We start from the raw sequence: 108951 nt of genomic DNA, 5'->3' as shown, positions 1-108951 counted from the left end.
GCGTCCATGGGACTCAGTTCGAGACGCACTTTTGGAAATGCTTGCGGCAGCACCCTAGCTTCAAAACTGTGAATTTTTTCAATTGCACCAGCTTCTTCTGACTCTGGTAAACTGGATGGACTGTAGGTTTCAAAAATCCGCTCACCTTCCATTGTGATAGGCTCTCCCATTACAGAGCGTTCCTCTGCAGTCCCATGTTCTTCATTTAGGCATTGGACGGCAAAACAGGGGGTAAAGTGGGCAATTTGAGACACGGTTTGGGTTGCTTGATCTGCTAAAGTCATATTGTTGAGAAATTGGACCTGTAATTGGTTTCCCAAAAGTTCGGACAACTTCCATGTTCCCGATAGCAATTCAGTTTCGTTCCAATGATCCAGTGCTCTACGGCAAGATAGGGTTAAGGTGATATCCTCATTGTTAATGGGTCTCATTTCTCCGGCTTCATAAAAATGGTTTTCGGTGTTGGTGGGGTGTAGGTTTCCAAATGATACCTCTGGGTCAAATACATGGGCATACTTTTCTTCTTCCCCATCCTTAAAAGCGACCGAGGGAACGGTATTTGCATGAAACCTAAAGTTTACAATACTATCCCGAATAAATTTTGGGTCGATTGTGCTGAGCAGTTTATTGGTGAGGGAATTAGCTTGTTCCAGCAGGTCGGGAATAACATCCACACCTCCCTGCGGAGCGGATATACCCAATGCCTTGTACCATTTTTTTATTTTATCTTCCGAGACAGGAGGCTCAAATTCTGGCATGTATTTTCGGAAAACTATTGCTTTTGCCTCTTCCAATGAAATACTGGTTTCCTCCATGATCACGCGAGCTTCGTATCCAGCATCCACTAACATGTCCTTTAAAATCTCTGCTTTCTCCCTTGGGGTTGCCAAACCACAGCGTAGCGCCATTGCTGTTCCATAAATGGAGCCATAAGCAGCATGGTGCAGAAAATCGCTTTGCCAGGGTAAAACCTGAAAACTATCCCTTACGAAATTTGTTATAGCTTTGGGATCTTTGGAGGCTACAAGAGTTTTGCGTCTGCCCATAAAATGGTCCGGGCTCTGTTCTAAGGCTTTTATCATATCTTCCCATACTGCAAAAGGAGGTCTGCCCAAATCTTCACTACTGCAGCTTTGAAGTAGTAACGGAGACAAAAAAACTCCGGTTCCCCCTAAAACCAATTGTCTAAAAAATTCCCGCCGGGATCGATCGTCCAAACCTGTCGTGCCTTGATTTTTCATTTGTTATTGACGTTCTAATTCTCTCAGTTTTTCCAATTTTAACTCCTGCACTATTTGGTCAAGGGATTCCCTAGTGAGTTCGTTAAGTTTTATATCCACTGCAAATCTTTCGTTATAGAACATGGATGCATTGAGTCTGTCCTCTTCTAAATAGGACACCTTGGCTTTTAAACCGTTTACGGTTTCCGTTTTGGTACTTCCCCAAGCACCTTTGTCGTTAATATTTAATGTGCTCGAAGCTCTGTATGGAGCAACACCATTGGCACCCTTTTCACCGGCACCGTCTATGATCATGATCCGAATTCTTGTATTTCCCTGATTATAATTCGCCGTGCACGACCCAACACCAGGGAGTAGATTAATGGTAGATGATGTTAAGGGAAGTCCCAACATGGTCTCCGGCAACCAAGAGGCAAATTGTTCCTTGGTGAGAGGTGTTTTGTTCAAGAGGGAATTCTTGTTTTCTTCAAAAGATTTTGATGGTGTATTGGAGACCCCCGGTTGAGTAGATCCTTGTTCTTGGTTTTTACGGTTGTTTGGGTTGCAGGCAACCAAACAAAACACCGTTTGGATAATGAGTACTGTTCTTATGGTCTTCATAATGGTTTTAGCTAAAAAAATATTGGAGATGTATTTTATCGGTTTTAGTTGCTGCATTTGTAAAGGTTGCTGAGTTTTGCGATTTCAACCGTCTTAGTAAGCATAAATTCTGGAGTAAACATTTTGCCTACAAAATCGACCATGCTTGAAATTTCTTTCTGGGACCCTTTCTTGCCTTGAGTAAAGGTTTTAATATCTAATTGTTCATTGGCATTTTCAAACTTCTTATAAAGTTCAAGGTGCGGAAATTCATTCATGATTTTATCATCAAACTTTTTCCCATGATCTTTTTCCCATAATTTTTTTAAATAGTCTTTTTGCTCAGCAGATAGGCTTTCAAAAGATTTACCTTGCTGTTCTAGCACGGCAATGACATACTGTTCATAAGCTGCGTAGCTTGTAGCTTTTTTACTGGCATGTTCGTAAGCTTTCAATAGTATTTCATTGTCACTAAGTGGCCCAAAAAAATAATTTTTTATTCTCTGTTCATACCCAAGAATAACTTCTCTCTGTTCATTTTCATCTAAGATTTCATCGGAAAGCCCATAAAACTCTGTGGGACAATAATTAATGGTGCCCCCTGTCAAGAGTAAGAGTCCCTCAATGCCCAACCACTCTTTTTTTTCGCAGGCATTGCCGGCCAATTCAACTCTTCGGTCTGCATAGGCCAATGCTTCGGCATAGGCGCCCATTACCTGCAGACATTTTCCGGTATAGGACTCGTTTTCAAATTCTTTTAATGCTTGGCTTAGGTTTTCTATAAGTGCTTTAAAAGCTGGGTCATCGGTCTTCTTCAGTAATTTGTCGACCATTTGTCCCATGGATTGGTTGTCGGCTTGGGTTTCTGCTCCGCCTTGGGCTTCCTCTACAAAATCCATGGCGGTCTCCATTACATCGCCCATATCGAATTCTTGGGCTTGCGGATGGGTAGTGGATATGATTAGGAATACTATATAAAAAACTATATTTTTCATACTAATATTTTTATGGGTTGGATGAGATATAATCCGCTTTTGCCAATACGAAGTCTTCTTGGATCAGTTCGGTGCATACCATGCTGAAATTGTCCTTTTTCTTTTTGGCGGATTCGAACTGCATTTCCATGAACATGGTATTGTTGCCAATGGGCAGGCCTGTTGTGGGTATGCTTTCTGCCTGTCCCATGCCTCCCAAGAATCCCACTGGGGTCTCATCGGTTAGCCAAATTTTTGAAATTCCTTCCTTGCTTGTGATTTGATACCCCTGGCACGTATATCCGAGTATGGTTTTGTTCCCAATCGGTGTGATCTGCACGTCATCTGAGTTGGACTTTTGCTCCATTTTCTTGGCCATTTTTTCCATCATTTTTTTTCCTACGGGCATTTTCATGGCCGATTTACGTTCACCGTCATCCATGAACATTACAACCATTTTATTCTCCATGTCCATTATGGAAATACTGTTGGTGGTTCCCTGCTCTTGCCAGTTGCCAAAATACCTTTGGTCCGGTTCCATCCAATACTGAATTTCGGTTTCGTCCTTACGCGTGGTTATTTTCATTGTGGCCTTATATGAAAAGGTGTAGATGTCAGGTACTCCTTTCAGGTCCTTTCCCCCGAATAAACCGGCCATTTTTTGCTCCATCGCTTTGTTCTTGGCATCAGTTTGTTTTTTGGTAGGCGTATTTTTCTCTGTTTCACCAATGCTCTTAGGAGTCTTTTTGCCTTTTTTTCCTTGGGTAATGGAATCGATGGCGCGGTCCGTTCCTTTTGAGACTTCTTTATCGGTTCGTTCCAAAACGGTGCGCTCTACAGCGTCTTTGGCTTTCTTCTTTAGTTTTTTAAAAAATTGGGCATTTGATTGACCCATGATTAAAAAACATATCAGTGTTGAAATAAGTGTTCTTGCTTTCATGGTTTGTTTATTTAATTGTGAATTTGTACATCATATTTTTTTCGTTGGCATGGGGAACTTCGGAGATCAGTATGTAGTTGCCCGGTGTTAGCTCGGTTTCAAAAAATCCATATCCTCCCGCTGGCAGATTGTTCATTCCGCCCAAAAAAGTGAATCCCTTTGGGGCAGGGGTGCGCAATCCCCTTGGATTCATCCAGTTCATCCAATGTACCAGGGAATCCAATGATGCCGTTGAATCATATTTAACCAGATTAACATCATGTCCCAAAAAATGTTCATGAGTCGACTGGTCCCTAAATGTGATCTTGAATACCTGTTTGCCCTTTGGAATATTGTCTGCGACCAAGATGCCTGCTTTGCTTGAAATTTCAATAGCAACCGTTTCTATTGGTGGCGCCAGATCGGTGTTTGTTCCTGTGACGATAATTTCTTTGTACATACCGTGCGAAGTATGCCACGTGCCGTCGGCCATTTTCACATAACATTCCATTATATAAAGCCCAGGCTCAAGATAGATAGTACTTATTGCAGTTTTATTGGGTGAAATAAGGCCTGTGCCGCCCATATATTTAATTTCTTGGAACCATGCAGGCAGTTTTCCGAAAGCGGTAACTGCGCTTTCCATATCATTATTCATTATAAGTTTCATTCCTTCTTCGAAAGGAGGCAGTACTTCGTTTTTGGTATTTCTGGCATTCTTTCCTTCGGGATATAGATCCATTAATATAAAGTGGACTTCAGTGGACTCGTTGGTGTATTTAAAAGTGTTCCAGCCCGAATTAAGGGTGTCTTTTACTATAAAGTCCATTCCAATGCTCTTTACATGGACCACACCAGGTTGAGTAACGGACCGTGATAGGTCGATACTTTTTTCTTTTCTGTCCAGGTTCTTTTTTTGGCGTTTGCAGGATAGAAGGACAACTATCAAAGTCAGTAGGATGCATAGTGTTCTCATAACAAGGGAAATTCGGTTTTTTGTATATTGAAATTCTGTATTGTTATTGGCCATACACGGGTCAAAACAGAATGGGAGAACTCTGACCAAAGCTAATCAGTGATCATCATTTTTAAAGGCTGTTGCTAGGCACTGAGGTATGGATTGTATTTTCTGTGGAAAGTATTATGTAGTTGGCAAAAAAAAGTCTCAGAGCACTGAGGAATACCATAAAAAGCACCTTTCTATCGAACTATGTGCCCAATCCTACTGAATATGTAATGGTTACGATGAATGTTGCCTTATTGATTATCTTTATTAGGACTTAAGAATTCCAACAATGATCACGGCAATAATTGTAGATGATGAGTACAATGCAATAAAAAACCTGGCTTGGGAAATAGAGAGGTTTTGTGATGATGTAAAAGTACTCGATACTTTTACCGATCCCATGGAAGCTATTTCTGCAATAAACTATTTGAAACCAGACTGTGTTTTCTTGGATATTGAAATGCCGGAAATGGATGGTTTCGAGTTGTTGAACACCCTAAAATATCGGAATTTTGACCTTATTATAACCACGGCATACGATAATTATGCGATCAAGGCCTTTCGCCAGCATGCAATAGATTATCTTTTAAAACCGGTTGACTCCGACGATCTTAAAGAAGCAGTAAAAAGGATAAGAGGCAACAAAGGGCAGAATATGTTGGGAGCAGAGCTCAAAAGTGTTTTTAACGAATGGGCAGATCAGAAATCAAAAAAAATGGCCTTGCCCATGGCAGGGAAAACACTGTACGTAGATCCTGCGGAAATTCTCTATTGTAGAGCGGACGGCAATTATACCGAAGTCTTTTTTGGAAATGGAAAAAAAGAGGTTTTGAGCAAACGAATCAAAGACTTCGAAAAAATGTTGGGCTCCAGTTTTTTTAGGGTGCACAACTCCTACCTGACCAAACTAAGTGCTATTAAAGAATTTGTAAATCAGGACGGGCAGTACTTAATTCTAGAAGATGGGACCAATGTTCCGGTTTCCAGGTCAAAAAAAGGCGAACTGCTCAAAATATTAAACGGATAAAGCTACATTGGAACAGGGCTACTTAGAATATTTTTTTAACCATCCATTTCAGAACGGCTTCCTGGTATTCACCATTGGAGCACTTTTTTTGCTCACCGTCTATCATTTTATATTGTTCTTTCAGCAAAAGGATAAAATTTACTTACTGTACAGTGGTTATACCTTTTTTGTGATTCTTTCACAACTACGTCATTTGGAAGAGGGTTTTATTTATCAATTAATTGTTCCGATCAAGGATGTGGTTTGGTTTCCTGTGGTGTCAACAGAAATATATTATGGCATTTACGTGCTCTTTGCGTTGAAGTTTCTGAACATTAAGACACACTTTCCAAAGTGGAACAAGTATATGATCAAAGCTTTAAAACTCATTATGGTTTATTGTTTTATTGTTTTTGTGGTACATCTATTTAATGGGAATGATCAGCTGATAATGAACGGTTATTTTGTTTTTACCTTAATGATGAGCCTACTTGGAATTGTCTGCTATGTTCCATTTTTCAAAGTAAAAAGCCCTTTAAAATATTACATTATTGTAGGATCGTTCTTTCTGTTCTTTTTTTCTGTCCTATCACTTTTGATTTATTTGAAACAAATAGAAAAAGGTTTTCCCATTGAACCATCATATAGTATACTGTATGTTGGGTTTTTGTTGGAAAACACCTTGTTTTCGTTGGGATTGGGTCACAAACAAAAGTTGATTCTCGATGATAGGAACAGGTCTCAACAATTATTGATCGACCAACTCAAGGAAAATGAAAACCTTCAAATCAAGGTCCAGGACCAGTTGAAGGAAAATATGAAGGCTATGGAAATTAAGGCAGAGGCGGAGCGGTTAAAAGGACTCCAGACCCAATATGACAAAGAATTGGCCGAGTTAAAATTATTGGCATTAAGAAGCCAAATGAACCCACATTTTATATTTAATTCTTTGAATTCCATTAAGCGTTACATTATTGATAATGATAAGGAAAAGGCTGTTTACTACATGAACAAGTTCGCCAAGTTGATACGTAGAATTTTAGCCTCTACCATGGAAAAGGAATCTAGCTTGGCCGATGAACTGGAGACCATGGAACTTTATGTGAATATCGAAAATCTCAGGTTCAACAATGAAATCGAGTTCGCGATTACGTGTGGGCCGGATATAAATCCGGCAGGAATCAAAATACCATCACTACTTTTGCAGCCCTTTATTGAGAATGCCATATGGCATGGACTATCCCCTAAAAGGAGCAATAAGCAAATGTCCATTGAACTTTTAAAACATGGAGGCTCCATTATTCGGATAAAGGTAATGGATAATGGAATTGGTTTGCGTAGGTCAAAGCAGATCAAAGAACGCAAGGTCCATAAAAATAATTCCGTAGGGATAACCCTTTCTACGGAAAGATTGGAACATTTTTCAAAACGGTATCAAAGTAAGGGTGCCATTAACATCATAGATTTAGAAGAAACGAGCAAGGAATTGTCGGGTACACAAGTAGTAATCGACCTTCCTTATTTGTAAAGGGGTTTGCAATACGTAAAAACTCCCCAGTACACCCTGGAGAGTTTGTTTATTTAGTTGATCTATGTGTGCTTAAACCCTGGGAAGATCGCCCTCTCCCTTAAGTGGTAAGCCGGAGCTTCCCATTAAAAAGGTATCCACATGGTGGGCAGCTTCCCTACCTTCGGAAATGGCCCAAACAATTAAAGATTGGCCACGACGCTGATCCCCGGCAACAAATACGCCTGGCACATTGGTTTTGTAATTGGCCGCAGATGCTTTTATGTTGGTCCGTGGGTCAATTTCTAGCCCTAATTGATCGGCAATGGTAGTTTCGGAGCCGGTAAAACCTAACGCCAATAATACCAAATCACATTTCCATTCCTTTTCTGTTCCTTCAACTTCTTTGAGAGTGGGACGTTTTCCGGGTTGCTTGATCCACTCAACTTCTGCAGTGACCAAGCTAATTAGTTTACCGGTCTTATCCGCATTAAACTTTTTTGTGGAAATACTGAATACACGTTCCGCACCCTCTTTGTGCGAGGTGCTGGTTCGCAATCGCATTGGCCAAAATGGCCATGGCTGACCTTCGGGACGGTCAACGGTGCCTTTTGGCATAATTTCAAAATTGATGACGTCTGTGGCGCCTTGTCGTATAGAGGTTCCGATACAATCGGAACCTGTGTCTCCACCACCAATTACGATTACTTTTTTGCCTTTGGCGGAAATATCTTCACCTTTAAACGGAATGCCATCTACCTTTCTATTGTTCTGTGGCAAAAAGTCCATGGCCTGCACCACGCCTTTAGCATCTGAGCCAGGAATTGGAAGAGTACGTCTAACAGTAGCTCCACCACAAAGAACTATAGAATCATATTCTTGCTGCAGTTCTGTTGCTGTAATATCGACGCCAACATGAACGCCTGTTTTAAATTCGACACCTTCTTTTTCCATTACCTCCAAACGGCGATCGATTACATTTTTCTCCATCTTAAAGTCTGGGATTCCGTAACGTAGCAGTCCTCCGATTTTTTCATCGCGCTCAAAAACCGTAACCGTATGGCCTGCTCGGTTCAATTGTTGAGCTGCGGCCAATCCAGCCGGTCCAGATCCGATAACGGCCACTTTTTTACCAGTTCTTGTTAGGGGTGGTTTTGGTTGTATCCATCCGTTTTTAAAAGCGGTCTCCACAATGTTTTTTTCAATGTTCTCAATGGATACGGGCGGTTCGTTAATCCCAAGAACGCATGCTTCCTCGCAGGGTGCGGGGCATAGCCTTCCAGTAAACTCAGGAAAATTATTCGTGGAATGCAGAATTTCTGCAGCTTTTTGCCATTTTCCTTGATAAACAGCGTCGTTAAAATCCGGAATCAGATTCCCTAGTGGGCATCCACTGTGGCAAAACGGGATACCGCAGTCCATGCAGCGGGCTCCTTGGTCTTTTAGTTCGTTTTCCTTTAATGGTTTTGTAAACTCCTTATAGTTTTTGATACGCTCTTTCACAGGAACGTATGTTTCGTCCTTTCTGTCAAACTCCAAAAATCCTGTAATCTTTCCCATGTCTAAAATTATAAGGTTTGCATTTTTTCTTCTTCCAATCTAATGAGTGCTTGGCGGTATTCTTCTGGGAATACTTTAATGAATTTGGGAAGGCATTTTTCCCAATTTTCCAAAATTCGTTGCCCCAACGGGCTCAAGGTGGCATTATAGTGGTTTTCTATCAGGTCTTTTAATTGTTGAACGTCCTTATCCTCATCAACAGGAAGCAGGTTCAAATGGTCGCCGTTGCAGTTTCGGCTAAATGTATTATCGGGATCGTACACGTAGGCAATTCCGCCACTCATACCTGCTCCGAAATTTCTTCCTACGGAACCAAGTATAACGGCAACACCGCCCGTCATGTATTCACAACCGTGATCTCCAATACCTTCAACTACCGCTTGTGCACCGGAGTTTCGAACACAAAAACGTTCTCCGGCCTTACCGTTTATATATGCTTCACCAGATGTGGCCCCATAGAGTGTTACGTTACCGGTTATAATATTGTCCTCTGGTTTTATGGTTGATTTAAATGGCACCTTAATGACCAATTTGGCGCCCGAAAGCCCTTTTCCAAGGTAATCGTTGGTGTTTCCGTTAACAACCATGGTAAGGCCTTTTGTGGCAAAAGCGCCAAAACTCTGTCCGGCAGAACCTGTGAAATTGAGTTTTAATGTATTTTCTGGCAATCCGTCTGCACCATATATTTTTGATATTTCGTTACTAATGATTGCTCCAACGGCCCTGTCCGTATTGCAGATTGGAAAATCCAAAGAGGTTTTTTCCTTTCTGAACAAAGCAGGGTGTGCCTTGCCGATAATTTCAAATTCTATGGATTTGTCTATATCATGATGCTGTTTTTCGGTGTTATGGAACTTAGTTCCTTCGGGCACATCCATCTGATAAAGAATTGGGGTAAGGTCTATACCAGCAGCTTTATAGTGTTCAATGGCTTTTTTTCTGTCCAGTTTTTGTACTTGTCCTACCATTTCATTCAAGGTTCTAAACCCTAGTTTTGCCATAATCTCTCGCAGTTCTTGCGCCACGAAGTACATGTAGTTCACCACATGTTCGGGTTTTCCCTTGAACTTTTTACGCAGTTCTGGATTTTGGGTAGCTATTCCCACAGGGCAAGTGTTCAAATGGCAGACCCGCATCATTACACATCCCGAGGCGACCAATGGCGCTGTTGCGAAGCCAAATTCTTCGGCCCCTAAAAGGCATGCAATGGCAACATCCCGGCCTGTTTTTAATTGCCCGTCGCATTCCAGGGTGACCCGATTTCTCAGGTCGTTCATTACCAATGTTTGTTGCGCTTCTGCAATGCCAAGCTCCCAAGGCAGGCCGGCATGTTTTAGAGAGGTCAGTGGCGATGCACCGGTGCCTCCATCAAAACCAGAGATCAAAATTACATCTGCCTTGGCTTTTGCGACACCTGCCGCTACGGTCCCCACGCCAACTTCTGAAACTAATTTTACATTTATTCTTGCTTCCCTGTTCGCAGATTTTAGATCATAGATCAGTTGAGACAAATCCTCTATGGAATAAATATCGTGATGGGGCGGTGGCGAGATCAACCCAACATACGGGGTCGAGTTTCTTGTTTTCGCAATGGCCGGGTTTACCTTAGGGCCGGGCAGTTGACCGCCTTCTCCTGGTTTTGCCCCTTGGGCCATTTTAATCTGAATTTCTTGTGCGCTGGTCAAGTAGTTGGAGGTTACCCCAAATCTTCCTGAGGCTACCTGTTTTATCGCACTGTTTTTCCAATCCCCGCTCTGACTTTTATAGAAACGAGCCGAATCCTCTCCTCCTTCACCTGAATTGCTCTTTCCTCCAATTCGGTTCATGGCAACCGCAAGATTTTCGTGGGCCTCCTTGCTGATACTGCCGTAGGACATTGCTCCTGTTTTGAACCTTTTTACAATTTCTGTCCAAGGTTCAACCTCCTCAATGGGAATCGGGTCATAGTTCGAAAACTCGAACAGTCCACGGATGGTCATTAGGTGTTTGGATTGCTCATTTACCAATTTGGAATACTCTTTATAAGTTTCCGGCTCGTTATTGCGTACCGATTTTTGAAGCATGGCTACACTTAATGGATTGAACATGTGCTTTTCACCATTTCTTCTCCATCGATACTCTCCGCCGACCTCTATATCGAGATTGGCCGCTACTTCCTTAGATTGGAACGCCTTGTTATGGCGTTTGGTAATTTCTTTTTCAATTTCGTAAAGTCCTATTCCTTGGATACGGGTAGGGGTGTTGGGGAAATATTTGTCCACCACTTTCGTATTTATTCCAATGCATTCGAACAATTGGGATCCTCTGTAAGAATTCAAGGTGGAAATCCCTATTTTGTTCATCACCTTTAAGATACCTTTCCCTATCGCCTTATTGTAATTTTTAATGGCCTCGTCAAAAGTATAATCGGTGATATTGTTTTCTTCTATTTGTTCTCCAATTATCTCATTTACCAAATATGGGTTGATGGCGCTTGCCCCAAAACCGAACAACAAAGCAAAATGATGTACTTCTCTTGGTTCAGCAGATTCTATAATTATGCTCAATTTTGATCGCTTGCCCAATCTTACCAATCCGCTGTTTACATAGGAACAGGCCAAAAGAGCGGGAATGGGGGCCATTTCCGTACTGATCATTCTATCGGATAGAATAATAATATTGGCTCCTTCGTCTATGGCATTGGTAGCTTGTTTAAGAATGGACTCCAATCCTTCCTCCAAGCCGTTGTGGCCCTTATTGATCTCGTACAGCATAGAGATCGAGACCACTTTGTAATCCGGGCTGGCATCGTAGTTCTTTATTTTATCCAGGTCTTCTTTTGAAATTACCGGGTTTTGTATTTTAAGCTTTCTGCAGTGCAGTTCGGAAAATTCAAAAATATTATGGTCGCTGCCCAGTGTTAAACTTATGTCGGTGATCAATTCTTCTCGGATACCGTCCAAAGGAGGGTTGGTGACCTGGGCGAACAATTGTTTAAAATAGTTGTAGATCAATTGTGGTCTCTCGGACAAAACAGCAATTGGGGTATCGGAACCCATGGAACCTATGGGCTCCTTGCCGTTTTGAGCCATGGGCATTATTATGGTATTAATATCTTCCTTGGTATATCCAAAAGCAGTTCTTCTGGTTTGTAATGGAAATTCTCCAAAGAAAACAGGGCAGTCGTTATAAGGTATGTCCCTCAAATGGACCAGATTGTCCGTGAGCCATTTCTTATAAGGATGTTTTTTGGCAATGGCTTCTTTGATTTCCTCATCGTTGATAATTCTGCCTTCCTCCATATTTACCAAGAACATTTTGCCCGGTTCCAATCTTCCATGGAATTCTATGTCCTCTGGTTCCAGTTCCACGACACCGGTTTCCGAAGACATGATCACATAACCCTGTTTGGTCACGGAATAGCGGGATGGCCGAAGACCGTTACGGTCCAAAACGGCACCAATGTAGTTGCCATCGGTAAAAGGTATGGATGCGGGTCCGTCCCAAGGTTCCATTAAGCAGGAGTTGTATTCGTAAAACGCTCTTTTAGATTCGGACATATCCGGGTTTTTTTCCCATGCTTCGGGTACGAGCATCATCATTACTTCCGGGAGTGAACGGCCGGTCATCAGCAATAACTCGACGATCATGTCCATGCTGGCGGAGTCGGACTTTGCAGGTAGGACCACAGGAAGGATATTTTTAATATCGTCCCCGAACCAATCGCTCTGCATAAGTTCCTCACGAGAACGCATGCGGGAGACATTGCCTCTTAGGGTATTTATCTCTCCATTGTGACACATATACCTAAATGGTTGTGCTAAATCCCACATTGGAAATGTGTTGGTGCTAAAACGTTGATGGACCAAAGCCAAACGGGTAACAACTCTCGGGTCCAATAGATCTTCGTAATATCTACTGATGTCCTTTGGTACCAAAAGCCCTTTAAATATGATGATCTTGGTGGAAAGGCTGGGTAGATAGAAAAAATCACTCTGAGAGAGTTTGCTATCGATAACCTTGTGTTCCGTTATTTTTCGGGCAATAAAAAGTTTAAGGTTAAACTGGAAATCGTCCGGGGCGTCTCCCTTTCCGACAAAAACCTGCATTACAAAAGGCTCGGTCTCTGCTGCAATTCGTCCAGGAACCGATCGGTTAACAGGTACGCTTCTCCATCCCAATAGTTCAAGCCCTTGCTTTTTTATGTTCTTTTCGAGAACTTTTAAACAAAAGTCCCGTTGATTCTCTTTTTGAGGCAAAAACACGTTTCCAACGGCATAATCCCCTGCATCTGGCAATTCAAAATCACAAACATCCTGAAAAAAAGCATGGGGTATATCGATCAATATTCCAGCACCATCGCCTGTTTTTCCGTCGGAACTTACAGCTCCGCGGTGTTCCAGTTTATCCAAAATTTCAAGAGCTTTATGGATAATGTCGTTGGATCTTATTCCTTTTAGGCTGCAAATAAAACCGGCACCACAGTTGTCGTGTTCAAATTCGGGAAGGTACAATCCTTGTTTTTTCAATCTCATCATTAACGAATTTTCTCAAAAATATCGAAAAAGATGAGAAAATATCAACAGAAATTCGATATCTATTGATAAAAATCAGTTTAAGAAGTGAAAGTGTGCAAAATGTGTAATATGGAAATATTTCTGTTCATAAATTATCATTCTGACAATTTAAGGGGCGTCCATATCTTTTATCCCTGTAAATTGAGGTGTCTAAAAGGGTAAATACTGCGCTATATGGGTATCTGCATTCAATTTAAAAGGGATGGGGGTAGGTAAAAATGGGGTGTATTTTTACACACCCCCTAAATGAAAGGGGGTGTGTAAGTATCAATCTTTTAAAATACTTCTGGAAATAACAATTTTTTGAATTTCGGAAGTACCTTCGTAAATCTGTGTTATTTTGGCGTCCCGCATTAATCGTTCTACATGATATTCTTTCACAAAGCCATTGCCTCCATAGATTTGTACGGCTTCTACGGCTGTTTCCATAGCAACTTCTGAAGCGTATAGTTTGGCCATGGCTCCGGACAAGGTGTAATCATTGCCGGTATCCTTATCGCAGGCGGCTTGGTACACCAAGTGGCGCGCTGCTTGTATTTTAGTGTGCATATCCGCCAACTTGAATGCAATTGCTTGGTGGTTGGAAATTTCCGTTCCAAAAGCTTTTCGTTCCTTGGAATATTTTAATGCCAATTCGTATGCTCCGGCTGCTATTCCCAAGGCTTGGGCCGCAATACCTATTCTTCCACCGGCCAACGTCTTCATGGCAAACTTAAACCCAAAGCCATCTTCGCCTATACGGTTTTCTTTTGGGACTTTAACATCATTGAACATTAAGGAGTGGGTGTCGCTTCCGCGAATACCAAGTTTATTTTCTTTGGGTCCAATATCGAAGCCTTCGGCTCCTTTTTCAACAATCAATGCGTTTATCCCACGGTGCCCTTTCTCTCTGTCGGTTTGCGCGATAACCAAGTACACTTCGGCCTGGCTCCCGTTTGTGATCCAGTTTTTGGTTCCATTTAATAGGTAGTGATCACCTTTGTCCAATGCCGTTGTTTTTTGTGAAGTGGCATCGCTACCCGCTTCTGGTTCGGACAGGCAAAATGCACCGATAATTTCACCGGATGCCAATTTGGTGAGGTATTTTTCCTTCTGCTCTTCTGTTCCATAGGTTTCCAGGCCCCAGCAGACCAAAGAATTGTTTACAGATACCATTACCGAAGCAGAAGCATCGATTTTGGATAGTTCTTCCATTGCCAATACGTAGGATAAGGTGTCCAGTCCGCTTCCTCCATATTTTTCGTTGACCATCATTCCCAGAAATCCAAGTTCCCCCATTTTTCTTACTAGTTCGCTTGGAAATTTTTGGGCCTCATCGCGCTCAATAACTCCGGGTAAGAGCTCATTCTGGGCAAAATCTCTTGCCGCCTGTTGTATCATCAACTGTTCTTCGGAAAGTGTGAAATCCATAAAACTGAAAGATTTTTAAAAATTACATACAAATATAGTTTTAGAATATTAATTTTCTATGGAAAAGGATGAATAAATGAGAATGATTGAATTTTTAACGATTCTTTTATTTGTCATTATTTTCCTTTCACATATTTTTATATCCTTAAGATTATGCGGAAATATTCATTTTGAATATCTTTAGCAATTCAGATAACTACTCTAAAAAATTATTCCTTAATTAAACCAATCTTCACATGGAAACCCTTTTAGTTGTCATTTTTGTAATTGGATATTTGGCAATTACCCTAGAACATAATTTAAAAATAGATAAACTTATTCCGGCTTTGGCGATGATGGCCATTTTATGGGCCATGATGGCTTTTGGTATCGATGGTTTCAACACTTGGTTCGATTCCGGAAACCATGCTTTGCTCGAAAATTTCGGTGCTTTTGGCCACGAAGAGAAAATGGAGCTCATGGAGGAGACCTTGTTGCACCATCTTGGCAAGACCGCAGAAATATTGGTATTCCTTATCGGTGCAATGACCATTGTGGAAATTATTGATTATTTTGATGGCTTCTCCACCATAAAATCTTTTGTGAAAACAAGGAGCAAAAAGAAGATTCTTTGGATTTTCTCCTTCTTGGCGTTTATACTTTCTGCGATTATCGATAACCTTACCGCAACTATCGTATTAATTTCAATTCTTCAAAAAATAGTTAAGGACAGGGAAGTAAGACTTTGGTACGCGGGTCTGATCATTATTGCTGCAAACGCAGGTGGGGCATGGTCTCCAATTGGTGATGTTACCACGACCATGTTATGGATCGGGGACAAAGTTTCCACCGCAATGTTGATCGAACATTTGTTGATTCCCTCTTTGGTATGTATGCTTATCCCTTCTTTTATTGCATCCTTCCTTCCCGCTTTCAAGGGGGAGATCGAGATGGAAGAAGATACCGGGGCAAAATCAAAGTTTGGACCTACCATGCTGTACTTAGGTCTGGCAGCTATTGTTTTTGTTCCGATTTTTAAAACCCTTACCCATTTGCCACCGTATGTGGGGATGATGTTGTCCTTGGCCGTGGTAGCAACGTTTGCCGAAATTTACAGCAATTCCAAAATTGCTATTTCGTCTGTGGATCATGAAAGTGATGCGGCAGCACATCATAGCCCGGTACATAGTGCATTGACCAAAATCGAATTGCCGAGTATACTTTTCTTTCTTGGTATTTTAATGGCGGTGGCCGCTTTGGAATCCCTGGGTCTGCTTTTCAATTTTGCGGAAGGTCTTAAACAGGGCATGCCATTATTGGGAACTGAGATGGCAGGTACGCAAGTGTCGGATTTAGTGGTAATATTATTAGGTATAGGTTCTGCAATTATAGATAATGTACCGCTTGTTGCGGCAAGTTTGGGAATGTTCTCCGAGCCAATGGATGACCAGCTTTGGCATTTTATAGCTTACTCTGCCGGAACAGGTGGAAGTATGCTAATTATTGGCTCCGCTGCAGGGGTTGTGGCCATGGGAATGGAGAAAATAGATTTCTTCTGGTATCTTAAGAAAATATCTTGGTTGGCCTTTGTTGGATTTATCGCCGGAGCAATTTGTTACATGTTTATGCGATATTTGTTCTAAAAAATACTTTAGTTCAAAAATCTCCGTTATAATTGCAACTTAAATTGGGGATTTTATATGAATATTTTTCAAGAAGTAACGGAAGGCACTGAGGCAGCTGCTTCAATTTCCGAGGAAAAGACCTTGTCCGTAATCGATCTTATTGTAAATGGAGGCACAGGAAGCATCATAATTATTATGGTCCTTTTTGTGCTTCTTTTTGTAGCTATGTACATTTATTTTGAACGCATCTTTGCCATTAAGGCAGCGTCCAAAATAGATAAGAACTTCATGAACCAGATTCGCGACCACGTGATGAATGGTAAATTGGAGGCCGCAAAACTATTATGTGCCCAAACGGATTCTCCAGTGGCCCGCCTTACGGAAAAAGGTGTGTCCCGCATTGGAAAACCATTGGACGACATTAATACGGCCATAGAAAATGCTGGCACACTGGAGGTGTACAAGTTGGAAAAGAATGTTAGCGTGTTGGCCACAGTGGCCGGAGCGGCACCAATGATCGGATTTTTGGGAACTGTAATCGGTATGATTTTGGCTTTCCACGAAATGGCAAGTAGTGGCGGGCAGGCCGAAATGGGTTCCTTGGCATCGGGCATCTATACTGCAATGACCACTACGGTGGCCGGTCTTGTTGTTGGTATTATAGCTTACATCGGGTATAACCACCTTGTGAACAGGACAGATAAGGTTGTTCATCAGATGGAGGCCAATGCGGTAGAGTTCTTGGACCTTTTGAACGAACCTATATAAATCCTGGGCTATGAAACTGAAGGGAAGAAACAAAATTAGCCCTGAATTCAGCATGTCATCCATGACGGACATTGTGTTCCTGTTATTGGTGTTCTTTATGCTGACTTCCAATGCACCCAATGCATTGGATTTGCTATTGCCAAAGGCGAAGGGAAAATCGACGAACACTCAGAATGTTTCTGTTACCATTGATAAGGACCTGAAATATTTTGTAAACAACGAGCAAATCAACAAGGAATACATTGAAATTGAATTAAAAAAAGCACTAGAAGGTCAAGAAAAGCCAACAATTATCCTAAGGGCAGAAGAAAACGTCGCCATAAAAGAGGCGGTCAACGTTATGGACATTGCCAATAGGAACAGTTATAAGGTTATCTTGGCGGTGCGGCCTAAATAATGTCGTTCTTAGATACGAGACACAAGAAAAAATCTTTTACGCTTACCACTCTTTTGTTAAGCGCATTGCTGCTATTGCTTTTTTATATTGGATTGACCTATCTCGACCCGCCCATTGAAAATGGAATTGCCGTTAATTTCGGTACCATGGAATATGGTAGTGGAGAGGTGCAACCTACAGAAAGGGTGAAGTCCGAACCGAGAGAAGTGGAGAGCCAACCGGAGCCACATGAGTTTACTGAACCTGCCGAGCCGGAAGAGACTGTTGTTGAAGAAGCTCCTGTTGAAGAGGTGTTGACCAGCGACGATGCGGAAACCATTAAACTAAGGCAACAGCAAGAGGCTAAACGCAAAGCGGAAGAAGAGGCTCAAAAAGCCAAGGCCGAAGCGGAGCGGATCGCCCGCGAAAAGAGAGAGGCCGAAGAACGGAAGCGCCAAGAACAAGAGGCCAAAAAGAAAAGTGTGGATGCCTTGATCGGCGGAATCGGAAAATCCGATGGTACGGCCACGGGCAGCGAAGGGGACGATGATCGTGCTGGAGACAAGGGCCAACCTGATGGTGATCCATATGCAACATCCTATTATGGTTCTCCCGGAACCGGAACCGGAGGGTATGGTTTAAGTGGTAGGGCATTGGCCGATAATGGTAAAGTTCGTCAAGAATGTAATGAAGAGGGGCGTGTGGTAGTTCGTATTGTGGTAGATAGGTCGGGTAAAGTAATCAAGGCCGAACCAGGTGTTAAGGGAACAACGAACAATGCTCCCTGCCTTTTGGAGCCTGCCCGTAAAACTGCAATGCTCCACCGTTGGAACCCGGATTCCAATGCACCTGCGCAACAAATAGGATTTGTGGTAGTCAATTTTAAATTAGGCCAATAGTGACTTATAAAGAAACGTTGGACTGGATGTTCGCCCAGCTTCCGATGTACCAGCAGAGAGGTGCTGCGGCCATGAACGCAAAATTGGATAACATAATCCACTTTTGTAGTGTACTGGGCCATCCCGAAAAAAAATTTAAAAGTATACATGTTGCCGGGACCAATGGTAAAGGTTCCAGTAGCCATATGTTGGCTTCAATACTACAGGAAGCTGGGTATAAAGTAGGACTTTATACATCCCCTCATCTTAAAGATTTTCGAGAGCGCATCAAAATAAATGGAGAGGTTACAAGTGAGGAATTTGTAAAAGGATTTATCTCACGGCACCAACCTTTTTTGGAATATCACAAACTCTCTTTTTTTGAAATGACAGTGGGTATGGCTTTTGATTACTTTGCCCAAGAACAAGTTGAGATTGCTATTGTTGAGGTTGGGTTGGGCGGTAGGTTGGATTCTACCAATATCATTACACCCGAAGTGTCCTTGATTACTAATATAGGTATGGATCATACCCAATTTTTGGGCGATACTTTGGAAAAGATAGCCTTGGAAAAGGCGGGTATCATTAAACCAAATGTGCCAGTGGTAATTAGTGAGACGCAACCAGAAACGAAAATGATTTTCACCCTTATTGCCCATCAGCTAAAATGCAACATCGTTTTTGCCGATTCCGTGCCCAATGAGGGATATGAAACCGATCTGCTCGGTGAATATCAACAAAAGAATATCAATGGGGTTGTAACAACCATTCGCCAATTGAAAGGTTTTGATGTCCCGGAACATGCAATAGTTGTTGGTCTTAAAAAAGTGGTGGTGAATACAGGACTTTTAGGTAGATGGCAGGTTTTACAGGAAGACCCAATGGTGGTTTGCGATACTGCGCATAACAAGGAAGGACTAAGTTTGGTGCTCCAACAAATCAAAAAACAAACCTATAAACAGCTTCATGTTGTTCTTGGTTTTGTGAACGATAAGGATGTGAAATCTGTATTGGGGCTATTTCCAAAGGATGCCAAGTACTATTTTGTAAGGCCCTCCATACCAAGAGGAATGGATGTAGGGGTTCTTTTCGAATTGGCAACTGAACAAGGGCTAACAGGTGAAAAATTTGCATCTGTAGAAGAGGGGCGCCAAAAGGCCTTGCAAATGGCCGAGGTGCAAGATATGGTATATATAGGGGGCAGTACCTTTGTGGTTGCAGAGGTAGTTTAGTTGGTTTTACAGTCCCAAATTGTTCAAAAAAGTGGACTTATAGCTTTCCCCGATAGGAATTCTCATATCATTTATTACAATTCGATTTCGTTGTATCGTTTTAATGCAACCTATGTTGACGACAAACGATTTGTGTGCCCTCACAAATTGATGGGAAGGAAGTTTGTCCAGGATTTCCTTAAAGCTCATTAAGGTAAGTATGGCTTTGTTGGTGTCTCGCACATGAATTTTTAGGTAATCCTTTAATCCTTGAATGTACTCAATATCATCCAAATTTATTTTTATACTCTCGTACTCCGCTTTTACAAAAATATATCCGGGGTTAGTTGATTTGGATTCTCCGTGGGAAGGAAAAACATTGTCGTTTAAACTAACCGGAGATTTTCTGTATGCCAAAACTTCTTTTGCTCTTGAAATGGCTTTTATAAATCTATGGTAGGGGATAGGTTTTACCAAATAATCGATTGCGTTAAGATTGAAACCTTCAACGGCGTACTGTGAATATGCTGTGGTAAAAATAAACAGCGGGGTGTTGTCCAGTGAATTTATAAAATCTATTCCGTTTATTTGTGGCATTTCAATATCACAAAAGATCAGATCGATCTTTTTTTCCTTGATAACGGAGATGGCCTCCAATGGATTGGTAAAGGTTTCTTCCAGCTCAATAAAATCCATTTTTTGGCAATATTCTTTCAAAACGTCAATCGCCAAGGGCTCATCATCAATAATAATACATTTCATAACTGGGGATTTTTTAGACTTTTTACAGCTGCAATATTAAATCTACCAAATACATTTCTCCAGTATTGGTTATTTTAAGCTCGTGGGAGTTTGGATACAACAATTTTAAACGGTTCTTAATGTTCTCCAATCCAACACCAGAGTTTTTGTTGTGTCCTCTATGTGCACCTATTTTGTTTTCTACCTTAAAATGGATTGTTTTTTCTTCAATGAGAAGAATAATGTTTACATAGGTTCTACCTTTAAAGTCGGTCCCATATTTAAATGCATTTTCAATAAATGATATAAATAATAATGGGGGAACTTTTTTGCCTTTGTCCTCACCTGATATTTTCAGCTTAACATTGGCACTGTCCGATAGTCTTAATCTTTGTAACTGTACATAGTTCTTGATATACTCCAATTCCTTGTTCAGCGGAACCATATCGTTATCCGCTTCATACAGCATGTACCTCATCAATTCGGAAAGGGAAATTATTGCATCGGATGTCCTATTTGAGTTTTTTACCGAAAGGGAGTAAATGGCATTTAGGGAGTTGAACAAAAAGTGGGGATTTAACTGGGTCTTCAAAAATTGAAGTTCCGAGCTTACTTTTTCATTTTCCACTTTTTTTCTCAAATCTTCGTTCTTTCTCCATTCTATATATAGGCGCAGTAACCCGCTAACTATGATCGGTGCGCTTAAATTGATCAAGGTAAAGATGTGTCCCATAAATCTCCATGGTCGTCCAGGACCTCTTAGGGGCAAAGATTGATTTATATCCGGTCTAGGGAAAAATGGTGGGTTGTTCGGTCTAGGCGTAAAACCCAAGTGCACGACCAGACCGGCCACTACGATTAAAGATATGCACGTTATTAGATAGATCAATGTCCTTTTTTTTAACAACAATTGAGGGACCAGAACAAAATAGTTGAAATAAAAAAGAACAATGGTAAGGATCAGGCGAATCGGTAAATTGGGAGGTAGTTGCCTTAATTGAAAGAAGAAAGGGAATAGAAAAAAGCCATAAACAAGGGCCCAAAGAAATAGATGGATAAAAAATAATCGAATATGTCTTTTTTCGTAGACCATTAGATAGTAGGACTAATCCAATTTAAAAAGGTTTAATTGTGTTAGTTCTTCTTTTTTAATAATGGGTTGTGTGCCGGCATTAATTTTATCCATCACCAATGTGGCGACCTTTAGTGCGTCTTTTGCTGATCGGAAAGGAACCTTGCCCTGAACGGAAGGCATAAACTCCTGCTGTACCAAAAGTTTTTTCCCGCTAAATATTTGATAACCAAAACCACCATCCACCTTAATGGCCTTTTTGGAAAGCACAGCAGCTTCATTTTTGGTTTTGCTTGTAAGTTTGGTCGTACCAAAAAACAAAAGCCCTAAAATCAACAAAACGGAAAATAAGTTCGGAATCTTTTTCATGGTTTTAAATAAATTTGATTGGGGCCAAGTTTCTGACCTCTTGACCCCAATCGACACAAACTAGAACTGATTAAAAATTAATCTTCATCATCATATTCCTCAAAAGGACAAAATTCATCCAGATCATCCAGGTATAGTGAACCGGTGCGTCCCATCCCAATAAAGGCCCTAGAGGAATTGGAGAATACTATGGCATCTTGTCTACTAGATCCCTCAAAGTTGGTTTTCTCTTCCCATGTGTCGGAAGATGGGTCGTATTGCCAAACGGAATTGGTGGACCCATTTTGTTCGCCACAGGCAATATATCCATATCCATTGAGTTCAAACCCAAGTGCATTACTGCGTTCCACATTGTAGTCGTCCTCTTCGTCCAGATCTAATTTTTTGGTCCAAGATTCATCTGTAGGGTCGAATGCCCAAAAATCATCAAGGTATATTCCGTTGGAAACGCCGGTGCCAAGGTAAACGGTACCATTAATGGTAAATGTGGTCGCCGCTCTTCGTTTGTTGCCTCCAAACCCTTCTAATTCTGTCCAAGTATCGGTGCTCGGGTCATATTTCCAGAAGTCTTTCATGTCATTCTCTTCATCGTAGCCCGTGCCAAAGTATCCGTAGCCATTGGCGCTAAATGCTACAGCGTTTCTTCTAACAATGTCTGGTAGCGATGCTGTTTGGGTCCAGGTATTGCTGGAAGGATCGTAGGAGTAAAAATCGCCCAGTTCGTTTACACCGTCATATCCAGAGCCTATATAGCCTGTTCCATTAAGTTCAAAGCCAACGGCCGCATTTCTTTCTGTTCCCGGAAAATCAGCTTTTTGGGACCAATAGTCGCCCTCGATGTTATAGGCCCAGAACGAGTTTAAATAATCGTCCCCATCATATCCGGTGCCCATGTAACCGATATTGTCGATTACGAAACCGGCTACGCTACTTCTTGGTGTTCCGTCGAATACCGAGCGATCCACCCAGTTCCCTAATTCTTCGTCTTCTTCATCTGTTGAACATGCATTGATAAAAATTAAAGGGATTGTGAAAAAGAACACAAACTTTACTATTTCGATTGTTTTTCTCATGTGTTACAATTGAATTTTTTCCCAAAGTTAAATTGGACTTCTTGTCGATCGTAACGGAATATATAAATACATGGATTTAACATATGAATTAGTGGAATTGATCTACGAACGGGATTCTCGGGTTCATCGTATTTATTGGATTCTTCGTCATAAAAAAACAAAGGTTGGTCTATTCCCATTCCGCCCTCTTTAAACTCAGCCTACATTTGGATCAAACAAATAATTATGGGAAAGGTTTTTTGCTTTTTGAGCCTATCGATATTTGTATTGTGGTCTTGTAGTTCTGAAAATTATAATGCATCAGATTTTTTGGCCGGAGAAGAATTTACCGATAGCAATATTCGTGTTGCCCTGATCGATACGATCACCGTGGAAATTTCCACAATGAAGTTTGATAGTATTGTTACCAGCGAGTCCAGTAGGGTGCTGGTGGGTAAATATAACGACCCCGAATTTGGAGTGGTCAAGTCTTCTGCTTACATGGGATTGATGCCATCTTCGTATGTAATAGATTCCGATGCGGAATATGATAGTATTGCTTTGTATATGAAGTATGACTCGTACTACTATAACGATACGCTGCGGACCAATACGTTGCACGTAAAGCGATTGTCCGCTACCTTAAAACCGTCAGAAGGGGATTATCTTTATAATACCAGTGAAGCCGAATATTTTGAAGATGATATTGGTACATTGACCTTTATGCCCCGACCAATGGATGGTGACTCCTTGGAAATAAAACTCTCTGATGCATTGGGGGTAGATCTTTTTGAAAAGTTCCAGGTAAAGGAGATAACCACATCCGATCAATTTAAGGATTACTTTAATGGAATTGCACTTATTCCCGGCCAAACGGACAATGGTTCTGTGATAGGATTTACAAAATCTTCGGAATCTATTTTTGTACGCTTGTACTTTAGTGAGGCAGAAGAAACCGAAAGGGTACAAAGCTATTTGGACCTGAATATGGATGTGACATCTTCTCCTGTTCCATTTTTTAATCGCATCGAGTCGGAAAACGCCAACACAAACCTCGAAACATTATCAGATCAAGAAGTCAATCTCGATTCTAAGGATACAGGCGGACTTAGTTATATCCAATCGGGTGTGGGCATTGCCACCCGGGTAGAGTTCCCACATATAAAGAACCTATACGACATAAAAGGTCAGGGGACAATTTTGGATGCAGTACTCAAAATCAGGCCTTTATCGGGATCGTTTACCGATAATCTTATTCTAAAGGACTCTTTGTCCGTATACGTAGTTAATCAAAACAACGATTTAATTTCTCAATTGCTTGTAGAGGAAATCGCCCCCGTACAAGGTATTCTAAATCGGGACAATGAGGAGTTCAATGATATTTATTACGAATTTTCTTTGGGAAGCTATATCGAAGAGCTGTTCACAGAAGAAATGGAAACGGAAGAAGCATTGATCTTGTTGCCGGATAATTATAATTCCACGGTAGACCGATTTATACTAAATGGCTCTGGCAATACAGGGTATAGCACGGTAATGGAACTAACATTTGCGATTTATGATGAAGAAGACGATTAAATATTTACCCATAATAGCTATATGTTTTATGACTGGTTTGGCAAATGCTCAATCAGAAGGGCTTACCAGTTCACCCTATTCCTTATATGGATTGGGAGTGATCAATCAGACAAGTATTGGAAAAACCAATGGAATGGGGTATGCCGGTATTGGATTGCGTTCAGAGACTGAAATCAATAATCTTAACCCATCCAATTTTGCACTAATACCACAAAACTCCTTCTTTTACGATATTGGGGTGGTCGGTGAACTGAACAGTTATAGCAATGCCAGTTATAGCGAATCTAAGAGTACTTTGAATTTTTCTAATTTGGCCTTTGCCTTTAGAATTGCTGATCGATTGGGAGCGGGTGTCTCCTTAGTTCCCTATACTGATGTTGGCTACACTTTGGTAGGGCTGGAAACGAACATCGAAGGATCCAACGAAACATTTAACAGTAATGTAACCGGATTGGGGGGGCTCAACGACCTAAGTATAAACCTTGGGTATGGCCTATCGGAGGCTTTTAGGCTTGGAATAAAGGCATCTTTCCTATTTGGCAATATCGAAGAAACCGAGGGTTTTGCCATAAGTAATAGTTATTTCCAATTGGATGAGGTTACCAATTACAGTGGAGTTAGGCTGGGTATCGGTGCACAGTACGATGTTTTTAGGGACTTTACTGTAGGGGGTACCGTTCAATTGCCGGTCTCCCTTAAAGGAAATGTAACGCGATCGGTGTATAAAACACTGGACGATGTAGAAATTCAGGTCGAAGATGAAGAGGGCGATTCGGTTTCAGATTTTAAACTTCCATTGGAACTTGGCTTTGGTTTAAGTACAAAACTCATTAAGTCCTTCACCTTGTCGGCCGATTACAAACATAACTTTTGGGATTCCACCGACCAGTCCGAAAATGTGGGGACTTATATTGATCAGGATATATATGCCATTGGATTGGAATATTTAAAAAATGAGAGAGGTTTTAAGTATTGGGATCGTGTTCGGTACCGAGGGGGGTTCAATTATGATAATGGATATCTCGCCATCAACGATAATAAAATTGATGGATATGCTATTACGGCTGGCCTGGGCCTTCCGGTAGGGCGTACGAGCAATTCTATGTTGAATATATCCTATTCCTATGGCAGTAAGGGGCAAATTCAAAATATTTTGGTCAAAGAAAATTACCATACCATAACAATTAATTTTAGTTTGGAGGATCTGTGGTTTAGAGATAGAAAAATCAATTGATCCAAAAAGGTGGATTCTTTTTTTATTTTTTCTTTTTGAAAATGAAAAACTATTATATATTTGCACTCCCATTTAGGAAAATGAATGGGCGCTTAGCTCAGTTGGTTCAGAGCACCTCGTTTACACCGAGGGGGTCGGGGGTTCGAATCCCTCAGCGCCCACAATAAAAAAGCCTTGTATGTCTAGTTGATGTACAAGGCTTTTTGTTTGTAATGCTTTTTACTTTCCTATTTGCCAACCTTTTTAAAAGAATATTCTAATACAAGGTCGCTTCAATACTTTATTGGTTGCCGTGTTTCTGGTGTAAAGTGTTTGTTCTACGACAAATTTACCATAGTGGTAACAAACAACAGCCCCTTTAATGTTTATGTCGCTGTTTGTTCAATTGCACTGAAAATCAACTAAGGATAAAGTTTAAGATATGTTAACTTCATGAGCGGTCGGGGAAGTTTTTGTAATTTTGGAAGCTTATTGATTGCCCTTTTTGGGACGTGAAAGAACGAATGGAGGAGGAACTCTATGGATCAAATAGGAGTTATTTACAATTCTAATATCGACGATTTATTCGCCTACGGGACACGCTTGGGATTTAATAAAGAGGAAGTTATGGATGCCATCCATAATATTTTCCATAAGATTATGCTCAAAAACTCTTTAAGTGAGCTGGATAACGTTAAATCATATTTGTTTAAAAGCTTACGGAACGAACTGTTCAATGAGTTTAAAAGAAGCCGTCGCGTTACTTTGGTAGGAGATGAAGAGGGAGTATTGCCCTTTGAATTGCAGGTCAACGTGGAAGAACTTCTTATCGAAGATGAGTTTAAGGCGCAGCTTAAATCAAAAATTGAAAAAACACTTCGAAAAATTACCCCAAGACAACGGGAAATTATTTATCTCCGATATACTCAGGAATATGGATATCAAGAAATTTCTGAAATTTTGGGAATAGGGGTTCCAGCCTGTAGGAACCTTATCTTAAAGGCGCTGAGACAGTTGCGGGACTCCGATGTGAAGTACTTCTTGTTCTTGTGCATCCGTTCGCAACAGTTTAACAATATATTAACTTTTTTGTAGGTGATATAAGTACTTGAGCATTGTCATTGTAATGGTCGGTGGGTTTCTTCTTGGGAACTCATTAAAAAAGGCCTTAGCAATGAAAATCAAAGATTTTTTAACCAACGAATATTTTATTGTTTGGATGCTTTCCAAAGATGCGGATGGTGCCGCATACTGGGAAGATTATATCAAAAGGAATCCAGCTGATAAGGAAGCATTCTATCAAGCTCAGTTTGAGTTCAACAAAGTGCACTTTAAAAAGGAAAAGCTTTCCGAAGTAGAGAAGCAAGAACTTTTTTCCAAGATTATAAATCAATATGTTCCCGATCAAGGCAAATCTCGCAGTTTCCTTAGAAAAAAGATGCTGTATCCTGTTGCGGCCGGTTTAGCGATCTTGTTTTCCATTGGAGTCTATCTTCAACTTACAGCAACAGATTCTAAAAAGGTGGAGCCAATAATTGGTCGCGTAGGTGAGACCAAGGAGATTCAATTGATTACAGGCGAACAGGAATACGTGTTTAAAGGAAACACGGTGTTGAAGGTAGATGGGAGCGATATAAGAGATAAGGAGGGCGGGACATTTCAGGCAGAAGAAGGGACTACGTATAATACATTGGTAGTGCCATATGGCAGGCAGTCCGAACTTACCCTCTCCGATGGCTCGCACCTTTGGTTAAACTCTGGTTCAACTCTTAGGTTTCCAACAAAGTTCTCAGGCATACATCGCACTATTTATTTGGAGGGTGAAATTTATATAGATGTCGTAGAGGACAAAAAACGACCTTTTACGGTTGAGACTTCTCAATTTAATGTGGATGTATACGGAACCTCCTTTAATGTAAATGCCTACGGTGATTCTTTTGATGGCAAGGATAGGGTGGTTTTGGTCGAAGGTTCAGTTGCTGTGGAGACCAAGGAGGGAAATAGAGCTAAACTCTCTCCTAATGAAGCATTGTTGATAGAGGGCGAAAGCTTAAGCCAGCAAAACGTGGATGTGAGCAGATATGTCTCATGGAAAGAGGGTTACCTGTCGTTTGATCAAACTCCTATGAAAGAGGTTTTGATGGAATTGTCCAGATACTACAATCTTTCTTTTTCAAAGGAATCAAACATGGGTTCTGACCAGACTTGTACTGGTAAAATTTATCTCTCCACCGATGTTTCCAATGTGCTGGAAACACTTTCGGCCATGGTGGATTCATCATTTAAAATCGAAGAAAATAACAATTAGATTCAATTAAAGACCAAATGGGAAATAACCAACTTAAAATAAGGCATTTGTTTCGGTCTCCGAAATGGGTGGTGTTACAAAAACCAAGCTTGTTGCTGCTTTTTATATTGTCTTCGTTTTCGTTAGCCCAAGCTACCGAACTTACCACAATCGATGGAATCGATCTGAAAATGAAAAACAGAGAATTAAAAGAAATCATAGCCAGTATAGAGGCAAGCTCGGATTTTTTCTTTGTTCAGACAGGGTTGAACGATAAGGATCTGAGAAGAAAAATGGACATCGAGGCCATAGACAAGGAGTTGGACGAGATACTGGATGAGCTTTTCAGTGGAACCGAGATTCAATTTAAAATTATAGACCGGCAAGTTGTATTGTTCAAGGATAAAGAAAAAAGGGCAGATTCCTTTTGGGATAAGGTAAGCGACTATTTTCAAGAATTGTTTACGGTGACCGGTAAAGTTGCGGACGAGTCCGGAGTGCCAATTGCCGGTGCCACGATCAAGGTGAAAGGTGATGCAAAGAAATGGGCCGTTACCGATTTCGATGGGAACTATGTTATCGATGGACTTCCTGCAGAAAGCGTGTTGGAGTTTAGTAGTATGGGTTTTGTAAAAAAGGAGTTCACCATCACCAAGTCAGAAGAGATTAATGTTGTTCTTTTGGAAGATGTCCAGGCGTTGGAAGGGGTGGTGGTAACCAGTAACTATGGAACACAGCAAAAAAAGACCAATTTGGTGTCTAGTGCCTTCCAGGTAACGCCAAAAGAAATCAAAAACCTGCCACAACAGAGGGTAGATAAATTATTGGAAGGAATAGTCCCCGGGTTGGAATATATGCCGCAAAGCGATAATGCGTCCAGTGCGCGGCCACGTTATTCCGTTACCATACGTGGAGAGGCTTCTTTGGCGGCCTCCAACGAGCCACTTTGGATCATTGATGGAACCCCGCTGTTTACCGGTAACAGGACAAACCAGATCAGTGGACTTCAAAGCAGCGTAAGTCCATTGTCTTACTTGAATCCAGACGATATCGAATCCATAACCGTGCTAAAAGATGCCTCGGCCACCTCTTTATACGGGGCGGATGGGGCCAATGGAGTTATACTGATTACCACCAAGACCGGTGTTGCTGGTAAGCCACGGTTCAACGCATCCTTGAGAACGGGAATATCCCATATTAATAAGGATACACAATTCAAGGTTTTAGATGGTCAACAGTACCTTGAACTGGCCAGGGAGTCTTTTATTAATGCAGGTAATGATCCAGAACTTTTTCCTTTTGCGGACAATCAAAATGATAAATATTCGGAAACCAGCACCGATTGGTACGATGCGTTTTTTGGTTCCGGTATGACCTTGCAGCTTAATTTATCAGCTTCTGGAGGTACAGAAAAAAGTACATATTATATATCTGGTTCTTATTTTCAGGATGAACAGACCTTGTTGGGAAATAAGCAGCAACGGATATCCTTACGAACTAGGAATACCATGAAGTTATCGGATAGGTTAAACGTAGATGTGTCCTTGGGAGGTTCTTACAACATGAACACATTGTTTACTCCAGGGAATGATTACTATGAGTTTTTGCCCATATTATCCCCCTACAATCCCGATGGTACATACCGCTTGAACTATCGCACCATAGACGGTAGAGCGCCCGACGGCAGTTTAGTCTACACGGACAACAGGTTTAGAAATAGTTTAGCGGAAAGGGAACAGAACGATAATAATCAGAACACATTTGCCCTACAATCTAATGTTAGGTTAAAATATGATATAGTCGACGCGCTTTCCTTTACCACGCAATTTGGCGTTGATTATCAGAGTAGTATAGAAAAAATCTACCGTTCCATGAAGAATTATACCGGTAGAAACCTAGATGGTGATCCGGTAGGCTATGCTTATTGGTCGCATGCCAATTCTTTAAGCTGGTTTAATGTAAACCGATTGAATTTTAGAAAGGAATTTGGTAGGCATCTGCTTAGTGGTGTAGCCGGGGTTGAGGTCAAATCAAGAAAAAATAGTTGGGTAGGCTCTACGGGTTCGGGCTTTGTAAACGACAACCTTAGAAATGTAACCAGCGCATCGTTTACTACGGGTACTGGTAGTGAGCGTACCGTTAGAAGCGCATCGTTTCTTGCACAAGCTTCGTATACCTATGATGATCGATATAATCTGGTCTTAAACGTACGTAGGGATGGTAATTCCAGTTTTGGAAAAGATGTACAGTGGGCCGATTTTTCATCGGCAGGGGTATCTTGGAACATACATAAAGAACCATTCTTTAAGAGCGATTTGATCAATGTTCTAAGCCTAAAAGGGAGTTATGGGAGCAATGGCAACTCTAGACTGGGAACACAGGAATCTTTAGGGGTTTATTCTATAGATGATTCCTATGTATATGATGGCATCCAAGGCGCCGGAATGTCCAAGAGTCCAAATCCCGGTCTAAGTTGGGAAACCACCTATATGACCAATTTGGGGCTTCGTTTGGCCATGTTCAAGAATCGATTAGACCTTACAACAGAAGTATATCGGAACAAAACCGAAAATCTCTTGAGCAATTTAGATGTTTCCAGGACCACCGGAGGAACAAGAGTTACCAGAAATATTGGTGAAATCGAGAATAAAGGGGTCGAGGTTACTTTGCAATCGGTAAACCTTCAGTCGGACCATTTTAGTTGGCGAACAACCCTAATCGCATCCCACAATTCAAACAAGTTGTTAAAGCTGTATAATGGAATTCCCAAAAACCTTGGAAATATTAGGTGGGAAGAAGGCAAGAGCTCTAATACGTATTATTTGGTAGAATGGGCAGGGGTCGATCCAAGAGATGGCTCTCCCATGTGGTTCGATGTTAACGGAAACGTTACAAAAGAATATAATGTTGCCAATAGGGTGGCTACTAAAGAATCTAATCCGGATCTGTTCGGGAGCGTAATCAATACGTTTAAATACAAGAATTTTGACCTACGCGTGCAAGCGGGGTATACTCTAGGTGGCTATGCTTTTAGTTCATTTGGGAGAGGGGTTACTTCAGATGGTCTGAATATTATGAGTCAAAATCAGTCCGTAAATCAACTAGACCGGTGGCAAGAAGAAGGGGACTTGTCCTTATCGCCGAAACCGCTTTGGGGCATAAGTACCCAATCTGTAAGGAATTCTACACGTTTCCTGTATAAAAAGACCAATGTAAAACTTCAGAATATTTCATTGGGATACACTTTTGATAGCGACTTGGCACGCACATGGGGCTTTCAGACCATTCAATTTACATTGATTGGTGATAATCTGCTAGTGTGGACACCTTACGATGATGCGGATAGGAACTCCTACAAAAACAATATGAGCGGGTATCCGTTGGAGAAGTCCATCTCACTTGGAATAAATGCCTCATTTTAAAATATAAAACCATGAAAATCAAAATAATATGTATTTCAATAATAATAGTGTTCGCCTTAAATAGCTGCGATAGCTACTTAGAGGTAGACGAAGTTGGAAAATCGTCCATTCCTGTGTTCTTTGCGGATATGGATGGAGTAAGGGCCGCTGTTTCGGGTGCCTATAGTTTACTGTATTCCTATTATGATTTTGGATTTATGCTCTACCCAGATGCTGCAGGAGATATGTTGCGAATGAATGTGGTGGGTGCTGATACGAAAATGATCAACGAATATAATTATAACGCCACTCCGGATGATGAGATCACCCCTGTTGGGCGTATCTGGAGAGATGCTTATGAAGCATTGGCCAATGTGAATAATATCCTGGAGTACCACCCTGATCTTGTCAATGAGTTCCCTCAGGATGTAGATGAACTTGCAGTTATAAAGGCAGAAGCTCTTTTTATGCGGGCATTGATCCATTTTGACTTGGTCAGGGTTTATGCTCAACCATATAATTTTACGTCAGATGCATCCCACTTGGGAATACCTGTATTATTGCGAACTCCAGCACCGGATGACAACAAGCCCCGTAGCACAGTAGAAGAAACATATTTTCAGATTGAAGAAGACCTACAAGAAGCTTTGGAGCTGTTCGAAATTACCACTTTTGAGGCCCAAAACAATTATAGGGCATCCAGATTGGCAGTTTTGAGCCTTTTGGCACGAGTGTCCCTCTACAAAGAGAATTGGTCCGATGCCGTGGATTATGCCACGCAAGTAATCAATGAAAAATCATTATCACAAGGGCAAGATTACTTGGATATGTTCAATACCGTCCGCGCTAATGATGAAACCATATTTAGGCTGAGCGGAAAATTAAAAAGTTCGGCCGTAGGTCAATTTTACAATACAACAAACCCGACAGGATTTGCAGATTCCAAATTGGTCAGTCTATTGGATAGCGAACCAGAAGGTTTAAGGCTGCAATTATTGAAAAGAGAGGAGGGCGACCCAACTGCCTTTACTTTAAAATACTACAAACCCGGTGTAGATGTGGGCGATGTACAACACGATATGCTGGTGTTCAGGGTTTCCGAAATGTATCTGATCAGAGCAGAGGCCAATGCAAGCCTTAACAACTTGGAGGCTGCCAAAGAGGATATTAAAACCTTACAGGCCAGGGCGCAACAAAAAACTGTTGAAGAGATTGATATTTTGGAAAGTACAGCACCAAGCCTACTGGCTTTAATTGCCAACGAAAGAGCAAAGGAACTTTGTTTTGAAGGACACCGCCTTTTCGATCTTACCCGTACCAAACAAGATATGGTGAGGAGTAGTGATACGAATGCAGGGGTATCTACGGTGACCTATCCGGATTATAGGTTTGCATTGCCCATACCTCAAACCGAATTAAACGCAAATACCAACATAATACAAAACCCTGGTTACGAAAATTAACCGGCGACAAAACCAAACTAGGATGAACAAATATTTTATTCTTCTGCTAATCTCGGGCCTGGTACTGAGTTCTTGTAATAAGGAGGAATTTACACCTTTTGATGAAGCTTTTATCCACATCAACTTTAACAATCAGGACAATGTGGAGATTAGATCCAATAGACGCGATGTTGTGTCGTACTATGTCTATCTAAGCTCCAAACCATTAAATCAGGATTTGTATTTGGATTATTCCATAATTCCAGGAGATGGTCTCACAGAAGGTGTGGACTATGAAATTTTAACAAAGGACAACCCTTTGTTTTTTCCAATTGGAATTTACCGAAGACCCGTACAGATACGATGGATGGAAAGGGAGGTAGATCCAACTGCCGATAACACCCTTACCATTCAATTGGATTCGAACAACCAGGGAATCAATATTGGTTTTCCTGGACCAGATTCAAATCAGGATAAACTCATTTTTAAAAAAGTAAATAACTAAAGCCTTGAAAAAAGTTCTCCTTAGCCTTTTATTGGCACTAGTCTTTATAACCAGTTGTTTTTCCCAACAATTGGAACAGGACAGTGTTCTTGTAAAAAAGACATTGCCCAACGGACTTACCTATTATATCTACCCCACCGATAAAGTAAAGGGAGAAGGTTTTTTTAGGCTTTTGGTCAAGGTAGGATCTTTACAAGAGTCAGAAAAGCAACGGGGTTTGGCCCACTTTTTGGAGCACATGGCATTTAATGGTATTGCCCATTTCGAAGCCAATAAGCTGATTGACTTTTTGGAACGAAATGGATCCAAGTTTGGTCACGATCTAAACGCACATACATCTTACCACGAAACAGTTTATAAGCTAAAGATTCCCACTCACAAAAAAAGCGTACTGGACTCTACCATGTTGATTATGTCGGATTGGGTAGATGGTATGTTGTTGGATAGCACCGAGGTAGAAAAAGAGCGCGGAGTAGTCTTATCGGAATGGCTCAGCAAACAATCTCCACAGGCCGAAAGTAGTATGTTATTTCTAAATACCCTGCTCAACGAGTCACGCTATGCGGATAGAAGGGTAATAGGTGATACCGCAACGTTGCGAAATTTTAAGCATAAGGAACTAAAGGATTTTTATGATAAATGGTACGACCCTTCACTTATGGCCATTGCTGTTTCAGGAGATGTTGATGTAGCTGAAATTGAAGAGAGTATCATTGAAAGGTTTGGCAGTAAGCCCTCTGTAAGTCCAAAGCTTAAAACTTACGGAATTCAAGACTATAAAGCGGACAGTCTAATTGTATATAGCGATGAATGGGTAAAGAATACCGAATTGAATATTATTCAGCTCAGGGAGCCCATGCGGGATGTGAACAACAAACAAGCCTACACGCACTACTTAACACGAAGCTTGCTGAACAAACTTACCGAGCAACGATTTGCCACACTTTCGTATGATAATCCTATCTATAAAAGCGCAAGTATCAGCATAGGTAACTTTTTACCCGTAAAAGGTGCTTATTTGGCAAGCATAAAGCTAAAGCCCGATCAAATTTTGGAGGGTATGGGCCAGTTTAACCAACACTACAAACAATTGTTGGATTATGGCTTTACCAATGCAGAGATTGAAAAAGAAAAAACGAGCATGTTGCACTCTTTTGAAACAAGGGTGGAAAAGGAAATTGTTCCCTCGGCCTCGGGTATGATCGAGCAGATGCAACAGGATTTCTTTTATGGGAACAGCATTGTTTCCCTTAAATCAGAATTAGAATTGATTAGGGAAAACTTTGCACAAATCGATTCACTCTACCTGCTTCAGGAACTTAATAAGGTCAAGAACATGGGTGGGTTTAGATACCTGTTCAGTACTAATGAGGAATTGATGGACAGTATTCCCAGCAAGGAGACCTTAATGGCCAGTATTAAAAACTTGGAGAATATAAAGGTCGAACGCTATAGCCGCAATTTGGAAGTGCCGGAAAATCTACTCAGTTACACTCCGGAAGAAGGGAAAGTGTTAAAGATAAAGGAGCTTTTAGAGATAGATGCCAAAGAAATATATCTGGACAATGGAGCAAAGATTATCTATAAGCAAACTGATTCAGCAGAAGAAAAAGTAATTCTTTCTGGATTCCGAAAAGGGGGATATTATGCCCTGGACTCTACGGATTATGTCAATGCCATGTATGCTGCTCCCGTGGTATCCATCAGCGGATATGGAAGTTTTTCCAGAGAGGCATTGAGCGAGTATTTGATTGGTAACAGTGCAAAAGTACAATTGCTGATAGACAAAACACGCTCTGGATTTTCAGGAAGTTCGGATAATGAAGATGTAGAAACCTTATTTGAGCTTTTCTATCTAAAATCTACAGAACCGAGAGCGGATTCAACCCTCTTCCATCAAGTTAAGGATAGAATGGTCCAATCCTTGGAGGAGCGCACACAGACCCCAAAAGACAAATTCTATGAAGACCTAAAGTACTTGGTTCGGGGAGAAGATTATACTACAAAGCCACAAACCGTGGAACAAATCCAAGAAAACCTGAAGCTTGAGGCCATGGTGCCCATTTACGGGAAGTTTTTTGGGGTTGCCAACAATTATGTGGTCACCATAATTACAGATAAAGACTTGGAAGAGTTACTTCCATTGATCAAAACGTATATCGGAGGATTGCCAAAAGGTGATATCAGTACCGATTACAAATATGGCCCTAGACCGGTGTTGGATGAAGAAACCGCATTGGTAAAAAGGGCAGGGGAGTCACCAAAATCCATTGTTTCCCTGGTTTATCAACAAAACAAGGTAAGCCGTAACATTCCAAAGCTAGAAATAGAAAACGAGCTCTTGGAATCTATTTTAAAACTAAAGCTCATCAATAAGCTACGAGAAGATCTTGGTTTGGTATATAGCGTGTCGGTAGCAATTAGTAGTACACAACACCCGGCACCATTGAGCAGACAGACCATTAGTTTGGTCTGTGATCCCAAGGATGTTGACCGGATTACCAAAGAAATAGATTTGATCATAAAAGGCATGGTTAACGGAGATATTGATTTTGATGATGATTTGACCAAAGTAAAAAGTAACCTGATCAAGGTAAATAAGCTTAAGAAACAGAGCAACTCCTATTGGACCAAGGCTATTCGTGACTATTATTTTGATGACTACAGTAGTTGGAAGTTTATTCAAGATTATGAAGAAATGGTCCTAGGAATCAATGAAAAACAACTGCGAAAAAAAACCAAAAAATATTTTGTGAAGACCCCGGAGGTCAAAGCAATATTTCATCCAAAACCATAACAATTAATTAGTAACCATTTATTTTATTATTATGAAAAAAAACCTTTTCAATTGGTCCTTGTTGATACTCAGTATTTTATTCGTGGCTTGTAGCTCAGACGATAATTCAACGCCCGTGGAACCAGATCCGGAACCAGAAGAACCGGCAGAAGTTGGCATTACTTCTTTTGGTTTCTATGCGGAAGACAATCCAGAAGTATTGTTCAATGATTATATTGTAGAAAGCATTGAAGAATCAATGACCATTGATCTTCCAGAACAAACCGCCCTTACCGCTTTGGTTGCTCGTTACACTACCACTGAGAACGATGTGGTAACCGTTTCTTCCACAACACAGGAAAGCGGTGTAACGCCTAATGATTTTAGCGGCTCTGTTGAGTTTTTGGTATCCGAAGGTGATACGAATAAAATTTACACAGTAACAGTAGGTAAGTTGGCCAGTGCAGTCTGGAGTCGATTGGGAGTGTTTGGAGATGACTTGGTGTACGATATTTCTATGGCCATAGATCCCACCAGCTCTACGCCTTATGTGTCTTATATTAGTGACAGGGAAGATTCCGATAGCAGAAGACTTAACTTGGTCGGATTCTCTGGAGATGCCTGGTCTAGAGTGGGAGCGCAAGATTTTAATGCTGAAAGACCTCGTTCCATAGAACTTAAATACAATTCAGACGGTACGCCATTTATTAGCTATCAAGCAGATTTCGATGATTTACGCCAGATTGCCATAACTTCTTATGATAATGATTGGAGCTTGGTAGGAAATGGACCCTACACCGGTATAAAGTCAGCCATAAATACTTTGGCCGTAGATGCGGATAATACCGTTTATGGTTTCTTTACTAGTGATGAAAGAGACGAGAATCGTAGAGGATTGCTGGTTAAGACATTTTCCAACGGTTCTTGGACAGATTTGCCAATTCCCGGAAGAACAGGGGCGGCAATCGTTGTTACTGCAAAAGCAGTGGGTAACGATGTGTATCTTGCTGTTATGAATTTTGGAGATCTACAGTCCGTATCGGTATATAAGTACAGCAATGGTTCCTGGTCTACCATCGCAGATCAAATGAAGGAGTCTCCGGAAAATACGATCAGTTACCGTCACTTGGCGATAGACGTGGACCAAAATGGAAACGTTTACCTTGCCTATGCCGAGAATACTGGAGAAGGAACAGATGTTCAATTAAAAGTAAAAGCCTTTTCGGCGGAAAATGGCACATGGAGCACTTTGGGTGATTTGATCCCAACTCCGGAAGTTCGTGATTTTGATGTAGCCGTTGACAATTATGGAACAGCCATGTTGTTCTATAAAAACGAAACTGAAACTCCGGTTTTTCTTCCTTTTGATAATGAAGTGAACAACTGGGGGGCTCCGGTAGTTTTTGAAACCGCCGAAGCGGACGAGCTTAATTTGGAAATAGCGCCTAATGGCGTTGCTTACGCAGCATATGTCGTTGCCGATCAGTTATACCTGCATAAGTTCGATTCTCCGGACAACGATTAATTTGCCTTAAAGTTTAATTAACAAAAGCGGAGGTTTTCCCTCCGCTTTTCTATTTTTTATTCAACTAGTTTATGAAGCGATCAACTGTTTTGGTGATTCTTTTTCTTGTTCAAAGTTTGACGGCCCAAGATTGGCAACAAGTAAATGGAAAGGTATTTTTAGATGCCAATGGCAATAACAGTATGGATGCCAGGGAAAAGGGGATTCGGGATGTTTGGGTTTCCAATGGCGATACTTTTGTACAGACCGATAAAAATGGATCCTATACCATATTAGTAAAGCCGGGGCAAATACTCTTTCCTATTTTACCATCCAAATACCATTATACCGAAACCGATAAATGGTGGCACAGTTTTTTTGAAGAAACGGACACCAGCGGAAAATTTAATTTTGGATTGGTTGAACAGCAAACCAAGAAACGATTTAAAGTATTGGCCGTAGGGGATATTCAGGTCGGCGATACCACGGAAATGCTTCAGGCTGGCAATTCTGTATTGCGGGAACTGGTCAATAGGAAGGATTATGATATGAGCATATATTTGGGAGACTTAGTAAATGATGTTCCTACGCTTTTTCAACCCTTGAAAACCATGATGAACGGTAACCAAATCCCGATGTGGACCGTTTATGGTAATCACGATCGTGATTTTAGTGTGGCACCCCAAAAACAACCCAATGCTTATAATCGACATTTTGGCCCGGACACTTATGCATTTTTTAAAAATGAAGTGCTTTTTATAATCTTGAATAGCATTTATCCTGAAGGTAAATTTGGATACAACGGCATTTACGATGAGCATCAACTTAACTTTTTAAGAAATATTTTAGCAGAAATAGAACATGATCGGCCTATTGTAATAGCTCAACATATACCTTTAGTGGGTATGGAAAATAAGAATGATGTAGTACAATTATTGGACCCTTTTAAAAAAGTACTTTTTTTATCCGGGCACACCCATACGGTATTTCGAAATTATATAACTACCCCATCTGGAAACACCATACATGAACTAACAGCAGGTGCTGTTTCCGGACATTGGTGGACAGGACAGCGAAGTTGGGAAGGCGTACCCCTGGCCTTAATGCATTGCGGTACCCCAAAGGGATATTTTGAAGTAGAGTTTAATGAGGGTGATTATGTTGTTAACTATAAAGGAGTGGGCCTACCTAAAACCAAACAAATGAGTGTATGGTTGGGAGATTATAATGATGCACCAACTTCATTTTTGTCTAAGGACGATAACATTTATATAAATGTGTATGTCGGTTCGGATAGCACCGCTATTGACCTGGATATAAATGGACTGCCTGTTGTAAAGGTAGAAAAGGTAAACGAGTTAGATCCTTTTGTAGCGTATATAAAACGTATGCAAAAGGAGGGTGGTACCCCCGATAATTTGAGTAAGAAGTCGCCTTATCTAAGAAAAAAATCAAATCATTTATGGAAAGCACAATTGCCATTTGGGTTAAAACGAGGTATACATAAATTACGAATAAGGGTAAAAGATAACAAAGTGAGACCGTTTACGGAAGATGTCTGGTTTTGGAAAAAATAAAACTCAAGGCATGCTCATGTATAAGAAGCGATGTTGGATATTTTAGAAAGTATGAGTTAGTCAAGTTGATAGAACTGGAGCTTTCAGTTTTGCAACATAAAAGCCTCCAATTATGGAGGCTTTTTTAATTTTAAATATTGATGGATTCCCCGATACCAGGCAATAGCAGCTTCTTGCCCTTACTTTCAAAGTGTTCCACTGCTGTTGTTTTGTCAATTTTTATAGGCGGGAATGTATCGTAATGATAGCCTAGAACTTGGTTGTGGCCAACTAGATCCTTCGCCATGGTACCTAAAATATAATCAAGGGATTTTATAATTGTTCTTTCGTGTTGGTTTTGGTCAAACTTCAATTACTGCCCATTCTCCGGATATTGATGAATAGGATGAAGTATTTTCAATATTGATTAAAGCAAGACAGCGGACTCAATTAAAATTGGAGAGGCTAGCCGGAAATACATTCAATAAGATAAATGAAAGTAAATATTTAGTTGACCGACCAATGTCTAAATCGGATTGGTCAAAAAGCGTGCAAATGAATAAATTTCTGAAAATATTTAAAAAGGTAGTTTTATATACATTTTCTATTCTAATACTTCTTTCAGTTGCGGGATACACTTACCTATATGTACTTCCAAAAGGACCTGAAATCACAGTTGCCAATAAAATTAATGAAGGAATAGACACTTTTGTTATGCAGGCTTTTAAAGATAGTGGGAAAAAATCCATTAAGGTATGGACCTACAAACCTGAAAGTTGGAACAACCAAGACAAAATTGTTTTTGTTATGCACGGTGGTGGTCGAAATGCAGATGATTATCTAAATGCATGGATTGAGTTGGCAAATAAGAATAACTTATTTATTGTAGCGCCTGAATTTGAGAACAAGTTTTCAAAATATACGACAAACGACTACCAAGAGGGAAACTTATTTACTTTTTTTGGAACTAAAAACCCAAAAACTGAATGGGCGTATTCAGTCGTTGAGAACATATTCGACCATATTAAATCTGTAAATAATATTACGAACGAGCAGTACGATATTTTTGGTCATTCAGCTGGCGGACAATTTGTGCATAGAATGGTGATGGTAATGCCCGAATCCAGAATTGGAACAGCGGTTGCTGCAAATTCTGGATTTTACAGCTTTCCGGACCAGTTCCTTGACTATCCGTATGGATTGAAAAATATAGGAACAGATTTGCCGAAAGCCTACAAAAAAAGATTGATCATTCTATTAGGGGAATTGGATAATGATCCTAGTTTAGGAACTTTTAGAACAACAGATCTGGCAATGGAACAAGGAGCGCATAGGTTGGAACGTGGTACAACTTTTTTTAATGCGAACAAGGAATTAGGAAATAAGAACAAATGGGAGTTTAATTGGACAATGGACACAGTGAAAAATGTAGGCCACGACTATAAAAAAATGTCAGAAAATGCAATTGAGTGGATAAAAAACCGCCCCCATTAATATATTTCATTCATTTCCCCCAAGTTTTTATTTTTTAGTTGATGTAAGAATCCGCCATGGTTTGCCTGTACTACTCCTTGAGCCAAATACATCATTTAAAACCTTTGACCGATAGTTGTACAGTATTGTCGCCACTATTCAAATAATTGTTTTTAAACAATGTTGATTTTATTTTTAAATGTTGATGGATTCCCCGATACCGGGCAATAGCAGCTTCTTGCCCTTGCTTTCAAAGTGTTCCACTGCTGTTGTTTTGTCAATTTTTATAGGCGGGAATGTATCGTAATGATAGCCCAATACCTGATCACAGCCAACAAAATCACTTGCAATCGCTGCATCTTCGTAACCCATGGTAAAATTATCGCCAATTGGCAGCACCGCAATATCCAACTTGGGACAGGTCAATGGGATTAACTCCATATCCTTTGTCAATGCCGTGTCCCCGGCAATATAAATGCAATTGGATTCATCATAAATTACAAAACCACCGGGATTGCCTCCATTGCTTCCATCGGGCAATACACTGGAATGGATGGCATTTACATATTTTGCGGTCCCAAAATCAAACGAATATTTACCCCCGTGATTCATTGGGTGGCCTTGTATTCCCTTTTCCCCAAACCAAGAAATAATCTCAAAATTGGAGACCAAGGTTGCATCTGGATTGTTTTTTAAAATCGCCTCAACATCCAGAACATGGTCTTGATGGCCGTGTGTAACAAATACGTAATCCACCTTAAGAGTTTCAACGTCGATGTCGGACGCAAGCTCATTACCGGTGATAAAGGGGTCGAACAAAATTTTCTTGTTGTTGATCTCTACCAATAAAGTGGCATGGCCCAAATAGGTTATTTTCATAGTGTAATGTTTATATCAGATTTTAAACGTAGCTGTAATAAGAAGTGTTTTTTTGATGCATAAATTTAGTAAGAACGCACGGCATTATCAATTCCGCTTATTTTTTTGAATCCGAAAATATGGAATGCAGAAAAAGGGATTACCTTTGCAGCATGATTGCCACAATTTGCAGAAAAGCCCATTTTAATGCAGCCCATAGGCTCCATAATCCTAATTGGAGCGATGAGAAGAACATAGAAGTGTTCGGAAAATGCAACAGCCCAAGTTACCATGGTCATAATTTTGATCTTGAGGTGAGAATTAAGGGCGAGGTTGATCCCGACACCGGGTTTGTAATGGATCTAGCGGAACTGGGAACATTGATCAAGGAAGAGGTCGAGGAACGTTTTGATCACAAGAACTTGAACGAGGATTGTCCTGAGTTCGCAAACCTATTGCCAACTACAGAATACTTTGTGAAAGTAATCTACGATATTCTAAAACCTAAATTAAAAGAGGGACAATTATTGCATATTACTTTGCACGAGACATCAAAGAACTCTGCGGAGTATGGAGATTGGGATTAATTTCCGATATTGCAGCCCGTTTCCAATAGGGGATATTAGCTCAGTTGGTTTAGAGCGCTGCCTTGACAGGGCAGAGGTCACTGGTTCGAATCCAGTATATCCCACTTTTCTTTTCTATTTACAGAATATCCAAAACCCGTTCTAAGGCCATACCGCGAGAGCCTTTTATCAGTAAATTGCCTTTTTCTAAAGGATTTTTCAAAAGGTGTTCTTTTAAATCATCAAACGAATTGAACTTGTTCAAGGTCGTATTGGTGCCAAAAAAGTTGGTGCCTACCAAATAAATATGGTCAAAATGTAGTTTCGCGGCCAAATCAGCGATGGCCTGGTGCTCCTCTTTGGCAGTACTGCCCAGTTCGAACATATCGCCGATAATTATGGTTTTTGGATGATTTGGCATGGAGTCAAAATTTTCCAAAGCGGCTTTCATGCTTGTAGGGTTTGCATTGTAAGCGTCCAAGACAATGGAAAACCCATCTTTATCAAGTATTTGGGAACGGTTGTTCTGCGGTCTATATGATGCTATGGCCGATTTAATATCATCCAATGGAACGCTAAAATACTTGCCCATTAGAATGGCAGCGCAGCAATTGGTAAAATTGTATTTGCCTACCAGCTGTGTGTTTACTCTTTTTCCTTCAAACTCCAAGGATACATAAGGATCGGCCCCTAAAAACACGATTTTGTAAAATTGATGGTCTTGGGTGCTGAACCCGATTTTTTTTGTGTAGGCATTCAGTTTTTCTTTTTGGATTCCATCATCGGCATTAAAAAAAACATGTTTGTCGTTGCCTATAAGATAATCGTATAGTTCGCTCTTGCCCTGAATTACACCTTCGACACCCCCAAACCCTTCAAGATGGGCCTTGCCAAAATTGGTGATGTACCCAAAATCTGGTTGGGCAATAGAGCTCAAAGCTGCAATTTCTTTTTTATGGTTGGCGCCCATTTCCACAATGGCAATTTCAGTGTCCTCTTTAATGGATAGCAAGGTCAATGGCACCCCGATATGGTTATTAAGGTTGCCCACCGTAGCGATGGTCCTGTATTTCTTGGAAAGCACGACATTAATGAGCTCCTTGGTCGTGGTCTTTCCATTACTTCCGGTCAGAGAAATAATTCTGGCATTGGAATATTGTCTGTGAAAAGTGGCCAATTGCTGCAAGGTGGTCAGTACATCTTTGCAAACTACAAATCGGTCTGAAGTTTTGTAGGATGGATCATCAATAATTGCATAGGCCGCACCTTTTTCCAACGCATCTTGGGCAAAGGCATTTCCATTAAAATTGGGGCCTTTAAGAGCAAAAAACAAACCGTTTTTCTTGATTTTACGTGTATCCGTCGAAATTGTAGGGTGCGCTAAAAATAGCGCGTGCAATTCTGTTATAGTCATAAATCGAAGATAAAAAAAAGCCCCGACCTTTTGGCCGGGGCTTTTATAATACTCAAGAAGTTATTTATCTCGCCTTTTTATGGCGTACTGTTTTCTTTGATTTGGATTTTGATCCCACTCTGGACATGGCACATCTAAATCCGATATCGTCCGTTGCCATGTATTGTGGCAAATATCTACGTTGTGCCGGGTCTAACCAGAATGCACGGTCTCTCCAGGATCCACCTTTGTACACTCGAACTTCGTTATTGATCAAAGAAGTTCTGTAGTTGGATTCGTCGTACTGGCGAACGAGCTCCCCGTCTTCGTTGCGCTCCACTTTGTGCTGCGGAGAGTCATACATCTTTTGGTTATCCTCTTCGTCGCTAAAACGGCTGAAGAATCTAGAGGAACCTGGGTCCCCATCCCTAAATCCACGGTTATCACTTTTATCAAAATTGGTTCTTAAATAAGTTTCCTCTTCTGTTACCGCAACTTCTTTGATCTCTCCTGGCAGGTTGATGGCTACGATTTTTCCATTAGGGAGTGTATCGTATACAATTTTATCCTCTAGGATTTCAACTTTACCATCTTCGCCGATTGCTTTTTTCATGAAAACGTTTCCACGATAGTAGTTAAAGTCACTGATTTCATCATCGACAATGGGGCGGTAAACATCGGCAACCCATTCGTTAACGTTTCCGGCCATATCGTAAAGTCCAAAATCGTTGGGTTTATAGGATTTAACCTGTCCTGTTATATCGGCACCATCATCGGACCATCCGGCAATCCCGCCGTAATCACCTTTACCTTGTTTAAAGTTGGCTAGCTGGTCACCACGTCCTACACGTTGTCCATTTCTGGTGTAATCGCCGTCCCATGGATATTTTTTTCTACCTCTGTAGTTATTGTATTCCCTTGATCCAACAAGTGCCTGTGCGGCATATTCCCACTCTGTTTCGGTAGGTAGTCGGTACTCGGGCATAATTACCCCACTGCTTCTTTTTGCAAAAGTGTTTATGGAGTCTCTTTTTTGTTTCCCTTGAAGTGAATCTATTTGCCCACCATATACGGATTCTGGATTGTTAAGGTAAGCTTCGGTGCTAAAAGTACCTTGAATGTCACCATTCAAAACTTTGTACTTGGCGTCCTCCGCCAAATATCCTTCGCGCTCCAACATAACCTCGTTTACCCGATCGGTCCTCCACTCGGCATATTGTGTGGCCTGTACCCAGTTTACACCTACTACGGGATATTCTGCATATGCGGGATGTCTTAAGTAGTTGTTGGTCATGGTTTCGTTAAAGCCCAAACGGTTTCTCCATACCAAAGTATCGGGTAGGGCACCTTGATAAATGTTGGCATAATTTGGGTTTTCAGGAGGATAAACTTCCTTCAAATAATCCAAATATTCCAAGTACATTACGTTGGTCACCTCTGTTTCGTCCATATAGAAGGACTGCACATGCTGTTGGGTCGGCGTATTGTTCCAATCGTGCATTACATCGTCCTGAACTTTACCTTTGGTAAATGTTCCACCCTCTATAAATACTGTTCCAGGAGGAGTTTCCTGCTCTTTGAAGTCCGAATTGTATTGAAATCCCCCTTCTTTGGCATTGATTTTCCAACCAGTGGCTCTGGAGACGTTCTTGGATGAAGAAGAGTTTTTACAACTTGAAAAACTTCCCATCACTACGGCGCAAGAAAGTACAACTTTGATTAAGTGTTTTTTCATAATTTGGGCTTGAGTACTTTAAAACTCAGGGTTCATACCCTCAGTAACTTCGATTTGTTTTGATTTTTAAAATCTTTCGATGGCATTAAAACGGCGATTTTGCCATTATATTTTGTGCACATCAAATATTTATCGCAATGCCATGATCGGCACCTGCTACATTTCTGTAACGGAGAAGGAACCGAATTAGTATGATTGCCTTTGTTTTTAACGAATTCGCTCCCATATAAATTTTACAGGAATCTCCATACCTTTAAAAAAAACACCGTTGGTTACAAGAATTTGTGGAATTAAGCGTTTACATGTAATAATCCAATAGGTTTAAATTTAGACCGTGAACTTTACTAAACGCTAAATACTTAGAATGAAAAAGTTACTCGCATTAGTAGCAATGCTTGCCATAGCCCCATGGATGAGCGCACAACAGGAAAGAGCGATTACAACGGCAGTACCATTTTTGACCATTGCTGCCGATGCAAGGGCATCTGGTATGGGCGATATGGGGGTAGCTACATCTTTTGATGCCTATTCACAACAATGGAACCCGGCCAAATATGCATTTGCCGATCAAAAATCGGGTGTGGGCATTAGTTATACGCCCTATCTGGAGACTATTGTAAACGATGTCTCCCTTTTAAATGCCAATTACTATAATAAGCTGAACGATAGAAGTGCTTTCGCCTTTGGACTTCGCTATTTTGGGTTGGGGGAAATTGAATTAAGACAGACCATTGATCAAGATGCTACCTTGGTAAAACCTAATGAGTTTGCATTGGATGGGTCCTACTCCCTTAAACTTAGCCAAACTTTTTCCATGGCGGTCGGGGGGCGCTTTATTAGTTCCAATCTTAGGTTCCAAGATGGTGCGCAGGATTCTCAGGCAGCAAATGCATTTGCAGTGGATATAGCCGGTTTTTTTAGGTCAAGGGAAATTGCCTACAGTAATTTTGATGGCCGATGGAGAGCAGGATTCAATATTTCAAATATTGGGGGTTCACTACAATACGATGAGGGCGGACAGGAAAACTTTTTGCCTACCAACCTTAAATTCGGAGGTGGATTTGACTTTATTTTTGATGCAGACAATGTATTGGCCATCAATACGGAGTTCAATAAATTATTGGTGCCCACCCCACGGGATTTCAATGGGGACGGCGATATTACTATTGAAGATAATGACGAGTATCAAAACATCAGTTTCTTTAACGGTATCTTCGAATCTTTTGGAGATGCACCAGATGGTTTTAGTGAGGAGTTGAAAGAGGTGACCTGGGCACTCGGAGCGGAATATCGTTTCCGGGAAGCTTTTATGCTCCGAAGTGGTTACTTTAACGAGAGTGAGGAAAAAGGCTCTAGAAAATTCTTTACTCTGGGTGCCGGATTCAAATTTAAATCGGCCCAAATAGATCTTTCTTACCTCTTTTCGACCTCACAGGTTAGAAACCCACTGGAAAACACCTTGCGATTTTCGTTATCGTTCGATTTTGGAGAGGAGTTCTTCAACGATTGATCACAAACAGAAACACCATAATAAAAACCTGTCCCTTGGGCAGGTTTTCTTATTTTTGGAACACATCACCATCAAAAGATATGGAGAAAAAGAAGATTGATTTTGAACTGCTCATTTACGAGAATGAAAACGAGCTGTCACAAAACGACAAAAAATTGTTAGAAAAGGCCAAAGAGGCTATGCAGAATGCTTATGCGCCATATTCCAAGTTCAAGGTAGGTGCCGCAGTACTTTTAGAAAACGGGGAGGTTGTCCAAGGGAACAACCAAGAAAACGCTTCGTACCCTTCCGGTCTATGTGCCGAGCGGGTCGCCGTTTTCCATGCAGGTGCCACATATCCCGGGGTCACCATTCTAGCTGTTGCCATTGTAGCATCATCATCTTTGCACGAGGTTACCGTTCCAGCGGCGCCATGTGGCAATTGCCGACAATCCATGATCGAGTACGAACAAAAGCAAAAATCACCAATTTCAATAATACTTGGGGTGCCCAACGGACCTGTTTATAAATGTGCTTCCATGTCCGATATTTTGCCTTTGGCGTTCAATAGTTCATTTTTGAGCGATTCTTAATTCAATTCTTTTTCCAAAAACAGATATATATGTATTTTTGCTCTTCCCTAGTGCAGGGCGAATCCATTTAATATCACAGTCGATGAAAAAAATCACCAAAGAAGTTTACCTTAAATGGTATGAGGACATGTTATTCTGGAGAAAGTTCGAGGATAAACTGGCCGCTGTATATATACAACAAAAAGTTAGGGGTTTTTTGCACCTCTACAATGGTCAAGAAGCGGTACTGGCCGGTGCATTGCACGCAATGGACCTGGAAAAGGACCGTATGATCACGGCCTACCGGAATCACGTTCAACCGATTGGTATGGGTGTTGATCCAAGAAAGGTGATGGCAGAACTCTATGGAAAAGTAACCGGTACCTCCAAAGGAATGGGCGGGTCAATGCATATCTTTTCCAAAGAACATCGTTTTTACGGTGGACATGGTATCGTAGGGGGGCAAATCCCTTTAGGTGCCGGGTTGGCCTTTGGCGACAAATATTTTAAAAGAGATTCGGTAACTTTATGTTATATGGGAGATGGTGCCGTTCGACAAGGTTCGCTCCATGAGGCATTTAACTTGGCCATGTTGTGGCAACTGCCCGTTGTTTTTATATGTGAGAACAATGGCTACGCCATGGGAACATCAGTTGCAAGAACATCTTATTCCACGGATATCTGGAAATTGGGTCTTGGGTACGAAATGCCATGTGGCCCTGTAGATGGTATGGATCCTGCAATTGTGGCCAAAGAAATGGATAAGGCCATTGAACGTGCAAGAACAGGGGGAGGCCCAACTTTCCTGGAAATGAAAACCTACCGATATCGAGGACATTCCATGTCAGATGCACAGCATTATAGAACTAAAGAAGAAGTAGAAGAGTATAAAAAGATAGATCCGATTACTCAAGTAAAAGATGTAATTCTGGAGAAAGGATATGCATCCGAGGACGACCTTAAACAAATAGATAAAAAAGTCAAGGACTTGGTAAAGGAGTGTGAAAAATTCGCGGAAGAGTCGGATTTTCCACCAAAAGAACAATTGTACGATACTGTTTACGAGCAAGAAGACTATCCATTTTTACAACATAAATTATAATTAGATGGCAGAAGTAATCAACATGCCTAGATTGAGCGATACCATGGAAGAAGGTACCGTGGCAAAATGGCTCAAGAACGTAGGGGACAAAGTCGAAGAGGGAGATATTTTGGCCGAAATCGAAACGGACAAGGCCACAATGGAGTTTGAATCCTTTCATGAGGGAACTTTGCTTCATATCGGAATAGCGGAAGGTGATGGGGCCCCGGTTGATTCACTTTTGGCAATTATCGGTGAAGAGGGAGAAGATATTTCCGCGCTTTTGAACGGCAATACAAGTGACTCTGCACAACAGGAAGAAACTTCGGTATCAGCTGAAGAAAAACCAGAAGCTCCGGCGGAATCCGTAGATGTTCCTGAAGGAGTCGAAATTGTTACCATGCCTCGGTTGAGCGATACTATGGAAGAAGGTACCGTGGCCAGTTGGTTGAAAAGTGTTGGGGACGAAGTCGAGGAAGGAGATATTTTGGCCGAAATCGAAACGGATAAGGCCACAATGGAGTTTGAATCTTTCTATTCGGGTACACTTCTTCATATCGGTATTCAAGAAGGAGAAGGAGCGCCAGTGGATTCTTTATTGGCCATAATTGGTCCAAAAGGCACGGATGTGGACGCAGTGCTTAAATCACAAGCATCCGGAGGATCTTCAAAAAGTGCTCCAAAACAAGAAGCGCCCAAAAGCGAGGCTCCAAAAATCGAAGAATCATCAAACAAAGTAGAGACACCTTCTGCAAAAGATGGTCAGCGTATTTTTGCATCGCCATTGGCAAAAAAAATAGCCGAAGAAAAAGGTGTTGATCTTTCTCAGGTAAAAGGAACCGGAGACGGTGGTAGAATTGTAAAAAAGGATATAGAGAACTTTAAGCCATCGCAAACGGCGCCAGCTGCTGAGAAAGCCGGGGAGCCTGTCGCAGCAGTTGCCCCAGTGAGTATTCCTGTTGGTGAAGAAAGCGTTGAGGAGGTAAAAAACTCTACAATGCGCAAGGTAATAGCCAAACGATTGGGAGAGTCCAAATTCTCCGCTCCGCATTACTATCTTACCATTGAAGTGGACATGGACAATGCAAAAGCATCCCGTTCACAGATCAATGGTTTGCCGGACACAAAAGTATCTTTCAACGATATGGTGTTGAAAGCCTGTGCCATGGCACTTAAAAAACACCCACAAGTAAATACGTCTTGGAACGGTGACACCACGATCTATAAGCATCATGTGCACATGGGCGTTGCGGTGGCAGTGGACGAAGGCCTTGTTGTTCCCGTAATTAAGTTTGCCGACCAGTTGAGTTTGACCCAACTTGGTTCTGCTGTGAAGGATTTGGCAGGAAGAGCTAGAAGCAAGAAAATAAAACCGGACGAAATGGAAGGCAGCACCTTTACTGTTTCCAATTTGGGAATGTTCGGTATTCTGGAGTTCACATCAATTATAAACCAACCTAATTCGGCAATCTTGTCGGTGGGTGCCATTGTAGATAAACCAGTGGTGAAAAATGGTGAAATAGTTGTGGGCAGCACAATGAAAATTACTTTGGCCTGTGATCATAGGACCGTCGATGGGGCAACAGGGGCCCAGTTCCTTCAAACTTTGAGGGCATATTTAGAGAATCCTGTTACCATGCTTGCCTAAAAATAGTAGGGACTCTTCCCTTAACTTATATATATAAAAGCATCCTTTTAAGGATGCTTTTTTTATCTTTAAAAAATTTCAAAAAACGAAATTATGAAGATTGTTATCTGTGCTTTGGCAACCCTGTTTGCAATGAATTGTGGGTCCACTCAAGTGGTGGAAACCTCAAAAAATGAATCTCCGGCCCGGCCGGTTTCCGAAGAAGCCTTTACTAACGCCGAACGTGTAGGGGAGATGATGAACTATTTGGCATCCAATGATATGAAAGGAAGAGATTCCGGGAGCGAGGGCATTGAAATGGCCGCAGTTTACATAGAGAATTATTTTACATCATATAGGCTTGCTCCGTATTTTACATCCTATCGGGATACGCTATCAAACTTTAAGAAACCTTCCTATAATATTGTTGGGGTAATCGAGGGAACCGACCCGGAATTGAAGGATGAGTATATTCTTATCGGTGCACATTACGATCATATAGGCATTATTGATCCCGAAAATGGTGATAACATCGCCAATGGAGCTAATGACAATGCTTCTGGGACCATATCCGTTTTGGAGTTGGCACGCTATTTTGGTACACACAAAACCAATAAACGAAGTTTGATATTTGCCTTGTTCAGTGCAGAGGAAAAAGGATTGTTGGGGTCAAAGCACTTGGCAAAAAAACTAAAAGAAGAGGACTTGAACCTTTATACCATGCTCAATTTTGAAATGACCGGGGTTCCTATGAACCAAAAGGATTATACCGTGTACATAACAGGGTACGAAATGTCAAATTTGGCAGAGGTAAGTAATACATATGCTAAGGAAAAATTGGTTGGTTTTTTACCGACTGCAAAAGAGTTCAGTCTATTTCAACGTTCGGACAATTATCCTTTTTATCAAGAATTTGGAGTTCCCTCACATACCTTCTGCTCTTTTGATTTTACCAATTATGCATTTTATCACAAGGTAGGGGACGAAGCATCGTTGATGGATTTTGAACATATGGCTACTTTGGTGAACAAGACCATTCCTGTAATCGAGGGTATAGCCAACTCCTCTTTCCAAGAGATTAAATTGGCGGAGTAACCGTATTTCGGTTTCTATAGTTAATGGGCAATTATTTTTAAACGGCGGAGAGGTTGTTTGTTGACCTAAAAATGCATCAAAAGTATTCCTGCTGTTGTGGGAATCAAAATAAATAAAGTAAAATGGCAAACATTATTATTACGGGGACAAGCAGGGGAATTGGATTTGAGTTGGTTAAACTTTTTGCCAAAGAGGGACACCAAGTGTTGGCACTCTCACGGAATGTGCAACCAGTTCAGCGTTTGGATTTGTCCAATGTCCATTGTTTTTCGTTTGATTTGGGTAACCCGAACGATTTTAAAAAAGTAGAAGCATTTCTAGAACAATGGAACGTGGTGGATGTGCTGATCAACAATGCGGGAAGTTTATTGAACAAACCCTTTGCGGAGACCACTATCGAGGAGTTTGAGCGAGTTTATAAAGTAAACGTATTTGGGGTGGCGGAGATGATCCGGACTGTTCGTCATAAAATGGGGAAAGAGGGCCATGTGGTCACTGTAAGTTCTATGGGCGGGGTACAGGGCAGCATGAAGTTTCCGGGACTATCCGCATACAGTTCGAGCAAAGGCGCCGTAATTACTTTGACCGAACTTTTGGCAGAGGAATATAAGGAGACAGGCCCAAGTTTTAATGTGTTGGCTTTGGGGGCTGTGCAAACTGAAATGTTGGAAGAGGCATTTCCCGGTTATCAAGCTCCCGTAACAGCTCTGGAAATGGCAACTTACATTAAAGATTTTGCGCTTACGGGCCATAAACTCTACAATGGAAAGTTGTTACAGGTGAGTAACAGTACCCCGTAGGTTTTTACAAAGTTCGTTGTACGGATAAACTTGTAACTTTATTCCTGTGAACCATACCCTTCAAAAATACCTGCCTGAACTTGCAGTTGCTCCTTGTTTTGAGCTAATAAAAAAGCACAGTGTCCATCTAAAAATAGTGGATCATAGGGTCACAAGGCATGGGGATTACCGTAGATTGCCCAATGGGATGCATCAAATTACGGTAAACGCTTCATTGAATAAATACCGATTCCTAATTACGCTCGTCCACGAAATAGCGCATTTGGTGGCCTTTGAGACCTACGGTCGTCGAATAAAACCGCACGGGGAAGAATGGAAACGTACCTTTCAACTTTTAATGGTTCCATTTATTCGTCCAGAGGTATTTCCATCCCAACTATTGCCCATAATTGCGAATCATTTTAAAAACCCGAAAGCGAGCAGTAGTACGGACGCTCGATTATCCATCGCTCTCAAGGCTTTTGATGATGAGGAACGTAAAAACAGTTATGTGTACGAGTTGTCCGAAGGAAGTATTTTTAGACTATACAATGGTAAGTTGTTCAAAAAAGGAAATAAAAAAGTAAAACGCTACGAATGTGTGGAGTTATCAACAGGCAGATTATATTTGTTCCAACCCAACGCTGAGGTTGAGCTGGTCAAGGATGCAAGTGGATAACAAGCCTTAAATATAAAAACAGCAACATGAACAAGAATTATTACGCAGTTTTAATGGCCGGAGGTGTAGGGTCAAGGTTTTGGCCGGTAAGCACAACATCCAATCCAAAACAGTTCCACGATATGTTAGGGACAGGGAAAACATTGATCCAAAAAACGTTTGATCGTTTAAACCGATTTATCCCAACGGAAAACATATTGATCTTGACCAATGAGAGATATAATGATCTTGTTTTGGAACAATTACCAAAGGTAAAACAAGAACAGGTGGTCCTGGAGCCGGCCATGCGCAATACTGCCCCATGTATCTTGTATGCTTCCCTTAAAATCCAAAAAATGAATCCAAATGCGTTGATGATTGTAGCCCCTAGTGATCATTGGATAGAGGATGAGGAAGCATTTGAAAAAGATGTGATCGCTTGTTTTGATAAATGTGAAAAAGAGACGGCTCTCTGCACGCTTGGTATTCAGCCAACGTTTCCGAATACGGGCTTTGGCTACATCGAATTTAAAAAAGGTAGTGACGAGCAACTCAAAAATGTGTCTCAATTCAGGGAAAAGCCGGATTATGAAACCGCCAAGGAGTTTTTGGCTCAGGGCAACTTTCTTTGGAATGCAGGTATTTTTATGTGGAGCGTAGAAACCATTGTGGATGCATTTAAAAAATACCAGCCAAGTCAGTACAAACTATTTGGAGAGGGGATTTCTTGCTACAACACCAAGGAGGAGAGAACCTTTATCAAAGAAAATTATGCCAAGGCAGAAAACATATCCATTGATTATGCTATCTTGGAACAATCCAAGGCCATTTATACACTGCCAGCGACCTTCGACTGGAACGACCTGGGAACTTGGGGCGCTCTGTACGAAAAATTGGAAAAGGACGATGCCGATAATGCAGTGGTCAACGCTCAAGTGGTATTGAACAATGCCAAAGGCAATATGATCAGGTCGCCAAAAGGAAAAGTAGTCGTGGTAGATGGACTGGAAGATTATATTATTGTGGATAAAGAAGAGGTGCTACTAATTTATCCAAAGGACAAACAACAGGATATTAAAAAGGTATTGAGCCAAGTAAAGGATAAATTTGGCGATCAGTTTGCGTAACATATGAACGAGAATCAAAAAAATGTAACAGCACCTTCCGGACAGGATAGTGGAGACGAAGTAAGAAAAGACCTAAAAGGGCTTTTGGGGAGTGTTCGGAAATTCCTTTCGGAACTTTTGGAAATACGATCCAATACCGATGCTGTTGCCACCAAGGAATCCATAAATGCGGATATACCCTTTAAAGGGCATACCTCCTGGATTTTGGTGTGTTCCATATTTATTGCATCCATCGGGTTAAACGCGAACTCGACAGCTGTGGTGATCGGGGCTATGTTGATCTCCCCACTAATGGGTCCCATTTTGGGAATGGGTATGTCCTTGGCCATCAACGATATTGACACGTTGAGGCGATCCCTAAAGAATTTTACGGTAATGGTGGTGCTCAGTGTTATCACCGCCTTTTTGTTTTTTTACCTTTTTCCGTTAAGGGATGAATCCTCGGAACTTTTAGCGAGGACCAAGCCGGATATCCGTGATGTGCTCATTGCGTTTTTTGGTGGGCTTGCCCTTGTTATTGCAAGGGCCAAAAAAGGGACCATTGCCAGTGTTATCTTCGGTGTGGCGATTGCAACGGCTCTTATGCCGCCACTTTGCACAGTTGGATTTGGTTTGGCGATTGGTAAACCTTGGTATGCGGCTGGGGCCATGTACTTGTTCATAATCAATACAATTTTTATTGGCCTGGCGACATTTTTGGTCATCAAGTACCTGCGTTTTCCTATGGTGCGATATGCCAATTCGCAACGAAGGAGGATGATTGCACGTTTGGCCTCCATTACGGGTATTTTGGTTATGATTCCGGCTGGATTCACATTTTATCAAGTATTTCAGGAATCACTGTTTAAAAAACAGGCACAAGAATTTTTGCAGGATACGGTAGAGATGTACCAGTTCAACGGTTCCGGAAGGTATGTGGATAATTTGACCAAATTGGAATATGTAGATGATGGAGAATCCCTGGTAGAAGTTGTTTTTATGGGTGATGAATTGATTCCTGATAACGTTATCAATACATGGAGAACACAGAAAAATCAATTTTCAAGATTAAAGAATGCCGAACTGCACATTATTCAGGGAGGTAGGGACGATTCCGAGGAAAAATTCAACTATGTGAGTGAATTGTATGAGAAGAACAAAGCTGAATTGCTGAACAAGGATGAACAGATTAGATTGCTTGAAGAAGAACTGGCAACGTTGACCAAAAACGTTGGAAAACAAATCCCATTTCGAGAAATTAGTGCCGAGGCCAAGGCCAATTATGAAAATATTGATGCGCTAGGGTTTTCGTACCTCATTAAAACCGATTTTAACAAACTGGATACCGTCCCCGTATTTGAAGTAAAATGGAAAGACGGGCTACGAACCGATCAAAAGCAAACAGATGCCAAAAAAATGTTGTCCTGGCTAAAACTTCGTTTACAGGATAGCACATTGGTGATCAAACAAGTTAATTAAATGTCCGATGTTTGAAGTTGGAATCAATTCCGTTCTTCGATATACATTTGTCTTACTTTTTTGAAAAGCTCGGAGGAATAGACAAAATCGGTAACGGATTGGTTGTCGGTTTTAAAGATTTCTTTATTGGTGCCTTCCCATTCTTTGATTCCATTCTTTAAAAAAATGATTTTTTCCCCAATTTCCATAACCGAGTTCATATCGTGGGTGTTTATCACCGTGGTAATATTGTATTCTTGGGTAATTTCTTGAATCAGGTTATCGATTAAAATGGCCGTTTTTGGGTCGAGACCGGAATTTGGTTCATCGCAAAACAAATATTTTGGATTCATCACGATCGCCCTGGCAATGGCCACCCTTTTTTGCATTCCACCGGAAATTTCGGCGGGATATCTTTTATGGGCATCGATCAAGTTGACGCGTTTCAGGACAAAATCTACCCTGTCTTGCTTTTCCGACTGTGATTGGTTGGTGAACATATCCAAGGGAAACATAACATTGCCCTCTACTGTCATCGAATCAAAAAGGGCACTGCCTTGAAAAACCATGCCCATTTCTTGGCGCAAGTTTCGCCGTTCTTTGGTAGATAGTTCGGAGTAGTATTGCCCATTGTAGCAAATTTGCCCTTCATCGGGCTCAAATAGACCAAGTAAACATTTTATAAAAACTGTTTTTCCCGAGCCACTTTGCCCAATGATCAAGTTTGTTTTTCCTGTTTCGAACTCGGTGGAGATTCCTTTAAGAACGTGGTTGCCCCCGAACGATTTATGAATGTTTTCTACTTGTATCATCAGCCCAGTAACAATTGAGTTAGAACATAGTTCGATATAATGATCACCACACTGGTCCAAACAAAGGATGTGGTGCTAGCCTTTCCAACTTCCAAGGCACCACCTTTCATGTAAAAACCGTGGTAAGATGGCACTGTGGCGATCACAAAGGCGAACACGATCGATTTTATAAAGGCATAGGTAACATGGTAAGAATCAAAATCCATTTGTAGCCCTTGTATAAAATCACCGCTGGGTGCAAAACCACCAAATACGGCCGCGACCCATCCGCCCAAAATACCGACAAACATGGAAATAGCCACTGCAAAAGGGTACATCATGGTTGCTATTATCTTGGGGAAAACAAGGTAGTTCAACGAGTTGATTCCCATAACCTCAAGAGCGTCTATCTGCTCGGTTACCCGCATGGTACCAATACTGGATGTAATGTACGAACCCACTTTTCCTGCCATGATGATGGAGGTGAAAGTAGGGGCAAATTCCAAGATGACCGATTGCCTCGTTGCAAACCCGATCAGACTTTTTGGCAGAAGGGGATTGTTCAAGTTCAGTGCAGTTTGGATAGTGACCACGCCCCCGATAAAAAAAGATATAAATATGATGATGCCCATAGCACCAAAAATTAGCTCGTCGATTTCCTTGAGGATCAAGGTCTTCATTATGCGCCACTTGGTAGGTTTTTTAAATACTTCCCAAATCATGATGAAGTATTTTCCAATCGCTTCTAGGTATTTCATGCGTTTTATGGACTTGAGTTGATAAAAATAAGAATATTGTTAAGCATTTAACCTTGATTTAAATTTTTAAAAGGGAGAAATCTATAGTTTTGCCCAAATTCTGAATAAATACCAATCATGAGAACAACCAACCTTATCGTTTCTGTTTTAGCATTCTGTACTATCGGCCTTACTTACGGCCAACGCAGAAAAAAGAATGTTGTGGAAGAAAAGCCCAAAGTTATTGCCCAATCGCCAAAATTGGTAGTGGGTATTGTGGTCGATCAAATGCGGTACGATTATTTGACCCGCTTTTGGGATCAGTATGGCGAAGGCGGTTTTAAACGATTGGTTAACGAAGGTTTTAATTGCAAGAACAATCATTTTAATTATGCGCCAACCAGCACCGGACCAGGACATGCTTCGGTGTACACGGGAACTACACCTGCCATGCACGGTATTATCGGGAACGATTGGTTCGATAAAACAACGGGTGAGGATGTGTACTGCGCCGGTGACGATGCCTATACTTCTGTAGGAACCACTTCGGGTGCAGGGAAAATGTCCCCGCATAGAATGTTGACCTCAACCATAACCGATCAATTGCGATTGCACACACAAATGCGGGGAAAGGTAATTGGTGTTGCCGTTAAGGACAGAGGTGCAGTGTTGCCAGCGGGACATGCCGCCAATGCGGCCTATTGGTTTGAAGGTGGAGCAACCGGTAACTGGATCAGTAGCTCCTATTATATGGAGGAGTTGCCGCAATGGGTCTTGGATTTTAATGCTTCGGATAAGGTTGAAGAGTACAAAAAGCCCTGGACTACCCTAAAACCTATAGAAACTTACGTTGAGAGCGGATTGGATGTCAATAATTATGAAGGATTGCAAAAAGGGGAGACTACCAATGCTTTTCCACATGACCTTCCTGCAATTTGGGAAGACAACGGTCAGTTTGATTTATTGAGAAGAAGTCCTTTTGGAAACAGTATTACGGCAGATTTTGCACTGGCGGCTTTGGAAGGCGAAGCTTTGGGAGTGGACTCTATAACCGATTTCTTGGCCATTAGCTTTTCCAGTACCGACTATGTAGGTCATTTTTTTGGGGTAAATTCCAAAGAAATAGAAGATACCTACATTAGATTGGATAGAGATTTAGAGCGTATTCTATCTGAATTGGACAACAAGGTGGGTAAAGGTGAGTACACGGTTTTTTTGACAGCCGATCATGCTGCAATCCATGTTCCTTCTTATTTAATGGATTCGAACATTCCATCCGGGTATTTGGATATGCAAGGTATGAAAGCCCAATTCAACGAGTTTCTTCAGTATAAATATGGCACAACGGATGTTGTAAAAAACATTAGCAATTATCAGGTTTTTTTGGATCATAAGATTTTGACCAATCTGGACATCGATGTAGAGCAAGCACAAAAAGATATTGCCATGGAAATGTTGTCCTATGCAGGGATTGGTCAAGTGTACACCGGATACCAAATGTGGCAAAACGAGTACGTAGAGGGAATTCCATATATACTACAGAACGGATACAACCAAAAACGCTCAGGTGATGTTCTTTTGGTGCCAGAAGTGGGTTATATATCTTACAATAGAACCGGTTCCACCCATGGTTCACCGCAAATATATGATACACATGTGCCCTTATTGCTTTATGGGAAAGGTATAAAACAAGGGAGTACGGTAAACCGTACGGAAATCCCGGATATTGCGCCCACAATTGCTGCTCTATTAGGCGTTGCTTTCCCTAGCGGAACCACGGGGCGACCCATTGGAGAGGTTTTGGAGTAATCTAATTGTGTTGATTTTAGTTCTCTAGTTGTCATAAAAAAAGGAGGGGAAACATAGGAGTGTTGTAACGGTTAAACAACAGATGATCAAATAATCATATATGCTTAAGTTTTTTATTCCTTCCATTTGAAAAATGCCATACAGGACTAAAAAGCCTATGAGGAGCACTAAGATGGAACTAAACAAAAAGATATTGTTAATGGGGCCATTTAAACCGAAAATAAAGATGGCAATAATTCCTAGTATAATTATAAAACTAATGGAAAGACCACAGAGAATCCCGTACTTTTTGTCTTGAATAAAGCCAATTAGAGCAATCAAAGAAAGAGTTGTGGTAAGAATAAATCCTTTTGCAGTCCATATGGTTTCCAAGGTACTTTGCGACCAAGGGCTCCAAGCATTGCCATATGCTGTGATAAATATTGCACCCAAAGACAATAAAGAAAATACAATTACCAAGAAAATAAAAGATGCTATCATAAGTTTGGAGTATTTTTTAGTTGAATTTTGGGGCATTTTAGCACTAATTAGTAAGGTTTATAATGAGAGATTTAAATTGTTTTTAAACAAGTAAACTCTCTGTTGAATTCATTTCCAATAGGTTACTCCGCAAATATAGTTTTACTTTAAGTAGCTTAGTTGTGCTAATTGATGAAACAGGGTTTTCAATTGAGGAAAGCTAGGAAGGAATTGATTTTTTGTCAATCAACAGATGTATAATAAAGGTAAGGTACACCATGTGTTTAGAGTTAAGCCCTACTTTTAAGAATGACTTTTAGGTCTTAACTCATGATTTTTAATGGCTGGTTATGTTGTTTTTATAAGGATATAATGAATTCAAATTTTGGATTTGATTCCTTTCCAACGATATTTTCGAATGAACTTGCCTTCTTTCTTGGTCACATATTTGGACGTTTGTCCTAAATAGGATTGTATAAAACCCAATATTGCGAATAAATACAACGATGGACTTTTAGCTTGCCATGCCATTTTTAAGGCGGCAATTTTGGTAAGCACAAGACCGTATCGCATTTTGTACATGGCAATACCTTTGGCTCTGTAGTTTTTGGAAGAATATCCATGACCGGTAGGGCGTAGGTGTTTTACCAGAAGATCGGGAAGTGTCAAGGTTTCAAAATCGTGAAATTTGGCCAAAAGAATATCCACTGTGTCCCAGCCTATACCCGCTCGTAAGCCTCCTATTTTGTTAAAGCAGGCTTTGTGATAGAGTTTGATCGGTCCTCGGATATGGCTTTTGTCCGCGATGTTCTCATAGACCCATTTGTGTCCTTTTTTGATAAAAAGGAGTCCTGAGCACATTCCTAGTTTCCAATTGGCCTGAAATTGATTCACAATGACTTCAAAATAATTGTTCGGGAGAACAATATCTGCATCAAATTTGCCAATGAGGTCATATTCCGAAGCATGTTCCAAACCAAAATTAAAAGTGTCCACAACCTTTTTCCCGGGGATATGTTCATCCGAAGAAAAACGCTTTACTACTTTTATCCAGTTATGCTGTTGGGCAAAACCTTGGGCTATCAAGAACGTATCGTCCGTAGAATTATCGTCCACCACAATGAGCTCATTGGGCAAACAGGTCTGCTTTATAAATGAGTTTAAGCACTCTTTTAAATGGGCAGCCTCATTATGGGCGGGAACAACAATGCTTATTCTCATGGGCTATGTTCTATAATCGTGGGTATAATCCCAAGTTGCATTAAGGTCTTTCGGCGTACACAATATAGTATCGGTCGGTGAAGTATCTAAGAATCGGTCTAATCCCAATTTTTTTGGTAGGGTTTGTCCATTTGGCAGCGTCTTTAATGTGCCAACCCGATTTTTCCAACAGCCAATCAAACTGCCAATCTTCAAACTCATGATAATGCCTGTCCCATGGGTCGGTTTTACTGCGATACGCAGGGGAGAACCATAATCGCATGGGTATGCTTGCAATCAATTTTTTGGCTTTGATTTCCCTTAGAACATTAAAAGGAGCCACTAAATGTTCAAATATTTCAAAAGCGGTCACTGCATCCGCATCCGATTGGACAACCCGGCTGAAGTCCACATCCAAATCTTCACCTTTTGTATTTTCCACCTGAAACCCGTTGGCCCTCATTATCTCCGAAAAAGGATTATCCACCCCCAGGTCTAAAATTGATTCGGCAGGGTCAACGTGTTTTTGCAAAAACTCGAGGGTATGCCTGTAACGTTTATTGGGAAAGTTGTTTTCGTACATGGGCTAAAATTCCAAAAAACAAATAACAATTCCCAAATTACTTTTACGTTAGATCGATTTTGTGATGAGATCAATACCGATAAACAATGGCATTGATGTTCATTCCGGCACCAACACCGGCAAACATGATAACATCCCCTTTTTGTAGATCATGCCCTGGGAGATTGCCCTGAAGGACCATGTCGTATAAAGTGGGAATGGTGGCCACGGAACTGTTTCCCAATTCGTGAATGCTCATGGGCATAATATTCTCTGGAACACCTTTGCCATAGCTTTTGTAAAAGCGCTTAATTATGGCTTCGTCCATTTTTTCGTTGGCCTGATGGATGAAGATTTTTTTTACGTTGTCAATATCCATGCCGCTCTTTTCCAGACATTCGGCCATAGCCTTGGGTACATTGATGCAGCCAAATTCGTAAATTTTACGCCCTTGCATTTTTATAAACCTGGTGTTCTGGTTCTGCTCTGGATTGTTGGACTTGTCAAAATTTAGGTAGTAAGCCTCCTCATTGGCATATGTTTCCGATGCGTGGGCAAGAATTTCCCCCGAAGGAGCATCGGCTTCAAGAATGGCGGCTCCTGCACCATCGGCAAAGATCATGCTGTCGCGGTCGTGTGGATCGATAACCCTGGAAAGCGTTTCGCCCCCAATAACCAAACATTTTTTGGCCATTCCACTTTTGATGAAGGCGGTTGCCTGAATTATTCCTTCAACCCAACCGGGACAACCATAAATAAGATCGTAGGCAACACATTTGGGGTTTTTAATGCGTAAAAGATGTTTTACCCTCGAAGCCAAGCTTGGCAACATATCACTTTGGGTCTTGCCAGCAGTAAGATCTCCAAAATTATGGGCAAAAATAATGTAGTCCAGTTCTTCCTTGTCGATTCCTGCATTTTGGACCGCTTTTTCTGCGGCCAAAAAACCAATATCGGAGGTTTTTAATTCCGGTTTTGCATAACGCCTTGCCTTAATTCCGGTTATGGCCTTGAATTTTTCTACGATAACCGTATTGGGCTGTTCAAATTTAGAACCGTCCGTTTCTAAAAATGCATGTTCCAAAAATGCTTCGTTTGTAGTAATGATGGAGGGGATGTAACTTCCTGTTCCGGATATGCCTATTTTCATGCTGAGGATAATTTAATCTAAGATACATCATTGTATGTTTTTTATTATGCATGCATAATAAATCTTACAATGCCCAGTCCCGTTCTGGAACTTTATTGGAATCAAAAAAGCCCTGAAGGAATAACGTCTTCAGGGCTATACATCAATGCTCATCGAGGTTTTTAAGCCTCCATGTATTCTTCAATCGGTGCACAGGTACAAATTAAATTACGATCCCCAAAAGCTTCATCGGTTCTTCTAATACTAGGCCAAAACTTATTTTCGGCAACATAGGTCAACGGATAGGCGGCTTTTTCTCTGGAATAGGGAAAATCCCAAGAATCGTTGGTTAGCATACCAAGCGTGTGGGGTGCATTTTTTAGTACGTTGTTGGGCTCTCCAGCTGTGGCCTCATCGATCTCTTGCCTTATGGAAAGCATGGCGTCGCAGAATTTATCGAGTTCTGCCAGGCTTTCACTTTCTGTTGGCTCTATCATTAAAGTGCCGGCTACAGGGAACGATACCGTTGGGGCATGGAAGCCATAGTCTATCAATCGCTTTGCGATATCGGTAACTTCTATGCCATTGGCTTTAAACGGACGACAATCCACGATCATCTCATGTGCAGCTCGGCCCCGTTCACCGGCATAAAGAACATCGAATTTTCCTTTTAATCGGTCCTTTATGTAGTTGGCATTCAAAATAGCAGCTTTAGTAGCATTGGTCAAACCTTCGGCTCCCAACATTTTAATATACCCATAGGAAATCAAACATACCAATGAGCTGCCCCATGGAGCTGCGGATATGGCGGTAATAGCATCTTTTCCACCCGTTTTAACCACGGGATTGGACGGTAAGAACGGTTTTAATTGTTCAGCTACGCAAATTGGCCCAACTCCGGGCCCACCGCCACCGTGTGGAATGGCAAATGTTTTGTGTAAGTTTAAGTGGCATACATCTGCACCTATGGTGGCCGGATTGGTCAAGCCTACTTGAGCGTTCATGTTGGCACCATCCATGTAAACTTGACCACCGTGGTCGTGTATCAGTTTGGTGATCTGTTTTATGGATGATTCAAAAACCCCATGGGTGGAAGGGTAGGTTACCATTAAGGCTGCAAGGTTTTCGGCATGTTTAACCACTTTTTCCTCCAAGTCGGTTACATCAATATTTCCTTGGTCATCTGTTTTGGTCACCACCACTTTCATTCCGGCCATTACGGCAGAAGCAGGGTTGGTGCCATGTGCAGACGCCGGAATAATACAGATATTACGGTGTCCTTCGCCACGAGATTCGTGGTAAGCGCGTATGACCATTAAGCCGGCATATTCACCTTGGGCTCCCGAGTTAGGTTGTAGTGATGTGGCAGCGAAACCTGTAATAACGTTCAGTTGTTCCTCCAAGGATTGAAGAACTTCTTGATAGCCTTGTGCCTGATCCAGTGGGACAAAGGGATGGATATTGCCCCATTGTGGCCAACTTAATGGTAGCATTTCCGAAGCAGCATTGAGCTTCATAGTGCAGCTACCCAAGGAAATCATGGAGTGGTTCAGTGCCAAATCCTTACGCTCCAATTTTTTGATGTAGCGCATCAACTCGGTTTCTGAATGATAGGAGTTGAAGACTTCATGCTCCATAAATGGAGCTTTTCTTTGAAGACCGGCCGGAATGGCATCGTCCAATTCTAAGTCTTTTAAAGACTTTTCCTGTAAATTGTGTGATTCAAGGAAACAAGATATCAATGTGTTCAAATCCGATTCCGAAACGGATTCATTCATCGAAACGGACACAGTTTCCCCATCTACATAAAATAGGTTGATGCCTTTCTTCTCGGCAAGCTCTTTAAGGCGCTTTGTGTTTTTGACTTTTACTTGTACAGTGTCAAAATAGGAAGAGTTTACTTGGTCAAACCCATAAGCTTCCAGACTTTTGGCCAATTTTTTAGTATAGCCGTGTACTTTTTCGGCGATGTATTTTAATCCATCCGGTCCGTGATAAACGGCGTACATCCCGGCCATTACGGCCAATAGTACTTGGGCGGTACAAATATTGGAGGTGGCCTTGTCCCTTTTAATATGTTGTTCCCTTGTTTGTAATGCCATACGCAAGGCACGGTTACCATCAGTATCTTTGGTAACACCGATTATACGGCCCGGGATACTTCTCTTATATTCTTCTTTGGTGGCAAAAAAAGCAGCGTGCGGTCCTCCGTAACCCAAGGGGATACCAAAGCGTTGTGTAGTTCCCACCACGGCATCTACGCCCCATTCTCCGGGAGGGGTCAGCATAACCAAACTTAGAATATCGGCGGCAACGGCCACTTTTATATCCTTGGCTTTTGCATTTTCCACAAAGGATGCATAATCATGGACCTGACCGTATTTTCCGGGATACTGTAACATAGCGCCATAAAAATCATCGGAAAATTGAAAAGTTTCATGGTTGCCCACTACCAATTCTATACCTAAAGGTATAGCCCGCGTTTTGAGCAAGCTCAATGTTTGCGGCAAAATCTCTTCGGATACAAAGAACTTGCTTACTTGTTCTTTTTTCTGGGGACGACTGCGCAATTCAAACAACATGGTCATCGCTTCGGCCGCAGCGGTACTTTCGTCCAAAAGCGAGGCATTGGCAATTTCCATTCCGGTTAGGTCGGAAACCATGGTCTGGAAGTTAAGCAATGCTTCCAGTCTTCCTTGGGCAATCTCGGCCTGATAAGGCGTGTAAGCGGTGTACCACCCCGGGTTTTCCAATATATTTCGTTTGATCACCGATGGTGTCAAGGTTTCATGGTATCCCAGCCCGATATAACTTTTAAAAACCTTGTTCTTTTCGGCCAGTTGGTGAAGGTGGCTCAGGAATTCGTGTTCACTTATCCCTTCGGGAAGATCAAGTGTCTTTTTTAATTTGATGTCATCGGGGATAGTCTCATAAATGAGTTGATCCATACTATTGACCCCAATAGTTTCGAGCATGTGGGGCAAGTCCTTTTCTGTAATGCCAATGTGCCTGGCAGCAAAAACCTCTGTGTTCATGTTCAATCCAATAAAGTGCACAAAATTAGGGATAAATTCGATGAAAATGGTCAATTTTGAATATCGCGGGAACAAAGTTGTTAACCACAAATTAACCTTGAGTGAAATAGAAGCGACAATGATTTGATGCGAACCTTAAAAGCTATATTCGACTTTTATCTCGATGCCAGTATCCATGTGGCCGTTTCGGTTATTTCTATGGCCGGGGCAACATTTTATTTGATGGGCAGCTCTACCGATATATATCTTTTGGGCTTTATTTTTTTTAGTGTGATAGTTTGTTACAACTTTATAAAATATGGGGTAGAGGCCTATAAGTATATAATCGTATCCAATGCGTACCACAAGCTTATCCAGGTTTTTAGTTTTTTGTCGTTCGGTATGGCCATTCTTTTTCTGATGCGATTGGATGCCAAAATATGGGTGGCAACCATTTGTCTTGCGGTATTGTCCGTACTTTATGCAGTTCCTTTATTGCCCAGGGCCAGGAACTTAAGGAATTTAGCTGGTCTTAAAGTGTATATTGTGGCCTTTGTTTGGGCCGGATTCACGGTCTTGCTGCCGGTTTTGGATGCCGATATGCCCTTGGATTGGGATTTTGCAGTTACATTTATCCAGAGGATGCTTTTGGTCTTGATTCTTATTCTACCGTTTGAAATCCGCGATTTACAATGGGACCACAAGAGTTTGAGAACCTTACCACAACTATTGGGTGAACGCAATACCCGGCGCTTGGGAACTATATTGTCCTTAGTTTTCTTTATGATCACATTTTTAAAGGACAACCTGAAAAGCGAGGAAATAGCCCTCAGACTGATACTGGTCGCAATATTGATTTTTGTTTTGCAGATGGGTAAAAAAATGCGTTCCAAGTATTTTGTAATGTTCTGGATAGAAGCAATCCCTATTTTTTGGTTGGGTCTGCTTTGGCTTTCGGAAAGATACGGTTAGGCATTCTTTTTTTCCAGGTCCCTTTTCATTTTTTCCTTGTCTTCTTCGGACAATACAGTAAGTCCGGCCCTATCGCAAAGCGAGGTCAGTTCGTTGTTCTTCTTGGAATATCCTTTGCATACTTTGCAGGTAAACAGGTGAAAGCGCAACTTGATAATATCCCAAAAACTTGCTTCCTTGTATTGGGATTTATCGCAGATGCCCTGTGCTTCCTCACATGAAATCTTCATAGCTAAAACCAATTTTCGTTTAAACAACCCATTAATGCAGTTCTTGCCCTATGGATCATTACCCATAAGTTGGACGGATTTATACCCAATTCATTACAAACATCTTCCGTGCTCATGCCCTGTATGGTTTTCATGCTAAAAACCAACGCTTGTTTTTGGGGTAATTTGGATATACAATCTTGTAGTGCATCACCCAATTCCTCGTTCTCAAGTACATTGTCGCCGTCTTTACTGTAAGGGTCGGCTACCTGCTGTTCCAGCCAATCACCTTCAGCATCGGTATCGGAACTATAATTTATACGTACTTCTGCTTTGCCTTTTTTTGAATTGATTTTTCGGTAGTGGTCTATAACCTTTCGTTTTAGGATGGACACCAACCAAGTTCGCTCGGCAGCATCGCCCTTGTAGTTTTTAGCTGAATTAAGACCTGCAAAAAAGGTCTCCTGAACCAAATCCTTTGCAATTTCTGTGTCGCTTACACGGGATACTGCATAGTTAAAGAGGTAATCCGCATATTGATCTACCCAAGTGTCCGGTTGAAGTTTATGTTTGGTCATATTCCTATCGAATAACCAAAAGTAATGGTTTTTGGCGTTTTAACATAGGTTTTGAGGCAGGTTAGACGTATGAATTGCTCCTACCTAACACATTGTTTGTGGTTTAACAACAATTTAGTTCTATAAAAAAAAGGAAAATTGAGTTTATTTGAATTGGGTCAGGATGTTTTTTACCTGTTCCGATTTTAGCGGTTTGATCAAATAATCGGTAATGGCATCGTTTCTTTTGGCCTTGCGGATGTCTTTAGGGTCAATGGAAGAGGATACAAGATATACCTGTATGGGTTTGTTCAGCTTTGGCAGTAGATCAACGAATTCATCCATAAACTGGAACCCATCCATTACAGGCATGTTGATGTCCAGAAAAATAATATCGGGCAGTGCATCCTTATCATTTTTATTGTTGATGATATATTCGAGTGCTTGGGCGCCGTCGGTAAAAACTTGGGTAGATTTTACCGTAGGGATGTTTCTTATGGTCACCTTCATGGTAAATTGATAGATATCATCGTCGTCGACTATACATACATTGATAGGTTTCATGGGGGTCAATGATTTAGGTTAACAAAAAAGGATGTGCCGATGCCCGGTTCGCTTTCGGCCCAAATTTTTCCGCCCATGGCGTCTATTTGTGCCTTGGTCAGAAAAAGGCCCACGCCTTTGGCGTCCTTGTTACGATGGAACACCTTGCTAAATCCAAACAATTTATGTCCGTTTTTTTTAAGGTCGATGCCCAGTCCGTTGTCCCGAAATTCCAGTTGGGTCCTTCCATTTTCTATTTTGGACTTCACCAATATTTTAGGTTTTCTATTCTCGTCCCTATACTTTAACGAATTGCTGATCAGATTCAGGAAAATGCTTTCCAAATAAATTTTATTGTACATGGCGCTTTCGACTTCGGAAAAATCATGTTCAATAATTGCTTCGGTCTTCAGTATTTGGGCGGCGAGCATATCCTTTGTCTTCTGGAGGATAGATTCAAAAATGGTCTCTTCGAGGGCAACGTTGGTCTTGTTTTTTATTACCAAGGACTCTACTAGTGTGTCCAAAGTCCAGGTTAAATGATTGGTAACAGATTCCATTTTTTCTATGAGCTCCTCTCGCAGGTCACTGTCGTCCTCCGTCTTGTAAATATTGATCAGGGAACTTAGGTTGCTCACCGGCGATCGCAGATTATGCGATGTTATATGGTTGAATTCGGCCAGTTGCTTATTCTGGATTTTTAGCTTGTTTGCGGATTCCTTTAAACTTTTATTGGTTTCCAAAATCCGATGGGCGCTCTGTTTTTGTTCGGTAATATCCCGAATGGCCAAGGAGACCAACAGTCCCTCGGAGGTTACAAGAGGACTAAGGGTAACTTGTATGGGTATTTGAAAACCAGCTTTGTTTTGTACATAGAAATCGAGATCAGCGGGCAGTCCTGTATGTTTTGGGTCTTTAAAAAATATGTTGGCGTGGTACTCCATGGTATCCCATAAACGATTGGGTACGAGCATGGAAACATGTTGGTCTACAAGTTCGGTTGCCTTGTACCCGAACATTTTTTCCGCTTGTTTATTGGCCAATTGTATCAGACCTTTTGTGTCTACAATGATCATTGTGTCCGGTGCGGAATCCAATAGGCCCCGGAACTTAATTTCGGACATACGTTGTTCTGTAATGTCCTGTGTGATCCCAACCATTTTTAGAACATTTCCTGCTCTGTCCGTTACCACCTCGCCATAAAGTTCAACGGTTCTTACCGCTCCACTATCGTAAACAATGCGGTGCATGAACTTTCTGAACTTTTTTTCTGCAATAAATTCCTCTGCATGGGCGCGGAACATATCCCTGTCGCCGGGGTGAATGGCTTCAACCACATTCTCAAAACCAAGGGGAGTGCCCACCTCCATGTCAAAGATCCGGTACATGTTGTCGGACCAAGTAAGATGGTCGTTCACTACATCCCATTCCCAATATCCTATTTTTGCCAGTTCTTCGGCAAAGGTCATTTGTTGGTTTTTTTGAATTACCTCTTGAGCTTTGTTGAATTGATCGGTAATATCTTGGCATGTGCCCAGCATTTCAATGGTTTGCCCATGGGCCACATTGACAATTCCAGTGGATTTAATGGTTTTTACGGAACCATCTTGTAACCGGATACGATAGTTAAGGTCTTCGTAAACCCCTGTTTCTGCTGCTTCACCTATCTTTCGTTCCACAAAAGGTCGGTCATCTTCATGTACATAGTTTAAATACACTTCATAACTTAAGTCTGCGTCTTTTGGGTGTCCGTAGATGTCGTATAAGTTATCCGACCATTGTACTTCATTGGTAAGTGCGTTCCATTTCCAGTTGCCGATTTTGGCCATCTTTTCGGCAAGGTTGAGCTGCTGATTCTTAAAGATGAGTTCTTGTTCCTTTATGGTTTGTTCGGTAATATCTTGGCACGTGCCCAGAATTTCCTGGACCATTCCTTTGCTGTCCGTTATAGCCTGCCCAACGGTATTAATGGTTTTTAGGGTTCCATCTTTTAACTGGATACGATAAACAATGGGCTCAAAATTTCTTGTAGCTACAGCGTTTTCCATATTTGCCTTAACGGCTTCTCTGTCTTCATGGAAAATGGTGTTCAAAAATACTTCGGTATCAACTTTGATGTTTTTGTCAACTCCTGATATTTCATATAAGTTATCCGACCAATAGGCTGTGTCGGTATCTAAACACCAGCGCCAGTGTCCAATTTTTGCGATTTTTTCGGCGTTGTTGAGTTGTTGGTTCTTTTTTATTAATTCTTGTTTCTGATGCACAAATTCCGTTATATCCTGAGAGGTGCCGATTATCTGATCTATTTCTCCCTGTTCATTAACAATGATCTCTCCTAAGACTTTAAAATGGTGTATACTGCCATCTTTGTGTTTTATTCTGTGGGTGAAGGGTTCAAATATCTTGGTTTCGTTGCATTTGTCTATATGCTCCAAGATCTTTTTTCTATCCTCTCCGGGAATGTGTTTTAAATATTTTTCCAAGGTCATTGGAACACCGATTTTAAGGTCGGCTATCCTGTACATATTTTCGGACCAAGTGAATTTTTGGGATACCGGATCTATTCTCCAATGGCCTATATGGGCCATTTTTTCGGCAAAACCTAGGAGCTGGTTCTTTCGGGTCAAATCGAATTTTATTCTTTTTCGCTCCGTAATATCCTGTAGAACGCCAATGATTTTAACACAATTGCCATTCCTGAACTCTGGATATCCTATATTCCGTACATATCGCTGATTTCCTTTGGCGGTTATCATTTCCACATCCAGATCAAAAGGCTCTCCATGTTCCTTTGCCCGGTGTAATGCCTGTATGGCTTGTTCCCTACAATTTCCCTCCTTGAAAAAATATTTGATATTTTCCAGTGTTGGCACAAAATCGCTTGGCACTTCCGTAATTTCTCGGGTAACTCCGCTCCAATATATTGTATTGGATGCAACGCTAAGTTCATATATGCCGACCTTTGCGATCTTTAAGGTTTTTTCGAACAAATCCCTTGTGCTGATATCTTCAATATCCCAATGCTTCATTTTAAAGGTTGATTACATTTAGGGGGAACATAGCATTATTGTTTAGGACATTTGTTTTGCCCGTTTCATTTGTATTTGGTAAACCGTTAAGTCATAGAACAATATAACTCTAATTTATGATATCAATCAAGATTGACTTTAAAATCAATTGGTTTTCAACAAACCTGCCCGTTCGAGCAATGCATCAATGTTGGGTTCGGCTCCCCTGAACTTTTTGTAAAGGTCCATTGGGTTTTCTGTGCCTCCTTTCGAGAGGACATGTTCTTTGAACTTATCGGCCACCCTAGTATTGAAAATTCCATTTTCCTTAAAATGGGCAAAGGCGTCGGCATCCAAGACCTCGGCCCACTTATAACTATAGTAGCCGGATGAATACCCGCCTTGGAAGATGTGTGAAAATGATGTGCTCATACATGTTTCCGGTGTTTCAGGGAACAGGTTGGTGCTTTCAAATGCAGCTGTTTCGTATGCCTTAACGTTTTTGATGTTAGATGGATCTTTTCCATGCCATGCCATGTCCAAAAGACCAAAGCTCAATTGGCGTACCGTAGCCATACCTTCTTGGAAAGTTACCGATTCCTTTATCTTTTCGACAAGTTCCATGGGAATCAACTCCCCACTTTCGTAGTGATGGGCAAAAAGTTCCAGAGCCTCTTTTTCGTAGCACCAGTTTTCCATTACTTGACTTGGCAGTTCCACAAAATCCCAGTATACCGAAGTGCCGGATAAACTAGGGTAAGTGGTGTTGGCCAACATCCCGTGCAGGGCATGTCCAAACTCATGGAAAAGCGTGGTCACTTCGTTAAAAGTGAGCAAGGAAGGTTTTGAGGCTGTTGGTTTGGTAAAATTACATACGTTTGCTATGTGTGGTCTACTATTTTTACCGTTCAAGGTGTATTGTGGCTTAAAAGATGTCATCCATGCGCCGCCACGTTTACCCGGTCTTGGATGGAAGTCGGCATAGAAGAGCGATAAAAAATTATCGTTCTCGTAAACCTCGAAAGTTTTTACCTCTTCGTGGTATTTGTCCACTGTGTCAACCTCTTTAAAAGTGAGTCCAAACAGTTTTTCGGTCACTTTGAAAACGCCGTTGATCACGTTCTCCAGTTTAAAATAGGGTTTTAGTTTTTCATCGTCCAGATCAAAGAGTTTCTGCTTCAATTTTTCGGAATAATAGGCGCTGTCCCATTTTTCAAGCCGATCAATATTATCCAACTCTTTGGCATACGCTTCCAATTCAGCAAACTCGCGATCGGCGGCTGGTTTGGCTTTCTCTAAAAGTTCGTTCAGGAAGTCAAGTACTTTTTCGGGGGTCTCCGCCATGCGCTCTTCCAGAACAAAATCTGCATGGGTTTTATAACCGAGCAAATTGGCACGCTCAAAGCGCAGGTTTACGATTTTTTTTACATTTTCTTGATTGTCCAGCTCGTCATTATGAAACCCTTTGCTGCCGAAAGCTAAAGAAAGTTCTCTGCGCAATTCCCTGTTCTTGGCGTATTTCATAAACGGGATATAGCTCGGATAGTCCAAGGTAATCAGCCAGCCTTGCCTGCCTTTGGATTCTGCTAGTTGCGCTGCCGCCTCCTTGGTGCCTTCGGGAAGGCCATCCACATCTTTTTCATCCGTTAGCAACATTTCATATTTGTTAGTCTCGGCCAGCACGTTTTCGCCAAACGTGAGCTTTAATTTGGAGAGTTCCGCATCGATTTCTCGTAGGCGTTTTTTTTCTTTTTCTTTTAAGTTGGCACCATTTCGGCTGAAATTCTTGTATTTCTTTTCAAGAAGGGTTTGCTGCTCCGTGGTAAGGTCTAAAGAATCGCGTTGTTCGTAAACAGTTTTAATTCTGTTGAACAGGTCCTCGTTTAAAGTGATGTCGTTGCTGAATTCCGATAATAGTGGGGAGACTTCCTGTGCGATTTTTTGAATTTCTTCGTTGGTTTCCGCTGAATTTAGATTGAAAAATATACTGGAAATACGGTCCAATTGTTGTCCGGAAAAATCCAAAGCTTCCAACGTGTTTTTGAAAGTTGGAGGTTTTGGGTTCTTCACAATGTCATCGATTTCCTTTTTGGTATCCTCGATGGCCTGAAGAAAAGCAGGCTTAAAATGTTCGTTTTTTATTTTGGAAAAAGGAGCTTCGTTAAAAGGTTCCAATAATGGGTTGTTCATATATTTCTTAGTGTTTGTACTAAATCACTTTAGTGGCATTAAAAAGTTTTCTTGACCTCTTCGGCTCCTTTGATCACCTTTTCTTTTAGTCCTTCTTTGTAGGAAATAATATTGTCCATAATCTCACTATTGGAGCTTCCGATAATCTGGGCGGCAAGGATTCCGGCATTTTTGGCACCGTTAAGGGCTACTGTGGCCACGGGAACACCTCCTGGCATTTGTAAAATAGATAACACTGAATCCCAACCATCTATAGAATTGCTACTTTTAACGGGGACTCCAATAACGGGCAGGGGAGATAAGGAAGCTACCATTCCGGGCAAGTGCGCTGCACCTCCTGCACCCGCAATAATGGCCGAATACCCATTGATGTGGGCATTTTTGCTAAAACTGAACAATTTTTCGGGAGTTCTGTGGGCCGAAACAATGTCCACATCCACATTAATTCCCAATTCTTTTAAAATATCGATGGCGTCTTTCATAACGGGAAGGTCACTTGTGCTTCCCATGATCACGGCTACTTTGCTCATATCTTATTTGCTTATCACTTTAATGGTTTCCTTTACCTGCTGGGCCACTTCTCTGGCTATGGCCATATTCTCGTCCACGATGGTTACATGGCCCATTTTACGGAACGGACGTGTTTGCTTTTTGCCATAAATGTGTGGGGTAACCCCGTCCATTTCCAATATTTTGTCGATATTCTCGTAAACCACATTCCCGGTATGGCCCTCGGCACCGACCAAATTAACCATAATTCCGGCCACTTTACTATCGGTTTTTCCTAAAGGCATGCCCAAAATGGCACGAATATGCTGTTCGAACTGATTGGTGTACGAGGCCTCAATGCTGTAATGGCCACTGTTATGAGGTCTTGGAGCAGACTCGTTTACCATAATCTGATCATCCTTGGTCTGGAACATTTCCACGGCCAATAACCCTACGTGTTTCATGTGCTCGGAAACCTTTAAGGCCACTTCTTGGGCCTTCTTGACTACGGCATCGTCAATTCGTGCTGGACAGATAACATATTCCACCTGATTGGCTTCTGGGTGAAACTCCATTTCCACAACAGGGTATGTTTTAACTTCACCTTTAGTGTTTCGCGCAACTACAACGGCCAGCTCGTTTTTAAAATCGATCATTTTTTCGGCAATGCACTCAACATTGGGCAGCTCTTTAAGGTCCTCTATTTTACGGACCACCTTAACGCCCTGTCCGTCGTAACCAAATTGGGCGCTTTTCCATACGAATGGAAAGGAAAGTCCTCCATTGTGAATGCTGTCCTCAATTTCTGAAGTATAGGCAAATCGGGTGAATGGGGCAGTAGGTATGTTGTGGTCGGTATAGAACAACTTTTGCACGGCCTTGTTCTGGATGGTTCTTAGAGTTTTGGTCGGGGGATAAACCTGGATTCCTTCGTGCTCTAATTTTTCGAGTGCATCTATATTTACGTTCTCGATCTCTATGGTAAGTACATCTACATCTTTTCCAAATGCCAAAACAGCATCATAATCCATCAGGCTTCCCTGAATAAATTCGTTACAGGCTATTTTGCAAGGGGCTTCGACCGAAGCATCCATCACTTTGGTCTGTATGTCCCATTTCCTGGTTTCGTAAAGCATCATTTTGCCCAGTTGTCCACCACCTAAAATTCCCAGTTTAAAGTCGGAAGAGAAAATTTGCATTGATTTGTGAATTGAATGTGAGCAAAAATACGTGAAATCCACGAGGGTATAAAAGTTGAACGGGCCTAGCAGCTTTAAAAATATTATCTTTGCCAACCTGATGATAACTTGAACACATTGATTAAGCTCCACGACAAGTATTTTAAGCCCTATATTAAGGAAGAAAAAATCCTCGCCGCCATTGAAAAAATGGCCCAAGAGATCGCTGAGGATTACAAGGACGAAACACCTCTATTTGTCGGTGTGCTCAATGGGGCCTTTATGTTTGTTTCCGATTTTTTAAAAGCTTATCAACACCCTTGCGAGGTGTCTTTTGTTCGGTTGAGCTCGTACCAAGGCCTTACATCAACGGGTATTGTGGAAACCCTCCTCGATGTTCCAGAAGAGATGGAGGGTAAAAGTGTGATCATTTTGGAAGATGTTGTGGATACCGGTCGCACCTTAAAGCAGTTGGTCCATTTATTTTCCAATACCAATGTAAAGGAATTTAAGATCGGTACGCTTTTTTATAAATCCGATGTGTACAATGGCGAATATGCCATCGACTATGTAGGCCTGGAAATTCCCGATGATTTTATTGTAGGGTATGGGCTGGATTATAATGAACTGGGCCGAAACCTAAGAGAAGTTTACCAATTAAATCAAACAGATATGATTAACCTAGTGCTTTTTGGAAAGCCAGGAGCTGGAAAAGGTACCCAAGCAGGGTTCCTAAAGGAAAAATATAATCTGAAGCACATTTCCACGGGGGATGTTTTCCGATACAACATTAAAAACGGTACGGAGCTCGGTAAATTGGCCAAGTCCTATATTGATAAAGGGGACTTGGTTCCAGATGAGGTTACCATTGATATGTTAAAGGACGAAGTCGAAAAAAACCCGGAAGCGGCAGGTTTTATTTTTGATGGATTCCCCAGAACGGCGGCACAAGCAGAAGCATTGGACAATTTCTTGGAGTCCAAGGATATGAAGGTGAACGCTACCATTGCATTGGAAGCTGAGGACGATATTTTGGTACAACGCCTTTTGGAGCGGGGCAAGAGCAGTGGTCGCTCCGATGATCAGGACGAAAGCAAGATCCGCAACCGTTTTGATGAGTACAACGAAAAAACCGCTCCCCTGAAAGCCTATTATGAAAAACAAGGGAAGTTCCACTCCGTAAACGGGATAGGTGGCATTGATGAGATTACCGGGCGTTTGAGCAAAGTGATCGATTCCCTATAATTAGTTTCTTTTGAAAAGATATTGGATTTATGACCGAGGGTAATTTTGTGGATTATGTAAAAGTCCACGTCACTTCTGGTAACGGAGGCAAAGGCTCTGCACATTTACGTCGCGAAAAGTATGTGGCCAAAGGTGGCCCGGATGGCGGTGATGGCGGTAGAGGAGGTCATGTGATCATAAAAGGGAACAAAAATCTATGGACTTTGGTCCATTTTAAGTTTAAAAAGCATTTTAAGGCAGGTCACGGTGAGCACGGAAGCAAAAGCCGAAGCACAGGAGCCGATGGCGAAGATGTGTACTTGGAGGTGCCTTTGGGCACAGTGGTACGAAATACTGAAACCAACGAAATACTCTTTGAGATAACCGAGGACGGTGAGGAAAAAATCGTTCTCGAAGGTGGTATGGGAGGTCGTGGCAACTGGCACTTTAAAAGTGCCACGAACCAAACTCCAAGATATGCCCAACCCGGGATAAGCGGTAAGGAAGATCACCTTACCTTGGAACTTAAAGTTTTGGCGGATGTTGGTCTGGTTGGTTTTCCCAATGCAGGTAAATCCACATTGCTTTCCGCAATGACCTCTGCAAAACCTAAAATTGCCAATTACGAGTTTACTACCCTAAAACCCAATTTAGGGATTGTTGAATATCGGGATTTTCAAAGTTTTGTAATGGCAGACATTCCTGGAATAATCGAAGGAGCTGCAGAAGGTAAGGGTCTGGGACACTATTTTTTACGCCATATTGAACGTAATGCAACGCTCTTGTTCTTGATTCCCGCCGATAGCAAGGACATCAGTCAAGAATATAATATTCTTCTGGATGAATTAAGGAGGTACAATCCCGAATTGTTGGATAAGCAACGCCTGGTGGCCATTTCCAAATGTGATATGTTGGACGATGAGCTTATAGAGGAAATGGACGAGGATATGAAAGAAGATTTTAAGGATGTCCCATACATGTTTATTTCTTCTGTGAGCGGACTCGGTATTCAGCAACTTAAGGACAGACTTTGGAAGTTATTGAACAATTAATCGTCAATATTCACTTTCTCGATCAATTTATTGGTTAAATTTAAGTGGGTCCAAAGATTTATCATGCGCAAATTTCTTTCTTTACTATCGGTCTTCATATTGTTCTCCTGTAGTGCTGTAAGGGTGAACTACGATTATGATAAAACGATCGACTTTTTAAGTTACTCTACCTATAATTATTATCCGGATATGCAGTCTGGCCTGAGCCAATTGGACGAAAGGCGTCTTCTAAGTGCACTGGATTCAACTTTACAGGCCCGTGGCTACCGATTGGCCGAAGAACCCGAACTCTTTTTCAATATAATAAGCGATGAATACAGAGGTGCGCCGAACAATAATGTTGGTGTCGGTATCGGGGGGACAGGGAGAAATGTTGGTGGTGGTATTTCTGTTGGACTGCCATTGGGAGGCCCTACTTTACAAAGGAGTATTCAGTTTGATCTAGTAGATGCCCAGCGAGATGCACTTGTTTGGCAGGCTAGGGCAGAGAGCGGACTTCGGGATAATGCATCGCCCAGTGTACGGGAAGCTAAACTTAAAGCTGTGGTAAAAAAGGTGTTCTCCAAATTTCCACCACAGCCCAAATAGTTCTTAAAATCAACTGTTTACAGGATTATTGGCGCACATACATAGTACATTTACCGTTCACTTGCCCCAAATTACCACTTGTCATAAAATACTTCTCGTAAGAAGTGTTGTCCATTACTTTCGCTTTAGAAATAAAATCTAAAAAGCAGAACAGTCATGATAGCACTAGCTAAATTTATTATCTCAATTTTAGTAAGCATAATTTTATAATCCGTTTAATCGGGGTAAAAACTCATCAATATGAAAAAACTGAGCACACAACAAAAAATAGTATTTGCCATGGGTATCCTTGGGGTGTTGATAGGAATCTATGGAAAGTTCAATTCCTGGGAACATGCAATGTATTTCCCATTCTTCTATTCTGGCTCCGCCATGATGTGGATTGCATTTTTGCCACAGAGAAAATCCTGTTGCAGTCTTTTTAAAAGGAAAGCGGCGCAAAAATCGTAGTAGAGTCTGTGCCGAGTAAGTTTAATGTAAATTTGGGCAGTAGATGCCCTAGCGAATGGAATTAAGTTCAAAGAAAAGGAATATTGCGTTTTGGACGCTTCAATTGTTAGGATGGGTTTTTATTAACTCTATTGGAGCATTGATTCCCCAAAAAATTAGTTTCGAGATGGTCGTGTTTTCGATTGTTGTTGGAACTTTTATAGGTGTGTTTTCAACCGCTATTTTGCGCTGGTACCTTAAAAGGAACGTTCATTTTGATTCCTTTGGAGGCAAAGAAGTCATTAAAATTATTTTGTCCACATTGGTGGCCTCTGCAATTTTTGGACTCCTTAATGTCCTTTTTGGGTATATATATGTGGAATTTGGGCCGGAGCTCACGGAGTCGGAAATCCATATGTTCGAAGGCTATGATAAAGTAATGGTCCAAGTGTTGAATTCGCTCTTTTTGGTCGGGGCATGGACGATTACCTATTTGGTGATCAAATTGCTTTTAAAGGTGAACCAAAACCGCATTGAACGGTTGGAGCTCAACACTACTTTAAAGCAAGCTCAATTAAATACGCTAAAAGGTCAGATAAATCCACATTTTATGTTCAATAGCCTCAACAATATCCGTGGGCTTATGTTGGAAGATGTGGAAAAATCCAGGGAGATGCTCACTAAACTTTCTGAAATTATCCGCTACTCCTTGACCAAAAACAATGTAAACGACATCCCGGTACACGAAGAACTGGAGGTAGTGGACAATTATATCGATCTATCCAAGATTCAGTTCGAAGATCGTTTGGAGTATGTAAAACAAATTGAGGAAGATACGTTCGATCTTAGAATCCCTCCGATGGTCATTCAATTGTTGATAGAAAATGCGGTAAAGCATGGCATTTCCAATCTAAAAAATGGAGGGCGGGTGCTCTTGTCCATTTATAAAAAGGACGGCGACTTGTTCATTATTGTTCGGAATACCGGGAAACTCAACTTTTCCAAGGGCTCCACCAAATTGGGGTTGAAGAACATAGAACAGCGCCTTAAATTGTTGTACGCCGATAAAGCTTCCTTTAAATTAGAGGAAATATCCGATGAAGTAGTGGCAGAAATTAAAATACCATTGGCATGAAGATAAAGGCGGTAATCGTAGAAGATTCCAGACTGGCTAGGAACGAGCTTAAGGAGCTTTTAAAACTCCACGATGATCTAGAGCTAGTAGGTGAAGCGGAAAATGTGGACGATGGGGTGGCGCTGATAGAATCCGAGTCGCCGGATTTGTTGTTTTTGGACATTAACATGCCAGAGAAAGATGGTTTTGATCTATTGGAAATGTTGGATGAGGTTCCTATTACTGTTTTTACCACGGCTTATGACGAGTATGCTATAAAATCCTTTGAGTACAATGCGTTGGACTACTTACTGAAACCTGTTAGCAGTAAGCGTTTCGATATGGCCTTGGAAAAGGTACGTGAAAAAATGGTGGCCAAGGAGGAGATTGCTTCCAACGTTAAGGTTTTGACAGAGACCAGTCAAATTTTTATTAAAGATGGGGAAGCCTGTTGGTTGGTTAAAATAGGGGATATTACCCTGTTCGAAATTGTTGGGAACTATACCAGGGTGCATTTTGAGGATAAAAAACCATTACTATATAAATCCTTGAACCAGGTTGAGGAAAAATTGCCCCAAGATTCTTTTTTTAGAGCCAATCGCCAACAGATTGTCAACACTAACTATATTGAAAATGTAGTGCCATGGTTCAACGGGAAGTTAAAACTTACCATGAAAAATGGGGAAGAGGTGGAAGTTTCCCGCAGGCAATCTTATATTTTCAAGGATAAAATGAGTCTTTAATTTACAACGATTTTAGCAGTCCGCCATCAATTGGGATATTGGTTCCCGTAATAAAAGCCGCCTGTTCCGATGCCAAGAAGGCAACCAAATAACCATATTCCTTTGGGTCGCCAATCCGTTTTACAGGTACTTGCTCTTCCATGTTGAAGCGCACTTCATTTGGAGAAACACCCATTTTTTCTGCTTTTTTAGAGTTTAGCTGGGCAATTCGGTCAGTATCAAAATAACCTGTTAGCGTACTGTTCACGGTAATGCCATCTTTGGCTACATCGTACGCCAAACTTTTGGCCCAGGTAACCACTGCGGCCCGTATCGTGTTGGAAAGTGCCAAATAGTTCAAGGGCTCCTTTACCGATATGGATGCTATATTGATGATGCGCCCCCATTGTTGCTCTTGCATATGCTTTAGGGCAAGTTCCGTGGTGAATACCACCGATTTGAACAGCAAGTCGAACGCGTTCTGATAATCATCCACTTTCTTTTCCAATGCACCTCCGCCTTCGGGTCCTTGTGTATTGTTGACCAGGATATCCACGGTATTGGTCTCGAAGAAGGCTGATATTTTTACCTTGTAGGCCTCAAAATCTGTAAAATCCACCGAAAGGAATTGGTGCTGTTGCCCTTGGGAGCTGTCCATTTCCATAATGAGCTCCTGCATCCGCCCTGCGCTACGAGCCATAAGGGTCACACTGGCGCCACTAGCTGCAAGTTGTTTTGCTATGGCTTCGCCGATCCCTTTGCTGCTGCCTCCAACTAGGGCTTTTTTTCCCTTTAATGATATATTCATGATTATCGGTACTCTTCTCTTACAGGACTAAAAATATCCATTAGTTTACAAGGTGTCAAGGCTTTTCCGCTATGGGGAATGTTGGATGGAATTACTACAACATCACCGGGCTTGTACACTCCTTTTTCTCCATTCAGGGTAAATTCGAAAGTACCTTCCACTACGTGCATGATCTGTTCGTGGTCGTGCTGGTGTTCGGGTACTTCCGCATTTTGTTCCACATCCCAAAACACCCAGCTCATCCGCTCTCCGTGCACTAATTTACCGTGGTAACCAGGCATAATTTCTTTAGGTTCTATATCCGAAAGGTTCATTGTTCTCTGTTTTGGTCACAAGATAAAGATTTATATAAAGCCATATGGTTTGTAATGCTGCTAGCATTGGCTATTTTTGAGCTCTAATTTGAAGTGATGCAGGTACATTTTATTGGTTTGGGCGAAATAAACATGTTGAATTTGGCCGTGGCCTTGTACAAAAAAGGGGCAACTGTAACCGGCAGTGAAGAAACATTCAACGATTCCCTCGCATCGGGTGTAAAAGAGCGGGGTCAGATTGCCCAGAAAGCAGGTTGGTTTACCGATAAAATCCATGATCGGTTGGACGCAGTGGTATTCGGTCCTAATGTAAAACCTGATAATCCAGAGTTGCTCAAGGCAAAGGAACTCAATTTAAATATACTGACCTGTTCCCAATTTTTGTTCGAGCAGACCAAACTTAAAACTAGGGTGGTTATAGCGGGGACCAATAACAGTGCAACGGTTGCTGCCATGGTTTTTCATGTTTGCGTCTACAACGAAATTGAGGTTGACTATGTCTTGTCCAAACCCACTGAAATTCGTTTGACAGAGGAGAACGATTTTGTGATCATCGATGGTGGAAATGTAATCGTGGAAGGAGGTTACCAACTCCAATCCATTCGCCCGAACATAGCTTTATTGAGCGATATTTATTATGATGAAACTTCGGTGCAACCAGATTTTGATAACAATGCCGAGACGTACGCTAAGTTTGTGGACAGTGTTGTAAAAGGCGGCAGCATTACCTATAATGAGGAGGATGTCGAGGTTAAAAAGCGGGTCGAAGCATCTGAAAACCCTATCCGAAAATTTCCATATTCAACCCCGGCATACCAAGTAATGGATGGTGAAGTGTTTGTGGATACCCCGGATGGTGAAATGCCCTTGAAAATTTCTGGACAGGAAAAACTAAGATGTATGGCAGGGGCCAAGTGGATATGTCAACAAATGGGTATTGATGAGGTCGAGTTTTACGAGGCCATGGCAACTTTTGGATAAGATCCTCAAACCCCAAATTGTCGCAAATGATGGTCCAGATGTTTATATTGCATTTGTCCCCATTGCTCTGGGGTAAACGAGCCAAAAACCGGATGTGCATCCCATTCTTTCTTATCTTTTTCTTGATGGAAATCATTGATCAACCCTATCAATTTATCTTTTTCCTTGCCAAAATCTTTGGACTCGGTTACTTTTAAACCTTTGGCCGTTGGAAGGTTTTGTCTCCATGGTTTATCGTTGTACAGGCTTTTTTTGAAAAACTTCCCCATAAGTTTCAGCATTATGTTGGGTCGGTTATTGGGATTGTATCTTTTTAACGAAATTTTTAGTGGGTATTGACAGTGATTCAGCATCTGACCCACTTCCATTTTGCCCCATTGCCTTTCGGAAGAATTCGATAGGTTATCGATACGTTCCAATATTTCTTTGTGGGCCTCGGGACTAAAAAGCGATTTCATTTTTGAATTCTTTATGCCCAAGGTACATAAAATTATTCTTCTATCTTTAGGCCATGCAAGATAAACTAGCTTCTTTTTCCATTAAAAATTGGGCGGACGATGATCGTCCCAGAGAAAAATTGGTGCAAAAAGGAAGCTCAGTATTGTCCGATGCAGAATTGATCGCTATTTTGATTGGATCGGGCAGTAGGGAGGAAAGCGCCGTGGAGCTGGCCAAACGGATATTGGCTTCGGTCGACCATAACCTGAACGAACTTGGGAAGCTCTCCGTAAACCAATTAATGCGATTTAAAGGTATTGGGGAAGCCAAGGCGGTTTCCATTGCAGCGGCTTTGGAAGTAGGTCGACGAAGGAGAACGGAAGATACCGCCAAGATTACAAAAATTAAAAGTAGCTACGATGCATACGAGCTGCTCTACCCTTTGATCGGCGAGTTGCCGCACGAGGAGTTTTGGATAGTGTACCTGAATAATTCGAATAAGGTGCTCCATAAATGCCAGTTGAGCAAGGGAGGGATAACCGGAACTTTGGTGGATGTTAGGTTGGTGCTCAAACTAGCTTTGGAACTGGGTGCCGTCGGATTGATTTTGGCACACAACCATCCATCGGGTACGTTAAGGCCGAGTGAGGCAGACAAACAACTTACCGACAAGTTGAAGATAGCTTCGGAATCTCTGGACATTAAAATATTAGATCATTTGATATTGGCCAGACAAGACTATCTTAGTTTTGCGGACAAAGGAATATTATAGCCCATGTTATTGATATTTACCCATAAGGTAACCAACCGATTAACGTATACTGCCAAACAGATTTTTGAAAGGATCTTGGGAGTGGAGATAGGTTTTACCACAAAGGTGGAAGACTTTATAAAGCATAACGGCCCCAAGATGACCTATTCCAAACAACCGTTGCAAAATGAGTTTTTTATTCGAAGCAACGACCTTTTGTTCGAACAGGGCATTAATGATCTGGATATAAAGGTCGCCGATTGGGACGACATACCTTGTTTTTTCTCGGCGGGAGATAAAAGCACGGTACCTTTCGATATTTTTTCCGCAAGTTTTTTTCTATTGAGTAGGTATGAAGAGTATTTGCCTCATGTAAAGGATAGTGTGGGCAGATTTCCCGTAAAGGAAAGTATTGCTTATCAAAACAATTTTTTAGAACTGCCAGTGGTAGATCTATGGGCATATAAGCTGTTCAAAGCTTTGAAAGAGCGTTTTCCCGAATTGGAAAATAAGGAAAATGGGTATCGGTTTACATCGATCATTAATGTTACCACCTCCCATGCCTACGCCCTTAGAGGGCCATCAAGAACCATTGGAGGGCTCTTATTGGATTTGGGCAATTTCAAGTTCAGAAATGTTTGGGAGCGTATTTCCGTTGTATTGGGCATCAAAAAAGATCCTTACGATAATTTTTTGGAACTGGTGGAAATACACAAAAGGTTTCCGATCGAGACCATGTTCTTTTTTCAATTCGCCAAGCATTCGGCCCACGATAAGAACATATCCACAAACAATAACAAGTTCCGTTACCTAATAAAATCCGTAGCAGATTATAGTGCAGTCTCCCTTAGTACCTCTTTTGTATCCTCGTTGGACAAGAATGTGCTTAAAGAAGAAAAGAAGCAGTTGGGCAATTTGATCAATAGGCCCATCAACTATGCCAGGCTCCGCTATAACAAAGTCAACGTTCCGGCCACATACCGTAACTTGGTAGAAACAGAATTTACAGACGATTTTTCTATGGGCTATACACACGAAATAGGTTTTAGGGCGGGCACTTGCACCCCTTTTTATTTTTACGATATAAACACCGAGGTGAGGCAGCCCATTAAAATACACCCCTTCGCCATGCACGATTATGCTTTGCTCAAGTTCAAGAAAAAGGAAGAGGTGTTTGAAAAAATGGACAATTTGTACCGAATGGTAAAACAGGTCAAGGGAGAATTTGTGCTTGTGTTTTCCAACGAACTACTGGGCGGAAAACAACAATGGGATTGGATGGAACTGTATCAAGCCATGTTAAAGCGCTATTATGTTTGAATATAAAGTAACCGATATTTTTTTTGATCTAGATCACACACTATGGGATTTTGAGAGGAATTCGGCCCTTACATTTGCCAAAATTCTTGACCATCATAAAGTAGAAGTGGATTTAAATGGGTTTTTGGAAATTTATGCCCCCATCAACCTACAAATGTGGGCCTTGTATCGTAAAAATGGCATCAGTAAATCGGAGTTGCGATACCAACGGTTGAAAAAAACTTTTGATGTTCTGAACATATCCATTTCCGATGATATGATCAATGCACTGGCCCACGATTATATTGCGCATTTGTCATCGTTTACCCATCTATTGCCCAATACGCTGCCCATTCTGGAATATTTATTTCCAAAATACAGATTGCACATTATTACCAATGGGTTTCAGGAAGTGCAGAACAAAAAGTTGAAAGGGAGCAGCATACACCATTTTTTTGAGAAAGTAATAGATTCGGAGATGGCAGGGGTTAAAAAACCGAATCCGCATATTTTTAAGTTGGCTTTGGACCTGGCCGAGGTAAGACCAGAAAATTCACTTATGGTTGGGGATAGCTTGGAAGCCGATATTTTGGGGGCAAAGGCCATGGGGATGCAAGTGCTTCACTACAATTTTCATAATGATCCAAATCACGGTGAATGTAGAATGATTAACGATCTTATTGAAATAAAAAGCATATTATAGAGTTATCTAAAAAGTGGCATACCCCATTTTTTGGCTATGAAAAAATTACCCTATTTACTTGCTTTGGTAACAGCTTTTCTGTGCACCTTGGTTTCTTGTACCGAAGAACAAAACTTTGATCAGATCGAAGATTTAAGTCTTACCCCGACTTTGTCCACAGGTATTTTTTATCTGGAATCGGACGAAGCTTCTATAAATCAAGCAGGTCCTTTTAATTCGTTTTATTTTCAGGAAGTAAATTTTGATGCTTTTAATGAAGAGTACGTCTCGGAACGTTTGTTGGAAGGGACAATTCTTTACGAATTGGAAAATACAACAAGCAAACAACTACGGGTTACCATCGATTTTTTAAGTGAAGATGGTCAGGTTTTGGACACAGAAGTTTTTAACGTCCCGGCCAATACAACAGATATAATAACCAGAGATGTGTATTACGGACCGGGAGGAAAAAGTTTGGATGTTCTTATCAATACTTCGGGTTTACGGATATCCGGTAATAATTTAAGTGATAGTAGCAGTGTATCTTCCAACGAGGATCCAAAGGTTATTTTACGTTCTGGGGCGGAATTTGAATTTGAGCTGCTATGAGAATGGTATGCAAGATTTTTTCAGCCGTTGTTTTTTGCTGTGCAACAACTTTTGCCCAAAACAAACAGTTATTGTACGACTTTTATGAGATTCCCCAATCTTTAATGATAAACCCAGGGGTAAAGACCTCACAAAAATGGCATGTAGGAGTTCCGGTAATATCGGGCATATCGGTTCAGGGAGCTAGCAGTGGGGTAACCGTAAACGATCTTTTTGCCAATGACGGTGTTGATTTCACTACAAAGGTCCAAGAGCGATTACTTGATGTAATGAGCAATAGGGACGATTTTGGTTCAACAAGCCAGATAGAGGGGTTTACCATTGGTTTTCGAGGAAAAAACAGGCCGGACGATTATTATTCCTTTGGAATGTACGGGGAAATGGATGTTATCTCTTATTGGCCCAAAGATCTCGCTATATTGGCCTTTGAAGGTAATGGAGGCAACAACATTGGCCGAAGTTTTGATCTGGGTGATTTAAACGTTCGAGGAGAAATGGTCAATGTTTTTCATTTTGGTATCAACAGTAAAGTGAACTCCGATCTTACCATGGGAATCAGGGGCAAGCTCTATTCGAGTGTTTTTCAGTTTCAATCCATAAAAAATTCAGGGTCGTTTGTAACCATCCAAGGAACCAACAATATTTTTGAAAGTGCCATTAACACAGACATGCAGCTTCAAACGGCCGGTGTAAAAGGGTTTTATGATATTGTGGACGAAGATTCTGGAACAACAAGAAAAGATGTTGAGCGGTTGTTTTCCAAACGTGTTTTATTGGGGGGCAATCTTGGTCTCGGACTGGATTTTGGGTTTAGTCACCAACTAAATCAACAGACGACCATCACTGGCAGCATATTGGATTTAGGATTTATTTATAACGCCAAAGATGTTTGGAACTATACCTTTAGCGGAAGTACCGTTACCGATGGCATTTCGGTCATTCTTCCGGATGATATAAACAATCTGGACAATGATTTATGGCAAGACCTGATCGATGAGATAGACGAAGCATTGCCACATGGGGAAAACCAGGAAGCATATATTTCATGGAGGCCTGTAAAACTGTACGGATCTATCCGTTACGATTTTGGAGAAGGGGGAAACCCACTGTCCGATAATTGTGGGTGTGCCGTAAATCCCGGAGGAGGAATAAATCGGGATTATTACAGGAACAGCTTGGGCGGACAATTGTTCATGATCAAAAGACCTAAAGGTATTCAACCGGCGTTAACGGGTTTTTACCAGAGAAGGCTCGGAAGGGCGATTACCTTAAAAGCAACATATACGATGGACAAATATTCCTATACAAATGTTGGACTGGGCACTAGTCTTCAAATGGGGCCGGTAAATTTTTATGTCTTGGCGGACAATCTACTCAGTTATTCCAATTTGGCCGACAGTCACTATGCTTCTTTACAGTTCGGATTTAATATTATATCTTGGAACGATAATTGAGTATATCATCTATATGAAAACAAAAGTATTGTACATATTGCTATTTGCAATGGGGGTGAGCGGAGCTGTAAATGCTCAACTGAACAACTATAAATATATTATTGTTCCCAAGAAATTTGAAGCCTACAAAACAGTAAACAAGTACCAGACCAGTACGTTGGTAAAATATTATTTTGAACAAAACGGTTTCAATGCCGTATATGATGACGCTCTGCCTTCGGACTTGGCAAATGAAAGATGTTTAGGTCTGGTGGCCGATATCGAAGATAGCTCTTCCTTGTTTGCAACAAAATTGAACATTACCTTAAAAGATTGCAATAATGTTGAAGTATTCCGATCTATGGAGGGCAAGAGTAGAATCAAAGAATTCAATGAATCCTACAAGGATGCTATCCAAAAAGCCTTCGTTTCCTTTTCTGGGATGAATTATAGCTATGTTCCAAAAACAACAGTGAAGGTGCAGGACGAAGCTCCGGTAACCATAAGTTTTAAGGACGATGTTAAAACCGTAGAAGAAGAGCCGGCAAAGTATGTAGTTGAGCAAAAATCCACAATGGATGAGCAAGTTTATAAGGCCATAGAGCCAAAGCCAAGTAATATCACCAGGGCAGTAGTGGAGAAAACAGAACTTCCGGACCCATCTAGTGTTTTGTATGCACAGGCCATAGGAAATGGGTATCAGCTAGTGGACAGTAGTCCTAAAGTGGTGCTAAAACTGGAAGAAACATCCATGGACAATGTTTTTATGACAAGTTATAGCGGAAACAACGCATTGGTTTTTAAGAAAAATGATAAATGGATATTGGAGTATTCGGATAATGGGGAGAAAATCCAAAAAGAATTGAACATCAAGTTTTAATAATCATATTTGTTCTTCCACCTTTTCTTTAAAAAATCCTTCATGGCATTTTCCCTGGGATTATTGCCAGGCTTATAAAAGGTAGTGCCTTTTATTTCATCTGGTAGAAATTCAAAATCCACAAAGTTGTTTTCGTGGTTATGGGCATAGTCATAACCCTTGCCATAGCCAAGGTCTTTCATTAATTTGGTCGGGGCATTGCGAATGGCCATGGGCACCGATAGGTCACCGGTTTTGCGAACCGTTTGTTGTGCTTCGTTGATGGCCATATAGCTGGCATTACTTTTGGCCGAACTTGCCAAGTAAACCGCACATTGTCCTAAAATAAGTCTCGCTTCTGGGTAACCAATGGTTGTAACGGACTGGAACGTGGTATTGGCAAGTACCAAGGCGGTCGGATTGGCGTTTCCTATATCCTCCGATGCAAGAATTACCATTCTACGGGCAATAAATTTAACGTCCTCGCCACCTTCGATCATTCGGGCCAACCAATATACGGCGGCATTTGGGTCGCTCCCACGAATACTTTTAATAAATGCCGAAATTATATCGTAATGCTGTTCACCGGTCTTGTCGTAAAGCACGGTGTTTTTTTGCACTTTGTTTTGCACTAATTCGTTCGTGATGACTATTTTGTCGCTGGCTTCGGAATTTATGATCAATTCAAAAATGTTCAGCAATTTTCTGCCATCACCTCCCGACAATCGTAGGAGGGCTTCGGTTTCCTTTAGGATTATTTCTTTTTTGGCAAGTTGAGCATCAGTTTTTATGGCACGTTCCAACAAGGCGATAAGGTCGTCTTTGCCAAATGGGTTCAATACGTAAACCTGGCACCGTGATAAAAGTGCAGGAATTACTTCAAAGCTTGGGTTTTCCGTGGTCGCACCAATCAAAGTGACCCAACCTTTTTCAACCGCTCCAAGCAACGAATCTTGTTGCGATTTGCTAAACCGATGGATTTCATCAATAAAAAGAATCGGATTTTTGGACGTAAAAAGTCCACCGCTCTGTTTGGCTTTGTCTATAACTTCCCTAACATCCTTAACGCCGCTACTGATAGCGCTCAATGTGTAAAATGGCCTTTGGCTTTCTGTTGCAATAATATTGGCCAAGGTGGTTTTTCCCGTTCCGGGAGGTCCCCAAAAAATCAAAGAAGGAATAACGCCGTTTTTTATCTGGTTGGTCAATGCTCCTTGCTTGCCCACCAAATGCTGTTGACTTATATAATCTTCTAACGTTTTAGGACGTATGCGTTCTGCCAAAGGTTCGTTCATGGCGTAAAAATAAAATATTTTTGATGGTCTTTCATCAATGGATTTTATGGTATGCCTGACAATTTGTATAATTTTAGGATTGTGGCGGGATGTTTGATTTTGTGGTAATATGAGTGCGGATACATTTAAATTTTCAAATTCGGTGGTTTTTGTACCCTTGTTTGCCGTTCTGGCCATTTGGGTGGTTTTTTGGGTCGAGGTCAAATTCGGCATCAACCTTAACGAGTATGGGGTATACCCCCGTAGGCTATCCGGGTTAAAGGGTGTAGTGTTCAGTCCTTTTATCCATGGGTCCATTACGCATTTGTACAACAATACCATCCCGTTGGCGGTCTTAACGGCTTTCTTGTTTTATTTTTATAATAGTGCCGCACTACGGGTATTGCTTTTGGGGACGCTGGTCTCGGGTATTCTCACGTGGGCGATTGCTAGACCATCGTACCATATTGGTGCAAGCGGGGTGATTTATTTATTGGCCAGTTTTATCTTTTTTAAGGGCATTTTGGCCAAAAATTATCGTTTGGTTGCACTTTCTTTAGTGGTTGTTTTTATCTATGGCAGTATGATCTGGTATATTTTCCCGGTAAAGGATGGTATTTCGTGGGAAGGGCACTTGGCAGGTTTTGTAACTGGATTGCTCTTTGCCTTTTTTACCAGAGTGCCTGTTCCCGAAGTTCGAAAGTACGATTGGGAAAAGGACGATTACAACGAGAAGGACGACCCATTTCTACAACATTTTGATGAAAACGGCAATTTTATAGCATCATCTGAGGAAGATGAACCTGTCCAAAAAGTGGAAATCAAATACCACTACAAAGAGTCCGATAAGGATTGATGCTTACGTATTTCGCTGCCTTACTACTTCGTAAAGGAAAACGCCACAGGCAACAGACACATTTAGTGAGCCAATTTTGCCCATTAAAGGTAGTTTTGCCCTATGGTCCAATATGTTGAGAGTGGAAGGGGAGATACCTTTTTCCTCTGAGCCCATAATTATGGCCGTAGGTTGGTTAAAATCCAAACTATAGATCTCATGTTCCGCTTTTTCCGTGGCTCCGGTGACAACAACCCCCGAGGACTGTAGGTAAAAAATAGCGTCCTTTAAGTGATCTACTTTGGCAATGGGAATGTTAAAAGCTGCCCCGGCAGATGTTTTAATCGCATTCTCGTTCAGAGGGGCGGACCCGGAGGTAGGTACTATGATCGCATGAACACCGGTACATTCTGCAGTACGGATTATTGCTCCAAAATTGCGTACATCGGTTACTTGATCCAATAATAGGAAGAGCGGTAATTTTTCGGTTGCCATTACGGCTTCTGCAACAGATTCAAAATCTTGGAATGCTATTTGGGAAATTTTGGCCACGGCTCCCTGGTGATTGCCATGTGCCAATTTGTCCAATTTTTGAAGAGGGACATAAGAATGACTTATTTTGCTTCTTCTTATGTCCTCCTCCAATTGTGTAAAAAGATCACCCTGTAATCCTTTTTGTAGATAAACTTTGTTTATTGGGGTTCCGGAATGAATCGCTTCTTGGATCGCCCGTATGCCGTAAATGGTGTGGTCAGATTTCAATAGTGATCGATCAGATTTAATAAAGATTGTTAAAAAGTATCAAAAGACCTTGGTCCGTATCTAAATCGATGTCTTTTTTTCTGAAGCTTTTTGCATCAAATCCTGCAATGTTATCCTCTAAAAACTTAAAAAGTTTGTTCTTTTTAGTGGGTAGTTTTACAATTTTATCCGATCCTTCCATTTGCACATAATATCCAATAAATGGTGTAAATCTACTGGGTATAGGGTTTACCATGGAATTTTCAGCTTCTTTGCCTTCAAAAAACTTAACATCGTATTGTTTGTACAAAGATGCCTTTTCTCCGGCAGATAAAAGAATAAGATAGCCATTTTGTACCTCTCCTTTTTTATCGAAGAATTGGTTGTAGATATACTTTTTGCCGCTATTGGAGATGATATAGATATCGTTACTTTTTATAAGTGCCTGATAGTCTTCTTCTTCCAACTGGGTCTTTTTTACTTCCAATTCATCGGAAAAGGCATTGTACCTAAAATAAACGTCGTCCAAAAGTTCGTCTTTACTGTAAACTTTTCCATTGGTGAACTTTTCGTTTTCGTAAGCGGAACCTTCTTGGGCACCTATATAGAAAGACTGTGTTGTACCATTGTTTTTTACATCCCGCATTAGCTGGTCCATTGCAGGAGTTCTTCTCTGAAAATAATTGGCCAATGGGCTTCCTTCTACTTGCGGGTTGCCAAGTGCGGCACGAACCGATGCATCGTTAGTGTCCAAAACCTGCCCAAAAGCAAGACAGGTTGTGCTTAAAAAAAGAATAAGTGCTATAGGTTTCATAAGGCGTCTATTTTTTGAAAAAACAGTTTTAAGTCGTTCTCGTCGTTTAAATCGGTTTTTTCGGTTTTTAAGATTTCGTTTATTGTTTTTCTTTGATCCGGTGTAAATAGTTTCAAAAATTTTCCTTTTCGGGTATCGACCTCATCGATTCGGTTTACCCCTTTCTTTTGAAAATAATATTCTGAAAAATGGGTAAATCTGCTCGGTGTACTTTGTACCATGGAATTTACGGCTGATCTTCCTTCGGTGAACTTTACGGATAGTTTGTGGTAGAGCTTGTATTTTTCACCTTCCCAAATGGTTGCCAAGTAGCCGTTTTTAGTTTCTTTTTTCCTGTTGATAAAGGTGGAGAACTTCATCATTTTGCTACCATAGAGCACTTCTATTTTTTTGTCCGGTAAAAAAGATTTTAACGGTTTGTCCTCTTGGGCACTTTCCTTTATTTCGAACTCGTTGTTGAACGCATTGTAGCGAACCATAAATTCGCCTGTAAATTCACCATCATAAAAAACTTTGCTTCGGACAAAGTTTTTGGTGTAGTACGGAGAGCCCAAAATATTGGAGTTTTCATTAAAGGAACTTTTCTTGTTTCTTAGCTCCATCATTACCAGGTTCAATTGGGGACTTCCTCCTCTTGCTGCGTCGAACATTCCCTGTTCAGTGGTGGGAGCGGAGGACAGTTGTGCAAATCCGTTAAAAGTTAATGCGATAAATACGGTAAAAATTGAATATTTCATTAATTAGGGTTTAGTATGTCATTCGATATCAGTTCGTTCTTTGATTTATGTGGAATTCTAAAATAAGATAATTTGGGATTATAACTTATTTTTATTAATAGTTTTCCCATATAATGATTTATGATTGTGTAATTATGTGCTTTTCGTTTTTAAAGGGTTTATTGGGTTGAAGTAATCTTAAATTAGTAGGGGAAAGGTATTAAAGGAACAAAGGCCACCTGTAAGGGTGACCTTTGAAGTAATTAGGAACTATATTCAAAAAAAATTATTCACAAACTTTTAGTTCAATTTCTAGGGTGTAAATTTCTAGACTATTTTCAAATGGTCCTTCACTGGCGGCTCGTTTTCCATTTGGATCGATGATTTCGAAGGTATTTTCACTATCATATTCACCACTTGTATAAACTAGAGTTAAGGATGTAGCACCATCTGGAACTGTAAATGTTCCGGATGCATCAGTGCCTGTTTCGACCCTGAAGGGAGACCCTGGAACTTCCTCGCCGTCCAAAGTGACGGTCAGGAAGCCACCGTTCCAGCCATCACCCCAATCGTCTTTCATGTTAATTGTATATTCTCCTGGATAAGGGGCGTCGGCATTCAACTGAACGCACTCAGAAGTCGATATACTGAAGAAGTACTCGGTATCATTCTCATCGGTGGTAACAATTCTGCCATCCATTGTAATTATTTCATACCTTAATTTAAAGTCGTCTCCAACAGAAAGGTCGGATAGTTCCAAGTCTTCACCTAAAAGTTCTTCGATGGTATAAGAAATGTCCAGAGTTCTAACACTATCTGCTAAATCGAGGTCTGCAATGGTGTAAGTTTCAAAAAGCTCCTCTTCTTCTGAAAGATTCACATTGTCGTCACCAATGGTCAAGTCCCTGAAAGTCCTGTAAATGTTCAATGTTTCCAATAAACTAACTTCTTCGGTTCCGTCTTTAATACTTATAGATGCTTCATAATCCTCGATTACTCCACCTTCGGATAAATCTATTTCGTCGCTTGTGGTTACTTCATAATCGAAAGCAATACCATCATCGATCAATAGGGAATACAAGAAAGGTGAGCTAAAGAACGAGCCTCCTGTTACCGTAACGGCAGCATCACTGGCTTTAAAAGACCTACCATCGGTGAAGAATAGTTCAAGATTCATAATGATTCTATCTCCAGGTAGAACTTCGGTCAATGGAATGTTCAAAGTGGTCAAAGCCTCTTCCATGGTGAATGAAAAGCTGGTGCTTGGCAATCCTCTGTCACCTACTGTAAAAGCAGATGCCGGAATAGTGCTATAGGCAACACCGGATACACTGACATCGTTGTCGTCCTTATTGTTGTCCACATAGTCAACGGTAAGGTCAACACGGTCGATAAGTTCGCCTTCGGTTTCGTCTTGTTCTTCAACCGTAACAGAAAAAGAGTTTTCCGTCCTGAACATATCAAACGCTTCATCTTCGTCATCTGGAACTGTTTCCAGGGTTCTTAATACGGCTCCGGAGGTGTAGGTTTCCAAAACCTGATCCACTACTTTTTCGTCGGTATCACAAGAGAAATTGAGCGCGAGTAGGGAAATACAAATTAGATATAAACTGATTTTTTTCATCGTTATTTTTTTTAGTTAGCAGGTGGAAATGCTGGAGATGCAGGGTTTGTATCCCAGAATACTTGGCTCGCAACACCTGATTTCTGTACTATAAACTGATTGTTACTAGCAGCATTTGCAGGATAGAAGAAAGATCGGATGAATGCTCCTGGATCTGGCTCTATGTTTGGCTCAAGGTTATCAGGGAATCCTGTTCTTCTATAAAAGTTATAGGCATCATGGCCGTTTCCTTTTAATGCAGTAAAGAATTGTTCCGCCAATACGTTCCATTTGTCGGTTCCCTCTGCTTCATCGAAAGCAGCTCCTCTGTTCAAAACAAAGTCGTTGATCTCGAGTGCGGTTGGGCCAACAGAAAGGTCGGCATCTGGGTCTAAGCTACCAAAGGTTTGAACCTTGGCGATAGATTTTTCGATACCGGAAATCATAAACGGTCTTGCTGCCTCTGGGCTTGTTGCCATGGCCAACTCAGCTCTCCAAAAGTCAACCGTAGAGGCCAAAAGCATTGGTGTTACACCTGCCCCTTGTCCACCTGTAACTAATGAAATTTCAGAGAACGTACTGTCATCATACTTACCTGCTTGTGGGTAAACACCGGGAGAAGTCCTTAAAAGACCATCTGGTGGAATACCTTCATCGTTACCGTGATTTCTTCCCCAGTAGCCATTAGGCAAAGAACAGTATGGGTATCCTCCATTTACATAATGTGCAGGTGCACTGGTAAGGGAACATGCCAAGGTTTCTTCGTTAGGGGCTACACCTGGAGCACCAGGTACAGTTTCGCTCTGACGATAGAAGTAATATCTGATCCTAGGGTCACCTGTTGTATCCATCATATCCATCAACCAAATAGAAGCATAGTCGCCACCACCTTCGTTGGAGTAGTTTTGCGAATAGTTTGGATGCCTTGTATCTGGTTGTACCTGGTTGGCGCCCCACTGGAATTGTAGGTCGTCTTCTGTACTTTGAATGTAATTTCCACTACTGATTATTGAGTTGAATGCAGCTGTGTTGCCTAGATTTAGGTGTAACCTTAATTTTAAAGTGTTACAGGCCTTGATCCATTGGCTGGCATCCCCGTCATAAAAGAAATCGTATTGAGGCAATGCAGATGGTGTCGCATTGAAGCTAGAAATGGCTTGGTCTACCAAGGCCAATGCAGCTGCATAAATATCTGCTCCGCCATCAACTTGTGGATTAAGGATCTCTGGAGCTGCGATGGCCTCTGTATAAGGTACATCTCCAAAATAATCCACCAAAAGGGTAATTGTGTAAGCCTCTATGAATTGGCCCATTCCAATATGGTAGGTCAATTCAGCTTCTTCGGCCAGAACATTCATGTCGCGAATGTTCTTTATTACCTCTTGATACGCTCTTTCCCAAGCCGTATCGAAAGATGATGGAGAATAGTTGTTCTGGTAATTTCTACCATTCATATTCTCTATTCTTGTCACCTCTGCACCATTCTCGCCAAGTTCCTCCACTACACGAGCAAAAGTTTCTTGAAGGGCGTTCAAATAGAAATCAGGATTCGCCTGACTCGGGGTGAGTTGATTAGGGTTTTCACTAATGTCCAATTCTACTGTCTCACACGAGAAGAGCAATGTGGCGGTCATTAGAGCAAAACCAAAGTATTTTGTTATTTTTTTCATGATTCAATTTTTTTCTAATTAAAATGATGCTTTAACGCTCAAACCGTATCTTCTAGAACTAGGTCCATTTAGGTAATCAAAACCAGCACCGTTACCAACACCTACACCCGCAACGTTTGGATCAAAGTTTGTTCCATCGGGCATGTTGATGGCTTTATACCATAGGTTCTGTCCTGATACCGTGAAGCTCAAGCTTCCGAAAGGAGTTTTGTCCAAAAATTTACTTGGTAGGGCATAAGTTAATCCCAACTCCTGAAGTCTGATGGTCGAAGCATCGTAAATACCTAATTCATCCGGTCCAAATAGAACGTTGTTGAAGTAGAATGTTGAGTTGTTGATCTGTCTTGTGTTAGGAGTGCCGTCCGCTAAAGCACCTGGAAGGATGAACGTGTTCAAACGATCTTCTGTATCCGTGGTCAGACCTCTACCCAAAAGGGTAGAAACAGTACGACTGTATATGTCCCCGCCGTGGGTGTAGTTTACCAAGAAATTCAAAGAGAAATTTTTAAATCTCAATGTGTTTGCTACGTTAAATTGCCAGTCCGGGTTTGGATTGCCAATTACAAAAGTACCTTCCTCAACTACATAATCACCAGCAGAATTTACCAAAAACTCTCCGCTTTCGGTCCTGCCGATCCTACTACCAACGATTACACCTAATTGTTCTCCTACGATGGCTGCATTACCCAGGTTACTGAACCCGGCATATACAACAATATCGGTATCAAGACCAAGGTCGGTAACTTCGGAGTCGTAAGTTGTCCAGTTGGCATTGATGTTCCAGTTGAACCCATCGCCATCGTTACGGAAGATATCCGCTCCCAAGTCAATTTCCCAACCATCGGATTTGATCTCACCAATGTTTGTTTGTGTGGAAGTATAACCTGTAGATGGATCAAGTGGTCTATCGATGATCAAATCTTCGGTTGTTCTACTGTAGTAAGATACATCCAGCGTTAAACGGCTGTTAAAGAACCTTGATTCCATACCTACTTCGATCTCAGATAAAAGCTCGGGCTTCAAATTTGGATTACCCAAAAGATTGGCACTTGTGTTGCCCACTACATCAACACCAGATCCATCTTGGAATGACTGGGTGTTCAGGTTTAGCGTGGACGCCACTGGATATCCTGTCGGGAAGTTTGCCGAAGTTCCGTAACCAGCTCTAAGTTTAAGGTAATTAACTCCTCCTGGTGTTTGTAACCCTGGGAATATTTTGGTAGGAATCACAGAAACACTCGCGGATGGATAGAATATAGAACGATTTTCTCTTGCTAGGTTGGATACCCAATCGTTCCTTCCTGCCAAGGTTAAGTACACCATTCTGTCATAATCGAAATCCAACTGGCCATATGCGCCTGCAATATTCCTCTCTTGGAAGAACTGAATCTCATCTTGAAGTGCAAAGTTGAAGTGTCTAAGAACGCCAAATACCTGTTGGCCGGAACTAGCTACACCGTTCTGGTCAAAAACTTCTCTCCTTGTTGTGGCACCTGCATTAAAGCTGAATCCTACTTTTTCAGATAGTTCATATTGGCCAGTTAGTATAAGGTTGTGGTCGTTAATGGTATTGGTGTTGTTCCAAGTTTGCAGTATTCCACTTTGTGTAGCGACACTACCACCAACACCACCTTTGTTTTGATAGTTGGTATTGTTTTCACTGTATGCATCTAGCCCGAATCTATAAGTTAAATTCAAGTTGTCGTTAATATTGTACGACATTGCAGCATTACCGAAAATACGATTGGTAACCTGTTGGTTTTTTGTATTCTTTACTGTCCACAATGGGTGTTGTATACTATTATTTTGACGATAGTAAACGCTGGATCCATTAATTGGGTTCTCGAAAGGCAATCCTTGGATATCTACACTTCGGGGAGTGTAGAACAAGTTTGCGAATATGGAAGAACCTGTACCGAATACACTGTTACCTGTACTTGCAGCAACAGGAGGTGTCTCAAAATCCGTTTTGGCATAGTTCAATGTTCCTGAGATGGTAAATTTGTTTGATAGTTCTGCTCTGCCCCCCATTCCTATGGTATATCTTTTCAATTGGTTGCCAGGGGTAAAACCTTGATCGTCCAGATGCCCAAAGTTAGCGTTGTAGGATACTTTTCCGTCGGTCGAAGCTCCACGAACGTTTACAGAGTTAGTTTGAACTACCCCGGTTCTAAAGAATTTTTCAACGCTATCATAAGGTTTCCAATCGTAACGGGCGCCTTGAAATTCTGGAAACGCTGCTTGGATTGCAGATGTAGAAGTTGAATAAGGGTGAGCCAATGTTCCATTGTCATCAATTGAGGATTGAGCTCCCCATCCAGCGATTCCACCTCTATCAAAACTTGGCCCCCAGTTACTAAAGAACCATCCAAAGTTTTGGTCGAATCCGTTACCGTACTGATCTTGGTAATCGGGCAACGAAGCAATCTCGTTGAAGAAAATAGAGCTGGAAACGGTAATCTCATTTTTCTTGGCCGCAGTTCCAGCAGCACCGTTTTTAGTGGTAATCAAGATTACCCCATTACGCCCTGCCGTACCATATAATGTTGCTGCAGCAAGACCTTTAAGTACGTTTACACTTTCAATATTGTTCGGGTCCAAATCCAAGAAACGGCTGGAGCCGTTGTTGCCATCTATAAAGTCGTCACCGGAGTTCCCATCAATCGACCCAACACTGTTGGTTCCGCTATCGAAAGGTACACCATCAACAATGAACAATGGCTGGTTACTTCCACTAAATGTGCTTAAACCACGAATAATAATACTTGTACCAGATCCTGAAAGACCACTTTGGGAAGTAATGTTTACCCCGGAGGCCTTACCTGTCAGAATACGTCCGACATCACCCTCGGCACGCTGCTCCAATTGCTCGTTTCCTACTTCGGAAACCGCATAACCTAGAGCCTGCTTTTCTTTCTTGATACCTTGTGCGGTAACAATAACTTCCTCGAGCGCTTGAGTGTCCGCCTCCATCTGAACGTTTATTACGCTGGATGCGCCAACAGTTCTGGTTGCGGGTCTCTGGCCAATGTAGGTAAAGAGAAGTGTTTGGCCTTCACTTGCGCTGATGGCATAGTTCCCATCAAAATCCGTTTGGGTACCCGTGGAGGTCCCTTCAACGACAATGTTGACCCCAGGCAGCGGGAGGCCATCGCCATCCGTAACCGTACCTGTAATCGTCTTGTCCTGCGCATAGGATATATGCACAACAAACGCCAATAATAGCGTTAACAATCCATTAAGTTTTGTTCTCATTGTTAAATTATTTGAATTAGCTGATCGCTAAAATCTTAATTTCATGTTAATAATCCAAAATAATTTTATAAAATATTTAAGAATATGGATTTAATTTAGATAACAATAAAATCATTGAGTATGATTAATAGATGTATAAAAATTAAGTAAAATGATTATATAATGCATAATAAACATGATTTAACATAAAAAAGGGACGGTATATTTAAATCAACTGTATTTTGATTGGATTGAAGTAAAATCAAAAATAATGTTAACGAAATATGTTATAGAAATGTTAACATAAACAGATTTGAAATTTATCGTATACCTTAATATATATGAGTGGTAAAAAAACAAATGAAAACACTTTGTTTGGTAGTGATATTTTGCTGTTGTGGTTCCATGTTGACTCTATTGGTTTAATGGGTACACAACTTTTTTCTGTTAAGATGAAAATTAAATCGGTATGGATTTGAATTATTGGGAATTATCATTACATTTGCAGCCCTCAAAAAGAGGGTTATTTAGTTTTAAAAGAAATTTAATGCCAACAATTTCACAATTAGTACGAAAAGGAAGGGCCACAATTACCAAGAAGAGTAAATCGGCTGCTTTGGATTCGTGTCCTCAAAGAAGAGGGGTTTGTACGCGTGTTTACACTACTACACCAAAAAAACCTAACTCTGCAATGCGTAAAGTTGCAAGGGTGAGGTTGACTAACGGTAAAGAGGTCAACGCATACATCCCCGGAGAAGGCCACAACCTCCAGGAGCACTCGATAGTATTGGTTAGAGGTGGGAGAGTAAAGGATTTGCCTGGTGTGCGTTATCATATCGTTAGGGGTGCGCTGGATACTGCAGGTGTTGCAGGTAGAACTCAGCGACGATCTAAGTATGGTGCAAAGCGCCCTAAAAATTAATCATTTTTAAGAAGAAGCGATGAGAAAAAAGCAGGCAAAAAAGAGACCGTTATTACCAGATCCAAAATTTAACGATCAACTTGTTACGCGTTTTGTTAACATGATGATGTGGGATGGTAAGAAATCAATTGCATTTAAAATATTTTATGATGCCATTGAGATAGTCGATGAAAAGAATACGGACGAGGAAAAAACAGGGTTGGAGCTTTGGAAAGATGCTCTTTCCAACGTAATGCCGCACGTTGAGGTTAGAAGTAGAAGAGTGGGTGGTGCTACATTTCAGATTCCAATGCAAATTCGTCCAGATAGAAAAATCTCAACTGCCATGAAGTGGTTGATCAGTTTTTCTAGAAAACGTAATGAAAAATCTATGGCCCAAAAATTAGCGGCCGAGATTTTGGCAGCGGCCAAAGAAGAAGGTGCTGCAGTGAAAAAGAGAGTAGATACACACAAAATGGCCGAGGCCAATAAAGCATTCTCGCACTTTAGATTCTAATCAATACAATGGGAAGAGATTTAAAATATACAAGGAACATAGGTATTGCGGCACACATTGACGCAGGTAAGACGACGACTACAGAGCGTATTCTTTTCTATACAGGTGTGAGTCACAAAATCGGAGAGGTGCACGATGGTGCAGCTACCATGGACTGGATGGAGCAAGAGCAGGAGCGGGGTATTACCATTACTTCTGCAGCTACGACTTGTACTTGGAAGTTTCCAATGGAGAATGCACAGACTTTGCCAGATACAAAAGATTATCACTTTAATATTATAGATACTCCCGGACACGTGGACTTTACCGTCGAGGTGAACCGTTCTTTGCGTGTGTTGGATGGTTTGGTTTTCTTGTTCAGTGCTGTTGATGGTGTTGAGCCTCAGTCGGAAACCAACTGGAGATTGGCTGATAATTACAAAGTGCCCCGTATTGGATTCGTAAACAAAATGGACCGTCAAGGTTCCAACTTTTTGAATGTGTGCAAGCAGGTTCGAGAAATGTTGGGTTCGAATGCTGTACCAATTGTATTGCCAATTGGCGAGGAAGCGGATTTTAAAGGTATCGTGGATTTGGCCAAGAACAGAGCTGTTGTTTGGCACGAGGATAACTTCGGTTCTACCTTTGATGTAGTTGATATTCCAGCAGAAATGCAGGAAGAGGTAAGAGAGTATAGAGCTGCCCTTATTGAGGCTGTTGCGGAGTATGATGAGGAGTTGATGGAGAAATTCTTCGAAGATGAGGATTCTATTACAGAGGAGGAAGTGCATGCTGCATTGCGTGCCGCTGTAATGGATAGGGCTATCATTCCTATGGTTTGTGGTTCTTCGTTTAAAAACAAAGGTGTTCAGTTCTTGTTGGATGCTGTTTGTCGTTACTTGCCATCGCCATTGGACAAGGATGATATCGTTGGTGTAAATCCGGATACAGGTAAAGAAGTTACAAGAAAGCCGGATCCAAAAGAGCCTTTTGCTGCGCTTGCATTTAAAATTGCTACCGATCCTTTTGTTGGTCGTTTGGCATTCTTTAGAGCGTATTCAGGTCGTTTGGATGCAGGTTCTTATATATTGAACAACCGTTCAGGTAAAAAAGAGCGTATTTCCCGTATTTACCAAATGCACTCCAATAAACAAAACTCGATCGATTATATCGAAGCAGGGGACATTGGTGCAGCTGTTGGTTTCAAAGATATTAAGACAGGAGATACCATGTCGGCCGAGAATGCTCCGATAGTATTGGAGAGTATGGATTTCCCTGATCCCGTAATCGGTATCGCGGTGGAGCCAAAAACAAAGGCTGATGTTGATAAATTGGGTATGGCTTTGGCTAAATTGGCCGAAGAAGATCCAACATTCCAGGTAAAAACAGATGAGGCTTCAGGTCAGACCATTATTTCTGGAATGGGCGAGCTTCACTTGGATATTATTTGCGACCGTCTTAAACGTGAGTTCAAGGTGGATGTGAACCAGGGTCAACCTCAAGTAGAGTACAAAGAGGCTATTACTGGAACTGCCGATCATAGGGAAACATATAAGAAACAAACAGGTGGTCGTGGTAAATTTGCGGATATCGTATTTACTATGGAACCTGCCGAGGAAGGAAAATCTGGACTTGAGTTTGTGAACGAAATTAAAGGTGGTAACATTCCTAAGGAATTTGTGCCATCGGTTGAAAAAGGATTCAAAGAGGCTATGAAAAATGGTCCTTTGGCCGGTTTCGAAATGGATTCTATGAAAATTACCCTGAAAGATGGTTCGTTCCACCCGGTGGATTCTGATCAGCTTTCTTTTGAATTGGCTGCCAAATTGGGTTATAAGGAGGCTGCTAAGAAAGCAAAAGCGGTAATAATGGAGCCAATCATGAAATTGGAGGTGTTGACACCAGAAGAGAATATGGGTGATATTGTTGGGGACTTGAACCGTAGAAGGGGTCAAGTGAACAACATGTCCGACAGGGCCGGTGCCAAGGTTATCAAAGCTGAAGTGCCACTATCCGAAATGTTCGGGTATGTAACTTCTTTGAGAACATTGTCCTCTGGTAGAGCGACATCAACAATGGAATTTTCACACTATGCCGATACCCCTTCCAATATTGCAGAGGAAGTTGTAAAAGCTGCTAAAGGAGTAACCGCTTAATTTTTCAGCAAGATGAGTCAAAAAATTAGAATAAAATTGAAATCTTACGATCACAATTTGGTGGACAAATCTGCTGAAAAGATCGTGAAGACAGTAAAAACAACAGGGGCTGTGGTGACTGGACCAATTCCATTGCCAACACGCAAGAAAATATTTACAGTTTTGCGTTCCCCTCACGTAAATAAAAAATCGAGAGAGCAGTTCCAATTAAGTTCATACAAAAGACTATTGGATATATATAGCTCTTCATCAAAAACCATCGATGCACTTATGAAGCTCGAGCTTCCAAGTGGTGTCGAGGTTGAGATCAAAGTCTGATAATGTTTCTGCCTCGAGCAGAAACGACATGTCCCGAACGACGGTTCGGGAAAAACGGAGAAAGAAAAAAATCTGGGTCAGAACAGAATGTTTTTCTTGACCCAATTTTTTTGCCAAATAATTGGCGAGATTTTAAATAAGTAAGTAATTATTAATTAATTAAATATGTCTGGGTTAATAGGTAGAAAAATCGGTATGACCAGCATTTTCGACGAGAATGGAAAAAATATTCCATGTACCGTGCTAGAAGCTGGGCCATGCGTGGTTACCCAAGTCAGAACCGAAGAGGTGGACGGGTACAAAGCCCTTCAATTAGGTTTCGATGACAAGGCAGAAAAACGTGCTAACAAGGCCGAAACAGGTCACTACAAGAAAGCAGGTACTTCTCCTAAGAAAAAAGTCGTTGAGTTCCAAGGATTTGAAGGTGAATACAAATTAGGTGATACTGTAGGTGTCGATCTATTTGTGGAAGGTGAATTTGTGGATGTAATCGGTACATCCAAAGGAAAAGGATTCCAAGGTGTTGTAAAACGTCATGGTTTTGGTGGAGTTGGACAAGCGACACACGGTCAGCACAATAGATTGAGGGCTCCAGGTTCCATCGGTGCGGCATCTTACCCTTCTAAAGTTGTTAAAGGTCTTCGTATGGCCGGTAGAATGGGTGGTGAAAGAGTGACAGTTCAAAACTTGAGAGTATTGAAAGTGGTTCCTGAGAAAAATCTTTTGGTTGTCAAAGGATGTGTTCCAGGTCATAAGAATGCTTACGTAACAATTGAGAAGTAATGAAGGTTGCAGTATTAGATATCAACGGAAAAGAAACAGGTAGAAAGGTAGAGCTTTCTGACGATGTTTTCGCGATAGAGCCTAACGAGCACGCTATTTATTTGGATGTTAAGCAGTACTTGGCCCATCAAAGGCAAGGAACGCACAAAGCCAAGGAGAGAGCCGAAATCGCTGGTAGTACCAGAAAGATCAAAAAACAAAAAGGTACCGGTACCGCAAGGGCGGGCAGTATCAAATCACCTGTTTTTAGGGGTGGTGGTAGGATTTTTGGTCCAAGACCAAAGGATTATACCCAAAAGTTGAACAAGAACATGAAGCGATTGGCCAGAAAATCGGCCTTGAGCATGAAGTCTAAAGAGCAATCCTTGGTGGTTGTGGAGGACTTCAGTTTTGAAGCTCCAAAGACCAAGGACTTCGTTAATTTCTTGTCTTCCTTGGGGATAGAAAAGAAAAAGTCCCTTATAGTGTTGGGCGATACAAATAATAACGTATATTTGTCGTCGCGTAATTTGGAGCGCTCTGAAGTCGTAACAGGCTCAGAATTAAACACTTACAAAATAGTTAATGCAACTAGTTTGGTGTTGACCGAAAGCGCTTTGGAAGGAATTGAATCGAACCTAAAGAAATAAGAGAATCATGAGTGTGTTGATAAAACCGATAATTACGGAGAAAATGACCGCTGACAGCGAGCTTTTCAATCGCTATGGTTTCTATGTTGATCCGAAAGCCAATAAGTTGGAGATCAAGGAAGCTGTAGAAGCTACTTATGGTGTTTCTGTTGAAAAGGTAAGAACCATGATTTATGGTCCAACGCGTAAGAGTCGTTATACAAAAACCGGAATTCAGCACGGTAAGACAAATGTTAGGAAAAAGGCAATTGTTGATGTGGCTGAAGGCGATATTATTGATTTTTACAGTAATCTATAAAGACGAGAAATGTCAGTTAGAAAATTAAAACCGATAACCCCTGGGCAGCGTTTTAGAGTAGTAAACGGATTTGACGCGATTACTACTGATAAGCCGGAGAAAAGCTTGCTTGCTCCGTTAAAAAAGTCAGGTGGTAGGAACAGTCAAGGAAAAATGACCATGCGTCACAGAGGTGGTGGTCATAAGAGAAGATATCGAATCATCGATTTCAAAAGGGATAAGCAAGGTGTAGAGGCCACTGTGGTGTCTATACAATATGATCCCAATAGAACTGCGTTTATCGCCTTGGTAGAATACAAGGATGGAGAGAAAAGGTATGTAGTGGCGCAAAATGGTATGCAGGTTGGGCAAAAAATCCAGTCTGGTACTGGATCTGCACCTGAAATAGGAAATGCACTTCCTTTGAGTGAGGTTCCTTTGGGTACTATTGTCTCTTGTATAGAGTTAAGGCCTGGTCAAGGAGCTATTATGGCTCGTAGCGCAGGTACATTTGCTCAGTTGATGGCAAAAGACGGTAAGTTTGTAACCCTTAAATTGCCTTCGGGGGAAACTAGAATGGTGTTGGCTACTTGTTTGGCTACCATCGGTGCAGTTTCCAACTCCGACCACCAATTGCTTGTCTCCGGTAAAGCTGGTAGAAGCAGATGGTTGGGTAGAAGACCAAGAACCAGACCAGTAGCTATGAACCCTGTGGATCACCCAATGGGAGGTGGTGAAGGTAGAGCTTCAGGAGGTCATCCAAGATCTAAGAACGGTATTCCTGCAAAAGGATTTAGAACTCGTTCCAAGACCAAGGACACCAATAGATATATCATAGAACGTAGAAAGAAATAAAAGAAAAGTAAATGGCACGTTCGTTAAAAAAAGGACCATACGTTCATTTTAGTCTGGAGAAAAAAGTCCAGGCCAATATAGAATCAGGTAAGAAATCAGTTATCAAAACGTGGTCTAGGGCCTCTATGATAACGCCGGACTTTGTTGGGCAGACCATCGCGGTACACAATGGGAGACAATTTGTTCCTGTATTTGTAACCGAGAACATGGTGGGTCACAAATTAGGGGAATTTTCACCTACAAGATCATTTAGAGGTCATGCAGGGGCTAAAAACAAAGGTAAAAAGTAAGTAAGCTATGGGAGTTCGTAAAAGACAAATGGCCGAAAGGTTAAAAGAAGAAAAAAAGCAACTTGCTATTGCAAAGCTTAACAATTGCCCAACTTCTCCAAGAAAAATGCGTTTGGTCGCTGACTTGGTAAGAGGTAAGCAAATTGAGATGGCCTTGGCAACCTTAAGGTTTAACCCTAAAGAGGCATCCAGAAAATTGGAAAAGCTTTTACTTTCTGCGATTGCAAACTGGGAAGCTAAAAATGAAGGTGCCGATATCGAAGCTGCGGATCTTTATATTAAAGAGATCCGTGTAGATGGGGGAACCATGTTGAAGCGATTGAGACCAGCTCCGCAAGGTAGGGCACATAGAATTAGAAAGCGTTCCAATCATGTAACCATGATCTTGGAGGCCAATAACAACGTTCAAAGCTAGAAGAATAATATGGGACAGAAGACCAATCCAATAGGAAATCGCTTAGGAATTATCAGAGGATGGGAATCCAACTGGTACGGAGGAAATGATTATGGCGATAAACTGGCTGAAGACGACAAGATCAGAAAATACCTTTATGCGCGTTTGGCCAAAGCCAGTGTATCAAGGATTATAATTGAGAGAACCTTAAAATTGATCACGATTACCATTACCACGTCCAGACCTGGTATCATAATCGGTAAAGGAGGTCAAGAGGTAGATAAACTTAAGGAAGAGCTTAAGAAGATCACGAATAAGGAAGTTCAGATCAATATACACGAAATAAAGAGACCTGAGCTTGATGCAAATTTGGTCGCTGCCAGTGTTGCAAGACAGATCGAGAGCAGAATTTCATACAGGAGAGCCATTAAAATGGCGATCGCCGCAGCAATGCGTATGAATGCCGAAGGTATCAAGATTCAGATTTCCGGACGATTGAACGGTGCAGAAATGGCACGTTCCGAGTCCTACAAAGAAGGAAGAATTCCATTGTCTACTTTCCGTGCAGATGTGGACTACGCTTTGCACGAAGCTCATACTACTTATGGTAGATTGGGTATCAAAGTTTGGATCATGAAAGGAGAGGTGTATGGAAAAAGAGAGCTTTCACCACTTGTAGGATTGAGCAAAAGTCAAGGAAAAGGCGGCAAGGATAACAAGAAATCCCGTCGTAGAAAGTAATTAAGATAAAGTAAGGTAAAATGTTACAGCCAAAAAGAACAAAATTTCGTAAGGCCCAGAAAGGGCGTATGAAGGGTAACTCCCAGAGAGGACACCAACTTTCCAATGGAATGTTCGGTATCAAGTCCATGGATTCACACTTCATTACTTCCCGTCAGATAGAGGCTGCGCGTATCGCTGCGACAAGATACATGAAGAGACAAGGTCAGTTGTGGATCAAAATATTCCCGGACAAGCCCATCACCAAAAAACCTCTTGAGGTTCGTATGGGTAAAGGTAAAGGTGCTCCGGAATATTGGGTAGCCGTGGTAAAGCCGGGTAGAATCATGTTCGAGGTTGCCGGTGTACCAAAGGAGATTGCCCAGGAAGCCTTAAGGCTTGCGGCACAGAAACTTCCGGTGAAGACCAAGTTTGTTGTAGCAAGGGATTATTCCGCCTAATTTTTAATTGAGAAGAAAGATGAGACAATCAGAAATAAAAGAACTTTCAATTGAAGAGCTAAAGGAGAGATTGGCCGAGTTCAAAAAACAACACGCCGATCTTAAGATGGCCCATGCCGTTACGCCTTTGGAAAATCCTTTACAGATCAGGAAGACTAGAAGGACGGTAGCAAGACTTGCAACTGAATTAACTAAAAGGGAATTACAATAATCGGTTCTGCCTTATGGAAAACAGAAATTTAAGAAAAGAAAGAATAGGCGTTGTTACCAGCAACAAAATGGAGAAATCGATAGTGGTTTCTGAGGTAAAAAGAGTGAAGCACCCCATGTACGGGAAGTTCGTTCTGAAGACCAAAAAATATGTTGCGCACGACGAGAAGAACGATTGCAACGAAGGTGATACCGTTAAAATAATGGAAACACGACCATTGAGCAAAACAAAATGCTGGAGGTTGGTAGAAATCCTAGAAAGAGCTAAATAATTATGGTACAGCAAGAATCAAGATTAAGAGTTGCGGACAATACCGGTGCAAAAGAAGTTTTGACCATCCGCGTACTAGGAGGAACAAAAAGAAGATATGCTTCTTTGGGTGACAAAATTGTTGTTACCGTAAAAGAGGCTACTCCAAACGGTACTGTAAAAAAAGGTTCTGTTTCTACAGCAGTTGTTGTTAGAACCAAGAAAGAAGTGAGAAGGCCTGACGGTTCTTACATCCGTTTCGACGATAACGCATGTGTATTGTTGAACCCAACTGGGGAGATGAGAGGAACTCGTGTATTTGGTCCTGTCGCAAGAGAATTGAGGGACAGACAATTCATGAAGATTGTTTCATTGGCGCCTGAAGTGCTATAAAAGAAATATCAGAAAGATGAAGTTGAAAATAAAAACAGGGGATACGGTAAAAGTCATTGCGGGAGACCACAAAGGCAGCGAAGGTAAAGTACTTAAAGTAGACCGTGAAAAGAACAAGGCTATCGTAGAAGGCATCAACGAGGTGTCCAAGCACGAAAAGCCAAGTGCGAACAACCCTCAAGGAGGCATAACAAAAAAGGAGGCCCCTATACACATTTCCAATCTTTCCTTGATCGACCCAAAATCTGGCGAGGCAACTCGTGTTGGGTACGAAGTAAGGGACGGGAAAAAAGTAAGGTTTTCCAAAAAATCCAATGAAGTAATTTAGTCATGAGTTACATTCCAAGATTAAAGCAAGAATACAAGGAGCGCGTGATCAAGGCGCTGACCGAAGAATTTGGTTACAAAAATGTAATGCAAGTTCCCAAGTTGCAGAAAATAGTGGTTAGCCGAGGAGTAGGTGCTGCTGTTTCCGATAAAAAACTAATCGATCACGCTGTGGACGAGTTGACCAATATTACAGGTCAGAAAGCGGTTGCGACCCTATCCAAAAAGGATGTGGCTACCTTTAAATTAAGAAAAGGTATGCCGATCGGGGCCAAAGTAACCCTTAGAGGAGAACGCATGTACGAATTTTTGGATAGATTGATCACAAGTGCCCTTCCAAGGGTGCGTGATTTCTCTGGAGTTAAAGCCACAGGTTTCGACGGTAGAGGTAACTACAATTTGGGAGTTACCGAGCAAATCATCTTTCCAGAAATCAATATCGACAGAATTAACAGGATCAATGGGATGGACATCACGTTTGTGACCTCCGCTGAAACTGATAAAGAAGCAAAATCATTGTTAACCGAACTGGGAGTACCCTTTAAAAAGAACTAGAATGGCCAAGGAATCAATGAAAGCCCGCGAGAGAAAAAGGGCTAAAATGGTAGAAAAATACGCCGAGAAAAGAAAGGCTCTAAAAGAAGCGGGAGATTATGAGGCTTTGCAAAAGTTGCCAAAGAATGCTTCTCCTGTTCGTATGAGAAACCGTTGTAAACTAACTGGTAGACCACGTGGTTACATGAGAACCTTCGGTATATCTAGGGTTATGTTCAGGGAAATGGCCAATAAAGGTCTAATTCCAGGAGTTAAAAAGGCAAGTTGGTAATTTAGATAAAGAAAAGAAATGCTTACAGATCCAATTTCAGATTATTTGACCAGATTGAGAAATGCCAACAAGGCAGGTCATAGGGTTGTAGATATCCCAGGTTCCAATCTAAAGAGACAGATTACCAAAATATTGTTCGATCAAGGATATATTTTGAGCTATAAGTTCGAGGACAATAAAGTACAAGGGAACATTAAAATAGCCCTTAAGTACGACAAGTTGACCAAAGAACCCATCATAAAAAAATTGCAGAGGGTAAGTAAGCCCGGTCTGCGAAAGTATTCAGGCTCTAACGATTTACCTAGAGTTCTGAACGGATTGGGAATTGCCATTGTATCAACATCACATGGTGTTATGACAAGCAAGCAGGCCCAACAGGAGAACGTAGGTGGTGAAGTATTGTGCTACGTATATTAATTGAGAAAAGAGAAGAAAAATGTCTAGAATAGGTAACAGTCCAGTAAACATTCCTGATGGAGTCACTGTAGAAGTGAAAGATTCCACGGTTACTGTAAAAGGTAAAATGGGTGAGCTTACACAAGAATTTTCGGGAATCGACATCAAAGTCGAGGACGGAAGTGTTGTTTTAGAAAGAGCCTCCGACGACAAAGATCATAAATCAAAACATGGTTTATACCGAGCTC

At 41.3% G+C, this 108951-nt stretch carries 103 protein-coding genes and 2 tRNA genes (2 of these 105 only partly in view); 66 read left to right on the top strand and 39 right to left on the bottom strand.

The window, feature by feature from the left end; all coding sequences use genetic code 11:
• The 5 genes in view from MJO53_RS04185 to MJO53_RS04165 are tightly spaced (at most 10 nt apart) and all read right to left on the bottom strand, a layout consistent with a single transcriptional unit that may run on beyond the window.
• A protein-coding gene (locus tag MJO53_RS04185; protein WP_252080588.1) for a hypothetical protein crosses the window boundary here: on the bottom strand, window positions 1-1241 show its start. 1801 nt of this gene lie to the left of the window's left edge; only the first 1241 of its 3042 coding nucleotides appear in the window; the start codon lies at window positions 1239-1241; the stop codon falls past the left edge of the window.
• A gap of 3 nt (window positions 1242-1244) precedes the next feature.
• On the bottom strand, window positions 1245-1898 hold the full coding sequence (locus MJO53_RS04180; protein WP_252080587.1) for a hypothetical protein: 654 nt from the start codon (window positions 1896-1898) through the stop codon (window positions 1245-1247).
• Entirely contained in the window at window positions 1886-2815 is a 930-nt protein-coding gene (locus MJO53_RS04175; RefSeq protein ID WP_252080586.1) for a hypothetical protein, read from the bottom strand. The genes MJO53_RS04180 and MJO53_RS04175 overlap by 13 nt, the downstream gene beginning before the upstream one ends.
• 10 nt (window positions 2816-2825) lie before the next feature.
• The gene (locus MJO53_RS04170; protein ID WP_252080585.1) at window positions 2826-3734 is read right to left on the bottom strand and encodes a DUF4412 domain-containing protein; all 909 of its coding nucleotides are present in this window, start codon (window positions 3732-3734) and stop codon (window positions 2826-2828) included.
• 7 nt (window positions 3735-3741) lie between these two features.
• A complete protein-coding gene (locus MJO53_RS04165) occupies window positions 3742-4689 on the bottom strand; it encodes a hypothetical protein (protein ID WP_252080584.1) in 948 nt (315 codons plus the stop codon).
• Between the two features lie 319 nt (window positions 4690-5008).
• Here MJO53_RS04165 and MJO53_RS04160 point away from each other — a divergent pair, with 319 nt between their 5' ends.
• Together MJO53_RS04160 and MJO53_RS04155 are read left to right on the top strand one after the other, a co-directional pair.
• Window positions 5009-5746, top strand: coding sequence for a LytR/AlgR family response regulator transcription factor (locus MJO53_RS04160; RefSeq protein ID WP_224837343.1), 738 nt, complete (start codon window positions 5009-5011; stop codon window positions 5744-5746).
• A 7-nt stretch (window positions 5747-5753) separates the two neighbouring features.
• Entirely contained in the window at window positions 5754-7253 is a 1500-nt protein-coding gene (locus MJO53_RS04155) for a sensor histidine kinase (RefSeq protein ID WP_252080583.1), read from the top strand.
• Window positions 7254-7325: 72 nt separating this feature from the next.
• On the opposite strand, the gene MJO53_RS04150 is transcribed toward MJO53_RS04155, so the two are convergent.
• The 3 genes from MJO53_RS04150 to MJO53_RS04140 all read right to left on the bottom strand — a co-directional run bounded on the left by MJO53_RS04150 (window position 7326) and on the right by MJO53_RS04140 (window position 14758).
• Window positions 7326-8792: a glutamate synthase subunit beta gene (locus MJO53_RS04150; RefSeq protein ID WP_252080582.1), complete on the bottom strand. Its 1467-nt coding sequence runs from the start codon at window positions 8790-8792 to the stop codon at window positions 7326-7328.
• 8 nt (window positions 8793-8800) lie between these two features.
• On the bottom strand, window positions 8801-13306 hold the full coding sequence (gene gltB, locus MJO53_RS04145) for a glutamate synthase large subunit (protein WP_252081219.1): 4506 nt from the start codon (window positions 13304-13306) through the stop codon (window positions 8801-8803).
• 309 nt (window positions 13307-13615) lie between these two features.
• Window positions 13616-14758, bottom strand: coding sequence for an acyl-CoA dehydrogenase (locus MJO53_RS04140; RefSeq protein ID WP_252080581.1), 1143 nt, complete (start codon window positions 14756-14758; stop codon window positions 13616-13618).
• Between the two features lie 236 nt (window positions 14759-14994).
• On the opposite strand from MJO53_RS04140, the gene nhaD reads away from it, so the two are divergent.
• The 5 genes from nhaD to MJO53_RS04115 are packed head-to-tail and all read left to right on the top strand — an operon-like array spanning window position 14995 to window position 19616.
• Window positions 14995-16380 carry a sodium:proton antiporter NhaD gene (gene nhaD, locus MJO53_RS04135; protein WP_252080580.1) on the top strand — a complete coding sequence of 462 codons (1386 nt, stop codon included), beginning with the start codon at window positions 14995-14997 and terminating at the stop codon, window positions 16378-16380.
• Between the two features lie 57 nt (window positions 16381-16437).
• Window positions 16438-17130 (top strand): MotA/TolQ/ExbB proton channel family protein, encoded by a 693-nt coding sequence (locus tag MJO53_RS04130; RefSeq protein WP_224837349.1) that lies wholly within the window; start codon window positions 16438-16440, stop codon window positions 17128-17130.
• Window positions 17131-17140: 10 nt separating this feature from the next.
• Window positions 17141-17527, top strand: coding sequence for an ExbD/TolR family protein (locus tag MJO53_RS04125; RefSeq protein ID WP_014032087.1), 387 nt, complete (start codon window positions 17141-17143; stop codon window positions 17525-17527).
• Window positions 17527-18405: an energy transducer TonB gene (locus tag MJO53_RS04120; protein ID WP_252080579.1), complete on the top strand. Its 879-nt coding sequence runs from the start codon at window positions 17527-17529 to the stop codon at window positions 18403-18405. The genes MJO53_RS04125 and MJO53_RS04120 overlap by 1 nt, the downstream gene beginning before the upstream one ends.
• Window positions 18405-19616, top strand: a complete 1212-nt coding sequence (locus tag MJO53_RS04115; RefSeq protein ID WP_252080578.1) for a bifunctional folylpolyglutamate synthase/dihydrofolate synthase — start codon at window positions 18405-18407, stop codon at window positions 19614-19616. The genes MJO53_RS04120 and MJO53_RS04115 overlap by 1 nt, the downstream gene beginning before the upstream one ends.
• A 6-nt stretch (window positions 19617-19622) precedes the next feature.
• Here MJO53_RS04115 and MJO53_RS04110 read toward each other — a convergent pair whose 3' ends face one another.
• From MJO53_RS04110 to MJO53_RS04095, 4 genes are all read right to left on the bottom strand, one after another.
• Window positions 19623-20357, bottom strand: coding sequence for a LytR/AlgR family response regulator transcription factor (locus tag MJO53_RS04110; RefSeq protein WP_252080577.1), 735 nt, complete (start codon window positions 20355-20357; stop codon window positions 19623-19625).
• A gap of 22 nt (window positions 20358-20379) precedes the next feature.
• Window positions 20380-21225 (bottom strand): sensor histidine kinase, encoded by an 846-nt coding sequence (locus tag MJO53_RS04105; RefSeq protein WP_252080576.1) that lies wholly within the window; start codon window positions 21223-21225, stop codon window positions 20380-20382.
• A gap of 216 nt (window positions 21226-21441) precedes the next feature.
• Window positions 21442-21777, bottom strand: a complete 336-nt coding sequence (locus MJO53_RS04100; protein ID WP_224837355.1) for a DUF4907 domain-containing protein — start codon at window positions 21775-21777, stop codon at window positions 21442-21444.
• Window positions 21778-21854: 77 nt separating this feature from the next.
• Entirely contained in the window at window positions 21855-22850 is a 996-nt protein-coding gene (locus MJO53_RS04095; protein ID WP_252080575.1) for a Kelch repeat-containing protein, read from the bottom strand.
• A gap of 225 nt (window positions 22851-23075) precedes the next feature.
• Here MJO53_RS04095 and MJO53_RS04090 point away from each other — a divergent pair, with 225 nt between their 5' ends.
• From MJO53_RS04090 to MJO53_RS04040, 11 genes are all read left to right on the top strand, one after another.
• Window positions 23076-24407: a DUF4270 family protein gene (locus tag MJO53_RS04090; protein ID WP_252080574.1), complete on the top strand. Its 1332-nt coding sequence runs from the start codon at window positions 23076-23078 to the stop codon at window positions 24405-24407.
• A 28-nt stretch (window positions 24408-24435) separates the two neighbouring features.
• The gene (locus tag MJO53_RS04085) at window positions 24436-25641 is read left to right on the top strand and encodes an OmpP1/FadL family transporter (protein WP_252080573.1); all 1206 of its coding nucleotides are present in this window, start codon (window positions 24436-24438) and stop codon (window positions 25639-25641) included.
• A gap of 86 nt (window positions 25642-25727) precedes the next feature.
• A tRNA-Val gene (locus MJO53_RS04080) sits at window positions 25728-25802 on the top strand.
• Window positions 25803-26160: 358 nt separating this feature from the next.
• Window positions 26161-26715: an RNA polymerase sigma factor gene (locus tag MJO53_RS04075; RefSeq protein WP_224837359.1), complete on the top strand. Its 555-nt coding sequence runs from the start codon at window positions 26161-26163 to the stop codon at window positions 26713-26715.
• Window positions 26716-26794: 79 nt separating this feature from the next.
• Window positions 26795-27928: a FecR family protein gene (locus MJO53_RS04070; protein WP_252080572.1), complete on the top strand. Its 1134-nt coding sequence runs from the start codon at window positions 26795-26797 to the stop codon at window positions 27926-27928.
• 92 nt (window positions 27929-28020) lie between these two features.
• On the top strand, window positions 28021-31329 hold the full coding sequence (locus MJO53_RS04065; RefSeq protein ID WP_252080571.1) for a SusC/RagA family TonB-linked outer membrane protein: 3309 nt from the start codon (window positions 28021-28023) through the stop codon (window positions 31327-31329).
• A gap of 11 nt (window positions 31330-31340) precedes the next feature.
• Entirely contained in the window at window positions 31341-32771 is a 1431-nt protein-coding gene (locus MJO53_RS04060; RefSeq protein ID WP_252080570.1) for a RagB/SusD family nutrient uptake outer membrane protein, read from the top strand.
• Between the two features lie 22 nt (window positions 32772-32793).
• Entirely contained in the window at window positions 32794-33255 is a 462-nt protein-coding gene (locus MJO53_RS04055) for a hypothetical protein (RefSeq protein WP_252080569.1), read from the top strand.
• A gap of 4 nt (window positions 33256-33259) precedes the next feature.
• Complete coding sequence (locus MJO53_RS04050; protein ID WP_252080568.1) at window positions 33260-36052, top strand: M16 family metallopeptidase; 2793 nt, start codon at window positions 33260-33262, stop codon at window positions 36050-36052.
• A 31-nt stretch (window positions 36053-36083) separates the two neighbouring features.
• Window positions 36084-37556 carry a hypothetical protein gene (locus tag MJO53_RS04045; protein WP_252080567.1) on the top strand — a complete coding sequence of 491 codons (1473 nt, stop codon included), beginning with the start codon at window positions 36084-36086 and terminating at the stop codon, window positions 37554-37556.
• Window positions 37557-37627: 71 nt separating this feature from the next.
• Window positions 37628-39112, top strand: coding sequence for a calcineurin-like phosphoesterase C-terminal domain-containing protein (locus tag MJO53_RS04040; protein ID WP_252080566.1), 1485 nt, complete (start codon window positions 37628-37630; stop codon window positions 39110-39112).
• A 130-nt stretch (window positions 39113-39242) separates the two neighbouring features.
• Here MJO53_RS04040 and MJO53_RS04035 read toward each other — a convergent pair whose 3' ends face one another.
• Window positions 39243-39398 carry a hypothetical protein gene (locus tag MJO53_RS04035; RefSeq protein ID WP_252080565.1) on the bottom strand — a complete coding sequence of 52 codons (156 nt, stop codon included), beginning with the start codon at window positions 39396-39398 and terminating at the stop codon, window positions 39243-39245.
• A gap of 116 nt (window positions 39399-39514) precedes the next feature.
• Here MJO53_RS04035 and MJO53_RS04030 point away from each other — a divergent pair, with 116 nt between their 5' ends.
• Entirely contained in the window at window positions 39515-40585 is a 1071-nt protein-coding gene (locus MJO53_RS04030) for a hypothetical protein (protein WP_252080564.1), read from the top strand.
• A 174-nt stretch (window positions 40586-40759) separates the two neighbouring features.
• Here the strand turns inward: MJO53_RS04030 and MJO53_RS04025 are convergent, their stop codons facing one another.
• Window positions 40760-41443 (bottom strand): metal-dependent hydrolase, encoded by a 684-nt coding sequence (locus tag MJO53_RS04025; protein WP_252080563.1) that lies wholly within the window; start codon window positions 41441-41443, stop codon window positions 40760-40762.
• Between the two features lie 152 nt (window positions 41444-41595).
• Here MJO53_RS04025 and MJO53_RS04020 point away from each other — a divergent pair, with 152 nt between their 5' ends.
• Both MJO53_RS04020 and MJO53_RS04015 read left to right on the top strand, forming a co-directional pair.
• Window positions 41596-42009, top strand: coding sequence for a 6-carboxytetrahydropterin synthase (locus MJO53_RS04020; protein WP_224837583.1), 414 nt, complete (start codon window positions 41596-41598; stop codon window positions 42007-42009).
• 29 nt (window positions 42010-42038) lie between these two features.
• Window positions 42039-42113 (top strand) — tRNA-Val (locus MJO53_RS04015).
• 14 nt (window positions 42114-42127) lie between these two features.
• Here the strand turns inward: MJO53_RS04015 and MJO53_RS04010 are convergent.
• Together MJO53_RS04010 and gldJ are read right to left on the bottom strand one after the other, a co-directional pair.
• A complete protein-coding gene (locus tag MJO53_RS04010) occupies window positions 42128-43402 on the bottom strand; it encodes a UDP-N-acetylmuramoyl-tripeptide--D-alanyl-D-alanine ligase (protein ID WP_252080562.1) in 1275 nt (424 codons plus the stop codon).
• Between the two features lie 64 nt (window positions 43403-43466).
• Window positions 43467-45116: a gliding motility lipoprotein GldJ gene (gene gldJ, locus MJO53_RS04005; protein ID WP_224837371.1), complete on the bottom strand. Its 1650-nt coding sequence runs from the start codon at window positions 45114-45116 to the stop codon at window positions 43467-43469.
• A gap of 364 nt (window positions 45117-45480) precedes the next feature.
• On the opposite strand from gldJ, the gene porV reads away from it, so the two are divergent.
• The 9 genes from porV (at window position 45481) to MJO53_RS03960 (ending at window position 55002) form a co-directional block, all read left to right on the top strand.
• Window positions 45481-46626 carry a type IX secretion system outer membrane channel protein PorV gene (gene porV, locus MJO53_RS04000; RefSeq protein WP_224837372.1) on the top strand — a complete coding sequence of 382 codons (1146 nt, stop codon included), beginning with the start codon at window positions 45481-45483 and terminating at the stop codon, window positions 46624-46626.
• Window positions 46627-46706: 80 nt separating this feature from the next.
• Window positions 46707-47198: a cytidine deaminase gene (gene cdd / locus MJO53_RS03995; protein WP_252080561.1), complete on the top strand. Its 492-nt coding sequence runs from the start codon at window positions 46707-46709 to the stop codon at window positions 47196-47198.
• Window positions 47199-47280: 82 nt separating this feature from the next.
• Window positions 47281-48279, top strand: a complete 999-nt coding sequence (gene pdhA, locus MJO53_RS03990) for a pyruvate dehydrogenase (acetyl-transferring) E1 component subunit alpha (RefSeq protein ID WP_252080560.1) — start codon at window positions 47281-47283, stop codon at window positions 48277-48279.
• Window positions 48280-48283: 4 nt separating this feature from the next.
• Window positions 48284-49906 carry a pyruvate dehydrogenase complex dihydrolipoamide acetyltransferase gene (locus MJO53_RS03985; RefSeq protein ID WP_252080559.1) on the top strand — a complete coding sequence of 541 codons (1623 nt, stop codon included), beginning with the start codon at window positions 48284-48286 and terminating at the stop codon, window positions 49904-49906.
• Window positions 49907-49999: 93 nt separating this feature from the next.
• Complete coding sequence (locus MJO53_RS03980; protein ID WP_252080558.1) at window positions 50000-50980, top strand: M28 family metallopeptidase; 981 nt, start codon at window positions 50000-50002, stop codon at window positions 50978-50980.
• A 122-nt stretch (window positions 50981-51102) separates the two neighbouring features.
• A complete protein-coding gene (locus MJO53_RS03975) occupies window positions 51103-51780 on the top strand; it encodes an SDR family NAD(P)-dependent oxidoreductase (protein WP_224837377.1) in 678 nt (225 codons plus the stop codon).
• A gap of 46 nt (window positions 51781-51826) precedes the next feature.
• Window positions 51827-52438: a SprT-like domain-containing protein gene (locus tag MJO53_RS03970; protein WP_252080557.1), complete on the top strand. Its 612-nt coding sequence runs from the start codon at window positions 51827-51829 to the stop codon at window positions 52436-52438.
• Window positions 52439-52464: 26 nt separating this feature from the next.
• Window positions 52465-53544, top strand: a complete 1080-nt coding sequence (locus tag MJO53_RS03965) for a mannose-1-phosphate guanylyltransferase (protein WP_252080556.1) — start codon at window positions 52465-52467, stop codon at window positions 53542-53544.
• Window positions 53545-53547: 3 nt separating this feature from the next.
• Window positions 53548-55002 carry a DUF389 domain-containing protein gene (locus MJO53_RS03960; protein ID WP_252080555.1) on the top strand — a complete coding sequence of 485 codons (1455 nt, stop codon included), beginning with the start codon at window positions 53548-53550 and terminating at the stop codon, window positions 55000-55002.
• Between the two features lie 23 nt (window positions 55003-55025).
• Here MJO53_RS03960 and MJO53_RS03955 read toward each other — a convergent pair whose 3' ends face one another.
• Together MJO53_RS03955 and MJO53_RS03950 are read right to left on the bottom strand one after the other, a co-directional pair.
• Window positions 55026-55793 carry an ABC transporter ATP-binding protein gene (locus MJO53_RS03955; protein ID WP_252080554.1) on the bottom strand — a complete coding sequence of 256 codons (768 nt, stop codon included), beginning with the start codon at window positions 55791-55793 and terminating at the stop codon, window positions 55026-55028.
• A complete protein-coding gene (locus tag MJO53_RS03950) occupies window positions 55793-56530 on the bottom strand; it encodes an MlaE family ABC transporter permease (protein WP_224837382.1) in 738 nt (245 codons plus the stop codon). Before MJO53_RS03950 ends, MJO53_RS03955 begins: the two co-directional genes overlap by 1 nt.
• Before the next feature lie 117 nt (window positions 56531-56647).
• Here MJO53_RS03950 and pafA point away from each other — a divergent pair, with 117 nt between their 5' ends.
• Window positions 56648-58318, top strand: a complete 1671-nt coding sequence (gene pafA, locus MJO53_RS03945) for an alkaline phosphatase PafA (protein ID WP_252080553.1) — start codon at window positions 56648-56650, stop codon at window positions 58316-58318.
• Between the two features lie 837 nt (window positions 58319-59155).
• Here the strand turns inward: pafA and MJO53_RS03940 are convergent.
• The 4 genes from MJO53_RS03940 to gcvP all read right to left on the bottom strand — a co-directional run bounded on the left by MJO53_RS03940 (window position 59156) and on the right by gcvP (window position 64703).
• On the bottom strand, window positions 59156-59998 hold the full coding sequence (locus MJO53_RS03940; protein ID WP_252080552.1) for a glycosyltransferase: 843 nt from the start codon (window positions 59996-59998) through the stop codon (window positions 59156-59158).
• 40 nt (window positions 59999-60038) lie between these two features.
• Window positions 60039-60560: a methyltransferase gene (locus MJO53_RS03935; RefSeq protein ID WP_252080551.1), complete on the bottom strand. Its 522-nt coding sequence runs from the start codon at window positions 60558-60560 to the stop codon at window positions 60039-60041.
• Window positions 60561-60630: 70 nt separating this feature from the next.
• On the bottom strand, window positions 60631-61689 hold the full coding sequence (locus MJO53_RS03930) for a 3-oxoacyl-ACP synthase III family protein (RefSeq protein ID WP_252080550.1): 1059 nt from the start codon (window positions 61687-61689) through the stop codon (window positions 60631-60633).
• A gap of 161 nt (window positions 61690-61850) precedes the next feature.
• A complete protein-coding gene (gene gcvP, locus MJO53_RS03925) occupies window positions 61851-64703 on the bottom strand; it encodes an aminomethyl-transferring glycine dehydrogenase (protein WP_252081218.1) in 2853 nt (950 codons plus the stop codon).
• A 126-nt stretch (window positions 64704-64829) separates the two neighbouring features.
• Here gcvP and MJO53_RS03920 point away from each other — a divergent pair, with 126 nt between their 5' ends.
• On the top strand, window positions 64830-65654 hold the full coding sequence (locus MJO53_RS03920; protein ID WP_252080549.1) for a hypothetical protein: 825 nt from the start codon (window positions 64830-64832) through the stop codon (window positions 65652-65654).
• On the opposite strand, the gene MJO53_RS03915 is transcribed toward MJO53_RS03920, so the two are convergent.
• The 7 genes from MJO53_RS03915 to MJO53_RS03885 all read right to left on the bottom strand — a co-directional run bounded on the left by MJO53_RS03915 (window position 65651) and on the right by MJO53_RS03885 (window position 73852).
• On the bottom strand, window positions 65651-65884 hold the full coding sequence (locus MJO53_RS03915) for a hypothetical protein (protein ID WP_224837389.1): 234 nt from the start codon (window positions 65882-65884) through the stop codon (window positions 65651-65653). The genes MJO53_RS03920 and MJO53_RS03915 overlap by 4 nt on opposite strands.
• Before the next feature lie 2 nt (window positions 65885-65886).
• Window positions 65887-66441, bottom strand: a complete 555-nt coding sequence (locus MJO53_RS03910) for a sigma-70 family RNA polymerase sigma factor (RefSeq protein ID WP_224837390.1) — start codon at window positions 66439-66441, stop codon at window positions 65887-65889.
• Between the two features lie 144 nt (window positions 66442-66585).
• Window positions 66586-66984 carry a response regulator gene (locus MJO53_RS03905; RefSeq protein WP_224837391.1) on the bottom strand — a complete coding sequence of 133 codons (399 nt, stop codon included), beginning with the start codon at window positions 66982-66984 and terminating at the stop codon, window positions 66586-66588.
• 5 nt (window positions 66985-66989) lie between these two features.
• Window positions 66990-69995 (bottom strand): PAS domain-containing sensor histidine kinase, encoded by a 3006-nt coding sequence (locus MJO53_RS03900; protein ID WP_252080548.1) that lies wholly within the window; start codon window positions 69993-69995, stop codon window positions 66990-66992.
• 144 nt (window positions 69996-70139) lie between these two features.
• Entirely contained in the window at window positions 70140-72164 is a 2025-nt protein-coding gene (locus tag MJO53_RS03895; RefSeq protein WP_252080547.1) for a M3 family metallopeptidase, read from the bottom strand.
• A gap of 38 nt (window positions 72165-72202) precedes the next feature.
• Window positions 72203-72694: a 5-(carboxyamino)imidazole ribonucleotide mutase gene (gene purE / locus MJO53_RS03890; RefSeq protein WP_252080546.1), complete on the bottom strand. Its 492-nt coding sequence runs from the start codon at window positions 72692-72694 to the stop codon at window positions 72203-72205.
• 3 nt (window positions 72695-72697) lie between these two features.
• The gene (locus MJO53_RS03885; RefSeq protein ID WP_252080545.1) at window positions 72698-73852 is read right to left on the bottom strand and encodes a 5-(carboxyamino)imidazole ribonucleotide synthase; all 1155 of its coding nucleotides are present in this window, start codon (window positions 73850-73852) and stop codon (window positions 72698-72700) included.
• A gap of 117 nt (window positions 73853-73969) precedes the next feature.
• Here MJO53_RS03885 and MJO53_RS03880 point away from each other — a divergent pair, with 117 nt between their 5' ends.
• From MJO53_RS03880 to MJO53_RS03855, 6 genes are all read left to right on the top strand, one after another.
• Window positions 73970-75076 carry an adenylate kinase gene (locus tag MJO53_RS03880; protein WP_224837584.1) on the top strand — a complete coding sequence of 369 codons (1107 nt, stop codon included), beginning with the start codon at window positions 73970-73972 and terminating at the stop codon, window positions 75074-75076.
• 29 nt (window positions 75077-75105) lie between these two features.
• Entirely contained in the window at window positions 75106-76107 is a 1002-nt protein-coding gene (obgE, locus tag MJO53_RS03875) for a GTPase ObgE (RefSeq protein ID WP_252080544.1), read from the top strand.
• Window positions 76108-76170: 63 nt separating this feature from the next.
• A complete protein-coding gene (locus tag MJO53_RS03870; protein WP_252080543.1) occupies window positions 76171-76695 on the top strand; it encodes a DUF4136 domain-containing protein in 525 nt (174 codons plus the stop codon).
• 240 nt (window positions 76696-76935) lie between these two features.
• On the top strand, window positions 76936-77145 hold the full coding sequence (locus MJO53_RS03865; RefSeq protein WP_224837398.1) for a hypothetical protein: 210 nt from the start codon (window positions 76936-76938) through the stop codon (window positions 77143-77145).
• A 166-nt stretch (window positions 77146-77311) separates the two neighbouring features.
• The gene (locus MJO53_RS03860) at window positions 77312-78259 is read left to right on the top strand and encodes a sensor histidine kinase (RefSeq protein ID WP_252080542.1); all 948 of its coding nucleotides are present in this window, start codon (window positions 77312-77314) and stop codon (window positions 78257-78259) included.
• A complete protein-coding gene (locus MJO53_RS03855) occupies window positions 78256-78981 on the top strand; it encodes a LytR/AlgR family response regulator transcription factor (protein WP_224837400.1) in 726 nt (241 codons plus the stop codon). The genes MJO53_RS03860 and MJO53_RS03855 overlap by 4 nt, the downstream gene beginning before the upstream one ends.
• A gap of 1 nt (window position 78982) precedes the next feature.
• Here the strand turns inward: MJO53_RS03855 and MJO53_RS03850 are convergent, their stop codons facing one another.
• Together MJO53_RS03850 and MJO53_RS03845 are read right to left on the bottom strand one after the other, a co-directional pair.
• Window positions 78983-79768, bottom strand: a complete 786-nt coding sequence (locus MJO53_RS03850) for an SDR family oxidoreductase (RefSeq protein WP_252080541.1) — start codon at window positions 79766-79768, stop codon at window positions 78983-78985.
• A gap of 2 nt (window positions 79769-79770) precedes the next feature.
• The gene (locus tag MJO53_RS03845; RefSeq protein WP_252080540.1) at window positions 79771-80082 is read right to left on the bottom strand and encodes a cupin domain-containing protein; all 312 of its coding nucleotides are present in this window, start codon (window positions 80080-80082) and stop codon (window positions 79771-79773) included.
• Between the two features lie 96 nt (window positions 80083-80178).
• Here MJO53_RS03845 and MJO53_RS03840 point away from each other — a divergent pair, with 96 nt between their 5' ends.
• Window positions 80179-81063, top strand: coding sequence for a Mur ligase domain-containing protein (locus tag MJO53_RS03840; RefSeq protein ID WP_252080539.1), 885 nt, complete (start codon window positions 80179-80181; stop codon window positions 81061-81063).
• Between the two features lie 5 nt (window positions 81064-81068).
• Here MJO53_RS03840 and MJO53_RS03835 read toward each other — a convergent pair whose 3' ends face one another.
• Entirely contained in the window at window positions 81069-81521 is a 453-nt protein-coding gene (locus MJO53_RS03835; protein ID WP_224837404.1) for a DUF1569 domain-containing protein, read from the bottom strand.
• A gap of 53 nt (window positions 81522-81574) precedes the next feature.
• Between MJO53_RS03835 and radC the strand changes: the two genes are divergently transcribed.
• The 6 genes from radC to MJO53_RS03805 all read left to right on the top strand — a co-directional run bounded on the left by radC (window position 81575) and on the right by MJO53_RS03805 (window position 87155).
• The gene (gene radC / locus MJO53_RS03830; protein WP_224837406.1) at window positions 81575-82273 is read left to right on the top strand and encodes a RadC family protein; all 699 of its coding nucleotides are present in this window, start codon (window positions 81575-81577) and stop codon (window positions 82271-82273) included.
• A gap of 3 nt (window positions 82274-82276) precedes the next feature.
• Window positions 82277-83572: a polysaccharide deacetylase family protein gene (locus tag MJO53_RS03825; protein WP_224837407.1), complete on the top strand. Its 1296-nt coding sequence runs from the start codon at window positions 82277-82279 to the stop codon at window positions 83570-83572.
• Window positions 83565-84254: a YjjG family noncanonical pyrimidine nucleotidase gene (locus tag MJO53_RS03820; RefSeq protein ID WP_252080538.1), complete on the top strand. Its 690-nt coding sequence runs from the start codon at window positions 83565-83567 to the stop codon at window positions 84252-84254. The genes MJO53_RS03825 and MJO53_RS03820 overlap by 8 nt, the downstream gene beginning before the upstream one ends.
• A 36-nt stretch (window positions 84255-84290) precedes the next feature.
• Complete coding sequence (locus tag MJO53_RS03815) at window positions 84291-84842, top strand: hypothetical protein (protein WP_252080537.1); 552 nt, start codon at window positions 84291-84293, stop codon at window positions 84840-84842.
• 71 nt (window positions 84843-84913) lie between these two features.
• Window positions 84914-86296, top strand: a complete 1383-nt coding sequence (locus MJO53_RS03810; protein ID WP_313791031.1) for a DUF5723 family protein — start codon at window positions 84914-84916, stop codon at window positions 86294-86296.
• 13 nt (window positions 86297-86309) lie between these two features.
• Window positions 86310-87155, top strand: a complete 846-nt coding sequence (locus MJO53_RS03805; protein WP_252080536.1) for a hypothetical protein — start codon at window positions 86310-86312, stop codon at window positions 87153-87155.
• Here the strand turns inward: MJO53_RS03805 and MJO53_RS03800 are convergent.
• Window positions 87152-88429 (bottom strand): replication-associated recombination protein A, encoded by a 1278-nt coding sequence (locus MJO53_RS03800; protein ID WP_224837412.1) that lies wholly within the window; start codon window positions 88427-88429, stop codon window positions 87152-87154. The two genes, MJO53_RS03805 and MJO53_RS03800, sit on opposite strands and share 4 nt — an antisense overlap.
• Before the next feature lie 109 nt (window positions 88430-88538).
• On the opposite strand from MJO53_RS03800, the gene MJO53_RS03795 reads away from it, so the two are divergent.
• Window positions 88539-89264 carry a rhomboid family intramembrane serine protease gene (locus MJO53_RS03795; RefSeq protein WP_252080535.1) on the top strand — a complete coding sequence of 242 codons (726 nt, stop codon included), beginning with the start codon at window positions 88539-88541 and terminating at the stop codon, window positions 89262-89264.
• Between the two features lie 3 nt (window positions 89265-89267).
• Here MJO53_RS03795 and rlmB read toward each other — a convergent pair whose 3' ends face one another.
• The 6 genes from rlmB to MJO53_RS03765 all read right to left on the bottom strand — a co-directional run bounded on the left by rlmB (window position 89268) and on the right by MJO53_RS03765 (window position 98042).
• Window positions 89268-90005: a 23S rRNA (guanosine(2251)-2'-O)-methyltransferase RlmB gene (gene rlmB / locus MJO53_RS03790; protein ID WP_224837414.1), complete on the bottom strand. Its 738-nt coding sequence runs from the start codon at window positions 90003-90005 to the stop codon at window positions 89268-89270.
• Window positions 90006-90021: 16 nt separating this feature from the next.
• Complete coding sequence (locus tag MJO53_RS03785; RefSeq protein ID WP_252080534.1) at window positions 90022-90798, bottom strand: hypothetical protein; 777 nt, start codon at window positions 90796-90798, stop codon at window positions 90022-90024.
• Window positions 90795-91535: a hypothetical protein gene (locus MJO53_RS03780; protein ID WP_252080533.1), complete on the bottom strand. Its 741-nt coding sequence runs from the start codon at window positions 91533-91535 to the stop codon at window positions 90795-90797. Before MJO53_RS03780 ends, MJO53_RS03785 begins: the two co-directional genes overlap by 4 nt.
• Before the next feature lie 265 nt (window positions 91536-91800).
• Entirely contained in the window at window positions 91801-93138 is a 1338-nt protein-coding gene (locus MJO53_RS03775; RefSeq protein ID WP_252080532.1) for a hypothetical protein, read from the bottom strand.
• Between the two features lie 11 nt (window positions 93139-93149).
• Complete coding sequence (locus MJO53_RS03770; protein ID WP_252080531.1) at window positions 93150-94787, bottom strand: SusD/RagB family nutrient-binding outer membrane lipoprotein; 1638 nt, start codon at window positions 94785-94787, stop codon at window positions 93150-93152.
• An 18-nt stretch (window positions 94788-94805) separates the two neighbouring features.
• Window positions 94806-98042: a SusC/RagA family TonB-linked outer membrane protein gene (locus MJO53_RS03765; RefSeq protein ID WP_252080530.1), complete on the bottom strand. Its 3237-nt coding sequence runs from the start codon at window positions 98040-98042 to the stop codon at window positions 94806-94808.
• Window positions 98043-98568: 526 nt separating this feature from the next.
• On the opposite strand from MJO53_RS03765, the gene rpsL reads away from it, so the two are divergent.
• The 20 genes from rpsL to rplF form a co-directional block, all read left to right on the top strand.
• Entirely contained in the window at window positions 98569-98943 is a 375-nt protein-coding gene (rpsL, locus tag MJO53_RS03760; RefSeq protein WP_014032016.1) for a 30S ribosomal protein S12, read from the top strand.
• Between the two features lie 19 nt (window positions 98944-98962).
• Complete coding sequence (gene rpsG, locus MJO53_RS03755) at window positions 98963-99439, top strand: 30S ribosomal protein S7 (RefSeq protein ID WP_108246806.1); 477 nt, start codon at window positions 98963-98965, stop codon at window positions 99437-99439.
• 8 nt (window positions 99440-99447) lie between these two features.
• Complete coding sequence (gene fusA, locus MJO53_RS03750) at window positions 99448-101574, top strand: elongation factor G (protein ID WP_224837421.1); 2127 nt, start codon at window positions 99448-99450, stop codon at window positions 101572-101574.
• Window positions 101575-101586: 12 nt separating this feature from the next.
• Window positions 101587-101892: a 30S ribosomal protein S10 gene (gene rpsJ / locus MJO53_RS03745; RefSeq protein ID WP_014032013.1), complete on the top strand. Its 306-nt coding sequence runs from the start codon at window positions 101587-101589 to the stop codon at window positions 101890-101892.
• Between the two features lie 165 nt (window positions 101893-102057).
• A complete protein-coding gene (gene rplC / locus MJO53_RS03740; RefSeq protein ID WP_224837422.1) occupies window positions 102058-102675 on the top strand; it encodes a 50S ribosomal protein L3 in 618 nt (205 codons plus the stop codon).
• Window positions 102675-103304 (top strand): 50S ribosomal protein L4, encoded by a 630-nt coding sequence (gene rplD / locus MJO53_RS03735; RefSeq protein WP_224837423.1) that lies wholly within the window; start codon window positions 102675-102677, stop codon window positions 103302-103304. The genes rplC and rplD overlap by 1 nt, the downstream gene beginning before the upstream one ends.
• A gap of 7 nt (window positions 103305-103311) precedes the next feature.
• Window positions 103312-103602 carry a 50S ribosomal protein L23 gene (rplW, locus tag MJO53_RS03730; RefSeq protein WP_224837424.1) on the top strand — a complete coding sequence of 97 codons (291 nt, stop codon included), beginning with the start codon at window positions 103312-103314 and terminating at the stop codon, window positions 103600-103602.
• A 9-nt stretch (window positions 103603-103611) separates the two neighbouring features.
• The gene (gene rplB, locus MJO53_RS03725) at window positions 103612-104436 is read left to right on the top strand and encodes a 50S ribosomal protein L2 (protein WP_224837425.1); all 825 of its coding nucleotides are present in this window, start codon (window positions 103612-103614) and stop codon (window positions 104434-104436) included.
• An 11-nt stretch (window positions 104437-104447) separates the two neighbouring features.
• On the top strand, window positions 104448-104726 hold the full coding sequence (gene rpsS, locus MJO53_RS03720; protein ID WP_014032008.1) for a 30S ribosomal protein S19: 279 nt from the start codon (window positions 104448-104450) through the stop codon (window positions 104724-104726).
• A 7-nt stretch (window positions 104727-104733) separates the two neighbouring features.
• Window positions 104734-105141, top strand: coding sequence for a 50S ribosomal protein L22 (rplV, locus tag MJO53_RS03715; protein WP_014032007.1), 408 nt, complete (start codon window positions 104734-104736; stop codon window positions 105139-105141).
• 9 nt (window positions 105142-105150) lie between these two features.
• Window positions 105151-105861 (top strand): 30S ribosomal protein S3, encoded by a 711-nt coding sequence (gene rpsC / locus MJO53_RS03710; protein ID WP_224837426.1) that lies wholly within the window; start codon window positions 105151-105153, stop codon window positions 105859-105861.
• Between the two features lie 20 nt (window positions 105862-105881).
• Window positions 105882-106301 carry a 50S ribosomal protein L16 gene (rplP, locus tag MJO53_RS03705; protein ID WP_224837427.1) on the top strand — a complete coding sequence of 140 codons (420 nt, stop codon included), beginning with the start codon at window positions 105882-105884 and terminating at the stop codon, window positions 106299-106301.
• Window positions 106302-106320: 19 nt separating this feature from the next.
• Window positions 106321-106512 carry a 50S ribosomal protein L29 gene (rpmC, locus tag MJO53_RS03700; protein ID WP_014032004.1) on the top strand — a complete coding sequence of 64 codons (192 nt, stop codon included), beginning with the start codon at window positions 106321-106323 and terminating at the stop codon, window positions 106510-106512.
• 13 nt (window positions 106513-106525) lie between these two features.
• Window positions 106526-106783: a 30S ribosomal protein S17 gene (rpsQ, locus tag MJO53_RS03695; RefSeq protein WP_014032003.1), complete on the top strand. Its 258-nt coding sequence runs from the start codon at window positions 106526-106528 to the stop codon at window positions 106781-106783.
• A gap of 2 nt (window positions 106784-106785) precedes the next feature.
• Window positions 106786-107154: a 50S ribosomal protein L14 gene (rplN, locus tag MJO53_RS03690; RefSeq protein WP_014032002.1), complete on the top strand. Its 369-nt coding sequence runs from the start codon at window positions 106786-106788 to the stop codon at window positions 107152-107154.
• Between the two features lie 16 nt (window positions 107155-107170).
• Window positions 107171-107482, top strand: coding sequence for a 50S ribosomal protein L24 (gene rplX / locus MJO53_RS03685; RefSeq protein WP_224837428.1), 312 nt, complete (start codon window positions 107171-107173; stop codon window positions 107480-107482).
• 2 nt (window positions 107483-107484) lie between these two features.
• Window positions 107485-108036: a 50S ribosomal protein L5 gene (gene rplE, locus MJO53_RS03680; protein ID WP_108246819.1), complete on the top strand. Its 552-nt coding sequence runs from the start codon at window positions 107485-107487 to the stop codon at window positions 108034-108036.
• Window position 108037: 1 nt separating this feature from the next.
• On the top strand, window positions 108038-108307 hold the full coding sequence (rpsN, locus tag MJO53_RS03675; protein ID WP_036379829.1) for a 30S ribosomal protein S14: 270 nt from the start codon (window positions 108038-108040) through the stop codon (window positions 108305-108307).
• A gap of 18 nt (window positions 108308-108325) precedes the next feature.
• Window positions 108326-108724: a 30S ribosomal protein S8 gene (rpsH, locus tag MJO53_RS03670; protein ID WP_252080529.1), complete on the top strand. Its 399-nt coding sequence runs from the start codon at window positions 108326-108328 to the stop codon at window positions 108722-108724.
• Window positions 108725-108743: 19 nt separating this feature from the next.
• On the top strand, window positions 108744-108951 hold the start of the coding sequence (gene rplF, locus MJO53_RS03665) for a 50S ribosomal protein L6 (protein ID WP_224837431.1). 335 nt of this gene lie beyond the right edge of the window; the window shows 208 of its 543 coding nt (coding positions 1-208); the start codon lies at window positions 108744-108746; its stop codon lies off the right edge, out of view.

This window comes from Flagellimonas marinaquae (assembly GCF_023716465.1).
GTDB classification, from domain to species: Bacteria; Bacteroidota; Bacteroidia; order Flavobacteriales; family Flavobacteriaceae; genus Flagellimonas; species Flagellimonas alginolytica.
Note: the sequence above shows the minus strand (reverse complement) of the source record. Positions and strands in the feature narration are given on the sequence as shown.

Bases quoted from the DNA above. Each gene is read 5' to 3' on its own strand.
- MJO53_RS04180 (WP_252080587.1), bottom strand. From the start codon at position 1,898: ATGCAGCAACTAAAACCGATAAAATACATCTCCAATATTTTTTTAGCT.
- MJO53_RS04175 (WP_252080586.1), bottom strand. From the start codon at position 2,815: ATGAAAAATATAGTTTTTTATATAGTATTCCTAATCATATCCACTACC.
- MJO53_RS04170 (WP_252080585.1), bottom strand. From the start codon at position 3,734: ATGAAAGCAAGAACACTTATTTCAACACTGATATGTTTTTTAATCATG.
- MJO53_RS04165 (WP_252080584.1), bottom strand. From the start codon at position 4,689: ATGAGAACACTATGCATCCTACTGACTTTGATAGTTGTCCTTCTATCC.
- MJO53_RS04160 (WP_224837343.1), top strand. From the start codon at position 5,009: ATGATCACGGCAATAATTGTAGATGATGAGTACAATGCAATAAAAAAC.
- MJO53_RS04150 (WP_252080582.1), bottom strand. From the start codon at position 8,792: ATGGGAAAGATTACAGGATTTTTGGAGTTTGACAGAAAGGACGAAACA.
- gltB (WP_252081219.1), bottom strand. From the start codon at position 13,306: ATGAGATTGAAAAAACAAGGATTGTACCTTCCCGAATTTGAACACGAC.
- MJO53_RS04140 (WP_252080581.1), bottom strand. From the start codon at position 14,758: ATGGATTTCACACTTTCCGAAGAACAGTTGATGATACAACAGGCGGCA.
- nhaD (WP_252080580.1), top strand. From the start codon at position 14,995: ATGGAAACCCTTTTAGTTGTCATTTTTGTAATTGGATATTTGGCAATT.
- MJO53_RS04130 (WP_224837349.1), top strand. From the start codon at position 16,438: ATGAATATTTTTCAAGAAGTAACGGAAGGCACTGAGGCAGCTGCTTCA.
- MJO53_RS04125 (WP_014032087.1), top strand. From the start codon at position 17,141: ATGAAACTGAAGGGAAGAAACAAAATTAGCCCTGAATTCAGCATGTCA.
- MJO53_RS04120 (WP_252080579.1), top strand. From the start codon at position 17,527: ATGTCGTTCTTAGATACGAGACACAAGAAAAAATCTTTTACGCTTACC.
- MJO53_RS04110 (WP_252080577.1), bottom strand. From the start codon at position 20,357: ATGAAATGTATTATTATTGATGATGAGCCCTTGGCGATTGACGTTTTG.
- MJO53_RS04100 (WP_224837355.1), bottom strand. From the start codon at position 21,777: ATGAAAAAGATTCCGAACTTATTTTCCGTTTTGTTGATTTTAGGGCTT.
- MJO53_RS04095 (WP_252080575.1), bottom strand. From the start codon at position 22,850: ATGAGAAAAACAATCGAAATAGTAAAGTTTGTGTTCTTTTTCACAATC.
- MJO53_RS04090 (WP_252080574.1), top strand. From the start codon at position 23,076: ATGGGAAAGGTTTTTTGCTTTTTGAGCCTATCGATATTTGTATTGTGG.
- MJO53_RS04085 (WP_252080573.1), top strand. From the start codon at position 24,436: ATGACTGGTTTGGCAAATGCTCAATCAGAAGGGCTTACCAGTTCACCC.
- MJO53_RS04075 (WP_224837359.1), top strand. From the start codon at position 26,161: ATGGATCAAATAGGAGTTATTTACAATTCTAATATCGACGATTTATTC.
- MJO53_RS04070 (WP_252080572.1), top strand. From the start codon at position 26,795: ATGAAAATCAAAGATTTTTTAACCAACGAATATTTTATTGTTTGGATG.
- MJO53_RS04060 (WP_252080570.1), top strand. From the start codon at position 31,341: ATGAAAATCAAAATAATATGTATTTCAATAATAATAGTGTTCGCCTTA.
- MJO53_RS04055 (WP_252080569.1), top strand. From the start codon at position 32,794: ATGAACAAATATTTTATTCTTCTGCTAATCTCGGGCCTGGTACTGAGT.
- MJO53_RS04045 (WP_252080567.1), top strand. From the start codon at position 36,084: ATGAAAAAAAACCTTTTCAATTGGTCCTTGTTGATACTCAGTATTTTA.
- MJO53_RS04040 (WP_252080566.1), top strand. From the start codon at position 37,628: ATGAAGCGATCAACTGTTTTGGTGATTCTTTTTCTTGTTCAAAGTTTG.
- MJO53_RS04035 (WP_252080565.1), bottom strand. From the start codon at position 39,398: ATGGCGAAGGATCTAGTTGGCCACAACCAAGTTCTAGGCTATCATTAC.
- MJO53_RS04025 (WP_252080563.1), bottom strand. From the start codon at position 41,443: ATGAAAATAACCTATTTGGGCCATGCCACTTTATTGGTAGAGATCAAC.
- MJO53_RS04020 (WP_224837583.1), top strand. From the start codon at position 41,596: ATGATTGCCACAATTTGCAGAAAAGCCCATTTTAATGCAGCCCATAGG.
- MJO53_RS04010 (WP_252080562.1), bottom strand. From the start codon at position 43,402: ATGACTATAACAGAATTGCACGCGCTATTTTTAGCGCACCCTACAATT.
- gldJ (WP_224837371.1), bottom strand. From the start codon at position 45,116: ATGAAAAAACACTTAATCAAAGTTGTACTTTCTTGCGCCGTAGTGATG.
- porV (WP_224837372.1), top strand. From the start codon at position 45,481: ATGAAAAAGTTACTCGCATTAGTAGCAATGCTTGCCATAGCCCCATGG.
- cdd (WP_252080561.1), top strand. From the start codon at position 46,707: ATGGAGAAAAAGAAGATTGATTTTGAACTGCTCATTTACGAGAATGAA.
- pdhA (WP_252080560.1), top strand. From the start codon at position 47,281: ATGAAAAAAATCACCAAAGAAGTTTACCTTAAATGGTATGAGGACATG.
- MJO53_RS03985 (WP_252080559.1), top strand. From the start codon at position 48,284: ATGGCAGAAGTAATCAACATGCCTAGATTGAGCGATACCATGGAAGAA.
- MJO53_RS03980 (WP_252080558.1), top strand. From the start codon at position 50,000: ATGAAGATTGTTATCTGTGCTTTGGCAACCCTGTTTGCAATGAATTGT.
- MJO53_RS03975 (WP_224837377.1), top strand. From the start codon at position 51,103: ATGGCAAACATTATTATTACGGGGACAAGCAGGGGAATTGGATTTGAG.
- MJO53_RS03965 (WP_252080556.1), top strand. From the start codon at position 52,465: ATGAACAAGAATTATTACGCAGTTTTAATGGCCGGAGGTGTAGGGTCA.
- MJO53_RS03960 (WP_252080555.1), top strand. From the start codon at position 53,548: ATGAACGAGAATCAAAAAAATGTAACAGCACCTTCCGGACAGGATAGT.
- MJO53_RS03955 (WP_252080554.1), bottom strand. From the start codon at position 55,793: ATGATACAAGTAGAAAACATTCATAAATCGTTCGGGGGCAACCACGTT.
- MJO53_RS03950 (WP_224837382.1), bottom strand. From the start codon at position 56,530: ATGAAATACCTAGAAGCGATTGGAAAATACTTCATCATGATTTGGGAA.
- pafA (WP_252080553.1), top strand. From the start codon at position 56,648: ATGAGAACAACCAACCTTATCGTTTCTGTTTTAGCATTCTGTACTATC.
- MJO53_RS03940 (WP_252080552.1), bottom strand. From the start codon at position 59,998: ATGAGAATAAGCATTGTTGTTCCCGCCCATAATGAGGCTGCCCATTTA.
- MJO53_RS03935 (WP_252080551.1), bottom strand. From the start codon at position 60,560: ATGTACGAAAACAACTTTCCCAATAAACGTTACAGGCATACCCTCGAG.
- MJO53_RS03930 (WP_252080550.1), bottom strand. From the start codon at position 61,689: ATGAAAATAGGCATATCCGGAACAGGAAGTTACATCCCCTCCATCATT.
- gcvP (WP_252081218.1), bottom strand. From the start codon at position 64,703: ATGAACACAGAGGTTTTTGCTGCCAGGCACATTGGCATTACAGAAAAG.
- MJO53_RS03920 (WP_252080549.1), top strand. From the start codon at position 64,830: ATGCGAACCTTAAAAGCTATATTCGACTTTTATCTCGATGCCAGTATC.
- MJO53_RS03915 (WP_224837389.1), bottom strand. From the start codon at position 65,884: ATGAAGATTTCATGTGAGGAAGCACAGGGCATCTGCGATAAATCCCAA.
- MJO53_RS03910 (WP_224837390.1), bottom strand. From the start codon at position 66,441: ATGACCAAACATAAACTTCAACCGGACACTTGGGTAGATCAATATGCG.
- MJO53_RS03905 (WP_224837391.1), bottom strand. From the start codon at position 66,984: ATGAAACCTATCAATGTATGTATAGTCGACGACGATGATATCTATCAA.
- MJO53_RS03900 (WP_252080548.1), bottom strand. From the start codon at position 69,995: ATGAAGCATTGGGATATTGAAGATATCAGCACAAGGGATTTGTTCGAA.
- MJO53_RS03895 (WP_252080547.1), bottom strand. From the start codon at position 72,164: ATGAACAACCCATTATTGGAACCTTTTAACGAAGCTCCTTTTTCCAAA.
- purE (WP_252080546.1), bottom strand. From the start codon at position 72,694: ATGAGCAAAGTAGCCGTGATCATGGGAAGCACAAGTGACCTTCCCGTT.
- MJO53_RS03885 (WP_252080545.1), bottom strand. From the start codon at position 73,852: ATGCAAATTTTCTCTTCCGACTTTAAACTGGGAATTTTAGGTGGTGGA.
- obgE (WP_252080544.1), top strand. From the start codon at position 75,106: ATGACCGAGGGTAATTTTGTGGATTATGTAAAAGTCCACGTCACTTCT.
- MJO53_RS03870 (WP_252080543.1), top strand. From the start codon at position 76,171: ATGCGCAAATTTCTTTCTTTACTATCGGTCTTCATATTGTTCTCCTGT.
- MJO53_RS03865 (WP_224837398.1), top strand. From the start codon at position 76,936: ATGAAAAAACTGAGCACACAACAAAAAATAGTATTTGCCATGGGTATC.
- MJO53_RS03860 (WP_252080542.1), top strand. From the start codon at position 77,312: ATGGTCGTGTTTTCGATTGTTGTTGGAACTTTTATAGGTGTGTTTTCA.
- MJO53_RS03855 (WP_224837400.1), top strand. From the start codon at position 78,256: ATGAAGATAAAGGCGGTAATCGTAGAAGATTCCAGACTGGCTAGGAAC.
- MJO53_RS03850 (WP_252080541.1), bottom strand. From the start codon at position 79,768: ATGAATATATCATTAAAGGGAAAAAAAGCCCTAGTTGGAGGCAGCAGC.
- MJO53_RS03845 (WP_252080540.1), bottom strand. From the start codon at position 80,082: ATGAACCTTTCGGATATAGAACCTAAAGAAATTATGCCTGGTTACCAC.
- MJO53_RS03840 (WP_252080539.1), top strand. From the start codon at position 80,179: ATGCAGGTACATTTTATTGGTTTGGGCGAAATAAACATGTTGAATTTG.
- MJO53_RS03835 (WP_224837404.1), bottom strand. From the start codon at position 81,521: ATGAAATCGCTTTTTAGTCCCGAGGCCCACAAAGAAATATTGGAACGT.
- radC (WP_224837406.1), top strand. From the start codon at position 81,575: ATGCAAGATAAACTAGCTTCTTTTTCCATTAAAAATTGGGCGGACGAT.
- MJO53_RS03825 (WP_224837407.1), top strand. From the start codon at position 82,277: ATGTTATTGATATTTACCCATAAGGTAACCAACCGATTAACGTATACT.
- MJO53_RS03820 (WP_252080538.1), top strand. From the start codon at position 83,565: ATGTTTGAATATAAAGTAACCGATATTTTTTTTGATCTAGATCACACA.
- MJO53_RS03815 (WP_252080537.1), top strand. From the start codon at position 84,291: ATGAAAAAATTACCCTATTTACTTGCTTTGGTAACAGCTTTTCTGTGC.
- MJO53_RS03805 (WP_252080536.1), top strand. From the start codon at position 86,310: ATGAAAACAAAAGTATTGTACATATTGCTATTTGCAATGGGGGTGAGC.
- MJO53_RS03800 (WP_224837412.1), bottom strand. From the start codon at position 88,429: ATGAACGAACCTTTGGCAGAACGCATACGTCCTAAAACGTTAGAAGAT.
- MJO53_RS03795 (WP_252080535.1), top strand. From the start codon at position 88,539: ATGAGTGCGGATACATTTAAATTTTCAAATTCGGTGGTTTTTGTACCC.
- MJO53_RS03785 (WP_252080534.1), bottom strand. From the start codon at position 90,798: ATGAAACCTATAGCACTTATTCTTTTTTTAAGCACAACCTGTCTTGCT.
- MJO53_RS03780 (WP_252080533.1), bottom strand. From the start codon at position 91,535: ATGAAATATTCAATTTTTACCGTATTTATCGCATTAACTTTTAACGGA.
- MJO53_RS03775 (WP_252080532.1), bottom strand. From the start codon at position 93,138: ATGAAAAAAATCAGTTTATATCTAATTTGTATTTCCCTACTCGCGCTC.
- MJO53_RS03770 (WP_252080531.1), bottom strand. From the start codon at position 94,787: ATGAAAAAAATAACAAAATACTTTGGTTTTGCTCTAATGACCGCCACA.
- MJO53_RS03765 (WP_252080530.1), bottom strand. From the start codon at position 98,042: ATGAGAACAAAACTTAATGGATTGTTAACGCTATTATTGGCGTTTGTT.
- rpsL (WP_014032016.1), top strand. From the start codon at position 98,569: ATGCCAACAATTTCACAATTAGTACGAAAAGGAAGGGCCACAATTACC.
- rpsG (WP_108246806.1), top strand. From the start codon at position 98,963: ATGAGAAAAAAGCAGGCAAAAAAGAGACCGTTATTACCAGATCCAAAA.
- fusA (WP_224837421.1), top strand. From the start codon at position 99,448: ATGGGAAGAGATTTAAAATATACAAGGAACATAGGTATTGCGGCACAC.
- rpsJ (WP_014032013.1), top strand. From the start codon at position 101,587: ATGAGTCAAAAAATTAGAATAAAATTGAAATCTTACGATCACAATTTG.
- rplC (WP_224837422.1), top strand. From the start codon at position 102,058: ATGTCTGGGTTAATAGGTAGAAAAATCGGTATGACCAGCATTTTCGAC.
- rplD (WP_224837423.1), top strand. From the start codon at position 102,675: ATGAAGGTTGCAGTATTAGATATCAACGGAAAAGAAACAGGTAGAAAG.
- rplW (WP_224837424.1), top strand. From the start codon at position 103,312: ATGAGTGTGTTGATAAAACCGATAATTACGGAGAAAATGACCGCTGAC.
- rplB (WP_224837425.1), top strand. From the start codon at position 103,612: ATGTCAGTTAGAAAATTAAAACCGATAACCCCTGGGCAGCGTTTTAGA.
- rpsS (WP_014032008.1), top strand. From the start codon at position 104,448: ATGGCACGTTCGTTAAAAAAAGGACCATACGTTCATTTTAGTCTGGAG.
- rplV (WP_014032007.1), top strand. From the start codon at position 104,734: ATGGGAGTTCGTAAAAGACAAATGGCCGAAAGGTTAAAAGAAGAAAAA.
- rpsC (WP_224837426.1), top strand. From the start codon at position 105,151: ATGGGACAGAAGACCAATCCAATAGGAAATCGCTTAGGAATTATCAGA.
- rplP (WP_224837427.1), top strand. From the start codon at position 105,882: ATGTTACAGCCAAAAAGAACAAAATTTCGTAAGGCCCAGAAAGGGCGT.
- rpmC (WP_014032004.1), top strand. From the start codon at position 106,321: ATGAGACAATCAGAAATAAAAGAACTTTCAATTGAAGAGCTAAAGGAG.
- rpsQ (WP_014032003.1), top strand. From the start codon at position 106,526: ATGGAAAACAGAAATTTAAGAAAAGAAAGAATAGGCGTTGTTACCAGC.
- rplN (WP_014032002.1), top strand. From the start codon at position 106,786: ATGGTACAGCAAGAATCAAGATTAAGAGTTGCGGACAATACCGGTGCA.
- rplX (WP_224837428.1), top strand. From the start codon at position 107,171: ATGAAGTTGAAAATAAAAACAGGGGATACGGTAAAAGTCATTGCGGGA.
- rplE (WP_108246819.1), top strand. From the start codon at position 107,485: ATGAGTTACATTCCAAGATTAAAGCAAGAATACAAGGAGCGCGTGATC.
- rpsN (WP_036379829.1), top strand. From the start codon at position 108,038: ATGGCCAAGGAATCAATGAAAGCCCGCGAGAGAAAAAGGGCTAAAATG.
- rpsH (WP_252080529.1), top strand. From the start codon at position 108,326: ATGCTTACAGATCCAATTTCAGATTATTTGACCAGATTGAGAAATGCC.